The sequence below is a fragment of the Natrialba hulunbeirensis JCM 10989 genome (genome assembly GCF_000337575.1).
Lineage (GTDB): Archaea > Halobacteriota > Halobacteria > Halobacteriales > Natrialbaceae > Natrialba > Natrialba hulunbeirensis.
On the sequence record NZ_AOIM01000009.1, the window covers coordinates 112,913 to 228,255 of the forward strand.

The 115,343-nt window shown below is 57.0% G+C and carries 96 protein-coding genes, 4 tRNA genes and 2 pseudogenes (2 of these 102 running past the window's edge); 66 read left to right on the forward strand and 36 right to left on the reverse strand.

The window, feature by feature from the left end; genetic code table 11:
• Together C483_RS01830 and C483_RS01835 are read right to left on the reverse strand one after the other, a co-directional pair.
• Positions 1–307: the start of a DUF58 domain-containing protein gene (locus tag C483_RS01830; RefSeq protein ID WP_006651643.1), read on the reverse strand. The gene continues 1,808 nt to the left of window position 1, outside the view; 307 of the gene's 2,115 nt are visible here — the first part of the coding sequence; it begins with the start codon at positions 305–307; its stop codon lies beyond the left edge, outside the window.
• Positions 304–1,290 (reverse strand): DUF4129 domain-containing protein, encoded by a 987-nt coding sequence (locus C483_RS01835; RefSeq protein WP_049912371.1) that lies wholly within the window; start codon positions 1,288–1,290, stop codon positions 304–306. Before C483_RS01835 ends, C483_RS01830 begins: the two co-directional genes overlap by 4 nt.
• Positions 1,291–1,479: 189 nt before the next feature.
• Here C483_RS01835 and C483_RS01840 point away from each other — a divergent pair.
• The 14 genes from C483_RS01840 (at position 1,480) to C483_RS21025 (ending at position 8,090) form a co-directional block, all read left to right on the forward strand.
• A tRNA-Ser gene (locus C483_RS01840) sits at positions 1,480–1,562 on the forward strand.
• A gap of 73 nt (positions 1,563–1,635) precedes the next feature.
• Entirely contained in the window at positions 1,636–2,151 is a 516-nt protein-coding gene (locus C483_RS01845; protein ID WP_006651645.1) for a 30S ribosomal protein S13, read from the forward strand.
• Positions 2,151–2,672, forward strand: coding sequence for a 30S ribosomal protein S4 (locus tag C483_RS01850; RefSeq protein WP_006651646.1), 522 nt, complete (start codon positions 2,151–2,153; stop codon positions 2,670–2,672). The genes C483_RS01845 and C483_RS01850 overlap by 1 nt, the downstream gene beginning before the upstream one ends.
• Before the next feature lies 1 nt (position 2,673).
• The gene (locus C483_RS01855) at positions 2,674–3,063 is read left to right on the forward strand and encodes a 30S ribosomal protein S11 (RefSeq protein ID WP_004213955.1); all 390 of its coding nucleotides are present in this window, start codon (positions 2,674–2,676) and stop codon (positions 3,061–3,063) included.
• Between the two features lie 3 nt (positions 3,064–3,066).
• Positions 3,067–3,816 (forward strand): DNA-directed RNA polymerase subunit D, encoded by a 750-nt coding sequence (locus C483_RS01860; protein ID WP_006167946.1) that lies wholly within the window; start codon positions 3,067–3,069, stop codon positions 3,814–3,816.
• 157 nt (positions 3,817–3,973) lie between these two features.
• Positions 3,974–4,058 (forward strand) — tRNA-Leu (locus tag C483_RS01865).
• 113 nt (positions 4,059–4,171) lie between these two features.
• On the forward strand, positions 4,172–4,525 hold the full coding sequence (locus tag C483_RS01870) for a 50S ribosomal protein L18e (protein WP_004213957.1): 354 nt from the start codon (positions 4,172–4,174) through the stop codon (positions 4,523–4,525).
• Positions 4,522–4,977 carry a 50S ribosomal protein L13 gene (locus C483_RS01875; RefSeq protein ID WP_006651647.1) on the forward strand — a complete coding sequence of 152 codons (456 nt, stop codon included), beginning with the start codon at positions 4,522–4,524 and terminating at the stop codon, positions 4,975–4,977. Before C483_RS01870 ends, C483_RS01875 begins: the two co-directional genes overlap by 4 nt.
• A complete protein-coding gene (locus tag C483_RS01880) occupies positions 4,971–5,369 on the forward strand; it encodes a 30S ribosomal protein S9 (protein WP_006651648.1) in 399 nt (132 codons plus the stop codon). Before C483_RS01875 ends, C483_RS01880 begins: the two co-directional genes overlap by 7 nt.
• A gap of 12 nt (positions 5,370–5,381) precedes the next feature.
• On the forward strand, positions 5,382–5,576 hold the full coding sequence (locus C483_RS01885; RefSeq protein ID WP_006167943.1) for a DNA-directed RNA polymerase subunit N: 195 nt from the start codon (positions 5,382–5,384) through the stop codon (positions 5,574–5,576).
• Between the two features lie 20 nt (positions 5,577–5,596).
• Entirely contained in the window at positions 5,597–5,773 is a 177-nt protein-coding gene (locus C483_RS01890) for a DNA-directed RNA polymerase subunit K (protein WP_004213963.1), read from the forward strand.
• Between the two features lie 3 nt (positions 5,774–5,776).
• Complete coding sequence (gene eno, locus C483_RS01895; RefSeq protein ID WP_006651649.1) at positions 5,777–6,988, forward strand: phosphopyruvate hydratase; 1,212 nt, start codon at positions 5,777–5,779, stop codon at positions 6,986–6,988.
• Entirely contained in the window at positions 6,985–7,776 is a 792-nt protein-coding gene (rpsB, locus tag C483_RS01900) for a 30S ribosomal protein S2 (protein ID WP_004213966.1), read from the forward strand. Before eno ends, rpsB begins: the two co-directional genes overlap by 4 nt.
• Positions 7,777–7,961: 185 nt before the next feature.
• Positions 7,962–8,090, forward strand: a complete 129-nt coding sequence (locus C483_RS21025; protein ID WP_006651650.1) for a hypothetical protein — start codon at positions 7,962–7,964, stop codon at positions 8,088–8,090.
• Between the two features lie 30 nt (positions 8,091–8,120).
• Here the strand turns inward: C483_RS21025 and C483_RS01905 are convergent, their stop codons facing one another.
• The 4 genes from C483_RS01905 to C483_RS01920 all read right to left on the reverse strand — a co-directional run bounded on the left by C483_RS01905 (position 8,121) and on the right by C483_RS01920 (position 12,904).
• A complete protein-coding gene (locus C483_RS01905; protein ID WP_006651651.1) occupies positions 8,121–9,179 on the reverse strand; it encodes a glycosyltransferase family 4 protein in 1,059 nt (352 codons plus the stop codon).
• Between the two features lie 44 nt (positions 9,180–9,223).
• Entirely contained in the window at positions 9,224–10,429 is a 1,206-nt protein-coding gene (locus C483_RS01910; protein ID WP_006651652.1) for a DUF354 domain-containing protein, read from the reverse strand.
• Positions 10,430–10,599: 170 nt separating this feature from the next.
• The gene (locus tag C483_RS01915; protein ID WP_006651653.1) at positions 10,600–11,529 is read right to left on the reverse strand and encodes a thiamine-phosphate synthase family protein; all 930 of its coding nucleotides are present in this window, start codon (positions 11,527–11,529) and stop codon (positions 10,600–10,602) included.
• Positions 11,530–11,674: 145 nt separating this feature from the next.
• Positions 11,675–12,904: a sensor histidine kinase gene (locus tag C483_RS01920; protein WP_006651654.1), complete on the reverse strand. Its 1,230-nt coding sequence runs from the start codon at positions 12,902–12,904 to the stop codon at positions 11,675–11,677.
• Between the two features lie 170 nt (positions 12,905–13,074).
• On the opposite strand from C483_RS01920, the gene mvk reads away from it, so the two are divergent.
• Positions 13,075–14,061, forward strand: a complete 987-nt coding sequence (mvk, locus tag C483_RS01925) for a mevalonate kinase (RefSeq protein WP_006651655.1) — start codon at positions 13,075–13,077, stop codon at positions 14,059–14,061.
• Complete coding sequence (locus C483_RS01930) at positions 14,058–14,822, forward strand: isopentenyl phosphate kinase (protein WP_006651656.1); 765 nt, start codon at positions 14,058–14,060, stop codon at positions 14,820–14,822. The genes mvk and C483_RS01930 overlap by 4 nt, the downstream gene beginning before the upstream one ends.
• A gap of 200 nt (positions 14,823–15,022) precedes the next feature.
• Here C483_RS01930 and C483_RS01935 read toward each other — a convergent pair whose 3' ends face one another.
• Positions 15,023–17,245 (reverse strand): amino acid permease, encoded by a 2,223-nt coding sequence (locus C483_RS01935; RefSeq protein WP_006651657.1) that lies wholly within the window; start codon positions 17,243–17,245, stop codon positions 15,023–15,025.
• A gap of 405 nt (positions 17,246–17,650) precedes the next feature.
• Here C483_RS01935 and C483_RS01940 point away from each other — a divergent pair, with 405 nt between their 5' ends.
• Both C483_RS01940 and idsA3 read left to right on the forward strand, forming a co-directional pair.
• Positions 17,651–19,003, forward strand: a complete 1,353-nt coding sequence (locus C483_RS01940) for a ribonuclease J (protein WP_006651658.1) — start codon at positions 17,651–17,653, stop codon at positions 19,001–19,003.
• 1 nt (position 19,004) lies between these two features.
• The gene (idsA3, locus tag C483_RS01945; RefSeq protein WP_006651659.1) at positions 19,005–20,054 is read left to right on the forward strand and encodes a geranylfarnesyl diphosphate synthase; all 1,050 of its coding nucleotides are present in this window, start codon (positions 19,005–19,007) and stop codon (positions 20,052–20,054) included.
• Positions 20,055–20,113: 59 nt separating this feature from the next.
• Here idsA3 and C483_RS01950 read toward each other — a convergent pair whose 3' ends face one another.
• Positions 20,114–21,340, reverse strand: a complete 1,227-nt coding sequence (locus C483_RS01950) for a mechanosensitive ion channel family protein (protein ID WP_006651660.1) — start codon at positions 21,338–21,340, stop codon at positions 20,114–20,116.
• A gap of 203 nt (positions 21,341–21,543) precedes the next feature.
• Here C483_RS01950 and C483_RS01955 point away from each other — a divergent pair, with 203 nt between their 5' ends.
• Complete coding sequence (locus tag C483_RS01955) at positions 21,544–23,310, forward strand: glutamate--tRNA ligase (RefSeq protein WP_006651661.1); 1,767 nt, start codon at positions 21,544–21,546, stop codon at positions 23,308–23,310.
• 129 nt (positions 23,311–23,439) lie between these two features.
• On the opposite strand, the gene C483_RS01960 is transcribed toward C483_RS01955, so the two are convergent.
• The 3 genes from C483_RS01960 to C483_RS01965 form a co-directional block, all read right to left on the reverse strand.
• A complete protein-coding gene (locus C483_RS01960; protein ID WP_006651662.1) occupies positions 23,440–24,114 on the reverse strand; it encodes a twin-arginine translocation signal domain-containing protein in 675 nt (224 codons plus the stop codon).
• A 127-nt stretch (positions 24,115–24,241) separates the two neighbouring features.
• Positions 24,242–24,406: a hypothetical protein gene (locus C483_RS20320; RefSeq protein WP_006651663.1), complete on the reverse strand. Its 165-nt coding sequence runs from the start codon at positions 24,404–24,406 to the stop codon at positions 24,242–24,244.
• Positions 24,407–24,476: 70 nt separating this feature from the next.
• Positions 24,477–24,962, reverse strand: coding sequence for a DUF456 domain-containing protein (locus C483_RS01965; RefSeq protein ID WP_006651664.1), 486 nt, complete (start codon positions 24,960–24,962; stop codon positions 24,477–24,479).
• Between the two features lie 121 nt (positions 24,963–25,083).
• Between C483_RS01965 and C483_RS01970 the strand changes: the two genes are divergently transcribed.
• The gene (locus tag C483_RS01970) at positions 25,084–25,857 is read left to right on the forward strand and encodes an SDR family NAD(P)-dependent oxidoreductase (RefSeq protein WP_006651665.1); all 774 of its coding nucleotides are present in this window, start codon (positions 25,084–25,086) and stop codon (positions 25,855–25,857) included.
• An 8-nt stretch (positions 25,858–25,865) separates the two neighbouring features.
• Here the strand turns inward: C483_RS01970 and tmcA are convergent, their stop codons facing one another.
• Positions 25,866–28,214: a tRNA(Met) cytidine acetyltransferase TmcA gene (gene tmcA / locus C483_RS01975; protein WP_006651666.1), complete on the reverse strand. Its 2,349-nt coding sequence runs from the start codon at positions 28,212–28,214 to the stop codon at positions 25,866–25,868.
• A 342-nt stretch (positions 28,215–28,556) separates the two neighbouring features.
• Here tmcA and rpl7ae point away from each other — a divergent pair, with 342 nt between their 5' ends.
• The 12 genes from rpl7ae to C483_RS02035 all read left to right on the forward strand — a co-directional run bounded on the left by rpl7ae (position 28,557) and on the right by C483_RS02035 (position 40,546).
• Entirely contained in the window at positions 28,557–28,919 is a 363-nt protein-coding gene (gene rpl7ae / locus C483_RS01980) for a 50S ribosomal protein L7Ae (protein WP_004213999.1), read from the forward strand.
• Between the two features lie 11 nt (positions 28,920–28,930).
• Positions 28,931–29,155: a 30S ribosomal protein S28e gene (locus tag C483_RS01985; protein ID WP_004214009.1), complete on the forward strand. Its 225-nt coding sequence runs from the start codon at positions 28,931–28,933 to the stop codon at positions 29,153–29,155.
• Between the two features lie 3 nt (positions 29,156–29,158).
• Positions 29,159–29,548 carry a 50S ribosomal protein L24e gene (locus tag C483_RS01990; protein ID WP_006651667.1) on the forward strand — a complete coding sequence of 130 codons (390 nt, stop codon included), beginning with the start codon at positions 29,159–29,161 and terminating at the stop codon, positions 29,546–29,548.
• Complete coding sequence (gene ndk, locus C483_RS01995; RefSeq protein WP_006651668.1) at positions 29,548–30,012, forward strand: nucleoside-diphosphate kinase; 465 nt, start codon at positions 29,548–29,550, stop codon at positions 30,010–30,012. The genes C483_RS01990 and ndk overlap by 1 nt, the downstream gene beginning before the upstream one ends.
• 280 nt (positions 30,013–30,292) lie before the next feature.
• Positions 30,293–30,745, forward strand: a complete 453-nt coding sequence (locus C483_RS02000) for a DUF7344 domain-containing protein (protein WP_006651669.1) — start codon at positions 30,293–30,295, stop codon at positions 30,743–30,745.
• Between the two features lie 342 nt (positions 30,746–31,087).
• Positions 31,088–31,690, forward strand: a complete 603-nt coding sequence (sod, locus tag C483_RS02005) for a superoxide dismutase (RefSeq protein WP_006651670.1) — start codon at positions 31,088–31,090, stop codon at positions 31,688–31,690.
• A gap of 163 nt (positions 31,691–31,853) precedes the next feature.
• On the forward strand, positions 31,854–34,904 hold the full coding sequence (locus tag C483_RS02010; protein ID WP_006651671.1) for an FAD-binding and (Fe-S)-binding domain-containing protein: 3,051 nt from the start codon (positions 31,854–31,856) through the stop codon (positions 34,902–34,904).
• Positions 34,905–34,975: 71 nt separating this feature from the next.
• A complete protein-coding gene (locus C483_RS02015) occupies positions 34,976–35,248 on the forward strand; it encodes a DUF5827 family protein (RefSeq protein ID WP_006651672.1) in 273 nt (90 codons plus the stop codon).
• Complete coding sequence (locus C483_RS02020) at positions 35,249–36,094, forward strand: hypothetical protein (protein ID WP_006651673.1); 846 nt, start codon at positions 35,249–35,251, stop codon at positions 36,092–36,094. It abuts the gene before it with no gap.
• Between the two features lie 90 nt (positions 36,095–36,184).
• Positions 36,185–37,339, forward strand: coding sequence for a thiamine ABC transporter substrate-binding protein (locus tag C483_RS02025; RefSeq protein ID WP_006651674.1), 1,155 nt, complete (start codon positions 36,185–36,187; stop codon positions 37,337–37,339).
• Positions 37,340–37,502: 163 nt separating this feature from the next.
• Complete coding sequence (locus C483_RS02030; RefSeq protein ID WP_049912387.1) at positions 37,503–39,389, forward strand: ABC transporter permease; 1,887 nt, start codon at positions 37,503–37,505, stop codon at positions 39,387–39,389.
• Positions 39,386–40,546 (forward strand): ABC transporter ATP-binding protein, encoded by a 1,161-nt coding sequence (locus C483_RS02035; protein WP_006651676.1) that lies wholly within the window; start codon positions 39,386–39,388, stop codon positions 40,544–40,546. Before C483_RS02030 ends, C483_RS02035 begins: the two co-directional genes overlap by 4 nt.
• Before the next feature lie 39 nt (positions 40,547–40,585).
• Here the strand turns inward: C483_RS02035 and C483_RS02040 are convergent, their stop codons facing one another.
• The gene (locus tag C483_RS02040) at positions 40,586–41,164 is read right to left on the reverse strand and encodes an MBL fold metallo-hydrolase (protein WP_006651677.1); all 579 of its coding nucleotides are present in this window, start codon (positions 41,162–41,164) and stop codon (positions 40,586–40,588) included.
• 190 nt (positions 41,165–41,354) lie between these two features.
• On the opposite strand from C483_RS02040, the gene C483_RS02045 reads away from it, so the two are divergent.
• The 3 genes from C483_RS02045 (at position 41,355) to C483_RS02055 (ending at position 44,321) form a co-directional block, all read left to right on the forward strand.
• On the forward strand, positions 41,355–42,839 hold the full coding sequence (locus C483_RS02045) for a helix-turn-helix transcriptional regulator (RefSeq protein ID WP_006651678.1): 1,485 nt from the start codon (positions 41,355–41,357) through the stop codon (positions 42,837–42,839).
• A 139-nt stretch (positions 42,840–42,978) separates the two neighbouring features.
• A tRNA-Glu gene (locus C483_RS02050) sits at positions 42,979–43,053 on the forward strand.
• A gap of 164 nt (positions 43,054–43,217) precedes the next feature.
• Positions 43,218–44,321, forward strand: coding sequence for a tyrosine-type recombinase/integrase (locus C483_RS02055; protein ID WP_006651679.1), 1,104 nt, complete (start codon positions 43,218–43,220; stop codon positions 44,319–44,321).
• Here the strand turns inward: C483_RS02055 and C483_RS19780 are convergent.
• On the reverse strand, positions 44,318–45,478 hold the full coding sequence (locus C483_RS19780; protein WP_152419809.1) for a hypothetical protein: 1,161 nt from the start codon (positions 45,476–45,478) through the stop codon (positions 44,318–44,320). The genes C483_RS02055 and C483_RS19780 overlap by 4 nt on opposite strands.
• A gap of 174 nt (positions 45,479–45,652) precedes the next feature.
• Here C483_RS19780 and C483_RS02060 point away from each other — a divergent pair, with 174 nt between their 5' ends.
• Entirely contained in the window at positions 45,653–46,756 is a 1,104-nt protein-coding gene (locus tag C483_RS02060; RefSeq protein ID WP_006651680.1) for a tyrosine-type recombinase/integrase, read from the forward strand.
• Between the two features lie 262 nt (positions 46,757–47,018).
• Here the strand turns inward: C483_RS02060 and C483_RS02065 are convergent, their stop codons facing one another.
• Positions 47,019–47,585 carry a hypothetical protein gene (locus C483_RS02065; protein ID WP_049912372.1) on the reverse strand — a complete coding sequence of 189 codons (567 nt, stop codon included), beginning with the start codon at positions 47,583–47,585 and terminating at the stop codon, positions 47,019–47,021.
• Between the two features lie 221 nt (positions 47,586–47,806).
• Between C483_RS02065 and C483_RS02070 the strand changes: the two genes are divergently transcribed.
• Positions 47,807–48,181, forward strand: coding sequence for a hypothetical protein (locus C483_RS02070; RefSeq protein WP_006651681.1), 375 nt, complete (start codon positions 47,807–47,809; stop codon positions 48,179–48,181).
• On the forward strand, positions 48,174–49,256 hold the full coding sequence (locus C483_RS02075; RefSeq protein WP_152419810.1) for a site-specific integrase: 1,083 nt from the start codon (positions 48,174–48,176) through the stop codon (positions 49,254–49,256). Before C483_RS02070 ends, C483_RS02075 begins: the two co-directional genes overlap by 8 nt.
• A gap of 297 nt (positions 49,257–49,553) precedes the next feature.
• On the opposite strand, the gene C483_RS02080 is transcribed toward C483_RS02075, so the two are convergent.
• Positions 49,554–51,674 (reverse strand): DUF262 domain-containing protein, encoded by a 2,121-nt coding sequence (locus tag C483_RS02080; protein WP_006651683.1) that lies wholly within the window; start codon positions 51,672–51,674, stop codon positions 49,554–49,556.
• 566 nt (positions 51,675–52,240) lie between these two features.
• On the opposite strand from C483_RS02080, the gene C483_RS21315 reads away from it, so the two are divergent.
• Positions 52,241–52,585, forward strand: coding sequence for a DUF7344 domain-containing protein (locus C483_RS21315; protein WP_449289179.1), 345 nt, complete (start codon positions 52,241–52,243; stop codon positions 52,583–52,585).
• Between the two features lie 23 nt (positions 52,586–52,608).
• Here the strand turns inward: C483_RS21315 and csa3 are convergent, their stop codons facing one another.
• Positions 52,609–53,247 (reverse strand): CRISPR-associated CARF protein Csa3, encoded by a 639-nt coding sequence (csa3, locus tag C483_RS19280; protein WP_083860379.1) that lies wholly within the window; start codon positions 53,245–53,247, stop codon positions 52,609–52,611.
• Positions 53,248–53,684: 437 nt separating this feature from the next.
• Here csa3 and C483_RS02085 point away from each other — a divergent pair, with 437 nt between their 5' ends.
• From C483_RS02085 to C483_RS02115, 7 genes are read left to right on the forward strand one after another with little or no spacing between them, the layout of a single operon-like run.
• Positions 53,685–54,551, forward strand: coding sequence for a hypothetical protein (locus C483_RS02085; RefSeq protein ID WP_049912373.1), 867 nt, complete (start codon positions 53,685–53,687; stop codon positions 54,549–54,551).
• The gene (locus C483_RS02090; RefSeq protein WP_006651686.1) at positions 54,548–55,471 is read left to right on the forward strand and encodes a hypothetical protein; all 924 of its coding nucleotides are present in this window, start codon (positions 54,548–54,550) and stop codon (positions 55,469–55,471) included. Before C483_RS02085 ends, C483_RS02090 begins: the two co-directional genes overlap by 4 nt.
• Positions 55,471–58,551 carry a hypothetical protein gene (locus C483_RS02095; protein WP_006651687.1) on the forward strand — a complete coding sequence of 1,027 codons (3,081 nt, stop codon included), beginning with the start codon at positions 55,471–55,473 and terminating at the stop codon, positions 58,549–58,551. Before C483_RS02090 ends, C483_RS02095 begins: the two co-directional genes overlap by 1 nt.
• Position 58,552: 1 nt before the next feature.
• Positions 58,553–59,383 (forward strand): hypothetical protein, encoded by an 831-nt coding sequence (locus C483_RS02100; RefSeq protein ID WP_049912374.1) that lies wholly within the window; start codon positions 58,553–58,555, stop codon positions 59,381–59,383.
• Between the two features lie 2 nt (positions 59,384–59,385).
• Complete coding sequence (locus C483_RS02105) at positions 59,386–64,914, forward strand: DEAD/DEAH box helicase (protein WP_006651689.1); 5,529 nt, start codon at positions 59,386–59,388, stop codon at positions 64,912–64,914.
• Positions 64,915–64,940: 26 nt separating this feature from the next.
• Positions 64,941–70,391, forward strand: a complete 5,451-nt coding sequence (locus C483_RS02110; RefSeq protein WP_006651690.1) for a DEAD/DEAH box helicase — start codon at positions 64,941–64,943, stop codon at positions 70,389–70,391.
• Positions 70,384–72,357 carry a phospholipase D-like domain-containing protein gene (locus C483_RS02115; RefSeq protein ID WP_152419811.1) on the forward strand — a complete coding sequence of 658 codons (1,974 nt, stop codon included), beginning with the start codon at positions 70,384–70,386 and terminating at the stop codon, positions 72,355–72,357. Before C483_RS02110 ends, C483_RS02115 begins: the two co-directional genes overlap by 8 nt.
• Before the next feature lie 90 nt (positions 72,358–72,447).
• Here the strand turns inward: C483_RS02115 and C483_RS02120 are convergent, their stop codons facing one another.
• A complete protein-coding gene (locus tag C483_RS02120; RefSeq protein ID WP_006651692.1) occupies positions 72,448–73,251 on the reverse strand; it encodes a hypothetical protein in 804 nt (267 codons plus the stop codon).
• The gene (locus C483_RS19785; protein WP_152419812.1) at positions 73,248–73,634 is read right to left on the reverse strand and encodes a hypothetical protein; all 387 of its coding nucleotides are present in this window, start codon (positions 73,632–73,634) and stop codon (positions 73,248–73,250) included. Before C483_RS19785 ends, C483_RS02120 begins: the two co-directional genes overlap by 4 nt.
• Before the next feature lie 426 nt (positions 73,635–74,060).
• Between C483_RS19785 and C483_RS02125 the strand changes: the two genes are divergently transcribed.
• The 4 genes from C483_RS02125 (at position 74,061) to C483_RS02145 (ending at position 80,187) form a co-directional block, all read left to right on the forward strand.
• The gene (locus C483_RS02125) at positions 74,061–76,958 is read left to right on the forward strand and encodes a DUF6884 domain-containing protein (RefSeq protein WP_006651693.1); all 2,898 of its coding nucleotides are present in this window, start codon (positions 74,061–74,063) and stop codon (positions 76,956–76,958) included.
• Positions 76,959–77,102: 144 nt separating this feature from the next.
• Entirely contained in the window at positions 77,103–78,137 is a 1,035-nt protein-coding gene (locus C483_RS19285) for a tRNA-guanine transglycosylase (RefSeq protein WP_083860377.1), read from the forward strand.
• Positions 78,134–79,033, forward strand: a complete 900-nt coding sequence (locus C483_RS02140) for a hypothetical protein (RefSeq protein WP_049912375.1) — start codon at positions 78,134–78,136, stop codon at positions 79,031–79,033. Before C483_RS19285 ends, C483_RS02140 begins: the two co-directional genes overlap by 4 nt.
• The gene (locus C483_RS02145; protein ID WP_006651697.1) at positions 79,030–80,187 is read left to right on the forward strand and encodes a BREX system ATP-binding domain-containing protein; all 1,158 of its coding nucleotides are present in this window, start codon (positions 79,030–79,032) and stop codon (positions 80,185–80,187) included. Before C483_RS02140 ends, C483_RS02145 begins: the two co-directional genes overlap by 4 nt.
• A 491-nt stretch (positions 80,188–80,678) precedes the next feature.
• Here the strand turns inward: C483_RS02145 and C483_RS02150 are convergent, their stop codons facing one another.
• Positions 80,679–82,331, reverse strand: coding sequence for a DUF7845 domain-containing protein (locus C483_RS02150; RefSeq protein WP_049912376.1), 1,653 nt, complete (start codon positions 82,329–82,331; stop codon positions 80,679–80,681).
• Between the two features lie 456 nt (positions 82,332–82,787).
• Between C483_RS02150 and C483_RS19290 the strand changes: the two genes are divergently transcribed.
• Together C483_RS19290 and C483_RS02160 are read left to right on the forward strand one after the other, a co-directional pair.
• Positions 82,788–83,144: a winged helix-turn-helix domain-containing protein gene (locus C483_RS19290; protein WP_006651699.1), complete on the forward strand. Its 357-nt coding sequence runs from the start codon at positions 82,788–82,790 to the stop codon at positions 83,142–83,144.
• A 1,014-nt stretch (positions 83,145–84,158) separates the two neighbouring features.
• On the forward strand, positions 84,159–86,114 hold the full coding sequence (locus tag C483_RS02160) for a hypothetical protein (protein ID WP_006651701.1): 1,956 nt from the start codon (positions 84,159–84,161) through the stop codon (positions 86,112–86,114).
• 241 nt (positions 86,115–86,355) lie between these two features.
• Here the strand turns inward: C483_RS02160 and C483_RS02165 are convergent, their stop codons facing one another.
• The gene (locus C483_RS02165; protein ID WP_006651702.1) at positions 86,356–86,583 is read right to left on the reverse strand and encodes a hypothetical protein; all 228 of its coding nucleotides are present in this window, start codon (positions 86,581–86,583) and stop codon (positions 86,356–86,358) included.
• A 166-nt stretch (positions 86,584–86,749) separates the two neighbouring features.
• Positions 86,750–86,902, reverse strand: a complete 153-nt coding sequence (locus C483_RS21320) for a DUF7837 family putative zinc-binding protein (protein ID WP_449289180.1) — start codon at positions 86,900–86,902, stop codon at positions 86,750–86,752.
• A gap of 501 nt (positions 86,903–87,403) precedes the next feature.
• Between C483_RS21320 and C483_RS02175 the strand changes: the two genes are divergently transcribed.
• On the forward strand, positions 87,404–88,384 hold the full coding sequence (locus tag C483_RS02175) for a hypothetical protein (protein ID WP_006651705.1): 981 nt from the start codon (positions 87,404–87,406) through the stop codon (positions 88,382–88,384).
• Between the two features lie 64 nt (positions 88,385–88,448).
• Here C483_RS02175 and C483_RS02180 read toward each other — a convergent pair whose 3' ends face one another.
• Both C483_RS02180 and C483_RS02185 read right to left on the reverse strand, forming a co-directional pair.
• Entirely contained in the window at positions 88,449–88,757 is a 309-nt protein-coding gene (locus C483_RS02180; protein WP_006651706.1) for a hypothetical protein, read from the reverse strand.
• 92 nt (positions 88,758–88,849) lie between these two features.
• Positions 88,850–89,125, reverse strand: coding sequence for a PadR family transcriptional regulator (locus tag C483_RS02185; protein WP_006651707.1), 276 nt, complete (start codon positions 89,123–89,125; stop codon positions 88,850–88,852).
• A gap of 256 nt (positions 89,126–89,381) precedes the next feature.
• Here C483_RS02185 and C483_RS02190 point away from each other — a divergent pair, with 256 nt between their 5' ends.
• The 4 genes from C483_RS02190 to C483_RS02205 all read left to right on the forward strand — a co-directional run bounded on the left by C483_RS02190 (position 89,382) and on the right by C483_RS02205 (position 92,592).
• Positions 89,382–89,774 (forward strand): helix-hairpin-helix domain-containing protein, encoded by a 393-nt coding sequence (locus C483_RS02190; protein WP_006651708.1) that lies wholly within the window; start codon positions 89,382–89,384, stop codon positions 89,772–89,774.
• Positions 89,775–89,875: 101 nt separating this feature from the next.
• Positions 89,876–90,712, forward strand: coding sequence for a hypothetical protein (locus tag C483_RS19790; protein ID WP_152419814.1), 837 nt, complete (start codon positions 89,876–89,878; stop codon positions 90,710–90,712).
• Positions 90,713–91,756: 1,044 nt separating this feature from the next.
• Entirely contained in the window at positions 91,757–92,293 is a 537-nt protein-coding gene (locus tag C483_RS19795; RefSeq protein ID WP_152419815.1) for a hypothetical protein, read from the forward strand.
• A gap of 80 nt (positions 92,294–92,373) precedes the next feature.
• Positions 92,374–92,592 (forward strand): hypothetical protein, encoded by a 219-nt coding sequence (locus tag C483_RS02205; protein ID WP_006651711.1) that lies wholly within the window; start codon positions 92,374–92,376, stop codon positions 92,590–92,592.
• A gap of 193 nt (positions 92,593–92,785) precedes the next feature.
• Here C483_RS02205 and C483_RS19300 read toward each other — a convergent pair whose 3' ends face one another.
• From C483_RS19300 to lrp, 3 genes and pseudogenes are all read right to left on the reverse strand, one after another.
• Entirely contained in the window at positions 92,786–93,223 is a 438-nt protein-coding gene (locus C483_RS19300; protein ID WP_083860378.1) for an IS630 family transposase, read from the reverse strand.
• Positions 93,162–93,347, reverse strand: a pseudogene (locus C483_RS20695) (winged helix-turn-helix domain-containing protein); the annotation flags it as partial. The pseudogene C483_RS20695 and the gene C483_RS19300, both read right to left, overlap by 62 nt.
• Positions 93,348–93,407: 60 nt before the next feature.
• Positions 93,408–93,848 (reverse strand): annotated as a pseudogene (gene lrp, locus C483_RS20700) (HTH-type transcriptional regulator Lrp); the annotation flags it as partial.
• Between the two features lie 190 nt (positions 93,849–94,038).
• Between lrp and C483_RS02220 the strand changes: the two are divergent.
• Positions 94,039–94,914: a hypothetical protein gene (locus C483_RS02220; RefSeq protein WP_006651714.1), complete on the forward strand. Its 876-nt coding sequence runs from the start codon at positions 94,039–94,041 to the stop codon at positions 94,912–94,914.
• Between the two features lies 1 nt (position 94,915).
• On the opposite strand, the gene C483_RS02225 is transcribed toward C483_RS02220, so the two are convergent.
• From C483_RS02225 to C483_RS02235, 3 genes are read right to left on the reverse strand one after another with little or no spacing between them, the layout of a single operon-like run.
• Positions 94,916–95,668 (reverse strand): hypothetical protein, encoded by a 753-nt coding sequence (locus C483_RS02225; protein WP_006651715.1) that lies wholly within the window; start codon positions 95,666–95,668, stop codon positions 94,916–94,918.
• Positions 95,669–95,671: 3 nt separating this feature from the next.
• Positions 95,672–96,604 (reverse strand): hypothetical protein, encoded by a 933-nt coding sequence (locus C483_RS02230; RefSeq protein ID WP_006651716.1) that lies wholly within the window; start codon positions 96,602–96,604, stop codon positions 95,672–95,674.
• Positions 96,604–97,869, reverse strand: coding sequence for a hypothetical protein (locus C483_RS02235; protein WP_006651717.1), 1,266 nt, complete (start codon positions 97,867–97,869; stop codon positions 96,604–96,606). The genes C483_RS02230 and C483_RS02235 overlap by 1 nt, the downstream gene beginning before the upstream one ends.
• A 302-nt stretch (positions 97,870–98,171) precedes the next feature.
• On the opposite strand from C483_RS02235, the gene C483_RS02240 reads away from it, so the two are divergent.
• Both C483_RS02240 and C483_RS02245 read left to right on the forward strand, forming a co-directional pair.
• A complete protein-coding gene (locus C483_RS02240; RefSeq protein WP_049912378.1) occupies positions 98,172–98,357 on the forward strand; it encodes a hypothetical protein in 186 nt (61 codons plus the stop codon).
• Positions 98,358–98,912: 555 nt separating this feature from the next.
• Positions 98,913–100,925, forward strand: coding sequence for an SWIM zinc finger family protein (locus C483_RS02245; protein ID WP_006651718.1), 2,013 nt, complete (start codon positions 98,913–98,915; stop codon positions 100,923–100,925).
• A 331-nt stretch (positions 100,926–101,256) separates the two neighbouring features.
• Here C483_RS02245 and C483_RS02250 read toward each other — a convergent pair whose 3' ends face one another.
• Complete coding sequence (locus C483_RS02250; protein WP_006651719.1) at positions 101,257–101,727, reverse strand: hypothetical protein; 471 nt, start codon at positions 101,725–101,727, stop codon at positions 101,257–101,259.
• 114 nt (positions 101,728–101,841) lie between these two features.
• Here C483_RS02250 and C483_RS02255 point away from each other — a divergent pair, with 114 nt between their 5' ends.
• The gene (locus tag C483_RS02255; protein WP_241431459.1) at positions 101,842–102,621 is read left to right on the forward strand and encodes a hypothetical protein; all 780 of its coding nucleotides are present in this window, start codon (positions 101,842–101,844) and stop codon (positions 102,619–102,621) included.
• A gap of 701 nt (positions 102,622–103,322) precedes the next feature.
• Positions 103,323–106,037: a phosphoenolpyruvate carboxylase gene (gene ppc / locus C483_RS02260; protein WP_006651721.1), complete on the forward strand. Its 2,715-nt coding sequence runs from the start codon at positions 103,323–103,325 to the stop codon at positions 106,035–106,037.
• A 68-nt stretch (positions 106,038–106,105) separates the two neighbouring features.
• Here the strand turns inward: ppc and C483_RS20190 are convergent, their stop codons facing one another.
• Together C483_RS20190 and C483_RS02265 are read right to left on the reverse strand one after the other, a co-directional pair.
• On the reverse strand, positions 106,106–106,267 hold the full coding sequence (locus tag C483_RS20190) for a hypothetical protein (protein WP_160166247.1): 162 nt from the start codon (positions 106,265–106,267) through the stop codon (positions 106,106–106,108).
• Between the two features lie 7 nt (positions 106,268–106,274).
• Positions 106,275–107,228, reverse strand: a complete 954-nt coding sequence (locus C483_RS02265; RefSeq protein WP_006651722.1) for an AAA family ATPase — start codon at positions 107,226–107,228, stop codon at positions 106,275–106,277.
• Positions 107,229–107,430: 202 nt separating this feature from the next.
• Between C483_RS02265 and C483_RS02270 the strand changes: the two genes are divergently transcribed.
• The 3 genes from C483_RS02270 to C483_RS02280 all read left to right on the forward strand — a co-directional run bounded on the left by C483_RS02270 (position 107,431) and on the right by C483_RS02280 (position 109,862).
• Positions 107,431–107,515 (forward strand) — tRNA-Ser (locus C483_RS02270).
• A gap of 579 nt (positions 107,516–108,094) precedes the next feature.
• Positions 108,095–109,579 (forward strand): 4Fe-4S ferredoxin N-terminal domain-containing protein, encoded by a 1,485-nt coding sequence (locus C483_RS02275; protein WP_006651723.1) that lies wholly within the window; start codon positions 108,095–108,097, stop codon positions 109,577–109,579.
• A gap of 79 nt (positions 109,580–109,658) precedes the next feature.
• Positions 109,659–109,862 carry a hypothetical protein gene (locus tag C483_RS02280; protein ID WP_006651724.1) on the forward strand — a complete coding sequence of 68 codons (204 nt, stop codon included), beginning with the start codon at positions 109,659–109,661 and terminating at the stop codon, positions 109,860–109,862.
• Positions 109,863–109,889: 27 nt separating this feature from the next.
• Here the strand turns inward: C483_RS02280 and C483_RS02285 are convergent, their stop codons facing one another.
• From C483_RS02285 to C483_RS02295, 3 genes are all read right to left on the reverse strand, one after another.
• The gene (locus C483_RS02285) at positions 109,890–111,425 is read right to left on the reverse strand and encodes a (R)-citramalate synthase (RefSeq protein WP_006651725.1); all 1,536 of its coding nucleotides are present in this window, start codon (positions 111,423–111,425) and stop codon (positions 109,890–109,892) included.
• A 486-nt stretch (positions 111,426–111,911) separates the two neighbouring features.
• A complete protein-coding gene (locus tag C483_RS02290; protein ID WP_006651726.1) occupies positions 111,912–112,280 on the reverse strand; it encodes a DUF192 domain-containing protein in 369 nt (122 codons plus the stop codon).
• Between the two features lie 119 nt (positions 112,281–112,399).
• Complete coding sequence (locus C483_RS02295) at positions 112,400–114,961, reverse strand: methyl-accepting chemotaxis protein (protein WP_049912379.1); 2,562 nt, start codon at positions 114,959–114,961, stop codon at positions 112,400–112,402.
• Positions 114,962–115,104: 143 nt separating this feature from the next.
• Here C483_RS02295 and C483_RS02300 point away from each other — a divergent pair, with 143 nt between their 5' ends.
• Positions 115,105–115,343 carry the 5' end (the start) of a DUF7097 family protein gene (locus tag C483_RS02300; protein WP_006651728.1) on the forward strand. It continues 325 nt past the right edge of the window, so the window shows 239 of its 564 coding nt (coding positions 1–239); its start codon is at positions 115,105–115,107; its stop codon lies beyond the right edge, outside the window.

Genomic DNA, 115,343 nt, shown 5'->3' on the forward strand with positions numbered 1-115,343 from the left:
CAACCGTCCGTCGCCCCTGGACCGCGTAGCCGTCCGTCACCCGCTGGAAGGCAGCAAGCGACTGTGAGAACGACTCGCCAGGTGCCGGAACTGCCGCCCGCCGTTCTGGTTCGGCTCTCGCAGAGCCAGGCGAACGCTCGAGTCCCCGGCGCAGTCCGAGCGCACGAAGCCCGATCAGCACCGCAAGCAGACCTACGCCCAGAATCGCGGTCTCCGTGAGGGTGAACTCGAGTACACCGACCGAGACTGCAATCCCGACCGCAAGTGCGAGGAGGCCGAGCAGGAGTACCGTTCGACGCCTGTTCATTCGTCGGTCCCTCCGTCGGAACGGGGGCCGGTCGGCTCTGTTTGGTGGCCGGTAGCCGCCGAACTGGGGCTGTCGTCACCGTAGGCGGATTCGATTTCGCGGAGGATCGAGACGGCCCGGCTCTCGAGTTCGGGTGTCGTCTCGGTGCTCCCGTAGCGAACGTCCTCGAACAGGTGCGTGAGTTCGTCGACGTGCTGGCGGTCGAGTCCGGCGTCGATGGCGGCGGTGGCGAACTCGCCGGGGGTACTCGAGTCGGGTCGGTCGACGTCGAGCGGTTGAGTCATCTCGCGCCAGGCGCGGTAGATTTCATTGTCGACGTCGTCCGTGTCGTCGATCCGATCTGCGGCCCGGCCGGCGGCGGAGCCGACGGCGAGGGCGTCTGCGTTCTGTTGCTGGCTGTCGTCGGCAACTGGTAGGTCCTCGCTCGGCTCGTTGTCCTCACCAGAGCCACGCGTGAGGAAGACACCGGCGACGAAGATGGCCGTAATAATCGCGAGGACGGCGACCAGTGCGTTCGTCGGGACGAGATCGGTTCGCTCGCCGTCACCGGACCCGGGCTCTGCTGGCTCTCCAGTGTTGTCACCCGGGATCATCTCGCCAGGGAGTGATGGCTCACCTGCTCCAAGGAAGAGGTAGACGAGCGCCATTCCGATGAGTGCCATCACGAGCCCGATAGCGATCAATTTCACCGCTTCGCGGCGGTTCGCGAGCAGATACCAGACCGCTGCAATCACGCCGATGATGACGATCGCGTAGATAAGGTACTCGAGAAACGTGGGGATTTCAGGGGCGGTTGCGGGGTCCTCTGGAGGTGGCGGCTGCTCGATGGGGTCACCGCCGCCGTCGCCGTTGCCACTGCCAGGTGCGGAGCCGCCCGAGCCGCCGGTTTCGAACGGCGAGTCGATCGTCGCAGCGACGAGGGCGACTGCGACGATGCCGCCGATGGCGGCGAGCACTCGGACGAGGAGGTTGTTTCTAGACACCGATTGTGCGGTTCTTGTGTCGCATCAGTAATAAGTGAGTTCATGGCTCGTGTGTGCCAGTATCCCGTGCGGGAACCGGTTCGTCGCCACCTTTCGTTGCGCTTAAGTACCCGACGGGGGTACCAACGAGTGCGATACGTGTAGGGGATGTAGTCCCCGAGTCCGAGAGGGCGATGATAGAGACACGGTGTCGTGGTAGCCAAGCGGCCCAAGGCGCATGGTTGCTAACCATGTGGCGTCAAGCCTCCGGGGTTCGAATCCCCGCCACGACGTCGGATATACCCGAGACTGGCGACCTTTGCCAGTCGATTGCACCGCTGCAGACCAGACACTGATACACGACATATGAGCGCGGAAGAACCCCAAGAGCAAGAGGACGAAGACCTGCAGTACTTCGTCCGCATCGGTCAAACCGACCTTGACGGGACGAAGTCCGTCGAGCGCTCGCTGTCGGAGATGAACGGGATTGGTCGCCGGACCGCCCGACTCATCGCCGAGAAAGCGGGTGTCGACCGAACGGCAACGTTCGGCCGACTCGACGAGGACGTCATCGACGAGGTCGTTACACTCGTAGAGAACTACGCCGAGGAAGTTCCAGACTGGCTCAACAACCGCCAGAACGACTTCTACAGCGGCGAAACAACCCACGAGATCGGCAACGATCTCCAGCTGAGCCGTCAGCACGACATCAACCGGATGAAGATGATCGACTCCTACAAAGGGACTCGCCACAAGCGCGGCCAGAAGGTCCGCGGACAGCGAACCAAGTCCACCGGTCGTACGGAGGGCACCATCGGAGTCAACGTCGAAGAGATCCGCGAAGAACAGGCCGAGGAAGCGGCCGAGGAGGGTGACGAATAATGCCGCTTGGAACCGATACCAAGCAGTACGAGACGCCAAACCATCCATACCAGGGTGAACGGATCTCGACCGAGCACTCCCTGCTCGACCGCTACGGCCTGTCGAACAAAGAAGAGCTCTGGCGAGCACAGTCCCAGCTTCGCTCCTACCGGCGCGAGGCTCGTGACCTGCTCGGCCAGCCACAGGATGACGAGGTAGTCCAGCGCCGCTCCGAGGAGTTCCTCGGACGCCTGAAGCGCGTCGGCATCCTCGACGAGGCGGACGAACTCGGCGACATTCTGTCGCTCGAGGTCGAGGACGTCCTCGAACGCCGCCTCCAGACGGTGGTCTACCGCAAGGGCCTCGCGAACACGCCACAGCAGGCGCGTCAGTTCATCATCCACGGCCACGTGGTCGTTGGTGAGCAGCGCCACCGTGTTCCATCGTACGTCGTCGACGTCGACGAGGAAGACCTCGTTGCGTTCGACGAGACCAGCCCACTCGCGGACGACCTCCACCCAGAGCGAGCGGAGGGTCAGTAACATGAGTCAGGACGACGAAAAGTGGGGCGTAGCCCACGTGCACGCATCGTTCAACAACACCATCATGACCGTGACGGACCTCACGGGCTCGGAGACGATCACGAAGTCCTCCGGCGGAACTGCCGTCAAGCAGAACCGCGACGAGGCATCGCCATACGCTGCAATGCAGATGGCGGAGTCCGTCGCCGAAGAGGTCAAGGCTGCCGGCATCACGGGTCTGCACGTTCGCGTGCGTGGCCCTGGCGGCAACCTCCAGAAGTCCCCCGGTCCAGGCGCGCAAGCAACGATCCGCGCACTCGCCCGTTCGGGCATCGAGATCGGCCGCATCGAGGACGTCACGCCGATCCCACACGACGGATCGCGCGCACCCAAAGGAAAGGGCGGCTACTAGACCATGAGTGCAGAGTACGACGTCGAGTTCGTCGAACGCGAGGATCGTGACGCACGATTCCTCGTCCAGGGCATCACGCCTGCGTTCGCCAACGGGATTCGACGCGCGATGCTTGCAGACGTGCCGACGATGGCGATCGACACCGTTCGATTCGTCGAGAACTCGTCGGTCATGTTCGACGAGCAGCTCGCGCTTCGACTCGGGCTCGTTCCGCTGACGACCCCGCCTGTCGGCGAGTTCGTCGAGGACGACACCGTGACGCTCTCGATCGACGTCGAAGGGCCAGCAACCGCCTACTCGGGCGATCTCGTCTCGAGCGACGACCTCGTTCAGCCCGCAGACGAGAACGTCCCGATCATCGACCTCAAGGACGGACAGCGTCTCGAGGCCGAGGCGGACGCCGTACTCGACCGCGGCAAGGACCACGCAAAACACCAGGGCGGTGTCGCAGTTGGCTACCGCCACCTACAGCGTGTCGCCGCCGTCGAGGACCTTCCTGAATTCGAGGAGCCGGATCGCCGCATCGTTCGCGGCGTCATCGAGGAGGACGGCGAGCTCGTTCCAACGAGCGAGTTCGACCACGACCTCTCGAACCGGTATCCCGGACAGGAAGTTACACTCGAGGACGTGCCAAACTCGTTCGTCTTCCACGTGGAGACGGATGGCTCGTTCTCGGTCGAGGAGCTGGTCACACGCGCCGCCGACACGATCGAATCGCGCGCGACTGAACTCGAAAACGCAGTACAGCTGTAACGACAGATGAACCCACGCCCCCGATCCAACCGATACGACCGCGAGCTCGCTTTCAGCGGTGGTGCCGTGAGCAGCGAGGCCGCCGCTGGCGCTCGCGTCTGCAGAGAAGCTGGAATCGAAAGGGGTTTGAAGGGGCGACGGGTAGACGGAAGTGCGAGCAGGGATAGCCAAGTCAGGCCAACGGCGCAGCGTTCAGGGCGCTGTCTCGTAGGAGTCCGCAGGTTCAAATCCTGCTCCCTGCATCACTTCTCGTCAGCAGTGTATCGGTCATCGCGTTCGACACACCGTCGAGTAGCGATCATCGATTCCACTCGACACGACTCTCGTGTCGATCACGCAGATTTGGAGGAAACCAATGAGTAGCAAGACCAATCCGAGGCTCAACGATCTTATCGCCGAGCTGAAGTCGACGTCCCGCGAAACGGACGCCGACGTCTGGCAGGATATTGCGGATCGTCTCGAAAAGCCCCGGCGCACCCACGCTGAGGTAAACCTGGGCCGTATCGAACGATACGCACGCGAGGAAGAGACTGTCGTCGTTCCCGGCAAGGTGCTGGGCTCCGGCGCACTACAGAAGAACGTTACCGTCGCCGCCGTCGATTTCTCGTCGTCCGCAGAGACGAAGATCGACCAGGTCGGCGAAACAGTACCGCTCGAGCACGTGCTCGAAGAGAACCCAGATGGGGCAAACGTACGGGTGATTCGATGAGCGCAAGCATCGCAGAGTTCGACGCAGACATCGTCGTCGACGCCGGCGACTGTATTCTCGGTCGCGTTGCCAGCCAGGTCGCCCAGCGCGCCCTGGACGGCGAGCGCGTCGCAATCGTCAACGCTGAAGACGCCGTCATCACCGGCGACAAGGAAGATATCTTCGGCACCTACCGCAAGCGACTCCAGCTGGGGTCCGACAGAGGTCCGTACTACCCGAAGCGACCGGACACGATCTTCAAGCGCTCCGTCCGTGGCATGCTGCCGTACAAGAAGCCACGCGGTCGCGAAGCGCTCGACAACGTTCGTGTCTACGTCGGCAACCCGTACGAGGACGACGACGACCGCGAGGCCGAGATCCTCGACGATACGTCGCTGGACCGACTTTCGAACATCCGCTTCGTCCACCTGGGCGAAGTCTCTGACCAACTCGGTGCTAACGTTACATGGTAACCAACACGAGTGGCAAAAAGAAGACGGCCGTTGCCCGCGCAACCGTAAGCGAGGGTGAGGGTCGTGTCCGTATCAACTCGAAGCCAGTCGAACTGGTCGAACCCGAGATGTCCCGGCTCAAGATGTTAGAGCCGTTCCGTATCGCAGGCGACGAACTGCGCGACGGCGTGGACATCGACGTCCGCGTCGAAGGTGGCGGTATCAGCGGTCAGGCAGACGCCGTCCGCACCGCTATCGCACGCGGCATCGTCCAGCACTCGAACGACGCCGAACTCCGCGACGCGTTCATGGAGTTCGACCGTTCGCTGCTGGTCAACGACGTTCGCCAGTCCGAACCAAAGAAGTGGGGCGGTCCCGGCGCTCGGGCCCGCTACCAGAAGTCCTACCGCTAAGGTGATTCAACAATGATGGTACCGGTTCGGTGTTTCACCTGTGGCACGGTCGTCGGCGAACACTGGGAAGAGTTCGACGAACGAGCGAACGAGGGCGACGAGGACCCACAAGAGGTCCTCGACGAACTCGGTGTCGACCGCTACTGCTGTCGGCGCATGCTCGTCAGTCACACTGACCTGGTCGATGTCGTCTCCCCTTACCAGTAACAGCAACAGCAACTGTAACAATGCAACAACAACGCCACAACCGCTACGAGAAAGCCCGTATCCTCGGCGCACGAGCGCTGCAGGTCTCCTACGGCGCACCGGTGCTAACCGAGTCCGATCAGACCGAGCCGATCCTGATCGCCGCCGAGGAGTACGACGCCGGCGTGTTGCCGTTTACGGTCAAGCGAGGCGAGTAAGCGATGACGCTCATCACCGACGTTCGACTCCGACGCGTGCTCGACTCGCGTGGGAACCCGACGGTCGAAGCCGACGTGCTCACCGAGAGCGGCGGCTTTGGCCGTGCCGCGGCACCGAGCGGTGCCAGCACCGGCGAGTACGAAGCCGTCGAGCGGCCGCCGTCCGAGGCGATCGCTGCGGCCCGCGAACACGCCGTTCCGCGACTTGTCGGTGAGGCCTACGCTGGCAACCAGCGCGAGGTCGACTCGATTCTCCACGCCGCAGACGGCACGGACGACTTCTCGAAAATTGGCGCAAACAGCGCCGTCGCCATCTCGATGGCCGCCGCGAAGGCCGGTGCCGACGTGCTCGGCGCGCCGCTGTTCCAGCACTTAGGTGGTGCCTTCCGCGGCGAGAACTTCCCGATTCCGCTCGGCAACGTCGTCGGCGGCGGCGAACACGCCGCAGACGCGACGGACATTCAGGAGTTCCTCGCAGCACCCGTCGGCGCACCAAGTGTCGCTGACGCCGTCTTCGCGAACGCAGCCGTCCACGGCGCTGTCGCAGACCTACTCGAGGAGCGCGACGTTCCGTCGGGCAAGGGCGACGAGGGTGCGTGGGCACCATCGATCGACGACGAGGACGCCTTCGAGATCGTCGACGAGGCGGTTTCGAAGGTCGAAGACGACGTTGGCTTCGAGATCCGATTCGGGCTCGACGTTGCTGCGGCCGAGATGTACGACGCCGACCCGGAAACGTACGAGTACGAGTCAGCAGGCATCAGCCGCGACACGGACGAGCAGATCGAGTACATCGCCGACCTCGTCGACGAGTACGATCTGGTCTACGTCGAGGATCCGCTCGACGAGAACGACTACGAGGCGTTTGCCGAACTCACCGACACGGTCGGTGATCGAACGCTGGTCTGCGGTGACGACCTGTTCGTGACGAACACGGACCGACTCGCCGACGGCATCGACCAGGGTGCGGCAAACAGCATCCTGATCAAGCCAAACCAGATCGGCACGCTGACCGACGCCTTCGACGCGATCGAACTCGCGACCGAGAACGGGTACGACTCGGTTGTCTCACACCGCTCGGGCGAAACGGAGGATACGACGATCGCACACCTCGCCGTCGCGACCGACGCACCGTTCATCAAGACGGGTGCCGTCGGCGGCGAGCGAACCGCCAAGCTCAACGAGCTCATCAGAATCGCAGACGACGCGACATGACAGACGACAACGCAACCCAGGAAGGGCTCGACGCTGCCGAAGAGGAGATCGACGAGGAGCCAGCAGAAGGTGCTGGCCCCGCCGCCGATCCCGAGGAAGACGTCGAGCCAGTTGACGAACAGTCCGCTGAGGCTGACGCCGAGGCAGAACCAGCAGCGGAGGAAGACACGGGTCCAACCCTCGACGACGACGTAATGTCCGACGAGGAGGCCGACCTGCTCATCCCCGTCGAGGACTACCTCGGTGCCGGTGTTCACATCGGTACCCAGCAGAAGACCAACGACATGGAGCGGTTCATCCACCGCGTCCGTACCGACGGTCTCTACGTCCTCGACGTTTCGAAGACCGACGGCCGTATCCGCACGGCCGCGGACTTCCTCTCGAACTACGACCCAGAACAGATTCTGGTCACGTCTTCGCGCCAGTACGGTCGCTTCCCGGCAGAGAAGTTCGCCGAAGCTGTGGGCGCTCGCGCCCGCACCGGCCGCTTCATCCCCGGAACGCTGACCAACCCAAAGTACGACGGCTACATCGAACCCGATGTCGTCGTCGTTACTGACCCGATCGGTGACGCCCAGGCAGTCAAAGAGGCGATCACGGTCGGGATCCCAGTCATCGCGATGTGTGACTCGAACAACCAGGTCAGTAACGTCGACCTCGTCGTCCCGACGAACAACAAGGGTCGCAAGGCCCTCTCGGTCGTCTACTGGCTGCTCGCAAACGAGGTCCTCGACCGACGCGGCGCAGAGCCGTCCTACTCGCTCGAGGACTTCGAGAGCGGCGTCTAACGTAGTTTCGAGAGTTTTTCGTTCCGGCGCTGTTGCTGATCGTTTTCTTTGCCGCTCCAGTTCATACGCTAGGAATTGTTCTCTGCGGAGCCGCTGTGACATCTCGCAAGCAGGACGTGAACAACTCCAACTCCAACTGACGAGCGAAGGAATTAGGTAGGGCCCATACCGAATACGCATATCAGATGTACGACCTGCTGTTCTCCTTCGAGAAGGAACGACTTCCGCCCGCAGTCATCCTCGCGACCGGTGCACTGATCGCGGTCTTCGTGCTCGGTCTGCTCTACCGCGGTGTGGCGTTTGCACTGTTCTAGTGTTGCCAACCGCGAGCCAGATTGTATGGGTCAGTGTCCGTCCGAAGACGGGGACACTTCCGCCTGCTGTGGTGACTGACTACTCTGCCGTCCGCCCTCACCCGCAAGACACTGTTCGTACACCGTCCGAAGTCGCTCTCCCATCGTCTCCACCGTATACGAGGCGAGTTTCTCCCGGCCGTCCGGGGGCTCGTCGGACTCGAGTACCCTCGCCAAGTCACGCACCAGGTTGTCCTCGCCGAGTGTGACTGGAGAGTTCGACACGTCCCCAAGCACGTCCCGCGCAAAGCCAACGTCACGCGCGACGACTGGTGTGTTGCACGCAGCGGCTTCCTTGACGGTCATCGGACCGCTTTCGAAGCGCGAGGTGAGGATGAGTGCGTCCGCGGCGTTCAGGTAGGTAGGCATCTCCTCGTAGGGCTGGTTGGCGACGGTTTTGAGGGTGATTTCAGAGTCGGACTCGGACTCGAGTACCCTCTCAACACCATCGACCACCCGCCTGGCGAGCGGGAAGTTCTTCTCGTCTCGCGAGGGCGCGTAGGGGAAGAGGACGATTTGCGTATCCTGGTCCCAGCCGACGCGCTCGCGAGCCTCGGCTTTCGGAATCGACCGGAACAGATCGGTGTCGACCGGGAACGGAACCACGTCGCAGGGGTGATCGACGCGCTCGGCCATGGCGTTCGAGGGGACGATCACGCGGTCAGTTTGCGCGACGGCGCGTCTGATCAGCGGCTCGTAGGGGTTGGCGCGGTACTCGCCGCCCCAGAGGGTGCAGACGACGGGGAGTCGTCCGGTTGCTCGTCCCCTTCGACCGACCCCCGGCGCTCTCGACGCGGCCAGCGCAAACGGGACCGTCAACCCGTAGTTCGCGTGAATCAGGTCGTACTCCCCGCGGGCCTCCTGGAGCACCTGCGGGAGGTATCGAGCGTAGTCGGCTATCGTCCGCTGGCGGACCTCGTCGTCAACCGCGCGGTGCTCGCCCGGGACGGGGAGAGTCGTGACCGAGACGCCGGCGAACTCGAGTGCAGTGCGCTGTGACTGGTAGAAACTTCGCCAGGCGGTCGTGGTGAGACTCAGGACGCGTATCATGGTGTGTGAGTTGGTGTGGGCTGGGTGCAGGGGCAGGTGCAGATTCAGTTTCGGTTCACGGACGGGCGGTCGGGCCGCGGCGGCGAGTCTTGGCCTGGGCGTGATCCAGGATGGTGTGTCACCGTGGTCCCGGCATCGGCCCCGGGATCGGTACCGGAACCGGATGCCGCCAGCGTCGGTCCCGGATCGCGGTCGTCCGGCGTCGGTTCAGGCACATCCGCGAGAATCTGGCTGAGGACGTACTGCGTGACGTCGATTTTCGTCGCGAGCAGCGCCTCACGTCTGTCTGCCCAGTTCGACGCGGCGCTCGGATCGCGGTAGAGTCGCGTCAGTTCGCGGATCGCCGTCGTCTCGTGGTCCGTATGGAACGAGCGGACGAGCCCGTACTCCGCGAGTTCACGGAACTTCCCCATCTCCGACGCGCCGGCGAAGGGGCTAATCCGAACGGTCGGCGTGCCGAGGAGGCCGGCCTCGAGTGTCGTCGTCGCGACCTCGCCGACGACGAGGTCGGCGAACGCGAGCAGGTGGTGAAAGTCAGCAGGCGGGACGGGCAGCGGTTCCGCACCGCTCGGCAGCGGTCCGTCCCCCTCGTCGGCGACGAAGACGCGGCCGTCGGCGGCGAGTTCGTCGACAATTTTGTGTCGGCCGGCGGCCGAGATGCCCGCCTTCCCGATATCGTGGTTGCCGTTCCACGCGCCGAGGCGGAGGACGGCGTACCGTTCGTCGGGGTCAACGCCGTGGGCGCGTAGCCGATCTGGATCGGGGTCGAACCGGTCGGGGTGGAGGTACGCCAGTTCGTGATAGCCGGGATACCTGACGTGCTCGGCGTCGTACGTTTCGCGGAAGCTATCGGGCGTGTAGAGCACGTCCGTAAACGGGATCGTGAGTCGGTTACCGCCGTTGATCATCGTCTCGGTGTCGATGTAGACGTGGCTCTCGGCATCGACCAGTGTTCCGACGTGGCTGGCGGCGATGCCGTGGCTGGTCAGGATATAATGCGGATCGATCGACCGCGCTCGTCGGAGGAGGCGGGCCTCGTAGCAGAGCTGTGTCAGCCCGAGACCGAGCCATCCCCGTGGCTCCCCACAGAGCAGTTCGTGGTCGATCCCGTAGGCGTCGAGTAACTCCCCCACCACACCCTTCTCACGGGCGAACACGAACACGTCGTGGCCCGCCGACTCGAGTTCCCCCACGACGTGCTTGAAGAAGTGCACGTTCGCCGCGTGCTGTATCGTGATCACGATGTCCATCGTGTGTTCTCAGTTCGGACGTCTCCTCCAGCGCCTATTACTAGCCACTCGATAGAACAGTCGCGTCTACTGAAACGGTTCTAAGGGGTGTGAAACGGTCGTGAAACAGTGTCAAAACGAGATGAAATGAGGCCGGGAACTGCCCTCTCTGTCACCGTGACGTAACGCCACTACTGCCCGTCCGCCGCTTCGTCGAACAACTCCCCGAGCAACGCGACTGCATCCTCGGCCGTGTCGCCGAACACGAACGTCGTCGGCTCGATTCCGAACGCGCCGCAGTGGTAGGCGACCCGTGGCACCCCACCTCGCTCTGCAAACCGCTCCCGGAGGTGGGTCCCACGGTCTTCGTACTCCGCGTCGAACTCGAGTGGTTCGTAGCCAAGCGCCTCGGCGGCGGCAAGAAGGTCGTCGTCCGTCGCAATGTTGAGCGCGCCGCGGATGTCGGGGTCGGTGTCCTGTGCGGCAAGAACTGCTGTTGCGACGTGTTTCGACGCACCGAACTCGGGGTTTGCAGGGATTTCTATGCGTCCGCTCATCGCGTAGATGCGCCCGGGAATGGCGGCGACATCGGTTTCGTCGCGCGCCTCGGGGAGTCCCATGCCGATGTTCGTGCCGACGTTCGGGACGAGTGCTGCCATACCGGGCGTCGCGGCGAGTGTTCGGGCGGCCGTGCGAACGGTGGCGAGTACGTCCCGTTCGGTCCGCACGTCGGGGTCGAGGCCACGAACACAGAGATCACAGCCGAGGCCCTGGAGTTCGGGCATCTCCTCCTCGTGGAGTTCACAAATTGGACCGCGGTCCTCGAGTGTCCGTACGAGCGAGAGCAGTTCGGCGAGTGCGTCGTAGCCGTCCATCTCGCCGCTCGCGAGCCCGTCGGCGATTCGATCGACCGTTGCAATCGTTTCGGGATCGTCACGAAAGCGGTCGTCGCCGCCGTTTTCGCCGCTTACGTACTTGCTCACTGCCGCCTGCGTCACGCCGAGATTGGCGGCGATTTCTTGCTGGGTCATCCCGCGTTCGGCGAGTTGGGTCGCGAGCATCGCACGAACCGTCGGCAGAAACCGGTCGACGACGAGTTCGCTCGGCAAGACGAGGGTCATACCACCGGGTTCGAACGTCACCGGCTTAAATTCGCCTCCACGGTCTCCGGTGCCCGAACTCCGGTCCCCGGTCCCAAGTCCTTACTCTCCAGTCCTCAGTCCCCAATCCATAGCACGAGGGCGCTTCCTACCTCTTGCTTACTCCCTACTCCGGAAGACGGTCACGCTGTACGTGGTCAGATGCCACCTGCTGTGCCGGCAGCGTGAACGAAAACGCAGACCCAACTCCTGGCTCGGACTCGACCCAGAGTTCCCCACCGTGGTGCTCAACGATACGCTGACAGAGCGCCAATCCGATTCCCGAGCCACTGTGATCGTCGAGTGCGTGCAGCCGCTGGAACAGTTCGAAGATCCGGTCCTGTGCTGCCGGCTCGATCCCGATCCCCTCGTCGCGAACCGTAAACACCCACCCAGAGCCTGCATTACTCGGTGTCGCAGACACATGAACACGCGGCGGCTCGTCACCGCTGTACTCGATCGCGTTACTGACCAGGTTCTGGAACAGCTGCCGGAGCTGGCTTGCATCGCCGTAGACCTGTGGCAGCGACTCCGTCGTAATCTCCGCATCGCTCTCGTCGATCCGAATCTGCATATCCGTCCGCACGTCCTGCACCGTCTGCTCGATATCGATCTGCTCGAACTGCCCACCGTTTGCTTGCCTGTCGATCTTCGAGTACTCGAGTAACCCGGTGACCATCGCCTGCATTCGATCCGCGCCGTCGACAGCGAAGTCGATGAACTCGGCGGCGTCTTCGTCGAGTTCGTCGGCGTACCGCTCGTCGAGCAACTGGAGGTAGCGCGAGATCATCCGAAGTGGTTCCTGCAGGTCGTGCGAGACGGTCGAGGCGAAGTGATCTAGCTGTTCGTTCGACGCCTCGAGTTGGCGGACAGTTCGGCGAAGTTCCTCGCGGGTTTCGATCAGAGCCTCGTTTCGCTTCTCGAGTTCCCGCTGTATCGCGGAGAGGTCGTCGTTGCGCTGTCGGATTTCGCGCTGCCGGGTGCGTGCCTGTGCGTCGTGGACCCCAATGGCGAGACCGGCGATGGAGCCGAGTGCGAGCGCGAGCGCCCGCTCGCCGAAGGTGAACGAACCGACGACGCCGGGGTGGATTGCACGGAAGACGAGAAAGACGAACATGACGCTGATACCGGCGAGACACCAGCCAACGATGCGAGGGTATTCTTCGGGGCCCAACTCCGACCGCGAGAGCCAGCGTCCGAGCGAGAGAAAGAGTACGCCTGCAAACCCGATGAGCACGAAATCGATCGTCGCTTCGAGAACAGCGCCGCCGCTCGCGATCTTGAGCAGCGATTGGCCGGTACCGATGAGCAGAAAGAGCGCACCCAGCAGGTAGATGTACCGGGACTGGCGGATCATGCAGTTCGAGTAGGCGACGATTGTATTTGAGGCGCGCGGTCAGTGTGATCTCGTGGTCTCGTAGCCGTACTGGTCGCGTTCGACTGCGATGTCAGGGTGCCCAGTGGGACGGAGCGTTTCGGTCGAAACGAGTGAATAGGTATTAATCATCGTCGGACGAACGGCCGGCTATGACAGTCTCGAGCGCCCCTGGCAAGGTCTATCTTTTCGGGGAGCACGCGGTGGTCTACGGCGAACCGGCTGTCCCGTGTGCGATCGAGGTACGGGCACGCGTCGGCGTCGAACGGCGCGACGACAGCAAACTTCGCGTCCACGCGGACGACCTCAGCCTGGACGGCTTCACGGTCGAGTACGGCGGCGACGCCGGCGAGCGACCTGACATCGACGTCTCCGAGTCGTTGCTCGTCGCCGCGACGCAGTACGTCGACAGCGCGATCGAACAGGTCCGCGACGTGACTGGGGAGGAGGACGTCGGCTTCGACGTCACGATCGAGAGTGACATTCCGCTGGGTGCCGGACTCGGCTCCTCCGCGGCCGTCGTGGTCGCCGCCATCGACGCCGGCACGCGTGCGCTCGGCACCACACTGGAGCCCGCCGAACTCGCCGAACGGGCCTACCGGACGGAATACGACGTACAGGACGGCCAGGCCTCCCGCGCGGATACGTTCTGTTCGGCGACCGGCGGCGCGGTTCGCGTCGAGGGCGACGACTGTCGCTCGCTCGACGCGCCGGATCTGCCGATCGTCATCGGCTTCGATGGCGGTGCCGGCGAAACCGGCGAACTCGTCGCCGGTGTGCGAAACCTGCGCGAGGAGTACGAGTTCGCCGCGGACACCGTCGAAACGGTCGGCGACGTCGTCAGAAACGGCGAGGAAGCGCTCGCTGCCGGCGATGTAGAGGAACTCGGTCGACTCATGAACTTCAACCACGGCCTGCTCTCGGCGCTTGGCGTCTCCTCGCGCTCGCTCGATACGATGGTATGGGCCGCTCGAGACGCCGGTGCCTACGGCGCGAAACTCACAGGGGCCGGCGGTGGCGGCTGTATCGTCGCGCTCGATCCGACAGACGAGACCGAGACGGCCCTCTCGTTCACACCGGGCTGTGAGGACGCGTTCCGTGCCGAACTCGCAGAAGAGGGGGTGCGCCGGATCGAATGATCGTGCTGAAACTCGGCGGCAGCGCGATTACGGAGAAAGACCGCCCGGAAACCCTCGACGGGAAGTCGCTCGCGGCGGCAGCGGCGGCCGTTTCGAGCGCGTTCGAAACTGGAGACGAGGACAGTGACGACGACGCTATCGAGGACCTCGTCATCGTCCACGGCGGCGGCAGCTTCGGCCACCACAACGCAAGCGAACACGGCGTGACGACGACCGCTGGAAGCCACGACCCCGCAGCCGTCCACGATATTCATGGCGCGATGACGACACTCAACGAGTTCGTCCTGAGCCGTCTACTCGAGTACGATGTCCCGGCAGTACCGGTCCACCCCTTTTCCACCGCTCACCGCGATTCGGGCGGCGACCTCACACTGCCGAGTCAGCAGGTCGAGACGCTGGTCGAGGAGGGATTCGTCCCCGTCCTCCACGGTGATCTCGTCGCCCACGCCGGCGAGGGCGCCACCGTCGTCAGCGGCGACGAACTGGTCGTCGACCTCGCTCGCAGCCTCGATGCGGATCGCATCGGTCTGTGTTCGACGGTGCCCGGCGTGCTCGACGATGCCGAGGAGGTGGTGCCCGAAATCACGTCGTTCGATGCCGTCGCAGATATTCTCGGTGAGAGCGAGGCGACGGACGTAACGGGCGGGATGGCCGCGAAGGTACAGGCGCTGCTCGAACTCGAACCGGAGGCGTCTATTTTCGGCCTCGCCGATATTGAACCGTTCCTGGCGGGGGATGAGCCCGGGACGACGGTTCGCTGATCGGATCGAATCCTCGCCGCGACGTTTGGTTACGGTGTGACTCGAGATCTGGGACGGGGGTAGGCCGGGATTGGGGTTGGAGCGGCATCGGCATCCGGATAGGGGTCCGAATCTGGGTTGGCGGGGTTGAGCTCGGAATCTGAGTTGGTACAGGATTGGGGTCAGAATCGGGGTCGGGGTCGGGGTCGGCTACACGGTAGCTACTTGAACAGCACCCGATCCAAAATCGGCCGCAAGAACGACCCACGGCGCGTTTTCTTCGAGTGGACCAGCAACACCGGCCCCTCGATCGAGGCTGCGATCCGGTCCGAACGCTGCTCGATGAGCAGGTCCGGTAGTCGCCTGTGGGTCATCGTACTCAGCATGACGAGCTGGGCCGACTCGAGTTCCTCGGTCAGATCGTCGATCGTTTCGTTCGTTCGGAGAATCGAGGACTCGACGGGGACGGTGCAGAGTTCGTCGAGTTCGGCGTGGTACTCCTCGATCGTCTCCTCGAGTTCTTCGGGAGCGTCCTCGGAGACGGTAAAGACGAAGCGGACGCGGGCATCGAGAACGTCGGCCATCGCGTCGGCGAGTTCGACTTTGAGAGGGTCGTTGAACGGACTGCGATCGGTGACGATTGCGATTTCATCCAGGTCGATCGGCTGTTCGTGCTGGACGAAGACTACGTCACACGGCGCGTGTTCCATGATCCAGTCGGTGTCACGGCCAAAGAGCGTATCGAGCCGACTCGCCGGTTTCTGCCGGGCGAGGACGAGGTCAGCCCCGGTTCGCTCGGCGAAGTTGACGACCGCGTGGCGGGTGTCGTGGCTGACGATTTCGCCGACTTCGACTGGAATGCCGAGGTAGCGCACGAGGTCGTCCGTTCGCTCTTCGAACTCGGCGTCCTCGGAGGTGAGCTCTTCGGCGGCGGTGTCGAGGGGAACCTGGTCGGGGACTTCGTCGAAGCGGACCACGCGGATTCGACCGCCCTGTCGACGGACGATCGGTGCGGCGAGCTGAATCAGCGCGTCTTCTTGCTCTCTGGTCACGTCGCGACGAATCGGAATGAGGATTTCATATTGGTCGTCGTCCGCGAGCTGTTCTTCGGTGTCCCGGACGAACTGGCGGCCGGCCTGTCGGCGTGCGAGTCCCTTGGCGACACCTTCGCGTTCGACACGTGACTCGCCGTACCACTTGTACCAGACGTAGCCGAAGATGACGATCCCGATCGAGCCGGCGATCGGCAGCAGATCCATCCAGCCGATGATGAACACCCCGGAGACGATACCGAAGAGCTGGACCCACGGATAGCCGGGCGTGTAGAAGTCGGGGTCGTACCACTCGAGATCGCGCTCGCGGAACGCGATCAGTGCGCCACAGACGAGGATGTAGACGAGAATCTGGAACGCGCCGGCGGATTTCGCGATCTGTTCGACATCGAGCGTGAGGATCGCGAAGATCATGAACGCGCCCGTGGTGACGATGGCGACGATCGGCGTTGCGAAGCGCGGATGGATGTACTCGAAAACGTCGAGGAAGAGGTTGTCACGGCTCAGCGCGAGTGGATAGCGAGAGGCGGTCAGAATACCGGCGTTCGCGGTACTGACGAGTGCGAGCAGTGCGGCGAGGACGATCGCGAACAGGAACAACTCCCCGAAGAGGACGTCGACAGCTTCGGCCATCGGCGCTTCTTCGCCGGCGAGGGTCTCGCCCTCAATGACGCCGACGAGGACGAAGACGAGCAGCGCGTAGAGGATCGAGGTCGCGACGAGCGAGGCGAGCAGGCCGAGCGGGAGGTTCCGACCAGGGTTCTCGATCTCCTCGGCGACGGCGGCGACCTTCGTGACGCCGGCGTAGGAGACGAGCACCGTTGCAGTCGCGGTGAAGACGCCGCCCAGCCCCTCGGTGAAGAACGGGTCGTAATTCGCACCGTCGACGCGGATGATCGAACCAGCGACGAAGACAGAGAGGATGAGAAGCATGACGATGACCATAATCAGTTGCAGGCCACCGGTCTGTTTAACGCCGATCAGGTTGACGGCGATCAAAATAAGCGCGAACGTCACCGCGACTGCCTCAATACTCGGGAGTGCCATCACGGCTTCAAGGTAGAACATGCCGCCGACGAGCGCGAGCGCACCCTTTAGCATCAACATGAGCCAGGTACCGAGACCGGCAATCGTCCCGACGGCGGGACCCATCCCGCGCTCGATGAAGACGTAGTCGCCGCCGGCTTCTGGCATCGCCGTTCCGAGTTCGGCGATACTCAGTGCGGCCGGCACGACGAGAATCGCAGCGATCACGAACGAGAGGATAACTGCGGGCCCGGCTTCGGCCATCGCAATGCCAGGCAGGATGAAGATACCGCTACCGATCATCGCGCCCATACTGATCGCGATAACGGAGAACAGCCCAAGGTCGCGTTCGAGATCCTTCGCCATTACTCACGTGTTTTGAACGGAAGGTTAGAAACCTTCGCATCTCGGAACCGAGTGGGCGATATTCCGGAATTAAATGAAAGTGTTGCCGCAAGAGTCTCAAATTGTGTGACAGCCGTTCAGTTTCAGCGTGCAATCGGTGGTGGTGAGTACTTCTCGGAGTAGCTCAATTGCGGTGGGGGACCAACCCACTGCGTTTTTAACACCCGGGCGTGTAGATGGCAGTAGCGAAACCCGCGGGCAAGTGCGTCTCGGGGCGGTACTGGCGACGAACGGCGTCGTCACACCGCCACTATGCCGAACGCATAGCGGGATGGCCGACGCGCTGTAAGACGCCGGGGCCGTACGAGCAGGAGTCCGCGGACTGTTTCGGTGAGAGTCAATACGCGGCTTTCAGTGCTACGAACTATGGAAATCGAAATCGCAACAATCGGCGGCTACGAAGAAGTTGGACGGCAGATGACTGCTGTCCGCGCCGGTGACGACGTCGTTATCTTCGACATGGGGCTGAACCTCTCGCAGGTTCTCATCCACGACAACGTCGAAACCGAGCGGATGCACAGTCTCGACCTGATCGACATGGGCGCAATTCCGGACGACCGGATCATGAGCGACCTCGAAGGCGACGTGCAGGCTATCGTGCCGACGCACGGCCACCTGGACCACATCGGAGCCATCTCCAAGCTGGCCCACCGCTACGACGCACCCATCGTCGCGACGCCCTTTACGATCGAACTGGTCAAGCAACAGATCGAGGGCGAACAGAAGTTCGGCGTCGAGAACGACCTGATCAAGATGGACGCCGGCGAGACGATGTCGATCGGCGATTCCGGTAAGGTCGACCTCGAATTCGTCAACGTCACCCACTCGATCATCGACGCGATCAACCCGGTCCTGCACACGCCCGAAGGTGCAGTCGTCTACGGACTGGACAAGCGTATGGACCACTCGCCGGTCCTCGGCGACCCCATCGACATGGAGCGCTTCCGTGAGATCGGTCGCGAAGGTGAAGGCGTCCTCTGTTACATCGAGGACTGTACGAACGCGAACAAGAAGGGCCGGACGCCCTCTGAAAGCGTCGCCCGCGAGCACCTCCGGGACGTCCTCTACAGCATGGAGGACTACGACGGCGGCATCGTCGCCACGACGTTCTCGAGCCACATCTCGCGTGTCACGAGCCTCGTCGAGTTCGCCAAGGACATCGGCCGCCAGCCGGTCCTCCTCGGGCGCTCGATGGAGAAGTACTCCGGCACGGCAGAGCGACTCGACTTCGTCGACTTCCCGGACGACCTCGGCATGTTCGGCCACCGCAAGTCCGTCGACCGCACGTTCAAGCGGATCATGAACGAGGGCAAGGAGAACTACCTGCCCGTCGTGACGGGCCACCAGGGCGAGCCACGCGCGATGCTCACCCGCATGGCCCGCGGCGAGACGCCGTACGAACTGGACGACGGTGACAAGGTCGTCTTCTCCGCTCGCGTGATTCCGGAGCCAACCAACGAAGGCCAGCGCTACCAGGCCGAAAAGCTGCTGGGCATGCAGGGCGCTCGCGTCTACGACGACATCCACGTTTCCGGCCACCTGAACCAGGAGGGCCACTACGAGATGCTCGACGCACTGCAGCCCCAGAACATCATTCCGGCCCACCAGGACCTGAAGGGGCTGTCGGGCTACGTCAAGCTCTGTGAGAGCGAGGGGTACCAGATGGGACGGGACGTGCACGTCTCGCGCAACGGCAACCTCATCCAGCTTGTCGAGTGATATGACGACCTCTAAGGCACGAGAAGAGACGGTACTCGAGGCGGTCCGGGCGCGGCGGGAACTCGTCAACGAGGCAATTCCCGACGAGCTACCGATCCAGGATCCCGAACGGCTCTATGAAGCCTCGCGGTACCTGCTCGATGCAGGTGGAAAACGACTACGACCGACCGTCCTGCTTGCGGCGGCGGAAGCACTCGCAGATGTCGAGCCACTGTCGACTGACTACCGGTCGTTCCCGACACTGAACGGCGACGAGATCGATATGATGGACGCCGCGGTCAGCGTCGAGGTTATCCAGTCGTTCACGCTGATCCACGACGACATCATGGACGACGACGATCTTCGACGCGGCGTTCCCGCCGTCCACCGTGAGTACGACCTCGAGACGGCCATTCTGGCCGGCGATACGCTCTACTCGAAGGCGTTCGAGATCATGCTCGAGACGGGTGCGGAACCGTCTCGAACGGTCGACGCACTCGGCGTGCTCGCGACGACCTGCACGAAGATCTGTGAGGGCCAGGCACTCGACGTCACCTTCGAGAAGCGCGACAGCGTCGCGCCCGAGGAGTACCTCGAGATGGTCGAACAGAAGACCGCCGTCCTCTATGCGGCGTCGGCCTGCCTCCCCGCAATCTTGCAGGGAGCCGACCAGGAGACGATCGACGCACTGTACGGCTACGGCCTCGACATCGGCCGCGCGTTCCAGATCCAGGACGACGTGCTCGACCTGACCGTTCCGAGCGACAAACTCGGCAAACAGCGCGGCAGCGACCTCGTCGAGGAGAAACAGACCCTTATCACCGTCCACGCCCGCGATCAGGGCGTCGACATCGAGGGGCTCGTCGACACCGAAGACGTCGACGCCGTCACCGAGGCGGAGATCGACGACGCTGTGGCCGAACTCGAGAAGGCCGGCTCGATCGACTACGCCAACGAGACGGCTCGCGATCTGGTCGAACAGGGCAAGAACCGTCTCGATGTCCTGCCGGACAACGAGGCCCGCGAGTTGCTGTGTGAGATCGCGGATTATCTGATCGAACGCGGTTACTAATTGGCTGGCTCGCACACGGGCCACCACAACCACACGACCGCTTTCGTTTCTGCTGCGTGCTACCTGTTCGTGACCTCCTGGTCTTTCTCTGGCTCCGTCTGGGACTCTACCGTGTCAGCCTCCGTCTCCGGTTCTGCTCGCGACTCTCTCACGTCGGACTCGAGTTCTCCGTCCCCTTCCATCGACCCCGTCGATGCCACTCGAAACCCACGATCACCGCGCGCCTGATGCGTTCGTTGGGGATACGGAATCGTAATCGCTTCACGCTCGAACGCGTCCTTGATCGCGTCGATGACGACCGTCTGGGCCTGCCAAACGCGTCTGCGCTTCGGGTCCTCGATCCAGAACTGTAACTCGAGTACGACCGCGGAGTCGCCGAAGCGTTTGGAGACGACCTGGGGCTCTTTGAGTGGGCTGATGATGTCGATATCGGTGATAGCGTCTCGGATGATGGTTCGGGCGCGATGGAGGTCAGTCTCGTAGTCGACGCCGAGTTCGATGTCGACGCGGAGGCGATTGCTTCGCGAGTAGTTGATGAGTTCGTTCGAGGTGAGTTCGTCGTTCGGGACGAGGACGTGTTCGTCGTTGAACGTCCGGATCTTCGTGTGTGAAATGGTGATGTCCTGGACGATGCCGGCGGTTTTGCGCTCGTTCTGGTTTGCGACTTCGATCCAGTCGCCGGCCCGGAAGGGGCGCGTAAAGAGGAGGAGAAAGCCGGCAACGAACGCGGCGACGGTCTTCTGAGCGGCTAGCCCGAAGACGGCGCTGACGACACCAGCACTGAGGATGAGATTCGTCAGTTCGATCCCCCAGATCGACATGATGACCAGCCCTGCGACGACGAAGATACCGGCGTCGGCCGTGTGGTAGGCGACCTCTTTCTGGTGGTTCGTGATGAGGTCTTCTCGGTAGAGGCGGTCGAACGAGCGGTTGACCATTCGAATGAGCAGATAGCCGGTGATGAGAATCGCGACCGACACCGCACCGCGGATACCGGTGAATCTGTCGACGAAGATGGCGTCAAGAACCTCCTCGAAGACGAACGAGAGTGCCCAGATGTCGGCAAGAACGTACGATGCAACGACGACGCTCCCAGCGAGAACGGCCATCTCGACTGCTTCAGCAAAGTTTCGCGTATAGCGGTCGCCGAGGAGACGTCGCAGGCTTCGAATCAACGCAAATAACGCGACGAGTGCGAAGATAACGGCGATGCTAGTGAGCAGTTGCAGTGGCGGAGAGCCGTAGAGTACGTCCTGTATCCAGTCGCGGTAGAGGGAGAACGTCATTTCGGATGTGGCGCTCGTTGCTCTGCCGTTCTAAGGGTGTTACTTGCGTGCGACGGTACTGTGCTGGAACCGATGTGTGCCGGCTCTCCCCTACACGATCCGGCCTGAACGGACCCGAACCAACCCGAACTAACCTAACCCAACTCGAATCGCACGACCCGACACCGCGGAGGTTTTGGTCCGTGCATGAATACCCCCCAGTAATGAACGACGATCTCCGCGAACGGATCGAGCGCGAAGCCGAGAAACACGCGCTGTTGAACGCCGTCAAACACGAGAGCGACGCCAACGTCGGCGCCATCATGGGGCCGCTGATGGGCGAAAACCCCGACTTCCGCGAGCACGGGGACGAAATCCCGGGCGTCATCGGCGGCGTCATCGGCCAGGTCAACGACCTTTCTTACGACGAAAAGCGCGAGCGACTCGAGGAGCTCGCGCCCGAGGAACTCGCCGAAATCGAAGCGGAGGACGAGGCGGACGAACACGACCTGCCGTCGCTCCCCAACGCCGTGGAGCCAGGCTCCACGAGCCCTGACTCGCAGGCTCGTCAGGACGCCGAGGAGCACGACGACATCCGCATGCGCTGTGCGCCGAACCCGAACGGCCCGTGGCACGTCGGCCACGCCCGCATGCCCGCCGTCATCGGCACCTACCGCGAGCGCTACGACGGCTGGTTCTGCGTGCGCTTCGACGACACCGACCCCGAGACGAAGCGTCCCGACCTCGAGGCCTACGACGCGATCCTCGAGGATCTCGAGTACCTCGGCTTCGAGCCGGACGAGATCTTCCGCGCGAGCGACCGACTCGAGACGTACTACGAGCACGCCCACGAACTGATCGACCTGGGCGGGGCCTACACCTGCTCTTGCTCGGGCGAGGAGTTCTCGGAGCTGAAGAACTCGGGCGAGCCGTGTCCCCACCGCGAGAAGGACGTCGAAACGGTCCGCTCGGAGTTCGAGGACATGGTCGCCGGCGAGTACGAGAGCGGCGAGATGGTCCTCCGTGTGAAGACCGACATCGAGCACAAGAACCCCGCGCTGCGTGACTGGGTCGCGTTCCGGATGATCGACACGCCCCACCCGCGCGAGGAAGCCAGTGAGTATCGCTGCTGGCCGATGCTCGACTTCCAGTCCGGTGTCGACGACCACCTGATCGGCATCACGCACATCATCCGTGGCATCGACCTGCAGGACTCCGCAAAGCGCCAGCAGTTCGTCTACGACTACTTCGGCTGGGACTACCCCGAAGTCGTCCACTGGGGCCACGTCCAGGTCGACGCCTACGACGTGAAGATGAGCACCTCCACGATTTCGGAACTGATCGAGGAGGGCGAACTCGACGGCTGGGACGACCCGCGCGCACCGACGCTCAAGAGCCTCCGCCGGCGCGGCATCCGCGGCCAGGCCATCGTCGACGCGATGGTCGAACTCGGTACCTCGACCAGCGACGTCGACCTCGCGATGAGTTCCGTCTACGCGAACAACCGCGACCTGGTCGACGACGAGACCGACCGCCGATTCCTCGTCCGCGACGGCGTCGAACTCCCACTCGGCGGCAGTCCGCCAGCAGAGGCCAACCCGCCGCTACACCCCAACCACGAGGAACGCGGCGTCCGCGAGATTCCCGTCGGCGATGCCGTGCTACTCGAGTCCGACGACCTGCCAGCCCGCGAGGAGCGCATCTGGCTCAAGGGGCTTGGCTGCTTCCAGTACACCCGCGATACGCTCCAGTACACCGGCGAGGACATCGACGTGGTTCGCGAGGGTGACGTCGACGTTATCCACTGGGTGCCAGCAGCCGAGAGTGTCCCCGTCCGGCTGCGGACGGTGACGGGTGACGTCGCCGGACAGGCAGAGCCCGAAGTGGGTGCACTCGAGTCGGACGAGCTGGTGCAGTTCGAGCGTGTTGGCTTCGCTCGGATCGACCGCCACGAGGACGACGAGACGGTCGCATACTATACGCACAGCTAGGCGCTCACCTGCGTGAGCGCGATGTGCTGTGTATTTCGGCAGTGAAAATTGAGACGGTGGCGGCACAAAGCAGGTAGCGAGCGGTGGTGTGTCGGCGTTGCTGTGGGCTACCTGGTCGCGGGTGTGGCGTTAGTTGTCGTCGTTGCCGTTCTCCTCATCACCGTTGTCGTTGTCGTTGCCGTTGCCGTTCTCTTCGTCACCGTTTCCGTTATCCTCCTCGCCGTTTTCTTCCTCACCGTTTTCTTCGTCTTCAGCGTCCTCGTCCGCTTCGCCGTTCTCTGCCTCTACGATTTCGATCGTGCCGCGCATCGTCCCCTCGTGCGGTCGGCAGACGTACTCCGCGATATCGTCGGTTGCTTCGAACTCGATGAACTGATCGTCGCCACCTTCGTCTGCTTCGTCAGTCTCGTAGTCATCGACGACTTCGTCGTCTTCGTCGACGAGTTCGATGTTGTGGGTACTGCCGTCGCCTTCTTCCCACCCGATTTCGTACTCTGCACCATCCTCAAGCGTGAGTGTCGGGTTCTCCTCGTCTGCGATCTCTTCTGGTTCGATACCGACCCAGCCTGCCGTCTGCGCGTCGAGTTCGATTACGGTGTCAGGCTCAATCGCCTCTCCGTTCTCGTCATCCGGCTCGTCGTTGCCGTTCTCGTCGCCGTTCTCATCCGGCGCTGGCTCGTCGCCGTTGCCGTTCTCCTCGCCGTTCCCGTTATCGTCCGCACAGCCTGCGAGGAACGCTGTTGCACCGACAGCACCCGCCACCTTGAGGATCGTTCGCCGAGTCTTGGAATTGTTTTCTGCCATACCTGCCTCTACGTCGCCGAGAGATGTTAAATCAAATCCGGCAAACTGATGATATTCTCAGTTTTTGAGTCCATTTCTGGTTTACTTTTACAACATACGTTCAGTATACGACGACTGTCCCCGAGTGCTACTCGAGTAACTCGTCTGCGCTGTCTGGACTCGGGTCGGCGACGACACCGTCCTGGCGACCGAGCACGCGGGCGTGTGGAGCACAGACGAGGCGGTTGTCGGCCCAGGGGATGTGTAACTCGACCGTGGCGGCCCGCTCACAGTCCGATTCGGCACATTCCATAGCGGAGACACGACGGCGAGTGACTCAGTCTTTTCGCGGCTTTCGCGGGTTGGAATTGAACAAAACGGGATCAAAAGACGAAGACGCCGATGAGGAATCCGAACAGGATCGACACTGTCAGAAGCGCCTGCACTGCTGTCGAGGCCAGAATACCGAGCGTCGCGTAGATTGCCGACTGAGTGCTCTGGTTGACATCACCGGCCCGGACGAACTCGACGACGAAGACGGTCCCAAACAGACCGACGAGCAATCCGAGCGGACCGGTGACGAGCATCAACAGAATGCCGACGACGGCAGCGAGACCTGTCGTAGTCCAGGAGGCCCCGCCCGCTCGCGCCGCGATCGACCCCGCGAAGAACTCGACGAACAGCGTCACGAGCCCGAGAATCGTCAATACGATCATCGTAACCGTCCCCGGCTCTGCGAAGCCGGACTGCCACCAGTAGAAGTAGACACCCGACAGTGAGAGCAAGCCGCCGGGAACGAGTGGGATGACGGTCCCGACGACGCCGGCGGCGAGCAACGCAACCGCGAGTAGCAAGACCACGTCCACCATACCACACTCGACACCCGCCCGCGTGAAAGCCGTACCGCCTCCCAGCGACAGCACCGTCTCGGGGTGCCACCACCCGTTTTCCTCCAGTACAGTTACGTACACTGGGTGACCAGCAGGTGACATGACAACAGCGCCAGCAGCCACGGACCACTCAGCACAGCCGCGAGGCGCCATCATCGTCGGCGCGTCGTCGGGCATCGGCGCGGCACTCGCGCGCGAACTCGCCGCAGACGGCTACGAGGTCGGCCTGACAGCCCGTCGAACGGCGCAACTGAAAGCCGTCGGCGGCGAGCTCCCGACGAAAGCCTACGTCGCCACCATGGACGTCACCGACACCGAAACCGCTCGCGAGCACTTCTTCGAACTCGCCGACGCAATGCCGTCCGTCGACCTCGTCGTCATCAGCGCCGGTGTCGGTGACGCGAACTACGCACTCGAGTGGGAGTCCGAGCGCCAGACGGTCGACGTCAACGTGCGTGGCTTTACGGCGATTGCGACGGCGGCGATGGAGTATTTCGAGTCACGGGCGGACGACAGTTCGGGTCCACACGGACACCTCGTCGGGCTCTCATCGGTCGCAGCCCACTTCGGCAACGGCGGCACGCAGGCGTACAACGCCTCGAAGGCGTACGTCTCGCGCTATCTCGAGGGGCTACGGAGTCGGCAGGCCGGCAACGACGCGAACGTGACGATCACGACCATCGAACCGGGATTCGTCGACACCGACCTCTCGTACGGGTCGTTCTGGGAGTGCTCACCGGAAACCGCTGCGAGCCAGATCGCCGACGTGATCCGCGAGGAGCGCGACCACGCCTACGTCACCCGGCGCTGGCGGCTGGTCGCGTGGGTGCTGAAGGCGCTTCCCGAGTCAGCGGTTCGCCGGCTGTTCGCCTGACTGGTTCGTTACTTGCCGGCAAACCGATCTCGTACCGCTATTGCTACCTCGTCACCGTACTCGTCGACCAGCGGCTGGAACACCTCTCCGAGCGCGCGCATACACTGTCCGGCCGAGGGGTACTCGAGTCGATCCGCCACAGCGGACCACTCCCGACCTTGCAACGCACGCAAGACGAGTAGCCGTTCCCTGCGTGCGGAGAGGTCGACCTCGGCTGGGTCCTCGACGAAGTACCGGATCACCAGCTCGCGAAACGGGCCGGGATCCACGTCGAACAGGCCGGGGCCGTAGGCCGCGCCGGCGACGACCCGCCAGTCGTGATCGCCGAGCGCCAGCGGCGGTGCGGCCTCGCTCGCAGTGGCCCGCAACACCGCCCGGACGACGTCGGGGTCCAGATCCGCGAGCGAGTCCGAACACAGCGCCGCGAAGCGGCGGGCGAACCACGCCGCGTGACGGTCGTGTAACCCTCGTCCAGCCTCGCTCGTCGGGGCCAGCATGAGCGCCGAGTACTCCCCGCTCGCGTCGTTGCGCGTCGTCGAAACGTGTACCGCCCGGAAGCCGTTCTCGCGCCAGAACTCGAGTAGCCCCGGCGTCGCGCCGAAGCCGGTGCCGAGCCAGTCCACCGTCGGGGCGAACTCGTCGCGGATGGACTCGAGTAGCCGCGAGCCAAGCCCTCGCGACCGAACCTCGTGGTGGGTCGCGATGCGAACGATGCGGATCCCGGCCGGCTTGCTCGCGGATTCATCGCGGAGCTGGCTCGTAAGCACGTCAGGGAGCATGTTCCCGCGGACGCGGCCGCCCTCGTACATCATCGCCCGTGTGTCGGCGTCCAGGTTCCCCTCACGAGCGAGCAGGGCGACGCTGACGACGTGCCCGTTCTGGACCAGCGCGCGTGCCTCGAGATTCGGCGCGTCGAGCAACCGGGCGAGGTCGTTCGGCTCGGTGCGGTAGTGAGCGAGCACGAGCAGGCCGAAGGCCTCACGAAGGAGGTGGTCGTCCGCGAGCAGGTCGTCGGACTCGAGTACCCGGTAGTCGACGCGCTCGGGTGTGGCGTCGGCGACGAGCGGCGAGACTGGCGGTCGTGCGTCGAGCAAGAGCGCGCGAAAGGCCCAGACCTCGAGCGGGTCGCCCGCCGCGTACCGGATCGGCTCGACGAGCGTGTGGTCGTCAACCTCGTGTGCGCTCTCCTCGAGTCGATCCCGAAAGCGTACCGAGAAGCCCCGGCCCGCGCCCTCGTAGCCGTGGATCGTCGTCGCGAAGGCGACGCGGTCGGCAGCGAGAAACGACTCGAGTCGGGACACGGGGAGCGCGGCGGCTTCGTCGACGATCACGACATCGGCGGCGTTCAGCTCAGCCACTGCCTCGGCTGGGTCACGAAACCAGATGTGACCGCCCGCGCTCGTCGTAATTTCGCGGGGGATTCCCTGCTCGTCTGTCCGAACGTCCGCATCAGGATCGCAGTCGCCGACGAGTTCGCCGGCACGGGCGAACAGTTCCGTCGTGTTCCGGAACGCCGGTGCAGTGATGAGAACGGAGTCGCCGTCGAGTGCGAAGCTTCCTGCCGCCAGTCCTGCAGCGCTCGACTTCCCGCGGCCGCGGTCAGCTTCGAGGACGACGGCCTGCTCGGAATCGGAGAGCGCTTCGAACGTAGCGAGTGCGTCACGCTGATGCCCGGTGAGACAGGCGTCGTAGGCGGCGTGGGGAAACGTCGTGTCCGACGGGGTGGCGCTTCTGTCACCGCTATCGTTACCGCTACCGTTTCCCCCGTCGTCGGCTGGCTGCCAGACCGGTGCCGGATGCGTGAGCCCTGTGTCGGTAACCTCGTGCGCAGCGAGTTCGGTCGGATCGTCCGGAACGCCAGTCGAATTCGTTCCGTCGAACTCGACGATCCCAATCCCACGGTGCTCGCGAAGCGTCTCGATTACTCGGGACCGGAAGCGGCCCGTCACGTCGGCCGTCGTGAACGGCGGCACCGCGAGCGACTCGTCGAACGTCGTGGTCTGGTCGGGCCAGTACTCGAGTTCGGGTGCGAGCACGAGCAGGAGGCCGCCGCCGTCGATGGTGCCGACGGTGCGACCGAGCGCGTTCGGCTGGAGGTCTGCGTGTGCGTCGAGGACGAGTAGCTGGCGAGTTGTGCCGAGCAGTTCCGTCGTATGCGGTTGTGTAATCTGCTCGCAGCGAAGGCGGTCGTCGGGGCCGACGAGCGTCGTGTCAGTGATGGCGACCGGGAGCGTCGAGAGGATGGACTCGATACAGACGTAGCCGCGTTCGCGGTCGCCGCTGAGGACGAGGGCGCGCCGTTCGGTGGTGTCCTGGGCCTCGCGGTAGAGGTCGGTCGCGAGGGTGCCAACGTTCATAGTCGGTGTTCGGACGCGAGGCCGTAATACTGTGTGATCACCGGTCCGGTGTCACCGATCAACTGCTAGCCATTGAGGACTGTGCGTCCAGGTCACACTCGTCCAGCGTTTTGAACACGCTTTTAAGGGGGGCAACGCTACTGACGTAGTACACCCTACGCGGGGTTGATGATGCTCCTAGCCTTACAGGACCGCCGCCGGGCACAGCCCGGCCTGGGGTTCGGTTTCCGGAGCCGGAGTCGATGCCGAATTCACACCTAATTCGATTCTGGGAACGGAACGCAGGCCGGACCCTCGAGGGCAGGGGAGCGCGAGCCCACGTGTAGGAGAGGTGAACAACCAATGTCAGTCTACGTCACAACCGACATCCCAGCAGACCTCGCAGATGACGCCCTTGAGGCGCTCGAGGTCGCACGAGACACCGGACGAGTAAAGAAAGGAACGAACGAAACCACGAAGGCGATCGAGCGCGGCAACGCCGAGCTCGTTTTCGTCGCTGAAGACGTCTCCCCCGAGGAGATCGTCATGCACCTCCCAGAACTCGCCGACGAGAAGGGTATTCCTGTCGTCTTTATCGAGACCCAGGACGACGTCGGCCACGCTGCGGGCCTCGAGGTCGGCTCGGCCGCCGCAGCCATCGTCGACACCGGAGAGGCCGAAGGCGACGTCGAAGACATCGCCGGCAAGGTCGAGGACCTCGACTGAGGTGATCAGAGATGAGTGCTGAAGAGGAAGAAAGCGGCTCCACGCCCGCCGAGGTCATCGAGATCGTCGGCAAAACCGGCATGCACGGTGAAGCCATGCAGGTCAAATGCCGAATTCAGGAGGGCGAGAATCAGGGACGAATCATCACCCGTAACTGCCTCGGACCGGTCCGCGAAGGGGACGTACTCCAGCTTCGTGAGACCGCCCGCGAGGCGGACTCCATCGGAGGACAGTAACCAATGGTCGAGAAACGCACCTGCGACTACACGGGCGAAGAGATCGAACCCGGCACGGGCATCATGTACGTCCGCAACGACGGTACCGTGCTTCACTTCGTCGACTCGAAAGCGGAGAAGAACTACAAGCTCGGTCGCGAACCGCGCGATCTCGAGTGGACCGAGGAAGGACGTGCCGGCAAGGGTCCTGCCCAGACCGGCACGCCCGCCGACGAGGAAGCCGATCAGGACGAGGACCTCGAAACCGAGGAAGACGTCGCTGACGACGAGGACGACATTCCTGCCGGGGACGAGACGGTCGACGAGACCGAATCGGAATCGGATGCTGACGCTGAGGCCGACGCAGATGCAGACGCCGACGCCGAGGCAGCCGACGAGGAGAGTGAGGCCTAATGAGCGAGCACGAACGCACCTTCGTGATGGTCAAGCCCGACGCCTTCGCGCGTGGACTCGTGGGCGAGGTCATTTCCCGACTCGAAGAGCGCGGACTCAAACTCGTCGGCATCAAGGTCGAAACGATGCCTCGCGAGCGTGCCGAGGAACACTACGGTGAACACGAGGACAAGCCGTTCTACGACGACCTCGTTGACTTCATCACCTCCGGCCCCGTCGTCCCGATGGTCTGGGAAGGACAGGACGCAACGCGTCAGGTCCGCCAGATGATCGGCGAGACGGACCCACTCGAGGCCGAACCGGGCACGATTCGCGGCGACTACGCACTCGACCTCGGTCGGAACGTCGTTCACGCGGCAGACCACGAGGACGAGGGCGCAAACGAGCGCGAAATCGCAATCCACTTCGACGAAGACGAGCTGACCGACTACGAGCAACACGACGGCGAGTGGCTCTACGAGTAACGCTCGACAGCTCTCACTGCAGACATAACAGTCATTGACTGTTCTCCTGTTTCACTGACTGTGAGCTGTTGCGCTACACGCTGGTTCGCTGTGGTCCGCTCCAACGTTGTGCCGTACATCTTGCCACGACCGATTCTGTTATACAATCGCTCTCGTTTCATTACCGCCAGACAGAAATTTATGCCAGACAGTGAGACAGGTAGACGTAACATCTAATGTGACGGCTGCTGTAGAGAGCCGTGGTGGTTTCGAATGGTAATATATGGTAGGGGGTCTGTGGATGTGTAAAACAGGACGGGAGTCAACACAACATGCGGTCGAGGCGACGCCATCACTCGATCTCATTTTCGAACTCCTGTCGAACCAACGACGGCGATACGCGCTATACACGCTCTACGAGCAATCAGATGGTGTTGCGACGGTCGAGGAGTTGACCGACTCGATCGTCTCGTTCGAACGGCGGTACGCCGAGTCAGCATCAAGCACAGAGTCGCCGTCGACGGCGATACACCGTCAGCACTCGAGTCGCGCCGACAGCCAGGTCGCTGGCGAAGACCAACACCAGGTCGTCGAGACCGAGCTCCAACACGTTCACCTACCGAAACTAGAAGAGGTGGGTGTGATCGAACACGACCGCCGCAGCCAGATGGTTCGGTACTGGTCCCAGCCGTCACTCGAGGAGTGGCTCGAACACGCCCACCACAAGGAACGACGCGCACGAACCGATCACTAACTGGCCGGTGAGGACGAGAGAACGGTGCGGATAGTGAGGATGGTGAGGTTAGTGAGGATGGTGAGGATGGTGGGAGTCGAGCGAATAGGGGGTTCCGACGCCGGTTCGTGGGTTCTGGGGAGTCCGACGACTGTGTGGTGAGCGATAGGTTGGGTGCGTCCACCCGGTCAATTTGTGACACCGTGTGACGAGCCACCGCTGAAAGGTTTAACACGTCGCCTGATGACCACTCAGGTGGAGTCGGGGACAACCGGTTCCCGAACGTGATAGTGTGGTATGGTATCATTTCACTCCTGAACACTTAACAGGAGAGAAACCTAACCACTCACTAGGTGTTTACCCATGACTGACCACGAACTTCCACCACTTCCATACGATTACGACGCACTGGAACCGTCGATCTCCGAACAGGTTGTCACCTGGCACCACGACACGCACCATCAGGGCTACGTCAACGGGCTGAACTCGGCTGAGGAAACCCTCGCCGAGAACCGTGAGAACGGTGAGTTTGACTCGACGCCGGGTGCGCTCTCGAACGTCACCCATAACGGCAGTGGACACTACCTCCACACACTGTTCTGGGAGAACATGTCGCCAAACGGTGGCGGCGAGCCAGAGGGCGATATCGCAGACCGTATCGAGGAGGACTTCGGCTCCTACGAGGGCTGGAAGGGCGAATTCGAGTCCGCTGCCGGCGCCGCCGGCGGTTGGGCGCTGCTGGTATACGACCCAGTTGCGAAGCAGCTTCGCAACGTCGCGGTCGACAAGCACGACCAGGGCGCACTCTGGGGCTCCCACCCAATCCTCGCACTCGACGTCTGGGAGCACTCCTACTACTACGACTACGGTCCAGACCGCGGCAGCTTCATCGACGGCTTCTTCGACGTGATCAACTGGGACTCGGTCGAGGACGAGTATCAGAAGTGCCTCGACCACTTCGAGTAAGCAGCACCGAGACGAGTAGCTGAAGCCAGCGGGCTGTGCGGTCTCATCTTGTATTTTTATTCCACTGATCGGTGAGCGACTGCCATCGACGCTGCTCGTCGAATCAAGTAACTTGTGAACAAGCACCACTGTTTATCAGCCCGGCCGATGACGCGGTCCGTATATGGCCGCCGAGGAGGAACCCGAGTTTCCATCTGAGTCCGAATCCGAACCCAGCGCCACGTCTACGGTCGGATCCGATGCCGGCTCTGTACCCACCACGTCCACCGAGCCAGCCGCGGATACGGGCACCTCACAGACGAAATCGCTCGAGAGTGCACTCGAGTCCGCCTGCCGTGGCGAGGTGCGTTTCGACGACTACACGCGAGTACTGTACGCCACCGACGGGAGCATCTATCAGGCACAGCCGGCGGGCGTCGTCGTGCCGCGAGACGCGGCTGACGTACAGGCGGCGGTTCGCGTCGCAGCCAAACACGACGTGCCGGTGCTCCCACGGGGCGCGGGCTCGTCGCTCGCCGGACAGGCGGTCGGTCCCGGCTGTATCGTGCTCGATCTCTCGCGGCACATGGACGAGATTCGGGAGATCGACCCGGTGCGCCAGCGCGCTACTGTCCAACCAGGTGTCGTACAGGATGACCTCGACACTGCGCTCGAACCGCACGGACTCAAATTCGCGCCCGATCCGGCCTCCTCGAACCGAGCGACGATCGGCGGCGGTATCGGGAACAACTCGACGGGTGCACACTCGGTCCGCTACGGGATCACCGACGCCTACGTCGAGGAATGTGAGGTCGTCCTCGCGGATGGCTCACAGATTCGGACGCGAGATGTCGTGTTGGACAGCCCGGAGTGGGACCAGATCGTCTCGAAAAATGACCGCGAAGCTGCAATTTATCAAACCGTTCGAGCCGTCGTCGAGGACAATGCCGACGAAATCGAAGCACGCTACCCTGACCTCAAACGCAGCGTCAGCGGCTACAACCTCCAGAAAGTGATTAGGACCACCGAGCAGGGGGAACGAGTGATCAACCTCTCGAAGCTCATCGTCGGCGCGGAGGGCACCCTCGGTGTCGTCGTCGAAGCTGATCTCTCGCTCGTCACCCGGCCGGAGGAAACCGCGCTCCTCGTCTGTTGCTACGACGACCTCCTCGAGTCGCTCGCTGCTGTGCCCCGGGCACTCGAGTACGATGCCAGCGCGGTCGAACTCATGGACGAGGACGTGTTTCGACTGGCCGCCGACTCGACGGAGTACGCCGAGTTCGCCGAGCCGATTCCGGACGGGACTGCGGCGGCACTCCTGTTGGAGTTCGACTCGGAGGTGGTCGACGACTTGTCGGCCGCGGCCGAGCGCGCACGTTCGGAACTCGTCGAATCGGGGGCTGCGGTCGAGTCGCTCGAGGCGTTCGCCGCCGACGAGCAGGATCGGCTCTGGAAGCTCCGCAAGGCTGCGATTCCGCTGCTGATGAGCATGGAAGGCGACCCCAAACCCTACCCGTTCGTCGAGGACGCCTCGGTCCCACCCGCGGAACTCGCGGAGTACGTCGCTGGCTTTCAGGAGATTCTCGAGGCCCACGACACGAAAGCGTCGTACTTCGCCCACGCGGGTGCGGGGACGCTGCACATTCGGCCTGTCCTGAACCTCAAAGACGGGGGCGGTGTCGAGATCATGCGCTCGATCGCCGAGGACGTGACCTCGCTCGCGCTCGAACACGGCGGCTCGTTCTCCGGAGAGCACGGCGACGGGCTCGCCCGGACCGAGTTCAACCCCAAACTGTACGGCCCCGATCTCTGGGACGCGTTCAAGAAGGTCAAGTCCGCGTTCGATCCCGACTGGCGCATGAATCCGGGGAAGGTCGTCTCCCGCGAGTCAGAACCGACGGACATCCGCGACAATCTTCGCTACGGCCCCGACTATGCGACACTCGAGCCACGGACAGCACTCGAGTTCGAGTCGGAGGGCGGCTTCTCCCATCTCGTCGAACTCTGTAACGGCTGTGGGACCTGCCGCCAGACCGACGGCGACGTGATGTGTCCGACGTATCGGGCGACCGGCGAGGAGATCGCGACGACACGCGGCCGGGCCAACTTGCTCCGGGCGGCGATTAGCGGCGAACTCGACCCCGATGCGCTCTACGATGACCGGTTCCAGTCCGAGGTGCTGGATCTCTGCATCGGCTGCAAGGGCTGCCAGAGCGACTGCCCGACCGGCGTCGACCTGGCAAAGCTCAAAGCCGAGGTGAAACACCAGTACCACGAGCGCGAGGGCGTCGGCGTACGCGAACGTCTGTTCGCGAACATCGACCGGTTCGCCGCGCTCGGGAGCACGGCCGCGCCGCTCGCGAACCGCGCTACAGCAGTGCCCGGTGCGCGACGGGTACTCGAGAAGACCCTCGGCATCGCATCCGAGCGAACGCTTCCCTCGTTCCGTCGCGAGTCGCTTGTCGACTGGTTCACAGCCCGCGGGCCGCAGGTCGATCCCGCGGACGCCGTAGCCGGCGTCGTTCTCTATCCAGACACGTATACGAACTACTCGAACCCCGAACCCGGAAGGGCCGCCGTCGAGCTACTGGAGGCTGCGAACGTTCACGTCCGGATTCCGGATCTCGGCCCGACGGGCAGGGCCGCCTACTCACAGGGGGTGCTCGACGATGCCAGCGGACGGGCCGAGACGCTGCTCGGGGAACTCGAGTCGTTCCTTGATCGGGGCTGGTCGGTGCTCTTTCTCGAACCGTCCGACGCGTCGATGGTGGTCGACGAGTACCGATCGCTGCTCGGCGACGAGTACAGCGAGCACGTCGACCGCCTCGCGGCGAACGCCTACGGCGTCTGCGAGTTCATCGACACGCATCGACTCGACGATAGTATCGCGTTCGACTCGAGTGCGGCGGGCGAGGGGCTGACGTATCACGGGCACTGCCACCAGAAAGCCCGTGGCGCGGACCATCACGCCGTTGGCGTCCTTCGGCGGGCCGGTTACGCGGTCGATCCCGTCGACTCCGGCTGCTGTGGCATGGCCGGCAGCTTCGGTTACGAGGCCGAACACTACGAGCTCTCACGGGCAATTGGCTCGCTTCTGCAACCGCAACTCGCCGACAGTTCGGGCACAACTGTCGTCGCCCCAGGAACCTCCTGTCGGACGCAGATCGGCGACTTCGAGGGTGAAGAGCGGCCGGACCATCCGGTCGAACTGCTCGCTCGTGCACTCGCAGGCTGAGTTCGACCGCTCACCGCAGACGTGAGAACGAACGCTTTAGGCGTCTGACCGGTGTACGTGTGAGCGAACGAATGCCCGTACCCAAATCCGAGTTCGACAGCCTGCCGCCGTGTGACTTCTACACGCCCGCGGAACTGCTCGAGGACGACCAGATGTACACCGTCTACGAAATCGCCCGCATGCTCCAGGGGCTCGAGGCCGACGCCGAAATCGATCAGGAGACCGAAGCTATCCTGCTCGACTGGGCGATTCCATGGATTATGACCAACGCGGCCGAACTCGTGGTCGCCGAACCGCGAAGCGACGACGAACCCGGCTACTACGGGCTGAAGACGGACGAGTAGATGATTCTGCTCGTCGTTGGCACTGACCGAGTCGACGCCGGCAAGACCACGTTCTCGGTCGGCCTGCTCGAACGCACCGGCGCTCGCGGCTACAAACCCCGCGCAGGCAATGACTTCTGGTTCGACCACGACGACTGCCAGCGCGCGCTCACAGACGGGCGGCTCTACGGCAAGGACGCCGCCCGACTCGCCACTGCCGAGAACAGGGATCGAGCTCCCGAAGCCCTCAACCCCGTCCATCGGCTCTGGCGACCGACACCGGACGCGGGGGCCGGTCTGCTCGGCCGCCACGACCGCGAGTTCGTCGTCGACCGTATCGGCCGCGGCGAGGACGCGACGTACGTCCGAAACGCGACCGCCGAGGTGCCCGCAGCCGTCTCCGAGGCGCTCCCGCTCGAGGACGCGATTCCCGTCGAGACCGTCGAGGAGTTCAATACGGTCGCCGAGCAGCGGTACGTGCCGGCGTTCGCTGACCTCGCCGCGGAAATCGAGGCGACGGATGTCGCCGTCGTCGAATCCTACAGCGACATCGCCCAGCCACTCCAGTCGCTCGACCCCGCGGCCGTCACGGCGGTCGCCGCCGTCGAACCCGGCCGCGTCCGAATCTACCCCGGCGACCGCTACTGCCGGGCCTGCGAAATCGCGAGTTCCAGCCCGAAAGACGGCGCACTCGAAAAACGCGTGCCGGACGTACTCGAGTACCTCGACCCACTCGATCGGGTGTCGTTGCCGCCACTCGAGAGCGCGGATCGTGACGATCCCGCAGCGATCGCCGACGCGTACAGCACGGCCTACAACGCGTTGCTGGCTGCGGCCCGCCAGGGTGGCCCGAAGCGCGCTGAGTGAGCGAACTCGTTCGGCGTCTGACCGTGTGATAGCCCAGCATGCTGCTTGCGGAACGATCAACTTACAACCACGGAGTGTAACCACTGGGTGATGAGACGACGAACGTTCGTCGGCACACTCGGTGGGGGAGCGATCGCTGGCTTTGCAGGCTGTCTCTCTCGCGAGGATACCGACGACGAGGACGAGAACGGCGATGCAAACGGCGACCCAAACGGTGACGAGACACCCGACCCAGAGCCCGAGAACCCCGATCTCGAGGGCACGCTCGAGGTCGTCACCTACGAGTCGATGGTCGACGGCGATAACCCGGCCGGTCCGTGGCTCAAAGACGCCTTCGAGGAAGCGTATCCCGACGCGGAACTCGAGTGGACCCGTCTGCCGGACCAGGGAATCAACCACTACATCAACAGCGCCGACCAGGGCGAGTCGATCGATCCCGATGTCTACCTCGGGCTGAACATCGACGATCTGGTGACTGTCGACGACAACCTGTCGGATGGCGGCCTGTTTCGCGAACTCAACACCGGCCGAATCGAGCGCTCGGGTCGCATCCGCGATGGCCTCGATATGGGCGACCCGCACGACCGCGTGCTCGCGTACGATACGGGCTACATCAGCCTCGTCTACGACGAAAACGAGGTCGACGAGCCACAGACGTTCGAGGACCTACTCGAACCGGCGTACGAGGATGCGCTGATCGCCCAGAACGCACAGACCTCGGACCCTGGCCAGGCGTTCTTACTCTGGACCATCGACGCCTTCGGCGAGGACGGCTACCTCGACTACTGGCGGGACCTGCAGGACAACGGCGTTCGTGTGCTCGATAGCTGGAACGACTCCTACTACGGCGCGTACATGAACGAGGAGCGTCCGATGATCGTCTCCTACTCGACGGACCAGGTGTTCGCCTCCGCGGAGGGCCACGACCTCAGCCGTCACCAGATCGGCTTCCTGAACGACCAGGGCTATGCAAACCCCGAAGGGATGGCGATCTTCGAGGATGCGGACCAGCTCGACCTCGCGTACGCCTTCCTCGATTTCGCGCTCTCGAACGACGCACAGGCCGAAATCGCAGAACGGAACGTCCAGTTCCCGGCCGTCGAAGACGAGCACGTCGACCTCGACGAGGAGTTCGACCAGTACGCCTACGTGCCGCCGGAGGCCGTGACGGTCGGCTACGACGACCTCCGCGGAAACGTCGACAACTGGGTCGACGAGTGGGCGCGCGAAATCGCGAGCCAGTAGGCCCGTGTCTCGGTCGGGGGACGATTCGCCGCCACAGCCGGCGTCACAGGCTGGCAACGAACGGGGCCAGACGAGCACCAGCGACGGCGAGTGTCAGAACGAGTGCGAGTGCGAGAGCGAGAGCGAGTACAACCACGAGCGCACGCTTCCTTCTCCCGACTCCATATCGCTCAATACAGAACTTCGACACTGGCTCGACAGCCACGCGCTCGCACTGCTCGCCCTCGCCACCGCCGCCGTCCTCGCGGTCATGCTCTACCTCCCGACCGGCGTCGTCCTCGTCAACGCCGTCGTCGAGGACGGCATCCCAACACTCGCGCCGTTCGTCGACGTCCTCACAGATCCCTTCTACTTCGGCATCCTGGCAGACGTCTTCGCTGACCCGCTCGCGATCGGCGAACACCTCCACGCACTCGCCGGCTGGCTCGCAGCCATCTCGATTTCAGTTGGACTCGAGTACCGACTCCCAGTGCCGTTCGTCCAGTTCGAGCTGCCGATCCCCTGGGTTGGTGTCGAGACCCCCGGCGTTCGGCAGGGGCTGTTCGGCTTTACGGCATACCAGGCCGCGCTGTCGACGGTTGCGAGCGTCGCGATCGGGTTGCCGGCGGCGTATATCCTCGCGAACTACGAGTTCTACGGGCGACGGACGCTGCGATCGCTGACGATTCTGCCGTTCGTGCTGCCGGGGATCATGGTTGCTGTGGGCTTTTACGCGATGTTCGGCCGCTCCGGGACGCTGAACACGGTCCTGGGCGGGGTTGGCCTCGGCCCGTTCGCGTTCGTCGAGTCGAATCCGCTCGCGATCGTCATCCTGGCCCACGCCTTCTACAACGCGCCGCTGGTCGCCCGGATCACCGTCGCCGCCTGGGAGTCAGTCGACGTCCGGGCCGTCGAAACCGCTCGCAGTCTCGGCGCGAGCGAGCGCCGCGCCTTCCGGGACATCGTCGTGCCACAGCTCGCGCCGGCCGTGCTCACCGGAGCGCTGTTGACGTTTATCTTCACGTTCATGACGTTCCCCATCGTGCTCGCGCTTGGCGGCCTGCAGCTTGCGACTGTCGAGGTCTGGATCTACGACCGCATCCAGCGGCTGGACTACACCGAGGCCGCGACGCTGGCCGTCCTCGAAACCGTTCTCTCGCTCGGACTAACCTACGCCTACCTCCGTTACGAGTCCGCCCAGTCGGGACTCTCGCAGGCAGCCTCGCCGCCGCCGAAGGAGGCGCTATTTCCCGATCTCCGAACGGTCCTCTCTCCCCGACGGCTCGCTATCCTCGGCTACGGGCTCGTCGCGCTCGTCCTCTTCGTCGGCCCACTCGCGAGCCTCGTCATCGGGAGTCTGACCGACGGGAGCGGCTTTACGCTGCGAAACTACGCCTTCCTGCTGGAGCGCCAACTCGAGGGCGAGAGCTTCCAGACCCAGCCGTGGCCGGCGATCCGGAACTCGTTGCTGTTCGGTGTCGCAACGCTCGCGGTCGCGGTGCCGATGGGCGTCGTCATCTCGGTGCTGACGGTTCGGGCGGGTCGGAGCGGGACGATAATCGACACCCTCGCAATGCTCCCGCTCGCGGTCAGCGGGGTCGTCTTCGGCATCGGGCTGCTCCAGGGGCTCGTCTTCGGTATCTCGCTGCCCGGCGGCTGGCAGTTCCAGGTGACCGGCGCGGTCGCCATCGTCGTCGCGCACGCGGTCGCAGCCTACCCGTTCGTCACCCGGAACGTCTCGCCGCTGCTCTCGAATCTCGATCCGGCGATGGTCGAATCCGCGCGTGCGCTCGGCGCGTCGCGATTCCGGGCGCTGCTCGACGTGGAACTCCCGCTGGTCGCGAGCGGTATCGTCGCCGGCGCAGCCTTCGCCTTTGCCATCTCGATCGGCGAGTTCTCTTCGACGGTGATTTTGGCCAGCGGGAGCGAGAGCTACACGATGCCCGTCGCCGTCGAACGCTACCTCGGTCGCCGAACCGGCCCCGCAATCGCGATGGGGACGCTCCTCTTGTGCGTCACAGCGGCCAGTTTCGTCGTCATCGACCGCGTCGGCGGGAGGTACGAACTGTGACCGAACTTCGACTTGCAGGCGTCTCGAAGCGCTACGGTGGCACAGAGACGAGTACCACGGCCGACGAAAGTGGAGCTGAAGCGATCGCCCTACAGAACGTCGACCTCACCGTCCGCGACGGCGAGTTCTTCACGCTCGTCGGCCCTTCCGGCTGTGGCAAGACGACCACGCTACGGACCATCGCCGGTTTCGAGGAGCCGACGACCGGCACCGTCACCTTCGACGGCGACCCGATGACCGGCGTCCCGCCAGAAGACCGGGATGTCGGCGTCGTCTTCCAGAGCTACGCCCTTTTCCCACACCTCTCGGTCGCCGAGAACGTCGGCTACGGGCTCAAGTTTCGAGCGCCGCCCGCTGGACTGACCGTCGATGAACGTGTGCGCGAGCTACTCGAGTTAGTCGACCTCGAGGGGATGGGCGAGCGCGATCCGACACAGCTCTCTGGCGGCCAGCAACAACGGGTTGCCCTCGCTCGTGCGCTCGCACCGGCACCGGAGTTGCTCTTGCTCGACGAGCCGATGAGCGCGCTCGATGCCAGACTGCGCGAGTCACTTCGCCGGCAACTCTCTCGGATTCAGTCCGAACTCGAGATCACTACGGTCTACGTCACGCACGATCAGGCGGAGGCGCTCGCGATTTCGGATCGCCTTGCGGTGATGCACGACGGCGAAATCGAACAGGTCGGCCGGCCGAAGGATGTCTACCGCGAGCCGGCCTCACGCTTCGTCGCCGAGTTCGTCGGTGACAACAACGTCTTCGACGGCCGGGTGGTCGATCACGATGGGGAGCGTGCGACTGTCGCAGTGGGTGAGACAGGAGTCGAGACGGGGATGGGGTCAGAGACACAAACACAGACACAGGCACAGGTAGAGACACAGAAACAAACACGGACGACGTTCACACTCGCTAACGTTCCGACGGACGTAACGCACATCGCTGTCTGTGTGCGGCCAGGTGCGCTCAGTCGCGAGGCGACGCAGAATCAGCTCACCGTCGACATCGAGACGACCGAGTTCCTCGGCGAGCGCGTTCGCGTTCACGGCCACTGGAACGACGTTCCGATCGTTCTCCGGCTCGCGGAGCCGCCCAGCGGTGAGACGTGTTCGGTCGGGTTCGAACCCGGGGCGGCGCATGTACTCTCATCGAGCGACGACTAAGCACCCCGACGCTCTGGGCCCGTCGTCCGTCGCTCACACTTACGCTTGTCGCGCCATTCGTCCCGATAGCTCGACGTGATCGTACGGCTCACTCGTCACACTCGGGCCATGTCCCGTGTGCATCTCGGTCAGCGCTGTGTCGATGGACTCGAGTACCCGGTCGATGCTCTCGATCAACGTCTGGCGGTCACCCTCCGGCAGATCCGTGCGGCCGAAGCTACCGTTCTGGAAGACCAGGTCGCCGGCGAAGAGGATGCCGGCGTCGGCGGCGTAGAAACACAGGTGGTCGTCCTTGTGGCCGGGGGTGTAGAGGGCGATGTACTCGTTGTCGCCGATCGTGAGGGTCTCGCCGTCCTCGATGGCGTGGTCGACGCCGTCGATCGTCTCGTCGTAGCCCCAGACGTCGACGTCGAAGGCGTCGACCACGGCGTCGACGTTCCCGACGTGGTCGCGGTGGGTGTGTGTGAGGACGACGGCATCCAGGCCATCGACTCGAGACTGAATCGCGTCGACAACGTCGAAGTTCGCCCCGGTGTCGATTAGTACGGTTCGGTCGCCTTCGACGAGAAAGACGTTGCTGGTGAACGCCTGCACGCCCTGTGCGAGATTGTGGATCATAGCGACCCCTACGAAGGCGAGGGGTTTGTGCGTATCGACACTCGCTGTCGCCGGCTCTGATCGCGAATCTCGCTCAGTCGCGAGTGTGGTGAGTCGAGTCTCTCTAACCTACACGAAACCGAACAGGTTTCTCGACCGTCGGTTCTCGTATTCACAAGCATTTTTAGCTCCGGCACGTAGTGAGCAACGAATGCATCGGCCGGTTTCCGTCGGACTTGTCGCCATCGGAGTCTTCCTCGTTGCACTCGGGATCGGCGCGACCGTCGTTTTGGGCGCGTCTGCGGGTGTCAGTGGCGATACCGGAACGACGGCCGATATTCAGCCCGGTGAGATGGCATCACAGTCGCTATCTCCACAATCGCAGACAGAGTACTCGGTCTCGAATACTGACACACAGTATCCGGTTCAGCAGACAACTCAACAGTCAGTGTCACCTACGCAGCAGGGGTACGCTACGCAGCAGGAGTACGTTCCCGACTCACGTGAGTTCGACTCGCGGACGTTCGAGATTACGGTCCACGAGAACGGAAGTGCGACCTGGACGTTCCGATACGAACAGCGACTCGATGCGACCGGGAACGAGACGGACCCGAACACACCGGAGAACTTCGAGGCGTTCGCCGAGGAGTTCGAAGCCGAGGAGACGGAGTTCTACCAGCGGTTCGTCGAGCAGGCACACTCACTCACGGACAGCGGCTCTGAGATCACCGATCGCGAGATGGAGGCGAGCGACTTTGATCGTCGTGCGACAGTCGAGGGACAAATCAACCCGATGGGCGTCGTCGAAATGTCCTTTACGTGGCACGAGTTTGCAGTCTCGGAGAACGGAACGCTCGTCATCGGGGACGTCTTCCAGAGTGTGTACCTCTCGAGCGACCAGTCGATTGACATCCAGCCTGGCGACGGCCTCGTCTTCGAACACGCCGAACCGGATCCCGAATACGTCGGGCCATCACTGTCTGAAGCCGATATCGTCCAGTGGGAGGGCGAACGCGAGTTCCTCGCAGGGCATCCACGCGTCGTCTTTGAGTACGAAGACGGCGACTCTGGCGGGGTTTTTGATACTAGCGTCCCGTCTCTCTTTGGCGAGCAGTCGACCGGGACAGGGTTGGCCGCACTCGCAGTTGTTCTTGTGGCCGTAGCTGGACTCGCTCTCGCCGGTCGGTGGTACCGTACGCAGCGTCGGACCGGTGCCAGTGCTGGTGTCGGTATGGGCGCTGATACTGACACTGGCAATCCTGACACGAACCAGGAACCGAGCCGTACGTTCGCCATCCCTGGATTCGGAGGAGGCACAGAGAGCGAGGCAGATGCAGATAGCGGGCCTCAATCCAATGCCGATAGTGTCTCTCCCGGAACGAACAACAGCACACCGACAGAAGCCGGTGAACCCACCAACGCTGGCAGTTCCGGACCGACACCGGAGCCACTCTCAGAGGGTGCTCTGTTGACGGACGAAGATCGAGTCGTCGAACTCATCCGGGAAAACGGTGGCCGGATGAAACAGGTCAACATCGTCGACGAAACTGGCTGGTCGAAATCCAAGGTGAGTATGCTGCTCTCGGAGATGGAAGACGAGGGAACAATCAGTAAGCTCCGCGTCGGCCGGGAGAACATTATCAGCCTCGAAGGATTCGAACCGGAGGCGACGAAATCGCCGTTCGACGAGCAGTAGTGACGCGCGACGATCCCCGACTGCCAAACAGTGTTTGCCGCGTACTGTCGTGTGACTCACGTGCACTCCGGTGTCGAAACGGAATGCTTAAACATCGTAGCGCACTACGTGAAAGTACGTTCGCGACGAACCGCGACGGGCTCCGATGGTGTAGTCCGGCCAATCATATTGCCCTCTCACGGCAATGACCTGGGTTCGAATCCCAGTCGGAGCACTCCAATCCCTTTCTCGTCTTGCGGTTTTGGCCTGTGGCTAACCTAAGGTGAATACGATGCTACAGGGCAAACACGTAATCGAACCCGTGTCACCCCGACGCCGTCTTGCGGTTCATGTTGTTGCCCCGGCAATTACGTTCGACGTAAGATTCAGGGGGCATTCATGACCGATCTTGACGGTATCTCGGTCGTCACGGAACCATGCGAGGAATTGCTCAATGAACGTCAGCTATCTGACTATCGTTCCCAGCGTGAAGACTGTCTCAAATGGTTGCTCACATTCGGGAAGAACCCGGACAAAGTCAACGGGTATGCTTTCGAGACGGTGCGGGCCAGAGCATATCGGATGGACATGTTCTATCGATGGGTCTGGGAGCAGGAGGGGCGCTATCTCGCAGACGTCTCTCATGAACACGCTGATGGGTGGATGGAAGAACTAGCCTATCAAGACAAAAGTACCGCTCACAAAGACAACTGCCAGAAGGCCGTTCAGATGCTGCTCAAATGGCGTCATCATAAACACGGTCTCGACAAATGGGAGCCAGACATTCGCTTCAACTCTAACGGCTCCTCGCAGCCCCGTGACTTCTTGACGCGCCAGGAGCGAAGTAAAATCCGAGAGGTGTCTCTCGAGTACGGCTCGATCCCGTCATATCAGAGCGTCACGCCAGAGGAGCGGGATCGCTGGAAAGCCTACCTCGCCCAGCGATTCGAAAAGCCGAAGTCAGAAGTAACGCCCGACGATTGGGACCGTGCCAACGGCTGGAAAATCCCATCGCTGGTCTTTGTCAGTCTGGACGCTGGACTCCGCCCGATCGAAGTTGCTCGAGCTACTACGGGATGGATCGATACTGATAACGAGGTTCTGCGTATTCCGAAAGAAGAGAGTTCGAAGAACAGAGATAACTGGATTGTTAGTATCCACACCCGTACAGCAGAGATGTTAGAACGTTGGCTCGAACAACGTGAAACGATATCCATGTACGACGATACTGACGCACTCTGGTTGACGAGGCAAAACAATACTTATCGGTCGCGTGCGCTCAAGCATCTCCTTCTTCGGTTGAGCGAGCAAGCTGGCATCGATACCGACGACCGACGCTTGAGTTGGTACGCAATCAGACATTCCGTAGGAACATATATGACCCGAGAAGAGGGATTAGCTGCGGCTCAAGCACAACTCCGGCATTCGAGCCCCCAAACGACGATGAAGTATGACCAAGTTCCCGCTGAGGACCGAAGAGATGCCCTTGATCGGATGGGTTAAAGAATCTCCTCGATAGCGTTCAAAGCCATCTGGAGATCGTCCTCAACATCGATCTCACTTTGGAACTCGAGTGGGATATCACTCTTTGGGGCGCTGTCCTCTTCTGCTGCTAACCAATGTAACCATTCTCGGTATCTCTCCATATGTTTCTCGTCGACTTTGAGAATCAGTTGTCCATAAGCTGTTAATCGGTAGGTTCGACTTCGTCCGGTAGAATCTTGTTTGACCAATGGACGTTCCAGCCAAGGTTCTTGACCTTGCGAAGTATTTGCGACCTTCCTTAGCTCTCTCCCAATAGTACGCTTACCAGGTGAGTTATGTCCCTGCCATACATTGCTTGAACTTACTCTGTGTCGGCGAGAACCATCCTCACGAAGTAGCTTTTCAAGTATCCCGGATACCTCTCGTTTGCCGTATTCAGCGTTCCTAAATTCTTCAATGTCATTTTGGACGCAATCTGACAGAGTATCGAATTCCTTCAAATACGTATTTTCCAGAAGATCATCGACCAGTGTACTACTGTCCCACAGTGTATCAGGATCGTTCCGAGCAAGGATCATACGGCTGACTCCAGCTGTTTCTTTGATCCCTCTCTTTCGGAGAGATTCAGGAATTCTTTTGTCTTTCGTTATCTGGGATGTTGATTCGACTACGGTTGCACCGACTTTCAACTGCCTTTCATGCTGCCGAATGAATTTGTGCAGAGTCGATTTTGTCCTATTAAACTCGGACAGGCCGTTCTTTGAATTCACCTGATATCCCTCAAGCAAAGCATCTAACATTCCTACTAAGAGACTTCGCCGACCATCTGTTCCAGAGACATCTGACTGAAGCCACTCTAGGGATGCTGCTATTTGAAATCCGAGTTGATAGCTCGGATCTTCAAGGTTCTCAATATCAGGCGCATCAAATCCGGTCTCAAGATCTTCAACCAATTCAATCCATCCATCTTCCCACTGATCTTCATCAAGAAGATTGGACTGATCAAACAACATAATATCTTCAGATAGCCGGGGGATACGCTCTGCAAGAAGATCCCGTTTTGTAGCTATTTTAGAGTTATCCGTAGTTGGGTACTTTGAAGCCAGATTCTCTCGTTGTCCCTCTGAAAGCGCGTAGCTACTCCTTTGAACATTGAAGCGGTCTCCATCAACCATGATTGGTATTTATTTGCTGGACTTCTCATTCATTATAATACTTTGCCTCTAGGGTAATCGGACCGGGGTATACCCAGATTATCCAGCAAGTTGCAGGTGTGCAACATCCCAAACAAAATCCCGTAACCCAATCCACAAACAGACCTCTTCTAGGGGTCCCCGGAGGTGATTTGGATGGATGAAATCGTCTCTGAACTCACAAGAGAAGTGATTGGTCCTCGAAAACTGATAATCTTGCGTGAGGATCTGAAAAGGTTCGAGACGTTCATGATTCAGGGTGGAAAGGCACCTAACCAGAGTGGACTTGCGGACTCAACTGTTAACAACTATCTCTCTCGAATTGATCAGATATATCGAGCAGGTTGGGCAGTGATAGGGAAAAAACAGGTTCCCTTGACACCCGATATAGCTGATCAGGTTGAGGCATCCCTCGCAGAAGATCAGTTCAAAAAGTCGAATGGGGAGTCCTATAGTCCCTCGAGTAAGCGGAAATTCCAGAATACGCTTAAGAAGTATTTCGAGTATCGTGCAGAGAACGGAGGAAGGAAATGGGAACCGGAGTACGACTTCGAGGAAACAGCATCACGTACGAGAGATTATTTCAAGCGTGACGAACGGTCAGAACTTCGAGATGCAAGTATATCCCACGACCAACTTCCACATTACTCTTCGGTGAGTCCGGAAGAACGAGCGAGAACAAAGCGATACTTGGCACAGAAAACTGGGGTACCAAAAAAAGACATAACCAGGGAGATCTGGAACGAGCATCGCGAATCACTCAAGATTCCTTCGTTGGTCTTTACGTCCCTTGACGCCGCACTACGACCAATTGAAGTCAACCAAAGCACTGAAGATTGGCTCCGATTAGATACTCAGGAACTGCATATTCCAAAAGAGAACTCTTCAAAAGGACGGGAAAACTGGCATGTCAGCCTGAGTTCCAAGACGGCGCAGATCAATAGAGAGTGGATGCAACAGCGCGACTGCAAGCCCAAGTACGACGGAAGAGACGAAATTTGGCTCAATCGCCAAGGGAATCCGTACTGCTCGAAAACCCTTTGTGATCTCCTCAATACGCTGCTCGAACAGACCGATATCGACACGAGTAATCGTGATCTGTCTTGGTACTCGATTCGCCACTCAACTGGAACATACATGACTGAGGTCGGGGATATGGCTCAGGCTTCAGAGCAACTTCGACATGATTCGTTCCAGACAACGAAGCGGTACTACCACTCTTCCGTCGAAGAACGGAGTAACACGTTGGAGGAAATATAAAACCGGAACCCTAGCAGAAGATCTCCCATATTATCAATAATTGTTCGGTTCGACTGGTTGAACTTTGGGCTCGGTTATTCAGAGGTGAAATCGTTGATAGGAGGTGAAATATGACTCCTAACCGGATCCCGGTGGAAAATCTTCGGTGTCATCCTGATGGGTTTGTCGTTAAAATCAGAACAGAACCACATTTCGAGTGTCTCTGGTGTACTACTATCTGTATATTCAACGAGTTGATTTAAAGCTCAGACAGAATTTCATATTACCGAATTTGCTGCTCTGCCTCATTAACAGAAGGGAGATTTCGATCAACCAGAGCTAAACCTACCAACAGACCGAGTACCATCCCGAGAAGGGTGGTGGTATCCCAGCGCGCAATTGCTGCGAAATCCCCTGTCCAGTACATCAATCCGCCTATGATTGCAAGAATAATCATATTACTAACCGCCAATCCTCCTTTTCGATGCAATGGCATCTGACTCAGCGGATAATACGGATGTCTGGAATCGAGTGTTAGTGCTGCGTGTTTGGCTCCGACGTAGCTTTTGATGGCTTTCTGACTGACAGTACAAGCCTTCCCTGTAGTCCAGGCTACCGCAGCTGATGGACCAATTATAGACAGATTCTGTTTACCTCTGTCCTTTTCATCTTTGGCTGTTTGCTCTTCCTCATCTAAAACTGTGAGAACACTTGCATCGAATTCCACGATTGCTTCCTCATCATCGATCCCAAGTGCACGACGATGAGGTTTTGGAATGACTAGTCGACCATCTGTATCTACCTTCTTACTGAAGGAGATCTCATCGACCTCAGAGTCATCACCTGTCATATTCACAATTGTGGTCCCTAGACACATAAATCATACTATAATATATTTGTGATATAGATATTTGGTATTAAATTGATTGTAGTGGCCCATCATAGTCTATATTATACTTTGTAATAAAGATACGCTATTCTCTAACTCTTCTGGTAAGACCGCCCCTGACAATCAAATATGATACAAGAACGTCCAAAAATGGTATAACAATTCAGATCCATTATCAAAATATGACGAAGGCATACTTCGAGGTCCCTGACGAGTGGACCGAAGCAGCAGATGAGATGGATGCATCTGTTGCAGCGTACTGCCGTAAGATGGTCAGAGCAGGACGTCGACAGTTCGGATACGATTACGAACCACACGAAGTCCCGGTTAGCCAGAAGACGCTCAAAACCGATGACCAAGTAGACCCTGGTGCTGACGGCGTTTTGGAAGACTTCGTCCTCCGGAACCTATCTACTGAGACTGGACAGGATGAAGAGGATATCGCGGAGTTGCTCGAAGAGGAGATTGCAAGTGCGGCCGACCGGTTAGTTGAGCAAGGACAGGCAAAATATCGGCGATCACAGGGCGGTTGGCTCAAAGTGATTGAAGATGAATAAGTATGGAAAGCTTGAATTCGATCGGGAATGGCATAAAATGCCGATTCAGAAGTATGAGACGTACAAGCGGGATCAACAGGATCTAACAGACACCCGACTCAGGCAGATTCGACTAAGTCTGATCAAATCCTCTGCGAGATCAGACTACGTCGCATGGAACGAATTTATCGACTGGCAAGAATCGATGACTACCGATGATGCCTGGCGCTTCTTAGACCAACTACGCAACGCCGGACTCGCCGAGCGAACCGTTGAAGAGTATATGCGAATTGTCCAGTCTTTCCTCGCTATGATGATGACCCGGGGCGTCGTTGAGTCAAATCCTATCGCATATGTCATTGACGAGGCTGAATTTGAAATCGAAGAGAGTTCACAACTCGAATTAACGGTTAGTCAACTCGGTAACTTCATAAAGTCTATTCCTAAACCGCACTACCGAGCATCGGCACTACTACACGCTAAAAACGGAATTCGGAATGGTGAAAACAACAATATTGATCTACCCCATCTCCACCTCGACCATCCCGACTATTATCGCTTCTTAGAAAAACGAGATATCGAACTCCACGAGCAAATTAAGGAGCGGCCAGACTCACTGTATATTCCGTCTGAGCCAACAATTGGAGAGGAATACAACGGTGAAGTTCGGGGTGCAGGGAACAAACGAAAAAACGATACGATTATCCCAATTGATATGGAGACGAAGTTCATGCTCTTGAACTGGTTAGCAGTACGCCCGTTGGCAGAGTATCCTCACCCACTCTGGGTAACTCAAGATAATACTAGGGTTCATCATCAATCGTTTCGAAGCTACATTAAGAACTGCGCGGTGGAGGCAGGCCTCATTGATGATACTGCTGACCGCAAATTTTCCGTTCACTGGTTCCGTCACTTTTTCACAACGCAATTAAGACCTGGGCATGGAAACTACAGCGAGTATCTTGAACCAACCATGATAAAATACCTCCGTGGCGACGTTGAAGACGACATTATGGAGGTTTATACGCACGATTGGGGAAATACGATTCGTGCAGAATACATCGATTCGATCTATCAGTTCGGCATTTATGAGTGACTAGTTGCGATATATTGATGGATTTAATTAGTTCTTCAGCCGGAAATGGTGCCGCCAATTCCCGTGCAGTTGTCGCCGTTTTTCATACTCTGTGTTACGAGAATAACGGAAAATGCATCGATCACTATAATCGATTCTGGACCGAGTGCTTCGGCGCGTTAAGTACGGTGAACATTTTGCTATGGCGGAATCGAATCGGGGAAACGCCTATGAAGGTGTTCTGAGTTACGGTGTTTCTACGATGTCTGAAAAGCAAACTACCTACGAGTTCGGGAACCGTCCAGATGGAAGTCAATATCAGACAGTTGCGTGGGGCTCACCGAAAGATTCAGCGAAGCGTTCTTTCTGTTCTGAATCTAAGTCCAATTTGAATTGATACTGATCTCCCGTCCATGTTGCACTCATGATCGATCGTCGATACCCAGATGGGTACTTCCGCGTCATCCCTGCCAACAGTCCTGATATTGTACTACTCCCATGTGTTTCGATATCGTATTCTTGCTCCATGATCTGCAGAAGTCCAGTTGTTTCAACCCAATCGTTTTCCTCCCACAAAATCCGCAGTAGTGTTTCCTGTTTCGTAGTAAGTCGATCGAAAAAGTTCGAAGGGACGTAGCCGCCAAACTCCTCAGAACCGTTTGGTTCGGGATCTTCTGGCTCTGTAGGTTCGATGGCCCACTCGTGAAGCGCAAAATCAATGAGTTGTTCCTGCCGTGTCTCAATCTCCGTTTTCCCGAACTGGTCGTAGTCAACAAGTTCGCGTTGGACGCGCAGTGCCGAAGAGGCATAATCCTTCTCGCGATCACCCTCTGCGTGTTGCTTTTTCTTGAACGGGAGATTTCCATATGAGCTGTTCCAATACCGACTGGCGATCGTGAGATTCCCTAATCGGTGAACGTATTCTGGAAATTCGTCGCTCAGATCTTCTGGGATATGTTCTGGATCAACCTTCCGGGCTAAGATGTGCTCAACCTGGAAATCGGTCGAGAGGATCTGCGACAAGTTCTCTGCAAGTTCCTCATCGACATCCGCCTCGAGTTGGCGGTTGTAATGGTAAAGGAGGAATTTGATATCTCTGCTCGAGTGGGACTGATAAAATTCCGGATCGTGAAGGTTGCGAGCGAACCGTTCGTCAGAAGTATAGTAAGCAGTAATTCGATCAAGTTCAGCACAGATTCCCTCGTGATCAATCGATGCATCAGTGTGGATATCATGTGCGAGCCGGACGATCTTCCCACGGCCAGTATTCGACCGACGGCTGTCGATCGCATACATTCGGAAAACCAGTGTTTCGCATGCTTCGACAATCTTGGCGAACTTCTCAGCTTCATCATCGCCGTATCGCAAATAGGCAGCCATCAAAACCGGCAGAACGTTGGCCAATCGCCCCAACTCGAGGAGTCTACGTAGAGAGGTTTCAATCGACTCAGGCCGATCACTTGGTGAGAATATCGCGGCAAACGCCGCTGCCGCCTCTCTAAGATCACGAACATAGGAGTCGATCTCGGTCTGGATTTCGTCATATTCCCCAGATCGGTAGGAATTCCGTAGCCGAGACTTCAGAGTCTCGAAACTCTGGAAGTATTCATCCGAATTGTAGCCATTATACATCCCCCAGTGAAATCGTTGGATGCTGTCTTCGTCGAAGTCGGTAACCCGTTCGTGTCCAGTTGTCAGCACGAACAACTCGCGATAGATACTTCCAAATCGTTGTTTGATAATTCCTTCCAACGCCCCAGTTTCGCTCGATCTCTCATCCATATACATGAGGAAGCTTTTCGTTTTGTCGAGCGTCGAAAGCGGTTTTCCACGGTCGTTGAGACTTTCGAAGATCGAGGCTGCTTCAGATTCGTTGTCGATCTCTACGACGTTGATGCGAAGATCATATCGGAGACGTTCAGCGAGGTCCCTGACTACGGATTCATCGTCAAGCTTCTCGAACCGTCGCTTGAAATAGTCGTAGGCATTGTTGAGACGTGTTTGAGAGGGAGTTTGCGGATCAATCTCCGAAACACCGAACAGACAGTCTCGGAAGTACTCCTCGTCTTGGTCTTGTGGAAGCAAGCGTGGGCGCTCTTTCACAGGAGTGATGAGATTGTCCTCTTCGAGTGTCTCAGCAACGAACTCATCGTACTCTGCTGCTGCGTGGAGGAAGATCAACGCCGAGGTTAACCGCTGTTGGCCATCAACAACATCGAAGACTGTGAATCGGCGACCACGGTCGGTTCGAAATCGCTTCTGCTGTTCGTCGAGAATGATGTTGCCAAAGAAGTGGGTGGATTCGTCAGGGAGATACAACAGATCCTCGAAAAGCTCCTTCAACTGCGACTGTTTCCAAGAATAACTCCGTTGATAGCTTGGGATGTCGAATAACCCATCCTTGAGCAAGGCATCAACATCAACAGTGCGGGTTTCCATAGCATATACATCTCAACCGGGTACAAATTAGCTTTCGGAGACTAGTTTTAGTACCTCACGATACGTCATCAGTTGAGTCGTTCTGAGGCTTGATTTCCGTTGTAGATTCCAGCAATTGGGTCATCTCTTCCCAAGGAACAGCAAGTAATTGTCACTGTCGACGGAGGTCAGTTGCCGGTGCAACAGCGTTTCCATAGGTGAAGTACTGATTCTGGACTTCATCCGCACGATGGGGCGCATTTCAGGAATACATGGTCCAATCCACTGTGAATGCGATGACGTCTTGGAGCGAGGAACATGTCGCTCAAAACATTACGCCGGAACAGCCGTGACTACAATCTCGAGGAATCCAGCAGTGGTGTACTGGTCAGCTGAGCTTAAGAAGAACCGAGGCACTGTAAGTCGACGAAGTATGGCGATTCACCAAAGCGTGTAAGTTCGAAATTAGATGTTTTTATCCCTCGATATCAGTGGAAGCATAATTGTATGCTTCTATGTAATTATGAAGTTACAACCAAATCTAAGACAGAACTGGTATCAGGCCAACCGATACCAACGTGGTGGTAATGACTAACAATCTCGTTGAACTTGTAGATCATTTTGATCTACTCGGAAATAGACGTCGTTTACTCGTTATTGGCTATCTTTCTCTAGTTGATCAACAAGCTTCCGTCGAGGTCCGAGATCTTGCCCGTGTCATCCGGAGTATCGAGTTAGAGACACCCCCTCATCAGATAAAATCTAAAGAGTACGAATCTGCTTATAACGGACTCATTCAAACACATCTTCCAAAACTTGCGGCAAACGGAGTTATCGAATATGATGACTCAAGGAAGACGCTTTCTCCTACGTATCGCATATACCAATATTCCCTTCTCGTACACTTTGTTCTATATTTCACACAAGTATAATAACCCCTTATTATTGCATAGGCCTACCTTGTCTCCAAAAATACCCGGCCACTATCTGTGACAACCACTGTTTTCGTACGGCCTTTTGCCTGTGTTTGGACGAAACTATTTTGCTCTAAGCTATTTACGTGGCGGGCGATCGTACTCTTTGATTTGGCAAGTTCGTCAGCAATATCGGTGATGGATAGTGGTGTATTCAATTCAATTAAGTCCATCAGTAGTTCTTTCTCAGCACCTGTTGTGCTTCCTTGGAGATTTAATTTAGGGAGACGACGTACACTACTGTCAATATCTCCTACCTGAAGTATCGTATCGATGTAGTTTTCTGTTGAAAAGGTAGCGACCGTTAAAGGAAACAAGAGTTCCCGAGCGCCACCTCCGAGAATAACGACAGTATCGCCCTTTGCTGCTTGGATGAGATCTGCACAATACAGAACGCTTTCGACAAAATCAGTATGTGGGAGATGCTCGGTAGTCAAGTCAAAATCTGGAACAACCTGTGTCAAGATTTGTTTAACTTCCTCGAAAGCATCTTCTCCCCTACTGGAACCACTTGATGGTTGTAGCAATATGACTTTGTCTTCAGATTCTAGGCCTTCGCCCAGAACTGGTCGAACAACCCGTCGACTATCGAACCCCAAGGGTGCCAGATATGTTCGCATGTTGTGATACATGATCTGTGGCCTAGTTACTGTTCCGAAATAGTGCAACAGTAGGCACGAAATTCGCACAAATTAAGACCAACATCAGAGACATAGGCGATCAGATCAGGGTTAGTCGTCCAACAGTGTTCTACGATACTGCAACGGTGTCTGAACTGTTGCATTCCCGATAGCTATTTGGTATCGGCGGGACAATTTGTCAATTGCTCGCATACACCGCTGTCGGTTGGCACCTTCTCCGACACGGTTAGTAACAACTATATTGAAATATAATTTACCCGATGGTTTTATGGTGGTCTGGTGAGTAGGATAATCTAATCGCATCCGTCCGTAGAGGCCTAAGACGGCCAATATGGGGTAGATACATCTACCATATCTGGTGCGAGTATCGACGTCCATCCCACAATCGACGTCGATATAGATTCCCAAGCAAACCCATGCAAGCCCCACCCGATTCAAGCGAACCCACGCTTGCGAACTTCATCGGGACACGAGACTCGTTTCTCGTGATCCGAGATCCACAACTCGCAAAAATGGGTTCACAAGCACGTGCACAACTACGATCGCTACCGCTCCTCTCGGAGTTCGGTCTCAACCGAGTCGCACATCCAGGTATCTACGATAACGGGTTGCGACTTACAGAGTACCAACTCATACCAAACGAGGACCTTCGAGCGGGCGGCGTGACCGAAGCAGAGTTCCCGCTGATTCACTACGTCAGTCAGGAGATGCTCACGGGACAACTACGGGACAAGGAGAGTGTATACGACGACCAAGATGTCGTTCGACGACTTCTTCGTAAGCGACCCGAGGGTGTCCCATACGTACTCGTTACCGACACGAGTACACCTCGGATGCCACGTCATACACAGAAACCGGGGAAATCGTTTATCGACGAGTTTGAGTGTACCGTCACCGAATATAAGGGATTGCTAAAGCGGTACCTGCAGCATAACCTTGACTCGGATTTGTCTCTCTCGTCGACGCAAAACCTGTACTTCCACCAGATTTCGTCCCATCACAAACAAAGGGGACTCGAAGCGGGGTCAATTCCTGATCTCTTCGATTACACGCAGATCCCAGCAGATAGTCCAGCGTGGGATCCGCTTTATTACATCATTCGTGAGGATGTTGATCAGGTGCTCGAGGACTACTCTGAACGCATTCGAGAAGCCCTCCGTTCGTGGACTGAACACGGGCCAACCCAAAAAATCGCGAACAGCATGCTCGACATGCTAGAGCGGGAAGATTTCGAAGAAGAAGGACTTGACGACTACCGATATCGGCATCAGGAAAACATATGAGTACAACGTATCCCCCGGCAAATACGAAGCCGGACAAGCTACTAACCGGGTTCATCTCGGTACGAGCACCGGAACTCAAACACCTTTACGGAGCCATTCAGGGCGCAACCAGTGTTGATGAGCTAACCAACAAATTTGGTCGTCCAACCGAAGATGGTCTTGAGACTGATCACGTTGAGGAGACAGTACGGTTTTTGAACACAGTTGATCTTGTTGAGAGCCCCTCAGGAGACATCAGGAATACGGTCGAACGAATCAACGAGCATCAGTTCAAGGGACTCCCTTTCGAACCGCGTCTCTTATATCACTGTAATCAGCAGAAGGGACGACAAACACACTTTGCTGCTATCTACCCCGCGCTGCTAACCGAGGGGGACAGGACGGTGAGTGCTAAACGAGACGATTTACGGACCATCCTGAAACGCAAGACAGACTATGAATTTGCCTGGAAGGACGAAAAAATCGACATGTGGTTAACCCTTTGTGAACAACTTGGATTGGTCACGGAGACGGAAGATAGTATCGTCCTAAGTCCCTGTCGTGCCTTGTTCCACGACGCTCTCATCCTCTCGCCAACAGATACTGATAAAGAACCAAACTATGATGATGTAGAGGTCAAGAACGGGGAGTTCCGGCGAGCGCTCGATTGGATCAACGACAACCTCTTTGCGGTGTACGAAGAGCGAGCGGGTACCTCAAGAGTACATCCCGCAATCGCAGACGTACTTCGGAACATGGAGGACGACGGCGTAATTTCACTATCAAGTCCAGGTGACTCACAGAACGCAGTCGAGATCCCGCCTGAAGATCTTGATGATGATGTTCGCGGCAAACGGCGCGATGCGACCCGCGTCTCAATTCATTCACGTCCAGACAAAACGGCCTACCAATACCCTCTCACCCAACCCCTTACCCAATAATGAGCAATAACGTTCAGCGATCCTCGACCACCAACGAGATGGACCGTTACTGGGACGACGACGAGGTCGATCACTTCATCACTTCGGAGGCATACACGGAGAAGAAGACTCCTGAGCAATTTGAAGAGACTCACGTCGACATCGATCGGATCTACGCCGACACACTCACTCCTCTCGGAATCTCAGGAAACTTCGTTACTCAGGAGGACGTGCTTGAATCAATAACGGCGTCAACAGTTGGAGGACCAGATAGCGATGATGATCCTGATCCGAATCGGATCTTCATTGTGCGTGGGGAACCTGGCTCTGGAAAGAGCCAGCTCTGTGAATGGACGAAGTACCAAATCAACGGCTTTGGTGAGAACGACGATGGTGTTGAGGACTACGTAGCGCTTCACGTGTCTCGAAGCCGAACCCGCATGGAACAGATTATTAATGTTCTCACCGAACCACTTGATGTTGACCCTGACGTTAGGAACATTCAGGGAAGCGACCCCTATGAGCTAGCTGAACCTATTGTGGGTCTTCTTCGCGGCTATTGGTCTAACAGCCTGCTAACTGATGAAGAATTATCTGAACTTACCGAAAAGAGGGACGATGAAACAGATCTACGAAACATATTTGCCGAAAACATCCAAGAGTATCAAGATGATTTGCAGTCCCGTGAAGAGAATCCAGATTTTAAGCTTCTCACTAGAAAAGACTACCGGAAGTTGCACTTATCCCTAGATATCGGTGATAAGCTACGTGATGATAAAGAATTGATTTTTCCTGCTTTAAAGAATCAAGCACATGAGTACCTCTCAAAAAACCTCGTGGGGGACTTCAAGGAGCAACTCAAGGAATACTCCCAATTATATCAAGAGAGGGGAATTCGTCCAGTACTTATTTGTGAAGATCTCACTACGTTCAGTGTACTAAAGGAACAACTCCTTGACCATATTTTCGAACTCAGTAGTAGTCACTACGATATTGTACTTGGATGGACGATTGGATGGGAAGATGATAATATTGAGGATGCATTAAACCGGTCAAACGCTGCCACCTATATGGAGGGGCGTTCAGAGGGGTATCTGACGATGAGCGATGAAGATACGCACGAAGCGTATTTCCTTGATGATGATGTTTCGGTAGAACTCACACGCTCATACCTCAATGCTATTAAACGTCACTCCGATACCAAACGTGAATCAGATGATATTGCCAATGCATTTGATGGCTTGTATCCTTTCAATGAACGATTTATTCACCTCGCGTATCGACAACTGAATGATAAAGGGAGTGACCGCAAGACGCCGAGGCTACTTCTGCTTCGAGTTGTGAAACATTGCCTAAAATCGACTTTGCCCCCCTACGAGGCGATGAAGTCGAATCCATTCGTGGATACGCCTACATTTGAGGTGGACATGAAGTATGACCAGATATATCAAGATGTTAGCCGCTGGTATGGTGCCCCCGTTGAGGACGGTGTTGGTGTCAAGAGAGGTATCTTCGAAGCCTTCGGGATCAAAATCCCCGACAGCGACGAAGCACTTGTGAAAGGGGAGTATGTCATATTTGATAAAGGAAAGGGAAGTGCTGTTCTCGATAAGATTCAAAACCCGCCTACACCCGAGTACGAGGTCATGGAGAGTGACGAAGGAGATGATGAGAAGCAAGAAGACAGTGGGATTGCTGGAGAAGGTGAAGAAGAAGAAGTGATTGATGTTATCGACAAGCCTGAACTGTCGGAAGAAGAGCGTAAGCGGCAGCGTGAGGTCCAAGAGTTCCAAGATTGGATAACCAATGGAGAGGGTTATGACAGTTCTGATACACTTCATCGAGGCGCAGTTGAAACACTCGAACGGTGGCATGAACCAACACGCCTCGGTAACCCAAACGCATCAACACGTTATGTGAGCAGTATCTACTATGCTGGTGGAGATCATATTCCGGTATCCATTCAGGGCGACCAGCAACGCCAAGCGAATGTTGATGTAGAACTCGAGTGGGGGGCGGAACACGAAGATCTCTACACACCTATGCTTGAGTATGGCCTCTTTGGAATGTTCGATGCAACCGACACTAACTTCGATCAGTTGCGAGCGTGGGCAGACACAAACGTTGCGCAGTTCAAGCGGGAGATGCGCAAGGAGATCGAAGACAACCTCAAGGGATTAACCATCGAAAAGATGCTGGTGCTGGGGCAACTCTTTCTCATCAATGCCGCGAAGGGGACGAAAATCGAACAAGATGGGATCTCTACAGAACTCATCTTTGAGGAGTATAATCTGGATCAGCCGTACGGAAAGCCGATAGTTGATGAGTTTGAACGTGATAGCGCGTTCTGGGAGGCGTTCACGAATCTAGCCAAATCCTCGAGCGATATTAGCGACCTCATCGAGGGATTCTTCCTCCTCAAGTCGAACGTTGTCGACTACGATCGCCTAGCAGAAGCGCGACGTGAAGTTGCGGCCGACTTTGATGCCCACGTCGATGATGCAATGATGATCGATGCCGGCGAGATCCCAGATGCCTACAAGGTCGGCTCGACACGAAAACAAGCGAACACAAAGGTTTCGACGCTATTTAGTCGCATTTCGGACTATGCGACCGAACTTCAACGTCTTACTCCTGAAGAAGACGGCTCCCACATCCAAGAGGATTTAGAGCCGGTCGAGCGATGGTATGACAGCAGTCATACAGTCGACGATCTCGTCGAGTGGTTCGAGACGCTCTACAACTGCGCCGGGACGATGAACGTCACCACCAAGTCGAGTTACGAAGACGCCTACGAGATACTCACCGAATCGCCCGAGGAAGTAAATCTCATGTCCTTCCGTGAGGATGTGGAGGGATTCCGGAACATGGACGATGCGACTGGAACGACACTCATCGCACGACTACATGATTTCGCTCGTAGCCGCCACGAGCAGAGTGCTTGGGAGATATACGAGGTGCTTGATTCACTTATCGATGAGCTTCAGGATCAGGACCACTCCACTGGCGTCGATCTCGAACACCGGATTCAACAAATTAACGAGTACACCGAGTACGAACAGAAGCGGCAGGAAGTCATCGAAGTCACGGAGGATTTGTAGAATGTCTACCAGTCAATCATTACCCACAGTCGTAGAAGCCCTCGAGGACAAGGCCAAGAAGCACAAGCAAGCGGAAAACACCCAGTTCCACGTCTCAGTGGCACGGCACAATATCCGCAAGGTCAACAGCGAACTCAACGATCTCGTGAAGAGTCTCGAAGATCTTCAGTACTACAAAGAGGTTCACGAGGGCGCGTTCGATGGCTCGGCACCGACGATGACTAGCAGTGCCGCACAGACTGCTGAGAAGGCTGTCGAGACGACACAAGAGGACCTGCTGGAGAACGCACAGAGTGGTGGTTTCGCCGACGACGAAACCGAACTTGGATCGGACGATGACAGTGGTGATCCGGAGGTTGAGATCACCCCAGAGGTACAGACGCAGATCTCGCAGATCCGGTCAGCGAAGAAACAAGTTGATGACGTCACTGAGAACATCGAGGGGCAACTCAAGTCCAAACGAGAGAAGTGGAGTACAAAGGTCAGTGCTGCGGAGGAACTTCAGAAGATCCTCGGGGGACAGAACAAGGACTTTTCGCGCACGCTCAACCATATGCATCAACTCCTGACCCGTGAGTTGATGGACTCGAGCGGGTCCGCATCGAACTTCGTCAGTCAGTGGAACAAAGCAGTAAACAATTGGGAAAAACACCAATCGCTCCAAAGCTTCGACGATTTCCAAGAAAAACACGACCTCTCTGACTCGACTGTCGAGGACGTTAAGACACTCAGCCAGTCCCAACAACTCACATTAGCTGATGTCTCGCTCGAAACCGTGGAGGAGATGAAACGTGTTGACGAACTCGAGTCGGCAGTCGAACTGAGCCTCTAACGATGAGAGATCCCGTAACCCGCGCAGAGCAGATGCAAGAGGCCTACCACGATTATTTCATCGGTCGTGGTGGACGAGCAGCGCGCAGCGTCGCCAACCGACTCGCCGATGGTGAAGACGACCTCACGGGCATGCGTGGTCCGTACCTTCAGGCTCTTGACATCCCAAACTGGAGCGGCCGTTCCTGGGAGTCCTTTGCCCGATCGGTGAACCTCGAACCACATATCCGTCGTGCCTTCACGAAAATCGGTTTCGAGAGACTCTACGACTTTCAAGAGCGCAGCGTCGAGGCTATCCTCAATGGCGACGACACCGTCATAACGGCTGCAACAGGACGTGGGAAGACCGAAGCGTGGCTCATTCCGATCCTCAATCGTATCCTTGAAGACAAGCGGTACGGCGAGGAAAGCGACGACACGAGTGTCAAGGCTACGCTCATCTATCCTACGAAGGCGCTCGCACAAGACCAACTGAAGCGCCTCCTCGGGTACATCTATCGTATCAACAATCAACTAACGTCTAAACAGCAGATCACGGTCGGGATCTACGATGGTGATACCCCACGAAATGTCGGAGAGTCTGGTTCCGAGGGGTACCTCAACGCGACCTTCCGGCACTTCGAGTGTCCGGGATACAATGACGAACTCGACAAGTGCCAAGACTGTGGTGGAGGAGTCCGTATCCGGAATACCGGTTCTCGGTTCAAACTCATCCCCGAGAAAGCACACTGTGAGGACGACGATCCGAACGACGTCCCACTCGACTTCCTACGCCTGACGAAAAACGACATCCTCGAGGACGGAGTTGACATCTTGCTCACCAATCCCGATACGATAAACTACCGTCTCATCAATACCAACGCCGAAGACGAACATGAACGGTTCGTCTACGAACCCGAGTTCCTCGTCTTTGACGAGGTCCACACCTACGATGGCCTATTTGGGAGTTACACGTCGACGTTGATGAAGCGGATTCAGTCGCTCCGAGAAAAACGCGATGTCGACGACCTGCAACTCATCGCGAGCAGTGCGACCGTCGAGAATGATGTCGAACTGTTTCAGAAAGTCAGTGGTGCCGTAGACGTCAACCAAGTGAGCGAGTCGCCTCGCGATCTCAATGGTGACGTTCCGGAGGGGGTTCCAGAAGCGCTGATGTCGGGCAACCTGTCCGTCGACCACATTCTACGTGCGACAGCTGTGCCGGATGATGTGGTCTCGGGTCTCGTCGCGTTCGACTACACGCTGGAGGATGCGTCAAGTTACGACCGCGACCGCCGAGAGACACTGGTGAGCGACGCTCTCTTTGATCACCTTACCGAAGTCGAGGAGGATCCCGGTGCACAGGTCGTTCGCTACGTCCATCAGTTGCTGTACGATGAGCCGCTCACGCGGTCCCAGTTGCACGACGAGTTAGAAACGGAACTGGATCTCGATACCGATGAGGCTTCGACGCTGGTGTCGAACGTTCGGACCTTGGGTGAGTTCTCCGGTATGTTGGAGAACCGGAGCCATGTGTTTTCGTGGCCAATAGACGGCTTCTACACGTGTCCAGCATGCGATGCGATGTACCGCTCGCCACAGGACGACTGTCGTGAGTGTGGGTTCGACTTCGTCACACGCTCTACCTACTGTCGGCACTGTAGCGACGAGCACCTCGTTGCATGGTACTGTCCGAGTTGCGACCAACTAGAGCCCTATACGCCGACCGAGCACGGAACGATTGATCAGGACGATGAATATGTCTGTTACCGGTGTGAGGAAGCGCGCGACGACGTCGTCCAGATGGTACGTACGACGTTCCAGCCCTTTCTCGAGTGTCTCGACTGTGGACACCAAACCGAACGAACCGCGATCCGTGACTGCCCCGAGTGCAATTCCAAGACCGTCAGGACGGGCGAAAAGACGTTTACCTGCGTCAATCCGGAGTGTGAATCGACTCACGAGGACGAGCGGGTTTGTGACAACTGTGACGGAACAGACTTCAGACTCGCTACCGTTGACGGTCAGTTCGACTGTCCGGACTGCGGCGAGACATACGAAAATCCCGAGAAGGCCCCTAACCAGTGTGTCGATTGTGATTCATCACTCACTTCAACGAGGTATGTTCCGTGGACCTGTGGGAACAACGACTGTAGCCGGATTCGCTTCGAGGACACTCTCGATCGATGTGACTGTGGTTCGACCTCGTTCGTAAAGCGCGGACTCTTCGATATCCATCAGGACCAGCACTGTCGATCGTGTGATACGGCGTTCCTCGGCAATGAGGGGTGCGATTGCGACGAACCGGATCGCCATCCGCGGACCGGCCACCATCAGGCATACAAGACAATCGATACCCGTGGTCAGATTCACACGATGAGTTCGCAGCCGTCGGCCGTCCCATGCCCGCATCCCTACGCCCGATACGAAATCGGTCGTCGGTTCGATGAACTGATGCGGGGCCCGAGTAACCTCGCTGTGACAACTTCACAGTATATGCTGCGCCGTGTCGCCGATGAAGAAGGCCAACAGGCGGCGCAACTCCTGTCGTTCGCCGATTCCCACCGCGACATGAAGGAACTCAGTCGGGACTTTTCGGAACCCGAGGTCGAGACCCTCCTCGATCAACTGCTGATCGAGAGTGTGTCTTCTCGTGGTGACGGGAACAACTGGACACCGTTCAGTCAAGTCCTCGAAGACGCCGCGGACATCGCCGACGAGGTAAACGATGCACTGGAACCGCCGCGAGTCGCGAGGAGTGTCGAATTTGATCTGAAGTCACGGTTGAAAGACCAGCCTCGGAAGCGCTGGGACGACGATGATGCCCTTTGGGATCGACTCATCCGACGTGCACTCGAGCACACCTACAGTCAGCGTTTTGGCGAGCGCGATGGTTCTCTCTCCGAAGAAGGACTGCTTGACATTCGATTTGCTCCGGGTCTGGACGAACTCGCAAGTGACGAACGTGCTATTGTCCGCGAACTCGCCGACGAGGGCAACGGCTATCGCGTCAAGAACTTCGACCATCCAAGCCCCGACAGATCCCCCGAAGCGGTCGTCGAGGAACTGGTTGACCGCAATATCCTCAAATACGGTCACTCCGAGGACTACGTTTCGTTCGATCCATCCGCGCTCGCTGTCACGGTCGCAGGTGACGAAGACGGTATTCGGTTCGACCCCGAGGCCGAGAAGTACTACACGACGCTCCATCACCAGTTCGGATTAGACGGACAGGCTGTTGTCCTGTCAGGAACGTCACTCGCTGAACGAGCGTCGATCTCTCACCCACGGTTCTCGCAGCGTGCGCACCGCGCGGAATACTCACAGACGCGAATCCTTATTTCTGAGGAGTATCTCGGAGCGACGAACAAGCGTAAACGCCGAGAGTTGGAGTATCTCTTCCGCGAAGAAAACTATCCCCACCACCTCTCTTCAGGACCAACGATGGAACTGGGTGTGGACATTGGCGACCTCGACGCGCTTCTGCTATACGGAACGCCGCCGAACATGAACGCATACCTCCAGCGAGTCGGACGTGCAGGACGTAGCTCTCACTCCTCGATAGTCCACTCAGTCAGCCAGCGCAACCCTATCGATTACTACTACTACGACCATCCGGACGAGCTCATCGACACTGATCCGACTCCCGTCCCGCTCAACGAGCACAACGAGGAGGTTCTACGTGTTTCGCTGTCGTGGGCGATCTTCGACTACGTGGCATCCAACTTCACTATTCCGTGGGACGTCAGTCGTCACGGCCGTGCACGGTCGATCGATGGTGGGGACACCTATCACCGTCGGAGTATGCTCGACGAGAGCGAACGCGAAGACGCCAGTAAACTGACCCACGTAATGTCCCTCAGTGCCGATACGCTGTCACTCGGGGGCGACGACTCGAAACTCGATGTGCTCAGCGAGGTTGTTGATGACCACGCACGAGACATCGCCGACTATCTCGGGTCGCTCCTCGACTACCGTTACTGTGAGGAGTGTGAGCGACGATACGCTGCTGACGACAACTGCAAAACGTGTGCAAGAAGCGACTGTGACGGAGAAATCCGATATGCCAAAGACGAGTTCGGCCACCTCATCAACGACGCTCTCGAGAACTTCGACGAGCGCTACACTATCGGATACCGTGAGTACAAACGGGCACTCGAAGGCGAGTTATCCGACCTGAAAAGACGTAATTCTCGGTTGCGTCGCGACCAGCAGCGGGCAGAATCTGACGACCGTGCACGCATCATGCGTGAACGTCGTGGCCTCAAGGACCGAATCGGGGTTCTCGACGACTACCTCTCTGATTTAGGAGACGAGAGTTACTTCGACTTCCTCAGGGAGTCCCGCGAGAGCAAGTACGACTTCTCGATGCGGAGCGTCGCCACGACGGCGGGTCTGACTTTGGTCGACGAAGGGTATGACCGGCGGAACGTCGGCGATCAGGCGAGTGGACGTGCGATGCAGATGGCGCTCTCGGAACTCCACCCCGGTGCCGCCTATCTCGACGGCGGTGAGACATACACCGTCTCACGCGTCCGACTCGACGACAAGGCCAGTTCAGATCTCCGTGACACAGTAAGCGAAGCGGTCGATGAGGGTCACCTGGCCGAGGAAATCGTCTGTCCGGCGTGTAACGCCTCGCACGAATCCGACACCGACGAGTGTGACTGTGAGAACGATGCGCCGCTCAAGCGACGCCGATTGGCGGTGCTCGATTCGGTTGACGCCTACCACGATAACCTCAAACTGACTGCGGAGGGCAACGAGGCTCGCCACCTCCACGACGAAGCGAACAATCCGGTCCAGAACACGTACGCCGAGCGGGAGACATCAATACTCAAGTTCGACTCTGAACGGACGTTCGAACTTCAGAATGCCAACGGGGATCCTCTCGGGACGATCGAGTACGGCGATTACTCGGTTCTGCTGCACACGAAGAGCTACAAGACGAAGTACAAGTCAGGAGAGGTCGATCCAAGGCCGACATCCTTCGAGGTATGCGGCGAAGAGAACTGTCCAGGTGTCATCTACCGTGACGATGACGACGAGCGTCGGTGCAGTGCCGACCCCGACCACTTTCCTGATGGTCGCGGAGTTGACTCCGAGTTCATTCGCCTCGGATACCAGTACGACACGCAGGGTATCCGAGTTGACCTCAATGACCGCGACCTGTCACACACGTTGGCTCATGGCCTCCGAGTTGCGCTGCAATACCTTGGCGGCGTCAACATTCGTGACCTCGCCGAATATGTTGGTGAGGAGCATGTAGACGTTTTCGAGTCCCAGGAGGGGGGATCCGATGTCGCACGACTTCTCTTTGAGCGGGCGGACGGAGAGTTCCGGGCGTTCCACCGTGCAGTCGGACTTATGCGTGATCAGTTCGACTGTGACTGCGAAAACGGATGTCCGTCTTGTCTCTACCAATACGGCTGTGACGTCAGAAACGATCAGCGGTCGTTCGATCGGGAACGTCTTCGAGACATCCTCGCCCACGGTAGTGTGATCATTCAGCCGATCACGAATCACGAGACCGACGAACAGCTCACCAACTGACCAACATCCCACACCAATTGCCACCGATGGATTTCGACCCAATCGAACTCGCGAACTCGATGCGCGCATCGTACGCCGAACACTACGCCGGCTCTCAGCCCCAGCGAGCCGTCAAAAGTCTCGTATCACGGTATAACGACGGATTGGGTGAGTCGCTGAAGAGCGACCTCCCCGGGTTCATTCGTACGAAGGGGCCCTACCTTCAGGTGCTCGACCTTCCCCAGATGAGCGATACCCCCTGGGAGACATTCGCCGACAATCATGACCTCCATAACGATCTTACCGAGACGTTCTCTGAGGCTGGTTTCCGCTCGCTGTACGAGTTTCAGGAGTCAGCAGTTGAATCGGTTCTCGAGGACCACCATACGCTCCTGACCGCGAGTACGGGTCGGGGGAAGACCGAGGGATGGCTCATTCCTATCCTTCAGTTTATCACCGAAGCGAAGGAGGGCCAGCACGAGGACCACCCGCCAGACAGCGTCAAGTGCGTCCTCACGTACCCGACCAAGGCGCTCGCGCAGGATCAGCTGAAGCGGTTGATCGACTACCTGTTCACGCTCAATCGAGGACGCCCGTCAGATGAACAGGTGACCGTCGGAATCTACGACGGCGACACTAAGCGTCGCGACCCCGACGAACTTGCGTACCTCCAGACCACGTTCCAATACTTCGACTGCCCGTGCGACGAGTGTGACTCCTCACTGACAGTCAGCCAGCGCGACGACGGCTCGTTCGTCGTCGAACCAATGGTGGAACATGAGGACGACCTCGCCTTCGACTTCATCAAGGTCACTCGTGACGCCATCGTCGAATCACCCGCAGATATCCTGTTGACGAACCCAGACACGATCAACTATCGGCTCTTTAACGTCAACGGAAACGACGAACAGCAGCGCTTCGTCGCCGAACCGAAATATTTCGTATTCGACGAGATTCACGAGTATTCTGAGCTCTTTGGTTCGTTCACGTCGACGCTCATGCGTCGGTATATCCGAGAGCGCCAAGAACTCAATGGGTACGATAGTGAGTCCGATGACGACCTCACTATCGTCGGTGCGTCGGCGACCGTGGAAAACAAGCGGACGGTCTTCCAGCGTATCAATCCATTCGTTGACCCCGATGTTGCGGTTATCGAGGAAGACGAGCGCACTCTTAATGCACCGTTCCCAGTCGATATCCCCAACGACTTCATCTCGGCGGAGTTGACTGATGAGGAGTTGCGAAGCGGGAATACCGATGCCGCGAAGCGAGCACTCGACGCTGCCGGTGTAGAGGCCGGTAGCAAAGATGTCGACAAGAGACTCTACGAACATTTAGTCGAGGACGGGGGAGGGCCCTTGGAGTTCGTCCGCGGTATTTATGCGGCACTTCGCGAGACTCCACTTCGACCAGTCGGCCTTCGTGACCGCTTGATCGATGAGACTGGTCTCTCCGAGTCCGAAGCAGAGATAGTAGTAGCGAACTTCATGACTATCGGAGAGGTGTCAGATATTCTTGAGCGGCGCGCACACCTGTTTAGTTGGCCGCTCGACGGCTACTACACGTGTCTCAATTGCGGGACGGTCTACGACACTCCGCAGTCCTCCTGTACTGAGTGCGACCATCACTTCGTAACGAAACTCTCGTTGTGTAACGAGTGTGGTGAGGAATCTCTCGAGTCGTGGTTCTGCCCGAACTGTGAGCGCCTCGTACCTCACACCGTCACGTCTGAAGAGGGACGGTTTGAGTATTTCCAACGAAGGGAATGCCAATGTGAGACTGTTGACGGCGAAACCCCCGAGATGGTTCGAGTCTACTGGCGACCGTACTACGAGTGTACGGACTGTGGCGAGCGTCAGAAAATCGACCACCAGCACGACTGTTCCGACTGCGATGCCGCAATGGTCCTCGACGACTCGATGGAAAAACACGTCTGTACTAACCCAGACTGTGACGAGGAACTCACCGTTGAGGAAGCACTGGAACCCGAATGCCATTCCTGCCACTCTACTGCGTTAGAACCGCTTGCAGACGAGGAGGTTCAGTATTGTATCGAGTGTGGGGATGTCTACGAAGATCCTGAGGGACAAGAGTGTACTACTGACGATTGTAACGGCGATCTTACGCCAAAACGGTTCCTCGGATGGACGTGCAGCGATCCCGCGTGCGAGGAAGTCTATTTCGGAAATCCGCCAGCGTCGTGCAGCTGTGGTAAACGGAAACTCGTTCGCTCGGCGCTGTTCGACATTAGCATGGTCGACGAATGCCAGTCCTGTGGACACGAATTTCTCCCCAACGGCCCACACGACTGTAACTGTGACTGCCTCGAGATTAGCCGCCGAGCGAAGGGATACGGCAACTACCGAATGGTCGACGACAACGGTCGAGTTCGAGAAGCCAGCCAGTTCCCCGGTGGACTACCATGTTACCACGAGGGTCGGCGTGAGACCTATGCAAAGAATCGGCGATACGAATCGATGCTGCGCGGACCGGCCAACGCCGCTGTGACGACTGGACGCTATCTGCTGCGTTCGCTCGCAGACCGCGACGATCCCAGTGCCTTCGGGGAATCGAAGATGCTCTCGTTCGCGGACAGCCAGTCCGACATGAAGGAACTGGAACGGAACTTCCGCGAACCCGAAGAATCGTTCTTCTTCGATCAGTTGTTCGTCGAGAGCGTCAGATCGGTGAGCGATGGATCGGGATGGGCAACGCTTTCTGACGTGATAGAGCGTGGAGTAAACGATGCCCACCAGTACGAGGAGGAATTAGCGGGCGAAGGCGGGAACATACCGCGGATGTACGAGCAACTGACCGGCTACGACCAGTCGGTCGATGAGTACTTGACGGAGGAATTGCTGTCCCGTGCTTTGGAGGGCAAGTACAGCCGACGTTACCGTAGTAATCAGCTTAGCGACGAGGGATTGATTAACGTTCAATTAGCCACTGATATCGCCGATCTCAGCGAGGGAGAGCACGAGTTGATCGTAGAGGTTCTCGGCCAGAACCACCACTACGAACCGAATCTAGTAGACGAGGTTGAGGACGGACACGACCATCTCAATTCACTCGTGGATCGCGGTATTCTGCGCCGCGTCGAAGAGGATGGGAGTCGATATGTGATGGTCGACGAAGATGCGCTCGAATGTGCTATCGTCGATAACGTGACGCCGACGAACTACAGTCAGACCCGAGAAACATACGCGACCTCGGTCGAAGTCGCTCTCGGAACGGCACCCGATGATGTCGTCAAATTCACGGCGACGATAGAGGACCGTTCGGACTTTTCGCATCCACACTACTCCTTGACCGCTCAGCAGGTTTCGACATCTGATCCGATGATGCTGCTCGCACGGGCGTACTACGGAGAGACCGACCGCGACGAGCGACGGAAACTAGAGTATCAGTTCCGGCAGGGCCGGTACCCTCATTTCCTCTCGTCGGGACCGGCGATGGAACTAGGGGTCGATATCGGCGAACTCAATACACTACTCCTCTACGGAACCCCACCAAACGCTAACTCATATCTACAGCGAATCGGTCGCGCAGGACGATCTTCGGGTAGGTCACTTATCCACTCGGTTAGCCAGCGTAATCCAATCGACTACTACTACCACGAGCATCCAGAGGAACTCATCGCGGCCGATCCGCAGCAAGTCCCGCTCAACGAGGTGAACCGTGAGGTGCTCTATCAGTCGCTTACATGGGCGGTCTTCGACTGGGCAGCGACGACACAGTGGGTACCGTGGCGTCGCGAACAGAGCGGTCTCGAAGATCTCATCGTCTGTAAGGATAATCCAACACCACGCACGGAACCTCGACCGAACGATGTAATGACGTTCACTGGAGTGCTATCTTCTACGAACTTCCAAGTTCAGAGCCAGAACGACAATGCACCGCTCGAAGTGCTCCGGTCTCTCCTCGACGAGAACCGCGAAGAGATTGAGCAGTGGTTAAAGAATCTCCTATCATTCAGCGTATGCTCGGTGTGTGGTAGAAAACACGTCGCAGGCTACGGAGGCGAATGCCAAGGGAAGAACTGTGAGGGAACCGTCGAGTCAGTCTTGGACAAACATGGTGGCCTCATCGAAGGTATTCTTGCTGGGACTGAGGACGAACGGAGCTTTGAGGAGATCACCGTTGACCTATATTACGATCAGCAGGACGATATCTACGACGATATCGACGAACTCGAAAACCAGATAAGCGATCTGCGGAAGAACGAGAGGAAGGCTCGAGACCGAGATGAAAAACGGCGTCTACGGGAACAGCGAGAGCAGGTCGATCGTCAAGTTGACCATCTATACGACTATCTCGATCGACTCGAGGACATGGACTTCGGTAGTTACCTGAACCGGGAAAGTCCCGCTGCGTTCGGACTGCGATCGGTCGGTAGTTCGGTTGACTATCAACTCATCGGTGAAGACTTCGATCCCGTCAGCGACGGATCACGCGAGCGCCGAATTGCGCTTTCCGAACTACACCCGAGTGCTGCGTACCTCTACGATAGCGAGACCTACGTCGTGACACAGGTGTACTGGGAGCCGTTGGAGTCTGCGCGCATTACTGATGATCTAGATGATGCGGCTATCTGTCCCACATGTGCTACCGAGTACGATAGTGACACTTCCAACTGTGAGGCGTGTGGGACACGACTAAAACCGCTCGTCACCCAAGTTCCGGAGAGAGTGATCGCATACCAGCACGATCTCCCGCTCAGTTCGACGCCGAGCACTAAGCAACTTCAACCGTCGACGGTCTACCAGAACGATCAAGAGCCGCAGAATACCTACGCTCCCGTCGAAACTGACGCTGGCGACTCGTTCGAACCGATGTTCTCCCGTGACATCGTTGATGAGAATGGGACTATTCACGGGCAGTTCGAATACGGTGACGTCACGTTGCTTGCTTCGACGAGCAAATATTGGGCGACCTACAAAGATGGTGGAGCCGATCCACTACCGAATGTCTTCGAGATGTGTGGTATCGACGGGTGTAGCGGATCGATTGCAAAAACCGGAGACTCGGCTTACTGTACGAACAATGTCGAACATCCTGCTGAGGAGAGCGAGGCTGTCCGACCTGCAACGAAGTTCTCTACGAAGGCAGCCCGTGTCCGATTCGACAACGAAGAACTCGAACACGGCTTCGCTCACGGTCTCCGAGTCGCACTTCAGTACATCGGTGGCGTTAGCGTCAGACAGGTTCCCGAATCTATCGAGGACGAAGGAACACTGGTGTACGACTCCGATGAGGGTGGGAGCGGCATTACTGTTCTGTTGACGCAAAATGACGGTGAGAAGTTCGAACGCGCTGTCGAACTCATGCGTGAGGCATTTTCACCAGACGAATCGAAATGCAACTGCGAGAACGGGTGTCCGTTCTGTATCTACCAGTACGGGTGTGTAGAACAAAACGACCCAGAATCGTTCGACAAGGACGAACTGCTCGAACTACTGAGCCACGACCTCCATCTCGAACCACGGAATGATGAGTGATCTACTTCACGCCGCGAATAAACTCCGAACGCAGTCACCTGAGCGCCTCTGGGGACTGTCAACAGAGAGTATCTACTCTGCCCTTGCTGCAAAAGCCTCTGATGAGTCGATACAGGCACGACTCGAACCACACATTCGGGCAGAGATCATCAGGACAAACGACGAACGAGATAGCGATCTTGTTGTCTCAATACACGAGTGGCTACTCGGCGAACTCAGTCTCATTGAAACCGGCGATATCTCGCTACTGGGGTTGGTTATACTCTCTTCAGACGAGCCACAATCACTCATCCGAGCAGTCGCTGTCGCTCGACTCGAGTCCGCTGAGATGGTGCTGCGTTCGTGTATCGAGATCGACGGGGAAATCCCTCGACGCGAACTTGATAGCCTGCTTGCCGATGAGTGGGACGAGACTGTCCTCGCTCCACTCTTGGGATCTCTTGGGTTCCTGACCATCTATCCTGATAGCGCTGAGTTTGATCAAGAACGAATCGACGCCTCGCTGTCGGCGCAGCAGACGACGTCGACCGAGACGGCCGTCGCAAAAGCTCATCGAGAGGTTATCTCTCAGGCTATAGAAACTGCAGATGGGGCCTGTCTGGAAGCCCTCGTGCAGCGATTGACTGGATCCGTTCCGTCTAAGTCAGAACTGACGGCAGCGGAGGTGGCGACTCTCGCCACTACGCGGACAATCGTCGTCAATGGAACCGATCTTGAAGATGCGATCCGTGACCAACGCCAAGAGTATGAGGACGAATTAGACAAGGTCCAATCACTGCTGGTACCATCGACGGAGTTGGACGTAGAGCGAGTTGAGATGGACCAGCCAGTCGGGTTTGGCGAACTCCCAGAGGATTCCGATCAGAGTGACGATGAACGGGAGGCTGCCCTCAAAGTCGTCGCTACTGTCGCGGCACACCCTGACATCGCGAGGTTCGACGTACACTTCGTCACGGAGCGGTGGCCGAGCGTAACGTCGTACTCTCTCTATCAAATACTCTCATCGGTACCCGGTGTTGAGTGTGAAGTCAGCGACGGTCTCGTCGAATTTGAGACCGTGCCGGAAGCTGTCGACGTCGAGATTGCACGTGACGAGTACATGACTCACCTCGTTGAACGCTGTTCGGCCATTCAAAACCGCATCGACACACTCTCTCAGGAGAGGGTGTCGTTCCCACCCGTGCCTGTCGCGACCGAGTCGATGGTAGTTCGGGATTACGAATCGATCGAAAGCGGTGCTATTGCGCCGACTTACTTCACCTATACGCTCGTCGATCCGGACGCCCTTGGGGAGAAGAAGATGGACGCTTACGTCGGAGATTCACGAGGGCTCGGTAGGGAACGAGCGCGTCTTCGTCGTTGGCACGAGAAACGGTCGTCGGGGCTGGAATCGTACACTGCGATGACCGACCGCTTGTTCAGCCTCGGCCTCGAGCGCGACATTGAGGACAAGGTTTTGCGCATCATGACGCCGTTCGACGACGACACGTTCAACGAGTACGTGGCCCAGATTCGGCGTCTTCTCGAGCACGGTTTCGAACTTCGCCTTCTTACCCGCCACACGAAGGAACCATGGGAATGGCGACGTCTTCAACGAAATCTGCTAAGCGAGATTAAAGAGCATCGGGATCAAGTGACGGTCCGAACCTACTCGCGGTTCAAAGAACACCAGCGAGTGACATCTGAGATGGACTTTCGTGACCTCGGTGAGATTGGGATACACGGCAAACTCCAGACGGTGGGCGCACCCGAGGAAGGTGCCGTGCTCCTCGGTTCGGCTAATTTCATGGAAAATAGCTACGATTGGAACCCTGAGTGTGGGGTTTATACCGAACGAACGCAATTCGTTGATGCCGCGATTGAGTTCTTTGACATTGTTTGGCATGTCTCAGCGGCCGATGAGCTATCGATAAATAGGCTACAGGAGATTCCTGATCGAAAACTGGTACCCACCTACTACAGTTGATATCAGTAGTGATATTAGGACGTATTTTGGGTATATGCCGTAGATAAATATCGTCCGGCTTAGGCCTGTGAACACTTCTTCGCGCCCGCTTTAGTTATCATCTTTTCTGCCGAGAGTTAGATCCGGAGATGCCTCCAAGACGAATACACCCCCGTTATCAATAATAGGTTGAGAAATCACACTTCTGTACATCACCTCTATTTCTTCCTCGAAATCAGAATCAATAGGAGCGGGCTCAATTTCTTTCCCAAAGTATACCATCAGCTTCTCCTCCTCGTTAACAGAAGTCAGAGACTTATCGAACTCCATCCCTTTAGGTGATTGAGCATCTTCGAACCTTTTTTGAACAACAGATACTCGGCTACTGTTAGCCACGATCACATCTCGAATACCATAATTAGAGGAGACTCGGTCAATATCTAACCTCACCCCATTCACGACCAGTTTGCCTTCAGGGGAAAGAGAGAACCTTTGGTCACCTACCCAATCCATGACCGGATCAGTGTAATCATCAGAAATAGGCAGGAACAATCGATCTGCACCTACAGTATTCTCCACTGCCAACTCGATATCATCCGGTGACAGCTCTCCCTCAATCTGCTTCGAGCCAAATCTTTCATCACCAGCCGAGTTAGCGAGATCTGTCAAAACGAACTTTTTCTCGCCATTCACCACGCTACGAATGAACGAAGACGTGGTCGGCAGAGTCACTCCTTGTTCGAAAATATTTGTTGGGACACCAGTCCTCTTCCCAAACTGCAGATATTCCAACTTGGAATCCTTTCTACCTTTGAAGTCTCTAACAGTGAAGAGATCCGGGAGCAGTGACCTATCTTCGTATTCCTCTTGCATTTCCTCAGCGAAGCCTTTCAACGAGTGCTTGTCAATGCTCATGGCTCAACCTCTTCTTCTTGTTCGGTATCGTTCATTTCTTCTGCCTCACTATCATTTGAATATCCGTTATCAGCGAACCCATCTTCGCCCCGAGTAACCTCCGCAAAGTCTTCCCCATGACCAGAATTTGTTCTATAATCAGTTAGAGTTCTATCCAATCTCCCTTCTCGTTGACGCTGAATCTTCTTGTCTACTCTCTTCCCATTAAGACCGTGAGCCAACAAAAGGAAACCCAGAACACCCAATCCATGTCTCGGTAGAGGAGACATGACCAAATAAGTGAGAACTGTGTACTCAGCCAGTAATAGAATAAAGCCAATTGAGCTAGTACCAGTATAGTATCCGCTGAAATCTGGCCGGGCATAACCTGCCAAGATTACCATTAGAGCGCCTCTGATTTTCCTTGTTGTTAGTCCGTCTTGAAACTTCGCCTACCATAGCCCCTGGTATTTACAACAACGGGTGGCAGGCGTACAGGTCACAGAGTGGGAGTGAGAACTATTCTATGATACCCTCGTACTTATCCCTGAAAGGAAGTCTAATCGCCACCGATGGAGGTTGGCGATTCCCAAGCTTCCCAAGTGGACGACAATCTTTCTGGAACCGCCGCGTATCCCACAACACGGCAGGTTTGCCGCCCAGATACACAATGGGGATTGGTGAACAAAGATATTTTGTCGTTAGAAATGCCCGTGTTACTACACTATCTTATAGGTCACCCAATCAAATGAATAGCTTCGATCTCATCACGAGCAAAAGAGACATTCATATGGTGGAACGAGAATAGGCTAAGACGGTGAATCTTATCTGTGCGATTCTACGTTCCTGAGTGGGACGATGCTGTCGACACCCACTACGACTTCGAGCACGACGAACTCTCTACGCTCAACCGTCAGGAGCGCGATTTGGACTACATCTGGGACATCTTCGACCCCGAAACGACACCCATCGACGGCGTACTCATCTCTCGTGAACAGGTCGAAGAAACCGACCGAAAGGCCGAGCGGCTTGCGGAGTATGGCGTCTATGAGGACCCGGTACTCTCCGTGCCGAACTGGCTTCCAACCATCAGCGACTGTGGTGCGTGGGGATACAAATCTCTCCCCTTCCCACCGTACGGCAACGAGGGGATGTTGGAGTTTTACGACACTCTCGACGTTACCGTTGGTGTCACCATCGATCACCTTGTCCTCGGCTCCGGCAAAGAGGAAGGTCGACTCTACCTCGATGAACGCGCCTTTGCGGGCGAGCTGAACAAGAGCGACGTTCCAGATGCAATTACGGACGTCGTCGACGTGATGGTCGACGAATGGCCCGCCGAGTGGCCTCCCTATATTGAGGAATACGAACCGACCATACGGACATCAGTTAACGCTGAAGTCGAGCCTTTTACTGCTGAAGACTTTCAGGGAGATTTCGATAGCGTGCTTACGCGACTTGCACAAGATCCCCGTGCCGTCTACCGTGAAGACGACGCTCAGTTCCGTTATGAGCTCACCCTACGGAACGCCCAAGAGATGTACGACCTCTATCAGCAGCAGGACTACCCCTTCCGTCTAATGGTCGCTATTCAGGGCTGGAATCCAGACTCTTACGCTGCAGCTGCCGAGGATGTCCTCGAAATCGGCTACGATTATCTTGGTATCGGTGGCGTTGCTGGTAGTCCCATCCATGATGTCCGCACTATTGTGAAGGGCGTCGGAAAGACGGTAAAATCGTTTGAGCGCGAACACAATACTCGGGTTGACTCACACGTCTTTGGGTTTGCGAAGACTGAAGGGTTCGAGACAATCGGTCGTACTGGAATGACCAGTTTCGATAGCGCGAGTATGCTCCGCTCCGCATGGACCGGCGGCCAAAACTATCGACTCGACCACGACGAGCGCTATGACGCCATTCGAGTTCGCTACCCATCTAGTCGCGATGATTTGGAGACAGCTATTGAAACCTCGCTGCGTGGTCGGGGAACGCTCATCGCGCTCCGTGCGTACGACGCCGGCGACTCTATCCGTGACGCTCTCGAGGACTGGTACGATTTTGTAGCCGATGTGTTACCGGCGACGCAACGCTATCTCCGCGAACATCGACACGATGAACGGTTTGACAAACGCTTGCTCCGGGATGTCGAGACAGCGTTCCGAGAGGACTTCGAATACGGGAGAGAGTTGCAGGCAAGTTTTAGCGAGAACCTTCGCGGTGACCTTGTCAAACTCCTCCGGAAAGATGATCCCGATGATCCAGTCCCATTCGCGGAATACACCGCTCTCTTGAACACGGCCACCGAGGTTCTCGAGCAGTTCCAAGAGGCAACATCGATCCTCGACTCCGCTGATGCGGTAAGTGACTACGACCGAGTTTGGGCAATTGTTCAAGAGTATGCGACTTGGATTGGCGACGATGACCTCCTCGCGGAGTACCAGGAAACCCTTCGCGAGCGCCCATGGGAGAAGTGTGACTGTCCAATTTGTCGCAAGCACAGTATCGAGGTCTGTATCTTCCGCGGAAACGACCGGAACCGCCGACGTGGATTCCACAACACGCGGCGGTTCTACGATGAGTTCGAAGAAAACCTTCCAAAAATTCTCGTAGCAACCAAAGGGACGGCGAGTCTCAGCGGTCACGAGACCATCGAAGACTACCTCCGAGACAAGCATCACCGATTTTGGACTCACACCCATGACCTTCCCGTAGCTGAAATCGGTGTCCTTGACGCAAACGGCGTGAATGAGTGGTGGGAAGATGCACCCGCGATGGTTTCGTTCGCCCCGAGTCGCATGGCTGCGAATGTCGCTGAGCAAGCAGCCCGCTACCAGCATATTTTCATCCAGACCGACGATGGGACGCTCAACGACGAGGTTGTGCAGGCAGCACATGAGAACAACTGTACGGTCACGACTTACAGTGATCCAGTTCAACTTCGCAGGGAGGTTCTCGAGACGTGCGGAGAAAACTACGCCGTTGGCGACGACTTCCTTCCTCAACCACCTGAGATCGAGACTACCGATCTAAATATTCTCATTATTGACCAGTGCTCGGGATCAAAAGAAATTCCCGACAATGCTCCAATCTTCGATGCCGATCAGACGCTTCAATTCTCTCGTGAGGACCTACTGGCCCGCGATAACGTCCCCGGGATCGCCGCACGTGACCTCTATACTGGTCGCCAACAACAATACGTGCAGGAAGCAGTGCGCCGCCTTCGTTCGAACGGCCATAACGTTGAGCGGTACTTCATCAGTGCCGGTTTCGGTCTTATTACCGAGAACGACCTCCTCCCACCGTATGAAGTGACGTTCAGTTCGATGGGTGTTAACGAGATACGTGAACGCTCTTCGAAACTCCAGATTCAGCAGGATCTCCGACGTGTACTAGATGAGAGTGATTATGACGTGGTCTTCTTCACACTCGGTAAAGACTACTACACTAGTATTGATATCGACAAGATGGTTCAAGAAGTACGCTCAGACCGGATCGGTGTCGTGTTCAATCGAGAACTTGTTGAAGAGCAATTCGACAATATTGAGTCTGTCCCTGCTCGTACGGAAGATGCGAAGAAGCACGGTACAATCGTTGTTGGGCTTAAGGGCCTATACACGAAGAACTTCGCTCAGTACGTTAAGGATATCAATTCACTCCAACCTGAGACGATAGAAGAACTCTGCCGGCGTATTGAGGAGAAACCGGACCAGACAACGCTACATAACTAGTCGCTTCTCTATTCGCATATTTGCCGGGGTTGCTGAGGCGATATTGGGGATCAATGAGCTAATCCATACCCGAATAAGACACAAATATATAATTTCTATTCGGCCATTATCTAAGTAATAGGACAGCTTAGCCGAGCGGGAGCCATGTTATACAGACGACGAACACTCAACCTCCCCAGGGGGGAACTAGAGACACCGGTACTCTTCCCAGTTCGTAATCTCGGTAAACGGTCAAGTGACAACACCCCTGCTTATGCGGGCACTATACCAGAATTTTCAGCAGCGATGATCAACGCCCGATCGATCCGCAATCGGAGACCAATGTGGGCGCGTCTTACGAACGGAACTTCTCTCCGTGAAGAGATGGGGGTGCCCAAAGATACGATTGTGTTTGCAGACAGCGGAGGGTTTGACTTCTCTGCTGAAGAGGTGGATACTACCCCGGAAGAAACACTCGATACACAACGTCGTCTTGACGCAGATATCTACGGTACAATCGATCTTCCTCTTTCAAGAGAGAATCGGGACGCTGAGAATGAACGTCGCGTCAACCAGAGCACACAGTACGCTCTCGAAGCAAGCAACCAGCACAACGGCGACGGGTTTCTCTTCGCAAGTGTTCACGGTTATGATCCGGAAACCATCCGGAACAACATCCGTTACCTCGAGAAGTACGGCGACTTCGACGGTTATGCGCTCGGGAGTATGGTCCCGATTCGAACCGATTATAAGAAGGTAACTAAATTGATACTTTCTGCCAGACAATCAACCGACAAACACCTTCATGTGTACGGACTCGGTGGTCTTGTCTACCAACCACTTCTTCTCTATCTCGGTGTTGATAGTTTTGACTCCTCTGCGTTCATCCGTAGTGCAGGAAATCGGAATTATCTCATTCCGGGTTTCGGTGGCGAGGAACTTCGGAATATCGAATCCCTCGAGTACCTTCCTTGTCCCTGCCCTGTATGCGGGGAGCGAAGTCTCGACGAGATACGCGAAGACCGAACAGCACTTACTCAGCACAACCTCTGGGCACTTGCAACAGAACTTCGGCGATTCCGCTACGTTGCGGAATCGGATCGCAATATTGAGGAATATCTCGATCTGCGCTTTCAGGGCAATGATGTTACACAGCGTGCGTATGAAACCGCTAAGCAACAAGTCCGGAGGTTAACATGAGCGATGAGCGATCGACTGTTCGGCCTGTTACACTCAGTCGCCTTGTTGAGCTCACATACGCCTGTGAGAATGAAACAAGAGAAACAGTGGAACTTGAAGAGAATCTAGATATGAGCCATCGGCGTGCTCGTGAAACCGTTCTTGAAGCAGTCAGAATTGATCTACTTTCCGAAGAGGAGACTAGCACCGAACCGGTCTATACGACAACCAATGTCGGGTCCACTTTCCTAAGTGCAATTCAGTCAGAAAACTGGGGAAAAGTAAGCCAGATACTTGCTACTCGCAGCCCTCACTATGGAGCATTTGTTGATGCCGTTGATGAGTTAGAACATGCCGATCTCGGCACGCTCCTCGAGCAATTAGAGACTGAGCAGGAATTCACTCCCTATTCATTCAACCAGACTGGTGTTGAGGTCGTCGGCGACTGGGGAGAAAGGCTCGGTCGCGTCCAACGCAATGCCTTCACTGGAAGCTATTATCCAGCAGCGCAAACACCGATTCCAAACAATTTCCACTTCATTCTATTAGATGTATACGATGAACTTGAGCAAACTGCCGGCGTTGACCTTCGTCAGCGGTATCTCTCTATCCCGCGACTTCGAGAGGTAACGTGTGAGCGACTCAGGTGTACTCGTGAGGCGTTCAATGAGGCACTGCTTGCGCTCTGTCAGCAGAATATTGGGAAACTCGAACTCTCAGGCGCACCGCTAGATACAGGAGCAAAGAACGCTGCACTCGGCATCAAGCAGATTTCGCTCGCACACGACGACGGTCTTGTCTCGACTTCCCAGTCCAGTCAGCAAGTAATGACCGGTGTTGAACAATTCGGAAAACTGTACTACTACCTCGCAGTTCACGATCGCGACATCACCTTCACACAGGAGGATTACTCATGAACGACGAATTTACCATCACGGACGAACAGCAGGATTACTCGCAATACGACCTCAAAGCAAATCCCTTCCCGTATAGTCCCGTCCCCGCTGAAGATCCCGAAATCTACTGTGGGCAATCCCACGTCACAGAGAGGATTAGCTCAACGGTCTCCTCGGTGCTTTCAACAGGTAAATCGAAGCATCTCGTGGTAACCGGGAAATACGGAAACGGGAAGTCTCATACCCTCAAATACACACGTTCCTTGCTTCGCGACCGCAATGACGTCATCGTTGGCTACGTTGCCCAGCCCGGTGAAGGTTTCCTCGACATCTATCATGAGTTCACCTACGACCTCGGATTTAACCGGATTCAAGAACTCGCCTACGAGTATCTCGCTTCAGTTTCACGCGATATCACTGATGCCAACCCGATCAGTGAGGGTGCGATGAAATCTCTTATCGATGAGGGTGATGTCCTCCTTTCCGAGATCGTCCCCGAGGCAATTAGGCGATTGAGCGACGTAACAAAGTTTTCGGACTTCGCTCGTGCGATTATCCACATGGTCTACGAAGACACGAACCTCTACGCTTGGCAGTGGCTTACCGCCGAGGGAATCCGCTATGAGCAACGTAAGGAGATGGAGATCCATAGCGCTCTCGACGACGACACGATGGGTGTCCGTGCGTTCACTGCGCTCAAGAATCTTCTCCTCGATCTTGGGTACACTAGCATATTCGTCTTCGTTGATGAATTTGAGAGCATCGCTCGCCTTTCGCCGAAAAACGAACAAGCAACGTTGAACAGCATTCGACACTTAATGGATCAGAACAGTTCTGGACTCTGTATGTTGTTTGGTTGTGCTCCTGAAGTCTGGCAGGATGTCATGAGCGAGTACCATGCTTTTAGTGAGCGTATTGGTCAAGAGGTCGCTCTCCGACCACTAACAGCCGAAAATCTCTATGATCTTGTTGAGAACTATCTTGGCCGGGAACGGACGATGAGCAGCCATGATAATAGTGTTCATCCATTTACGGAGGACAGCCTTGAACTAATTCTCCAAAATTCACAAGGGAACGTTCGTCAAGTTCTTTCGGTTTGCAGTCGAATGCTTGATGAAGTCGCAAAGGAGGAGCAATCAAAGATCACTACAGACTTCGCGAAAGAATTTTTCTAAAGAGACGGTATATCACAAGCCATGATAATCTACGCACTTCATTGACATTTTCAATTCAACCCCTTCTAAACAAACCTGACAAGGCAAATTATCAAGGTCCCACCCCAACTCATCAGTCGGCTAAACTCCTCAGCCCACTCAAATCAGGGAATTATTATTTCTCCAGCGCGGCGCGTGCTCTGCGCGCCGCGTAATTCTCCTGCCCCCTTAGGGGCACCTACCGTAAGGGTACCCGATAACATCGATAATGGCCTGAACCGATAATATCACCAATTTCGAACCTCGAAAGCTGGGATTCGGCAATATCTTCTCTGGGTGTATTGGTCAAGACTGGCGCAACTAGCTCCGTTTACACCCTAGTGGAAGTAAAATTCACATCAAGAAAAGAAGGTATTGGAAGGTGAATTAGTAATCGCTGTGGTATTCAACGAAATAAAGGAGTGAACGGGAATACTGTAGCTACTCAGCAGGCAAACCGGACCGACGACGACTCACTGTAACGGTGGCGGAAGTTCGTCGATGCGTACCCGAACGTCTTGGTCGTCAATTTGTTCGCACTCAAGCAAGTAAGCGACGTCGTGGATGGACGCATTCAACCGTGTCAAGTACTCGAAGCCGATTGTATCATCGTCGGAACTCTCGTCGCTATTCGCAACTGATTCCTCGTCGACCTTGTCGGCATCTTCTTGTCTGTTTTCTCTGCGTTCCTTAGCCCGTTCATCCAAGTCTTCAGCCATATCCTTCGGCTGAACTTTACGCAGGATTTCTCGTGCTCGGTCGAGAACAGCTTCAGAGACGAAAAATACCATTACAGGGTTGCCACTCCGGTAGACGACACCGTTTTCGGCGAGTCGTCGGACATGGTGCCGGACTGTCGGTTTCGAGAGTCCTACCCGCTGCACGAGTTCCTCATAAGTAGCTCCGTCGTACTCAGCGATCACCCCAAGGATGTCGTAGACAGCTGTGGTGGATTCTTTAAGTGCTTCCCGGTAGATTTCGGTTGCCACGTCGTCGTACCGCCGTTGGAGCATCTGGCGGCGGCCTGTCGGGCGTTCGAATTGCCACGATGGCGATGTCGGTCCGTCGAAGTAGTCATCCTCAACGAGGTCTGACCGTTCAATACCGGCCCAGCGGGCATGCGTTGCGACAACCGTTCGTAGATGATCCAGTATATCGTCCCACTCGCTGACATGCGGGAGTTTGCCACGATCAACCCCAGCGTACGAAGCCTCAAGTTTGGGATGATGGAACGGATCACTCTGGGGCCTCTTGTGCCACTGCTTCGCCTGATAAATCTTCACCTCCGTGCTGTACCGTTGGGGCTCAAATCCCAGTAGATTCCATCGATTGCTCTCGATGAGCGCTTCGAGCCAGCCTTCTTTCTGCCGCTTCTGGTGTGCCTCAATCTCCGAATGGCCACCCCAGTCGATGAGTTGCTTCGACTGCTCGAGAGTGTCGACGGCAGCGCCTTTCTTGTCGATGTTGAACCGGATGTGCGCTTCGACTTTCAGGATACGCCGGGCGTCGTCGACGCGATAATTTAGATCGACAGCGTCGGCCCCGTAGACCGCACGAAGTGCGTCGTACATCCGCCGTTCGATCTCCATGGGATCTTCCGCCCAGGTTGTCCAGGCGAGCAGGCGCGTTCCCTCGCCATACGGACACTTAAGAGCGTCTCCGCTTTTGTACACCATGTCGTGGAATTGCGGCATAATCTCGATGTGCAGCGCCAGCGGTGGCTTTCGCAGCTGCTTTTCATCGTCCTCATCGAGTTCCCACTCACGGAGCATCAGGTGCTGTTCGAAGTACGCTCGATAGTCGTCACCAAGTCCTATTCCGGCCTTCCAGCGTGACGACGTAAGCACGAGTGCATAGTTACCGGGTGGGAGCCAGTCAGCGTCGAAGTCTTCGACTACAACATGCGGCCCCTGGTCGACGTCACCAACGTGTTTGCGCCAATAACCTACTGACTGGCCATACAGTGTCCCTCGGTCGTCAGGTCGGTCCGCATCGGGATTCTTGACATCGGCGAGATGATTCATTACTGCCGCACCATGTGCTCGGGGACGAGGGAAAGAATCAGACTCAGTGTCTGTCGGTTTGTCGAACTCTACCGGGTCATCCGGTACCCCGGCTTCACTCATGGGTGTACCCCATGAAAATTGCTCTGATATTCCCCACTGCCCCCGGTTTTAGCTGGTCAGATAATAGTGGAAGTGACCACCGAGTCTCGAGACCGTTGGTCATTCTGACCCCCTCTGCAACGCACAGTCGCGGCAGATCGCTGCTGAGAGGGGGGCTGCGAAGCCATCTGCTTCTGATTTGCAGACTACGCAACTCCCATCGGTGGTTGTATCAATATACGGTGCGTCTGTTCGTCGGGGACATTCGTCCCCTATAGTGGCGTCAGTCATGCTTAGGTGGATGACGCCACCTTTCGGGCCCGTTGGAGCGGGCCCGTTCTTCACTAACCAAGAGTGTCTTCTTCGGCCTACTATCGGCGGCATCAATACATTCTAACCAACTACACATATAGGTTTGGACCACACAATTTGTTGTAGACCACTCTTTTTATCGTAGTCGCAGTTCAATATGTGTGCATGCGAAAATCGGGATCATGGATGAGTATATGGGACGACCGTATTCTCGAGTATATTTTAGACAACAATACCGGCTATGCAACCGAAATCGCAAACGACGAACACGTTCATGTGAGCCAACAACACATATCGCGACGTCTTCGAGAATTATCTGATCAAGGTCTTTTATCAGAAGGGAAAAAAGGGATATATTCCATCACAACAGAGGGAAGATACTATCTAGCGGGAGCATATGACGCAGAAGAGGGAAAAATCATCGAAACAGAACTCCGAAACTACGAATGGGTGGTTCTTGAGTCAGAAGAGAAACTCCAAGCATTACGCTCAAAATGGGAAAAGCCAGACATTCTTCAGTGAATTAATCGATAAATTGTGTCGTCCAGTGACGCAATTCACGCCCACCGTGAATGGGGGATACTCTCGCTGTTCAAAGACAAACGTCTACTCAATGACGTAATGTGGAACTCGGGAAATCGAAGTTCGGTCTAACTGGGAACAGCAATACGTCGAAGACTTCTCCGCTGACTAACCGTTGGGCCTTGGTCCTACTGGTCAACTGTCGGAGAACTCTACTGGATCCGAGGAAGTTGCCCTTATCGGCGGTTGCTTGGAGGGTAGATATCCCAAAACTCACCTGTGTGGCAACCAGCGGATACACGATGGCAGCACCAGATGTCCAGCAGCCGTTGTCGGCGATCGGATGTGATGCGTGCCAGTCTGCCGTCCAGTCTGACGGGCAGCAAGAGGTATCGTTTCTCCTTTTGGACCAGCTCACGATCCCCGTCATCAGCTGTGACGAGCACCTCGAGCAGTTCTCTTCGTTTTGTGGATTAACGACCGAAGACACAGCAGATCTCCTACATCATCGACCAGCCGGCGGATTATCGTGTCCCAGTTGCCGTCTCGCTCCGTACAATTCGCCGCATCCCTTGGTTCAGGTTCAGGACGGGGCCATCCTCCCGATGGCGTGTCCGAAACACCAGTCCGAAATCGTCCAGCGATTCCATACAGGGATTCAGACACAATACCAACTGACAGCCAGCCTCGATACCACCCCCTCCTTGTAAGGCCCGAAATTTCGTTGGATCCAGTGGGACTGTAGGAAAGTGCAGTATCGTCGAGGCCACCTTTGCTCTTGCCCAATACAGAGAATATAGCGTACCTGTCCGATAATTGGAGGGATAGTGCGTGATGAATACAGGGCGCGAATTTCGCATTGGTGAAACCCCAGATGGCGAGAGTAATCGGCCAATACGGACTAAACATGTGTCGGCTTGTGTGTACGAGCCTGTGAGTAGTGGCAGGAGAAATGATGTGGGATGTGTAGAGGTTAGCTTTTTTCACTCTTCATATATATATATACGGTATCATATGAGTGATGATGGGAAGAACTTCTTCGAGTGGACCGAGTTTGCTTCTGACTCGGAATCTAAGGATCCGGAGGCTGTTATTCAAGAACGTCAGAATCCAGAGATAGCATACGCACATATTTGTAAGATAGCAGGGACGATTAACGCAGGGCTTGATGCGGTGCCCGAGGACCAACGAGATACTGCGGAGGTATACGCTGTTGTGGACCTTTTCCGGGCGACGATGCAGTATATCGAGGAGTTCGGTTCCTATCTGAGGTATCTAATCTTGGACAAGGATTCTTTCATCAACGAGATTATCCGCACTTCGAGTGGGGATATTCGGCCTCTCTTTGAGGCGTTTATCGAGGACGAACTTGACGAGTACCTCCAGGAGCATGATGTCGATGATGATCCGGACGAGCTCTTGAGTTCGGTTTTTGGCTACGAGGCTGTTCAGAAGGGGATGATCGGCTTTTCTGAGGAGGACCTGGAAGATGCGCCGCCGGATGGTGATCTGGAGGACGTAGTTCTTCGTAGTACTGAGGAGGGAGTTGTGCCTGAAGGAGCCGAGATGGAGGAACTGGTTAGTGATTCGGTTGAGAACGCCCGGAACAAGCTCAAAGATATTGCTCTGTTCTATCTGAATTTTAGAGAGGCATATAACGCGGTTAAGCATGGAAACCGGGTTACAGTTGGTAACAACACCCAGTTCGAACTGGAGAACGATGAGATGCTGGATAATCGGATGGTCCTGGATGAAGCGATCGTGGAGTTTCTTTGTAAAAATTCGGATCCTGAGAGTGATGGTGAACCGTATCTGTTGACTATTCCTCGTTCAATTCTGGAGGAGAAATCGCTGGATATCGTGGAGAATGTATATACGTTGTATACTCAGTCGTACGACGTAGCCACGCTGGAGGACGGTGATGAGATAAACCTCAGTTTTTGGAAGTCGACGGGAAGCAGCGGTGAGAGCGAGAATGACTTGATCCAGATATCCAATCCTGATTCACGTATTATCTTACCGAGGAGTGTTGTTCCGAAGGTGATTGAGGATCTGAAGATCCCTGATGAGACGAAGATAGAGTGGACGAGTGATTGGTCGCTTTCCGGCGACACTCTTGAGTTCGAAGTTCAATATGAGACGGAGTCTACACCAGAATACCCGATTCATGTCGAGCTCGTCTGGGAGCAGACTGAACACGATATCCATGAGTTCGGAGAGGGCCAATTCAACTTTAACGTGAGTACTGACGATCTCAGTGTCAGACAGTACTTGGAGCTTCTTGAGATCAAGAGGAGGGACGATATCCGAACGGTTGAGCTCGTATTTCCGGATGATGATGAGACGCACCAGCTACGGATGGAAGATGATTTTGAGCCTATTGACGTTCCAGAGCCGGCGAATCCCGAGTTCTTCGAGTTTGTGAAGCGTATCGGGTTGGCTACGGATACCCGTATTCCTTATCCTGAACATATTTCGGAGAAGCACTGGGAGGTGTACGAGGAATATGCAGATTGCGACTTGGATTCGGAGACGGCGGAAGAGATCCTTTCTGAATTGAGGGAGTGTGGTGAGGAGGTTATGCGGTCATATGTCATTGTTGCTGTCTGGGAGGACGAGTCTTCGAGCGTAGATGTCGATGAGGATGAGCCTGCGCACGTCGAGGAGTTAGGGGTGCTTCCAGGGATATTGAATGTAAGTGAGGATCAGGGATCAGAAGAGTCAGAGCGTTTTCCGGGGGAAGAGTATCGGACGTATCCAGCTGGGTCAGAGTGCACTTCTGAGGAGTTGCTCGATAAACTGAAGGAAGATTATGGAGGGACATTCAGTGAACTCCAAGAGTTAGACATAGATAGCGAAGAGGCAGAATCAGAGTTTAGTCACAGGATCCGTTTCGGTGAGGAAACGTTGTGGGGGACTATCGATCAGCACATTATTGATATCTTCCCTGTGTCTGGGCAATCTCCGTAACCAAGGAAAGAAGTTCGCTGTTCTCGATAAGCGTTCACTATTCCCGTCGCGAAAACAAACGAATATTGCTGCTGGATCCATCCACTGTATTCATCATGGCAAAGTGCAACATGTTTCTTCCCAGATATTTGTCGAGACGCCGCAACCAGTAGACCTCGAAACAGCGGTCACACAGACTATCGAGTCGGAGCTTGCGGTGGACTAAGACTGGGGCGGTGCACAGACCTGAAAGGGAAAGGAGTCAGGTTTCCGGGTGATCGTAGCGATGGAACCGATACTTGCCTGTCCGCATCACCCAGTACCGTCCGTCAAACTCGAGAAGATCGTCGTTGCCTTCTGCTTTTGAAAGGAGATTCAGGATATCTGTATCGGTGATGACGTGGTCACGTGCTAGGTTCGTGATTTCCTCGACGGTGGCTCCCGGGTTCTCCGCCACAACGTCCAGAATCCGGTCGTATTCCTCCGGCATGTGTCAGGAGATTCGGTGCTGGACGATCGCGTCTGATTCGCATGCTGGACAGGTCTCAGCATCACTATCGACAGTGGTTCCACAGCGCCGGCACTCGTACACGACTTCTGTCTGGGATGTCCGGGCCAGCAACCGATTCAGATCGTCAAATAGCATAGGACGGCGGTTATTGTGGGTTCACGACGTCTCGGCACTCGGGGCACTCGGCGTATACTGCCGGTCCCGTTGCTGTTTCGTACTCGAGGATCACGTCGGTCGTTGCGATCTCAGCATGGCAGAACGGGCATGCGCCGAGAGACGGTGGATTCGTCGTGGACATGAGTTACTGAAAGTGGTGTGAAAGGGGGAGCGCGTGTGACTGCGACAGGGTGTGGTGTGTCTTCCCCCTCTACAATCAGTATCGAACCTAGAACGACATATAAGCGACCCAACCACAGTGAAACTGAAACCACCGCTATCAGAACATGAGGGGTTGTGTCCCTGGCATATGCCGAGTTAGTGGTTGCCAGTAGCCTCGTCGAGCGCCCGAAAGAGCATCACGACAGTGGCCGCTGCAAGACCCATTGTCACCAGTGCGGAGAGAACCTGTAAATTATATCCTCTGACCTGGGTGGTAGTCCAGAGTTGGATCCCGGTCGCAAGCAGCAACGCCAGCCCAAGGGTGCGGGAGCGGTTCACGCCAATATCTTCGACAACCACTACCAAAAGTGGTGGCAGCCACAAAGTTCCCGTATGATACGTGTATCGAGCGGGAGTCATGGAACAGTTCACATCCCTTGCGACCCGTGGATCTTTGACACGTGCCGACCATCATTCCGGTATGGCTTTCAGCGTCTCGTGGCATACGCTTCTCGACGAACTTGACGATCTACCGGTCGGAGCCACGCTGATTACGCCGCTGTCGCACAACCGGTTTCGGGTGAATGATGTACAAGAGCAGCGGGTCATCATCGAATTCCTTGACCGCGACATCGATACCACGCAACCGCTCCAGCGCGAGCAATTCGAAACCCTCTATCGCCGAATCACTGAGGAGGCAGGCAGTTTCGAAATCGACAGGCTGCCATCCGACGCCGACCCGTATCCCGCCGTCTTGAGTCTTCACCCGCGGTTCGAAATCGACGAGGAGCAGGGAATGATCGTTGAGAAGGAGGGGCCGACCACCAACCAACTACTCACCACTGAAAACGAATCTGTGGCCGACGAGCAAGACCGCACTGAACCGGATCTCGACGTGTACGCTGATGCACTCCTGCTCGTTGACGCGCTCGAGCGCCACGATGTGACTGCGCTGGAGGAGATGGAGACTGATGCACTAGTGAACATCTATACGGTTCTCTCAGATGTCCAGCGGAATGCGAACGCTTTCCGGCAGGATGTGGCCGACATCCTACTCAATCGGCTCCATCACGACCGCCCTGTGAGTGGGCCGTTCGGCTCCGTCCAGCGGACGACACGCACGAATCGTTCGCTTCGAGATGACGAAGATGTCCTGAAAACCCTCGAAGAGGCCGGAATTGACCGCGAGCGCGTGCTGGGTGTGGATCGTGACAAGGTCGATGATGCGTTGGAGGTTACGAACCTGTCCGAGAGTGATGTCTACCAGATTGAGGAATCCAGCTACGTTCGCAAGGCCGACGTCGATGAAGAGCGCAAGGAGACGCGCCTCCAAGGGCTCAAGGATCAACTTGCGGCATCAGAGGGGGAGAAGGCCGAAGACCTCCGCGACGAGATTGAAGATCTCGAAGCACGCATTGACGAACTCACGAGTTTTCGGACCGGCGCAGAAGTTCACGAGTGATGTCACTGTAGCTGTGAACCTCTTGCAGGATACCTGTTGGAACCCAGAAAGAGCCTATCGCTGATCAGTTCCCGTTCCGGGCAGGTAGGCCGTAATCGATATGGACCTCCGGTGTGCTCGGTGATTCCGATGCCGGGACGCCGTTCCAGTCGACGACGTGCACGTTTGCCATCTGGCCGGAAAATCGGAATCGCATCACTCCGGTATCGACCGCGCCCTCTGCGGCGTGGTCCGTGACGACCGTGGCTTCCTCGAGTGGATCAGCATCGACCAGTTCGATCTCGCCGTCGACGGTAATTTCGTAGTTCGACGGGACGCCTCTGCCCACGATGGTAACGAGATGTGGCAGGGTGTCGGTAGTCTCAGCGGACATACTCCGAGGACACTATCCTGCCAGTATAAGCCTTCTCTTCGATGCAACCGTCGGAGCCAGTGAACGTCAGCTACGACCGAATGCGCGTCGTCTCACAGATCGACGTACTGGTGCTCCCACTCCCGTCGCTCCTGGATCGCTTCCTCACCGGCATCGGTGATGGCGTAGTAGTTCGTCCGGCGATCGAGCTGTCCCTTCTCGGCGAACTCCTTGTTGACGAGCGTATCCAGGTTCGGATACAGGCGACCGTGATTGATCTCACTCTCGTAGTACCCCTCAGCCTCATCCTTGATGTCCTGTCCAGACGGCTGGTCAGCACCTGCGATCACGTACAACAGATCACGCTGAAACCCGGTGAGGTCGTTCATCCTATGAGAGTCTTCAACGAACCTGTATTTGACTTCTTTTCTGGCCAAAACCGAAAGTTGGTAATGCATGATACTTGTTGTCTCATGACTGTTACAGTATACCTAGCAGCCGTTGATCTCCCGATTACCTAGTGGGAACGTACTACTGTAGCAGATCACAGATATATTGAGATTGGCATGCAAGACGTGGGCGCGAATGTCGCACAAGGCTAGACTTGATTCACGAAGTTAGTGACCGGTCAGTCCAGATCCACGAGTGAACATTATTCACCAGATTAAGGCAGGTCAGGTGTACAGAGACAGTCGAAACGGAAACGAACTGCATCTCGTCTATCTCGACAGTCAGCACATCCTGCTGAAAGACGACGAGAACTACGCCCGACTGATGACCCGTCGCGACTTCGGGACGAGTGTTGGAGCTGGCCGCTTCAGCGTGGTTGGGAATGCTCCAGTTATCGCGGAAACGGCGTACAAAGCGATCGATCTCGAGAGGATCGATGACGACGGTGCAAAGACAGCAAGAGTGCTGCAAGCTCAAGGCCATACGACTGCTGAGTATATTCAACAAGCAGGCCATAGCGAACTACTCGATGTCCCAGGGATAGGAGAGAAAAATATTGAAATCATGATCAATAGGGCTGGAGAGTGATTTATGAATTTCTTAAAAATCTGTTAACTCTCAAGAAATCACTTGCCTTGTGGTTCCTCACACACATAAAGAACTAAACACGCAGATGATAGATCTTTAATATGGAGATTTCCGACAGACTTAATTTGGACATGTCTGATGATGAAATCGGTGATAAAATCGCTTTTAAAGCCTATAACAAACCTGAATCTATTTCCGAAGATGATATGACCATATGTAAGACACTTTTGAAATCTAGTAATGACGACGCAAGAAAGTGGGCTGCTGCTGCACTAAGAGATACAGCGGCAGGACAGCCGGGACTTGTGTCTCCCGCCTCGGAATTACTTTGGGCTATTATTATCCAAGAAGAAGAGAGGAAGATGACGAAATTAATTGCCCGAAATGCCTTGGAAGAGTTATACCATAATTCGGAAGAAGATTTTATGACTGTCTGCCACGACTTGTTGGTCCAAAGTGCTAAAAACAAATCCCATTCTAAAGACGCTGAAGAGCTATCACTGTATTCTGCCAGTTTAACAGTCACAGAAGAAAGACTAAAAGGAAGAGAGGCTTTTTTTGTAGAATCTATACCACACCTCAATTTTGATGAACAACCTCACTTCAATATGGCTCTCTCCAAAGGAAAAATCACTCCAGATTGGTCATTTGCAGTTAAAAAACAAGGGTCTACCCAACCAATTATTGAGGGTGATGTGACAGCATCACTGACTGTGACGGATGGGGGCGTGAGAATATTGTCGAAAGAAGGGCAATGGGCGATCCCTTACGGTAAAATCACTCATGTTAAAGTTGGCTCATATCCAGCAATAAAGATATTTGTCGGAAATGAATCTTATATTGTAAGATTGGCGAGAACAATTCATTCTAAAGAAGAGGCCAATGATTGTGGTAATTTCATAATGAAGATATGCAAACTTCTTTCCAAGAATAGCTGAGTGGCTACGAATTACAGCAGTAGTTGGTAGCATGCTTTCTTTATTTATAGTGACGCGTGAAACTCATGTTCAGTATAGGTGAAACATCTATCGAACAGTGTGCATGGCTCTGATGCGAATTCAGGGATGAAGCAGCACATCCTTCGGTATATTCGAGGTGACGCTGCGAGCGAGACGATGGATATCTCAATAAAGTTGATCGTGAAGACGTCCGAGAAAAGTACCTGACTGTGGGGTATCATAGAATACGTCTCGTACTCTCTGCCAGAACTGTCGCCGTTCGGGATCCCATCGGCTTTCAAGTGGAGGAAGACGTCCACAAAGAGGATTAATCTGTCGTCAGAACTTTGGTAAGGCTCGCTGTGAGGATTGGTTTGTATCCGTCGAGATGGGTGGAACGGACTTGTGAGTTGTGGCATACCCGCCCGTGAGGTCCGTCCATCTCATAGAAATTATGAACAAAATGAATTCTCCCGAGCGGAAGAAACGCATTGATAGCAGCAACAAGACGGAAGCAGCCTTCGCGTTCACCAGTCGTGCAGATGGATCTCGACACCGATTCCGATTCCTTCATCTAGAGGGTGAGTCTGGGATGTGGCGGGTCCACGAGGTCAAAGAAGATCAGACTTGGCGCATTGTTGGCCGCGAGCCAGTCCAACAGCTCAAGATGGGTCAAACCGAACCCAGTGCTAACCACGTGGGACACCGTCTCGTCGAGTAATGAGCCGATCCAAGCAATCTCCCGAAAATCTCGTGTCTCTACAGCCAGAGCATTCGAAGCCGACACACGAAACCAATCCATACGGAGATCGCGCTCACGTTCTCGCTGCAACCGACGAAACTCCAATCTTCGAGACGATACCGACCGTCGTTCTCTGTCCGAACTGTGGGGATGTCGTTGCCACTCACGAACAGGGCCTCCCACAAACGGTCCCGCAATTCGACACGTGTTGTTCGACCTGCCAGGTTGAACTTCGGCGCTGGTGTGCTATCGCAGTCGACGCAGCCTACAGTGAGTTGGTTGAGCCGCCAACGCTAACTGCGATGACACAGGCGTACTGGAACGAGTGGCTCTGGGCAGGCATTACCAACTACAAAGGCCAGCCACGCAACGATGAATATACGGACCGACTCAGTGCAAAGGCATCGAAATTCGGCTGGGACTGGGAACTTACCTGCCCGCTTTGCCGACGTGACATCTCCTGTCTCAAGCAAGATGTCTCTGACTTCGACGGGAGCCTCGACTATCATCACTGGTCGACAAATCCCGACCGCGGTATCACGCTCTGTCGTGAATGCCATGATATCATCGGCTTCGACAGCTACGACAACCAAGTTGAACAGCGTGCTCATCAGTGGGGATTTCGATCGCGGAACGATCTCCAGGTCATTCGCTTGGCCCTCCGCGAATCGATTATGACCGATCAGCCCCTCAGACGGAACATGGCTGAACAACTCGTCGATCGGTACAATCTCATCCAGTCAGTGAGCGAAGTTCGTACCTTGCTCGAAGTAGTTCTACAGGATAATACGCTATATGATCGATTTGTGGATGACTCACTCTGGGCTGATTCGGGATAATCGCAAGGAGGGAAACCTGCCAACTCGATTGAGACCCTTCCTGTGAAAACTCATGTACTCAGCATCATGATTCAGTGACAATGGACGAAGAAGACCTTCAAAAAACGCTAGACGAGGCTCGGCGTGTGTTCGGGCTCACCGATGACGATCCGGAATATCTCGCCAAATGTCCCGGATGTGGAGGCGAGGTACCAGTGTGGGATCTCGACGAGCTACCGATGGGCTATGAGTGCTTTAGCTGTGCTGCAAACTACAAAATTATGGGACAAGACGATATTGAGCTTGTTCAAGAATGGTGACTTCAAACACAGGTTCGGATCTGCTTCATAGCTCACAATGGTAGGTGAATGTGCATATTCGGAGATATACTCAGAGACAGAGGTATTGATAGATTCCTGGTGGACTGATCAATTCGAGTGCTGTCCAGACTGCTGATCGAATCTCAGCACAACTCCCGAAGTAGCGGTTTCCGAGGGTGAGTTTGAACTGCCGTCAGTACTCTTCGGTTGGGTTCAGGTCCGGCGATCCAGTCGGAAAATACACCAACTCGATCGGTTCATCAGCGGCGAAGTCCTTCACCGCCCCAGCGGTGAAGTACGTCGCCTGATCCAACAGGACGACCAGTTTCTCGCCGAACTCCGCTTGGAGATGCTCCAGAAAGCGGATTGTCACCTCACCGGTGAACGATCCGCCACACGCTAACACTGTCGTCTCCCCGTACTCAGTGAGTGCTCCCAGCAGGTTTACTCCCTCGCGAGAGGCCGACACGCCCACGGTCGGCCTCTCGCCAACCGGATACCATGCTGCGTAGAGATCCGCTCCAACCGCTTTCCGTGTCTGATCGATCGTAACAACCGTTGCGTCCTCGTCACGGTGGCCTACTTTTTTCGACTGTCTCTTTGAACTCTTCGCGTTCGTCTTCGTCGGCAGAGGCCGGCTCCGGCCGGGGTCTCTTCGACGAGACCCCGCCCTTGTGCATCAATCGGCGGACGTGGCGGCGGGAGAAGGCGACATCGAACGCTTCGATGAGATAGTGTTGAGCAAGAACTGTGCTCCAGGCTGGATCATCGTACCCGGCTTCTTCGGGTGGTTCATGGAGTACAGCGGTGAATTGCTCGAACTGTTCGTTCTCGCTTACGGCGTTGAGGACAATGCTCGTGTTCGACTGGTTGATGCCGGGATCGGTGATCAGCTGCTTGATCTCGTTGTTCATGTCGTCCGTGTCTTTGAATTTGTCGATGGCGATGATATCGTAGTCGCCGGTGACCTCGTAGACCGAGATCATTTGCTCGTGATCTCGTAGAGTCTCTGTGATCTCCTGAAGTGCGTGTCCTTCAGCTTTGATCTGCATGATGGCGGTGACATCGTATCCGGCTTTGTCGTAGTTGATGATCGGTGTGTATCCCCGGATAACTCCTTCTTCCTCGAGATCGGAGAGATGGTTAGAAATAGTTGTGACGGAGACGTCGAGTTCTTCGGCAAGGCTGCGGAGGCTGGATCGTCCGTCTTTGAGGAGTTCGTTTACGAGGTCTTGGTCCAGATTTTCGTACGCCATTGTATATTTTGAAGTACTGCTTATATTGGGGGTTTTTGAATAACCAGTTTCAGGCTTTTTTTGGAACGTTGAAGACCCCATATATTTTCGTCGGCCATTTCACAGGCTTTCGACGAAATCCGATAGAATTGTATCGGAATAGGCACGTTCATAGGATGACAGTACATCGATATCCGCTAACCTGGAAAATATGGATTTACGACTGATAGGGAAGTGGTCGGTGATCACCTTTCTTTCCAGCGTTGTTATTGCTGGTATTCTGCAGGGTGCGATCTACGGATTAGAACGCTGGGAGATCGCAACAATCGCACTGACCCTTACTGAGTCAGTGTATGTCGCAGCTTTTTCCGGCATCGTACTCGCTGGGACGTTGTATTCCTATTTGAATGATGACCGGTTGATTGTGGTCCCACTTCTAACCGTGCTTGGAGCCTTGATCGTGGTGTTCCTATACATCTCTGATGCCAAGGATACTTTTGAAATTCTGATCACTGCAGTAGCCACGCTTGTAGCGACTCTGATCGGGGTTAGTCAGGCGTTCCGGCTCGATCGCCAGGCAGAGAAGAAAGCCCGAGTCCAAGAAGCGACCGATCATTTGAACGCGGTGAAAAATGAATTAGAGCTGAATAAAGAGATCGCGGAGAGGAATTATCGGATCATCTCTAAGCTTCAGTCAGAGGATCCAGAGTCGGCAACACATTATACGTTAGAGAAGTTCTCAACAGAAGCATGGGATGCAGCTGTAAGCGGCCAGATTAACACTACTATTGATAGCGAGTTCCATTCTGATATGAAAGAAGTCTATGCTGACGCCGCCTCCACCAATGAGTTGATTAATAGGCTGCGAACTGAGCAACTCCATCCTTCTATTGGGGAAACAGAAGAGATGGGGGTCGGCGAATACAGGATCTGGACGATAACGGTCACACATTGGTCGGAAGAGACAGGCGATATAGAAGAGTCTCCACTGGGGGTGTTGATTAAGGAGCGGAGTAACTCGCTGAGGGTATCTATTGAAGGCAAACTTGGGAAACTGGAGACAAGGGTTTCTTCACTGCAGGGATAGTCTACTCTTTGACTCGGGGGGCGATTATCATGTGTGAGGTTATTCCGCTTCTCTTTGATTCGAGTTTCAGCACCCCCTCATTTCCAATAGATAAATCGATCTCATGCGAATTCATCTCTTTCAGGAAAGAATGGACCGGGTCAATGGCGTAACGATATTCAAAGTCCTGGAGATCATCGCTGTAGATATTCTCCATTACTTCTCCTTTCCCATCCACCATGTCAGAGACTGAAATCCAGAGTTCGCCGTCATCATGCTGTAACTCTACAACATTCGATATTTTCCCCATCATGTTCAGGTTCTTCCGGAGCGGCGGCCTCTCTAAGGACCCGATTTCTTTTGAGGAGTGTAGCGATCTTGCTTCTTGGAACTCAGATTCCGAGATTAGGAACAGTGTGAACGTAGTGGGGGTTGCAAACCAGCTTTCCATGATTTCTATTTCGAACTGATCCCGATCAAAACGTAGTTCGACTCGGTCGACATCAGCACCTTTTATCAGCGATCTCAGTGTTTGAGATCCGAACGAGAATCGTGCATTTTCAGCGACCTCGATATCAATATCGGAGTTGTCATCCCGTAATTCATGGAGCACCTGTATCGAGGATATATGCCGGGCGTAGATCTTGATCGAGTTGTCCTCATTGGCGAGTAGATGAATATCGATTGGTTGGTCGTCTGCTGCTTGAGATACCTCGTGCAGACTGTCTAAGATCTTGATCAAATTGTCCCGTTTGATCTGGATTTTCGCAATCATAGGTTATCCGGAAATCTCCAGGTTGTCTTGGATATCTCTAAGGATTCTGTTGCAGTACCTTGGTTCTTTGATTAGGGATTCCTTTTTCCATTTGTATTGGTTTTGGTCCTTGCTTTTCTCCATGAGATTGAATCGCCGGAGCATACTGCTCATGTATTTCTGCCAATGTTTTATTCGCTCTTTGCGGGGAAGATGCCCGAGCATTGGCGGATTGATCTGGGTCATGATACGGTCAATATCGGCGAAGTCTACTTTTGCTACTCGTTCTCGTGAGCAGTGTTTGATAAGACGGTTGCAGAACTCGAATTTTAACAGGGCTTCGTCAGTGTTTCTTGTGAAGTGGAGGAGATCGCTGCTGTTAGGATATACTTCGAGCTTGTTACAGATCGTGTCCTCTAAATCCATGTTCGAGTGTGTTCCCAATTCTTTCCAGATTCTGGAAGTGCCGTTAGAGTTTATCAGCCAAAGGATCAGATCGTTCTCTGAGATCATGTCTGAGATTGTGGCTTCGAATTTCTGGTAGAGGTCTTGCGATAATGTGATGACGATCTCGTGATGTGAGGGTGTGAAGTCATGACCATGAAGTTCCACATAGTTCGTAACCATCTGATCGGTGATATTGGCGTATTTGAGTGCGTCAGAGAGCCGGTCTTCGATTTCTATTTTCTTCTGTGAATCGTTCTCGAATTGGGTATGAAGGTTTGAGAAATCCTCTACTGTGATATGTTGGACGTCGCCTGTAGAGTTGAAGGCTAGTAAGTCCGGTTCGTAGGTTTCAGATCCGTTTTCTAGTTTGGGATCTGGATAGCCTGAGTAACCGTAGTCGCAGAGCTGTGTGCCCCAGCTGATCTGCCGTGAGTAGAGTGCATAGATTTGGCTGAGGTACACAGTGTGGGGATCATTCCATGAGAGCTGCTGATAGGGTGATACCGCCATTACTGTCCCTCCTCCATGATTCCGTCACTGCCAGATTCAGAAGGGGTCATGATATCCATGTCCTCTATGTCGATGATATCCTCCCTGACCCGGGGATCATATTTCTCTTTTATCTTGTTGTAGAGGTATGTGAGACTGGCTGTTGATGCAGTAACGGGCTTGATATAGAGAGCTGGCCGGGGTTCGCTGTCCGGTTCTTCTACTGAGGTGAAGAATATTTCAAATCGGCCTTCGTCGAAGGGAGTATTTGTTTCGGCTAAGAATTCTAGATCATCTCTGCCTTTGACTACTCCGTATAGATCGACATCTGACTGGCCTACTGTCAGCAAATTAGATAGCTTGATGCTGGCCTCTGGGGTGTACTCTTTTTCTGTGAAAACTAATTTGAGAACTCGTGGAGGCCTGTATTCCTTGAGCTGGATGATCCCGTGCTCATTTTCTTCGTATTCGCGTTTTGGGATCACTTCTTCTAGCTCATCATAGGCTCCGCGCTGGCTCTCCAGTTCCTCAAATAAGTGGAATGTAGCGCTGGGTGATCCAGTCCTATGAACTACTTGGCCTTCTTGCCGTATGGTTACGCGAGATGAGGGGGAGCTAGCTTGTACGCCGCCATCTTGTCGGAAGTCGCTTTCCGGAGGGATTTGGTATTCGAATCGGGAGCGGGAGATCTCTGATTTCTCGAGTAGGTCTTTTTGGACTCCTTCTTTCAATGCGTTGTCTACCAGCCATCGTGGTGTCTTGAGGTTGAATTCGATTTCTTGCTCTACGAATTCGTTGATGTTGTCGAAGTAGTAGTCGTGGAGATGGTCGGGGATGTCGGAGTCGTGTTGATAGATCCAGTAGGGATCCCATCTACGTTCTATTGAGACGCTTTCGTCCTTCGGTGTGTAGGATTGGTAGAGATCATTGATTTTGTCGCCCTCAAAGCTGACATCTAGCATCCATCCGACGCGGTTGTGTATGTCGGATAGTTTGTTTCTTAAAGACTTGTTTGTGCTACTTGAGTAGGCGATCAGCCAGCGTTCTTCTGAGAGGCTCCAGAGTAGTATTGGCGAGCTATTGACTCGTACTATGTGTTCGTCTCCTTCTGTTTCTCGGAATGACAGCTCATTTTCATTGGTTCCCAGCTTCTGGAATAGGTCTTGTATATTTGTCTTGGTTAATTCTTTTGAGGCGTAGTATTGGTTGAGATAGATGTTTCTTCCTTCATCGATATCTTCTTTGAAGTAGGCCTTTGTGGTTTCCTTTATTGTTTCTATACCCATTGAAAATCACTCCCCGGGTTAGTGGCAACTACTTAGAGCATTGCAATATAAGTACCCTTTCTATCCGCGTTAGATCTGCTCTATGTTTTGTTATTATGGGTTCTTGAGTTCCCTACTTGATGTAGATCGGTAGCAGTAGTCGGTAGCACTATTTCTTTATCCAGTATTAGATGTGAAATCATATTCAGTATAGGTGAAACACGGAGCAATAGGACGAACATGGGCTATACCATACTTAGTTAAATTAGAAAAATAATATGAGCGAACATTTATCATGTGACTCTTCCAACAATCATGTAGACATGGCGAAGTATAGCAACCAGTCATCTTTGGTTACCGCGTTCGCAGTCCTCATCGCCGGTGTCGCAATCATTGGAACACAGTTTTTTGGATGGGAATGGGGATCAGGACAGCTAATACCATCGATTATCGGCGTCGTTGTTGCTGGGGTCGCCGTTGTTGTTGCCGCCAGACGCATATTGGAGTGAGTGAACGATTGTTAGAATCGTTAAATGTCTGAATGCAACAGGAACTTTGACTCACTTACTGCTGCTCAATACGCATACATAGTTACCAGTACAGGGAATGTCTGTAGTGAAGTAGCGTGGGTTAGTTTGTTTGTCTATCGTGGATTCTCTGGTATGTTGGATACATCCAAACCCAGATAACCACTCCAAAAATACATATAAACACCCAAGAAGGGCCAGTCCATTGACTAAGGAAATATTCCGACGGAGATTGTTCCCGTATAAGAGCAATCAATCCGCCAATACTGACAAGCCCTACAATATACAAAATGATGAATAAAATGTGTCACGGACAAATGAAGGTTCCAGACCCCCTTATTTGCACTCTCGAATAATAACCCTACTGCCAGTCAATACGCATCTGCACTTACCGGTCACTCCCTTTCATAGATTGAGTCAGATGGCGTGCGACATTCGCGCGTTCTATCTTGCACGCCTTTTTTGACAAGAGTCGGATAAATAGACCGTGCGAGGGTTTCTATGCTACGCTCTTTCATAGAAGAAGATAGGCCAGTAATGGAGTACCCGACTCGATCAGAAATTCGTTCGCTCTGTACCGAACAGTCCTTCGAACGAGGCGTCAAGTACTATGAGCAGGGTCGGATTCAAGCGCTGGAGATCGACGCTGGAGAAATCACTGCAAGCGTTCGTGGATCCCACGATTACGAGGTCTCGATCGATATCGACGACAACACGATTCGGACCGTCTGTAGTTGCCCCTACGACTACGCTGGAGACTGTAAGCATATCGTCGCTGTACTACTGGCCGTCGAAGAGCGATCATCCGAGTCAACTCATGAGTCAACCGAACCATCAGTCAGCTCCGAGACGGTCGATATTGAAGCCCTGATTGATCAGACACCCGAAGACGAACTTCGGACGTTTCTCCTCGATATCATCGAGCACGACCGCGATATTCGTGATCGCTTCGTCGCATTTGCTGGTAAAGAGACCGGCAAGACCCTCTACGATTACAAGCAGGATATCGATCGCCTGTTCGAGGATGCAGCCGGTCGTCACGGTATGATCGAATACGATATCCACATCGACTTCTCCCAGTATCACGACCTGGCGGCGATGAAACGAGACCGTGGGAACGTTGATACGGCGACCGATATCTACCGTGCGTTCGCGGAGACAATCCGCGAAAATATGAATCGAATCGACGACAGCAGCGGGCACTACGGTCGAGAATTGAACCGTGCCGTCGAGGGGTACGCTGACACGATCGTCGACCAAGAGTATGAACACGCACAAAAGCGACCGCATATCGAATATCTCTTCGAGGAATTTATCCAGGCAGACTACGGCTTTGCCAGAGAGGATTACGACGAGGCATTACGCACGATCTGTACAACAAGGGCGGATCTCGAGTACTGGCTTGAGCTGTTTGATGCACACGTTTCGGGTGGCGACCTCGATCCAGTTGCCCTCGAAGCGTCGGTCGACTCGACAGCGGATACGGCACAAGGTGAGTCCCGAACAGATGTCTCATCGGAGGACGAGACAGCGGTTTCGAACGCACAGACTGACGAGGAAGCCGACACAACTGACGAATATGAGCGAACTGACGAGATTCTCTATACCTCGGATTTCACGACTGGACCGCTCTCGATGGATGACTTTACTGGTGGTACGATCGACGTCGATCATCTTGCAGTCGGTCCACTGGAACTCGAGTACTTCGTCGGTGATGCCTTCGACGAGTTGCACGTGGACGTTCTCACGACTGTTGAACGACACATGGCAAAGGTCGAATCATCGATCTCCGACGCCTCCGAGTCAGATCTCGTCTCAAAGTTTCAGAAGTGGCGTATCCTCTCGACGTACGTGTACGTACTGGAAGAGTTCGGTGAGGAAGGGGTTCTCGACACCCTGTACGAGGAAATTCACCTCGAAGACAAACGATTCTGCAAGGCGTACGCCGAACGGCTGATCGACCAAGATGACGAAGAACGTGCACTAGAAGCCGTGGAACACGGAATCAATACCTTCCGGTCGACTACAGATCCACGTTGGCTCGCGGCCGACCTGTACCAAGATCGAGACCCAGACAGCTACAAGACGTTTCTGAAGCAACTGTTTCTCGATCATTCTGAGTGGGACGCCTACGACGAACTGAAGGAAGCCTGTACCGATCGCGAATGGGCGTCGATATACGGGGAGTTCGAGCAAGAACTTCACGAGAATGATCGACAGCGGCTGATCTCTATGTACGTCCACGAGATGGATCTAGAGAAGGCGTTTTTCGAACTGAAGGAGACTGAAAACCTGTCGTGGATTCGTCGGTACCAGAATCCCGTTGCCACAGTCGATCCGAACGAGTATTTCGAGCTATATCGGGAACAACTGATCCCGTTTGCGGCTGGTGATACTGGACGTCGACACTACCGGGAAATTGCAGACCACTTAGAGACGATACAGGAGTTGGTTTCTGACGCCCAGTTCGAAGAGTTCGTCGAGTTTCTTAAAGAGCAGCATTCGAATCGGCCAGCATTCCTCGACGAACTCGAAAAAGCTGGGTTTTGAGTCACTCGGCAACTTGCTTGAACTCCCTATCGCGACCGACGAACACGTGGACATCTGGTCCGTCTGCTATCGCAGTCAACTGGTCTACTGTAGCCGGAACAGCGTCAATATCCAGTTCCCAGGGAACCGTATTGAATACGATCGCAAGAGTCCTGTCTGTATTGTTGCCCGTATCGGGTGCTAAAAGACGTGCGCGACGACTTGACGAGAAAGTGCATAGCCTATGGCGTCACACCTCACGAAGCGCCTATCTTACCAAGAATTAGGTTGTCTTCGTTCGAATCGATTGGTAAGGTTGGAGCAGTACGGCGAACTCTACGACGAGTGAGGACTACCTTCCCTCTTCGGGCGCTGGTTCTTCGAATTGGAGCGCCTCTTGGACGGCATCAGGAAGCGATGGCCGCGGAGCTGTTTCGTGTCGGCGAACTTTCTCTGATTTGTTCGTCTCTTCGTAGACTGCCCGGGCGACCGGGACACCACGAAGGAAGTTGTGTTCGTACAGTACGTCGACGCCACGTTCGGTTGGGCCCCAAAACCGAGACGGCAGATCACGTGTGGAGATGTTCGGCTCGTGGACGTAGACGTCCAAGAGGCCGGCCTCTTGAAGCGTCTCGAGTTGATCGAGAATCGCCCCCTCATTTTTCTGGATCATGTAGGTGAGTTCGGCAAGCGACGCGAGGTGGTGAGGATGGCCCAGCAAACACTGGACGATCAGGTGACGAGTCTCCTGGGAGAGTAACTCCCGCATTTCGCGTTGCTCGGCGAAAGGGTCATCGAAGACATCGTCCGCCGTATGGCTCATAGTGGACTGTAGCATAGCTCTGCATTTAACGATTTGGGACAACTAAGTGAGTACATATCCCAAATAACTAAGTTAATCAGAAGACGTATCACTGTACCAGTTGTCGAACGAAATATGACAACTCCATCTGTACCGCCGAACGCCGGACAAATTATGGGTGCTGTCCGTCGCGCTCTGCGCAACGTTGATGTCACACCGACAGAAGCGATGGATATTCTCTCGTGGGCACAGGACGAACTCCCAGCCATCTACGAACGGGATCAGACGGCATATCTCGTCTTGGGAAGTTATCGGTCGCCCTATATCCGCCGGGTGCGGTCGGTAAGTGATCGACTCAATCGCCGCTACGGGACCTATGCCTTCCTGATCGGCGATCTGGACGATATCGATGTCTCACGACTCCCCGAGTTTCGCGTCAAGTTTCATCTGACAGCGGCGCTCGCCGACTACATCACGACCATTATCGAGCAGGATGCAGGCGGCGAGATTAACGAACTGGGCAAACTTTCGGAGACAGAATATTTCAGGAAGACGCATGTCCTGCCGCGAGGCTACCGGTGGGACACAGAATCAAATCTTCGAGACAGGGAAGACGTATTCGCTGCAGCGGCTCAAATCGAGGCCGCAACTGGTGCTGACGAGGAGACGAAGCAGTCCGAGTTATCGAAACTTGTCGATCGAGCCACTACGGCTGGGATTGACGTGACTGTCGATGATCTCACAGAGTGGCTTGCCGATCATGAGTTAGCGGTTCCCTCCTACAGCTGGGTCCAGTTGAACGATTTCAGACTGTTCGAGTTGCAGGACCGGTGTTACCCATGGCTAACCGAAGATGAGTTGGTAGAACGAACAGACGAATTACCAGGTTCTCCGCGACCTCAGTGGGAGGAATGATAATGACTTTACATATATTTAGAGATTTCGATTTTTAGCCAGTAGAGTATGGAGATAATGGCGTGGCTGTATTGGTTGGCAAATTAGATGTTCGGGGTTTGTCCGCGTCTTTTAAATACCGAAATCGTTCATCGAATGTGGATTGCCCATAAGGCATCGCTCCGGGGATTTATGTAGAAAGGCCCGAAAATAACTGGTAGCCACCGAGTCAGAGTCAATATAGACGGGAAAAACCGAGATCGGCCGTACTTGCTTGCGATTTCCGTTTGTGAGCGAGGCGTGCCCTCTCACGGCAATGACCAGGGTTCGAATCCCTGTCGGAGCACTTCTTCACTTTCGATACGTTGCCGAGCCACTGCAGTCGTTGTTTTACAGAATCGGGTACCGAGCCCGGCTCTGTCCCGTCTGATGCGGGACGCACTCGAGCGCCCCAAATTCGATACACGCCAATTCGAAATTGAATGGTGGTGAACTCGATTTATATCCTGTGTCTGGATAGTCTTCAAATATTGTTTTCCAAATTGTAGTAAATCTCCATGGTGTGGGGGCTGTTGTCCCTGTTGAACCTGTCGCTACAAATAAACGAGATATCGTGTGTCAACCGTTCACTCAAACCATCGGTAACTATCACGGAAAACGATGGATGACGGCCGTCTAACGGCCTGCAAGGCTTTTTTACTATCCGACTACACGTCTTTGTTATGCAACTCCACAACAGGGATGTCCGACAGGACGTCCGAGAACTCGGTGCACTACTCGGCGACGTTCTCGAGGACCAGACCTCACGACAGGCCTTCGAGACGGTCGAATCGTGTCGGCGAGCGGCAATCGACTACCGGGCTGGCGAACTCGAGTCCCGTGACTCACTCATCGCCGAACTCGAGGGACTGTCGCCACACCAGCAACGCATCGTCGCGCGGGGGTTCACCTCGTACTTCGAACTGATCAACCTGGCCGAAGAGCGAGAGCGGGTGCGCTCGATCCGCACTGAGTCCCAGGAGGGGACACTCGAGGACAGCCTCGAAACGGCGGCGGCAGAACTCGGTGAGGAGGATATCGAGACGGTACAGCAGGTACTCGATGACGTGCTGATCGAGCCCACGTTTACGGCGCATCCGACCGAGGCGCGACGCAAGACGGTCAAGTCGAAGCTACGCGCGATTTCGATGGCACTCGAGACGCTCGACGAGCGGCTGTTGACCGACAAGGAGTCGGGGCAGGTCTGGGCGGACATCGACTCGGAGGTGACGAGCCTCTGGCAGACGCCCCAGGTTCGCAACCGCCAGCCCGAACCGGAGGACGAGGCCCGAAACGTTCAGTGGTACCTGCAGAACACGCTGTTCGACGTAGTCGGTGAGATTTACGACGAGTTCGCCGACGCGATCGACGAGGAGGTGGCGAGCGACCTCGATATTCCGAAGCTGTTCGAGTTCCGCTCGTGGGCCGGCAGCGACCGCGACGGCAACCCCTACGTGACGCCGGACGTGACCGCGCGGACGCTCGAACGCCAGCGGTCGGTCGTCCTCGACCGCTACCGGGAACAGCTCAAACGGCTCTCTGGTGTGTTGAGTCAGGACGGCAGCCGGATCGACCCCGGCTCCGAGTTCCAGGCGGCACTCGAGTCGGATCGCGAGCGGCTGCCGGGGACCGCCAGGACCGCGGCGGAACGCTACCCGGACGAACCCTACCGCCAGAAACTCAAGCTGATGCGCGAGCGGCTTGACCGCGTGGGTGACGTTCGACCGGGCGGCTACGACGACGCCGAGGAACTGCGAGCCGACCTCACGGCCATCGCTACGAGCCTGCGGGACAACGGCGCGGCGAGCGTCGTCGAGGCCCACGTCGATCCGATTCGACGGCAGGTCGCCACGTTCGACTTCTCGCTCGCGAGTCTCGACCTGCGAGACCACCAGCAGAAACACACCGACGCGATCGCGGAGGCACTCGAGTCCGAGGGGATCGACTACCACGCCCTGTCCGAAGACGAACGGGCGGAGCTGTTGACCGACGCAATCTTGCAGGACGAACCGGTGATCGACCTGGCCGATGCGGTGAGCGACGATCTCTCGGACGACTCCGCGCGCGTTCTGCGGCTGTTCGACAGCCTCGCCGACTGGCAACGCGAGTACGGCGTCGAGGCGATCGACACCTACTGCATCTCGATGACCGAGGAGCCGAGCCACGTCCTCGAGGTGCTGTTCCTGGCCGACCAGGCCGGTGTCGTCTCGCTGCCGGAACACTGTGGTATCGACGTCGTCCCGCTGCTCGAGACCGAGTACGCGCTTTCGGGGGCGCGCCGGATTATGGGCTCGCTGTTCGAGAACGAGGCCTACGTCCAGGCGCTCGAAGCGCGCGGGCGCACCCAGGAGATCATGCTCGGCTACTCCGACTCGAACAAGGAGAACGGCTTCCTGGCGGCGAACTGGTCGCTGTACAAGAATCAGCGTCGGCTCGGCGAGATCTGTGACGACCACGACGTGACGATGCGGCTGTTCCACGGCCGTGGTGGCTCCATCTCGCGGGGTGGCGGCCCGATGAACGAAGCGCTGCTCGCGCTGCCAAACAGCACCGTGACGGGCCAGGTCAAGTTCACCGAGCAGGGCGAGGCGATCGCCGAGAAGTACGCCAACCCGCGCATCGCCGAGCGCAACATCGAGCAGATGCTCAACGCCCAGCTTCGGGCGCGCCTCTACGCGAAAGACCAGCCCGAAGACGAGATTCGCGAGGAGTGGATCGAGGCCATGGAGACAATGGCCGACGCGGCCCGCCGCGAGTACCGCGACCTCCTGGAGAGCGACGGCTTCGTCCGGTACTTCGAACAGGCGACGCCGATTACCGTCATCGAGGACCTGGACCTCGGCTCGCGGCCCGCCTCGCGTTCCGGCGAGCGGACCGTCGAGGACCTGCGGGCGATTCCGTGGGTGTTCTCCTGGACCCAGTCCCGGTGCATCCTGCCGGGCTGGTACGCCATTGCGACGGGAATCGACGCGTACCTGGATGGCGATGGGCCACAAGACGACGGCGGCGACGTGGAGACGCTCCAGACCATGTACGAGGAGTGGCCGTTCTTCCGAACCACGCTCGACAACGCCGCGCTCTCGCTCTCGCGGACCGAACTCGAAATCGCCGAGCAGTACGCGAACCTCGCGGACGAGGATCTGCGCGAGCAGTTCTTCCCACGGCTGACCGGCGAGTACGAGCGCGCAGCCGACCTGATCACCGACATCGGCCAGCGCGACCAGCTTCACACCCGCGACTGGCTCGGTGAGAACCTGGAGCGACGAAACCCCTACGTCGACCCACTGAACCTGCTTCAGACGTACCTTCTCGACAGAACCCACCGGACCGACATCGAAGAACGAACGCTCCGGCTGACGGTGAAGGGGATCGCGGCGGGGATGAAAAACACTGGGTAAGCATACGTTCGACGGCGTACGGTACTCGAGTACGGCCTCGCGCTACTCGCTACTCGGTCTCTCTTTCACTACTCGAGGCGGTGGAACTGATACAGTTCGAGCGCGAACCCAATGAGACCGACAGGGAGAGCTAGCAGCAAGAACGCGCCGCCGAACTCGAGTGCCAGTTCGCCGAAGCCGCCGACGAGCGCGAGTACGAGTGCGAATCGCTGGAACGCAGCGCCGATCATCTATTGGCTACTCCTCGACAGTCGGCACCGGCACCGACTCCAGCACCCCACTGACAACCTGCGACTTCGCGACGCCGTTGACTGTCGCATCCGGTGTCAACACCAACCTGTGGGCCAGTACCGGCTGGGCAACGCGCTTGATGTCGTCCGGCGTCACGTACGATCGACCGACAATCGTCGCATACGCCCGTGCCGCCTCGAACAGCCGCTGGGTCCCGCGCGGCGACACGCCCGTCTCGACGCGGCCATCCGCGCGGGTTTCGCGGGTGAGCGCGGCAACGTACTCGAGGAGATCTTCGTCGACCCGAACCGTTTCTGGTACCTCCCGGAGTTGCCCGACCTGATCGTGTTCGAGGACGGCCTCGACGGACGGGCTGGTCGTCTCCCGGTCGGCGCGGCGGCGGAGGAGTTCGACCTCGCCGGCTTCGTCGGGGTAGCCCATCGACGTTTTGACGAGGAACCGGTCGACCTGTGCTTCGGGGAGCGGGAAGGTTCCTTCTTGTTCGACGGGGTTCTGGGTGGCGATGACGACGAAGGGGTCGGGGAGCTGGCGGGTTTCGCCGTCGACGGTGACCTGGCCTTCCTCCATGGCTTCGAGGAGGGCGGCCTGGGTTTTCGGCGGCGCACGGTTGATTTCGTCGGCGAGGACGACGTTCGCGAAGATGGGACCTTTGTTGAACTCGAAGGTGCGCTCGCGCTCGTTGAAGATGTGGGTGCCGGTGACGTCGGCGGGGAGCAGGTCGGGGGTGAACTGGATGCGTGAGAACGAGAGGCCGAGCGCGGTGGCGACGCTGCGGGCGGTGAGCGTCTTGCCGGTGCCGGGGACGTCCTCGACGAGGACGTGGCCGCGGCCGACGACGCCGACGAGGATGTCTTCGGGGAACGCGCGGTCGCAGATGACGGCGTTGTCGATGGTCTGGAGGACGGCCGAACACTCGCTACTGGCCTGGGTGACGTCCATGGAAACGCCGTCGGCCGCTCGTGTCAAATGAGTTTCGCTCGCGGTGAGTTCCGTCGTGCGTGGGCGGGGGCTGTGTCCGTCTGTGTTCGTGTATGCTCGTGGTAGTTCGATCGCTGACGTTCGATAGAGTGTCCGTGAACCGCTCCCAACCTGGGAAACAGATCGAAACCGGTAAAAACGATACCCGAGTACAAACAGGTGAGCCGAGATAGCCTAGCCCGGCCAAGGCGGCAGATTCGAAATCTGCTGTCCTCACGGACTCGGGAGTTCAAATCTCCCTCTCGGCGTTTTTGGAGCAACAAATCGATGAGCGGCGCATAGCGACGCGAATCAACGAGTTGCTGCAAAACGACACAGAGATTTGAATCAGGGAGGTCGCACGCTCGCGAACGAAGTGAGCGAGAGCGTCCGACTGTGGTTCAAATCTCCCTCTCGGCGTTTTCCGCGAACTAACACCTCTGAGCACCGCGTAGCGTGTGCTCAGAATCCGTGAGCGAAAACGCTCACGGGAATTTGAACGAGGCCAGACGCGCGCAACGAAGTGAGCACGTCTGGACGTTGTTCAAATCTCCCTCTCGGCGCTTCTACAGCAACCAACACCCACGAGCAACGCCTCACAGCACGGCGAATCTGTTACTGCAACCCGGTTCTCACCAGCAGTAGCGAATACAGGGTACTCGAGTACTCCGTCTTTCCGCCACCTTCGAGACAGTCGCTTGCAATAGGTAATCACTTTCTTGCAACCGCTGGCGTCGCCGTCACCTGCAGGGTAACGCCTTATTCGCGTTCGTCTGGTCGATGGTTGTGTCAGTGAGTACCAATGGGAACAGTTGTATTCGACCGACGACAGGGGGTGAGCGGCCGCGATGACTGACGATGGCGGGCGAGACGAGGAACCACTGGACGACGGATCCGCTGCCGATGGAACGCGGGCTGACGAGGAGGCTGAGTCCCCGGACGAACTAACGGACACCGGCGAACTCTTCCACCCGCTCGGAGAGGATGTCCAGACCGACTTCCGTGAGATGCTCGAGGACACCGAGTACGACGCAGATCTCGGGATGGAGATGGCTCGAGACGCGATGCGGCTCACGAAGGGCGAACTCTCCGAAGAGGAGTTTTACGACCGGTATCACGAGGACGTGGTCGAGGAGTTCGGCGAGGACGATCGGCCGATGGCCGAACGAATCGAAGACGCCCGAGAGAACGGCACCCTCGACGATGCGCTGTCACGGTTCGGCACGGACGACGAATCCCGTCGCGACGTAATCAAGAAGATGGGTGTCGGTGCGGGCGCGTTCGGGCTCACGGCCTGGGGTGCGACCAACGGTGACGAGCACGAGCCAGCCGTTGGTGCGGCGCAGGACGACAACGGCGACGAAAACGGTGCAGACGGGGACGGGATCCAGTGGGGGATGGTCCTCGATCTCGAGACCTGCGACGGTTGTCTCTCCTGTGTCGTCGCCTGTAATGACGAGCACAACTGGAACGACGGGGCGAACTGGATGTACGTCCTTGCCTACGAGGACGGGACCGTCGAATCACCGGACGAAGAGGAGTTCGACGACACGCGTGATTTCAACTATCTGATTCGGCCCTGCCAGCACTGTACCGACGCCCCCTGCGAGAAGGTGTGCCCGACGACGGCGCGCCATACTCGCGAGAACGGTGGCCTCGTTCTCACGGATTACGACGTCTGTATCGGCTGTCGGTACTGTCAGGTCGCCTGCCCCTACGGCGTGAACTACTTCCAGTGGGAGAACCCTGACACCGAAGCGCCATCGGAGGAACTCGAGGAGGACATGATGTTCGACGAGCGCGGTCGTTGGGTGAGCGGGCGCGGGCCACGCGGCGTCATGGAGAAGTGTATCTTCGACCCGGCCCGACAGGACGGCCAGATGGGCGAGGAGATGGTGGGGACAACCGCTTGCGAGGACGCCTGTCCGCCGGGCGCGATCCAGTTCGGGGACATGAACGATCCCGAGAGCGATCCCCAACAGTACATCCAGAACGTACCGCTCGCGAGGGCACAGGAACACGATCCCGACGACGAAGAGCTTCAGGAGGCAATCGCAATCGTCGAGGGTGAAGAGGAGGGGGCCGACGAGGACGATAATGGCATGACCGAGGAGGAAGCGATCCGACTACTTCGTGGCGAGTACGGCGACAACGACTCCTCGTTCAAGCTGTTAGAGGAGTTCGGGACCAATCCGAACGTGATCTACCTCGGGAACGAGCCGGGACCAGACGCCGAGCAAGTTCCCGGACCGGTCGCCTACGACGATGTCGGACAGGTCGACAACCGGATGGACGTTACCGAGGAACGAACCGTCGACGGCCTCGACCTCTGAGTCGTGACGCCGAGCGGCTCCGTCCCCCTCAGTCGTTCAGACTCGTTGCGTTGATAATGATTCACTCGTACGGATTCGTATGAACACTCGCGGCCGCCTCTTCGTCGGCCTCCTCTGGCTCGGTGTCGCCGGTCTGATGGCGACGACGATCCTCGTCGAACCCGGCTTTTCGGCATCGGCGAGCGAACTCGCTCGACTGTTCGTCGTCGCGCTCGCGCTCTTTCTGGCCGTCGTCTACCTGTTCGATCCGTGGAACGTGCTGAGTCGACAGCCGTTTCACTGATCCGGCCGCTGACAACGTAATTCTCGCTCAGTCGTCCGCCGGCGCGAGCGGCCGCTGATCGACCGCAAGCAACCGGTCGAGCGCATCGACCATCGCCTCGACGCTCGCGCGCGTGATGTCCGCCTCGCTTCGGGCAACCGTCACCGAGCGATCGTTTCGCACCATCGTCACCTCGACAGTGACGACCGCATCCGTCCCGCCCGTCACCGCGTCGACGTGGTAGGACTCGAGTTCGGCGTCGGCTGAGGAGCCAAGCGCCTCCCGGATCGCAGAGACGGCCGCGTCGACGGGACCGGAGCCAGTACCGCTCGCGACCCGTTCCTCGCCGTCCACATCGAGGCGGATACTTGCCGTGGGGACCGCACCGCCGCTCGTCGCCGTCAGATCGAGCAGGTCGACGACGCGCTCGCGGTCGTCGCCGGTCACGTCCTCGGCGATGGCGAGCAGGTCGGCGTCCGTGACGCGCCGGCCGCGGTCGCCGAGTTCGGTGACCCGCGTTGCGATTTCGGCCACCTCGTCGTCGCCGGCCTCGACGTCGTGCTCCTCGAGTGTGGCCGCGACGCCGGCCCGGCCGGTGTGCTTGCCGAGGGCGAGTCGGCGCTCGCGGCCGACGGTTTCGGGCGCGTAGGGCTCGTACATCTTGTCGTCTTTGAGGGTGCCGTCCGTGTGGATGCCGCTCTCGTGGGTGAACGCGTTCTCGCCGATGACGGCCTTATTCGGCGGAAGTTCGACCCCGGTCGCCCGCGAGACGCGCTGTGCGAGGTCGTACAGCGACTCGAGGTCGACCGTTTCGACGTCGTACACGTGCGAAAGCGCGATGGCGACCTCCTCGAGTGCGACGTTGCCAGCGCGTTCGCCGAGGCCGTTGACTGTGCAGTGGACGAGGTCCGCGCCGGCCGAGACGGCGGCGAGCGCGTTCGCCACGCCGAGGCCGAGATCGTCGTGCGTGTGCGCGCTGACTGGTCCGAGTTCGGCGAGCCGGGAGACGGCCGCCGTCGTGTGTTCCGGGCCGGTGTGGCCGACCGTATCGGCGAAACAGAACCGATCCGCACCCGCATCAAACGAGGTTTCGGCCAGTTCTGCGAGGTAGTCGAGATCCGCGCGGGAGCCGTCCTCGCCGATCACCTCGACCCAGAGGTCGTGCTCGGTCGCGTACTCGACCAGTTCGGCCGTCGTCGCGAGGTTATCTTCGCGTGAGGTGCCGACCTTCCCCTCGACGTGGCGATCACTCGAGGGCACGACGATGTGAACGCCGTCGACGCCGCACTCGAGTGCCTGGTCGACGTCGGCGCGGATGCCGCGACAGAAGCTGGTGACGAGGGCGTCGAGATCGAGGTCGGTGACGCGGGAGATGGCGCGGCGTTCGCCGGCGCCGGTGCAGGCGCTGCCGGCTTCGATGACGCTGACGCCGGCGCGCTCGAGGGAACGGGCGAGTTCGACCTTTTCGTCGGGTGAGAGCGAGACGCCGGGGGCCTGTTCGCCGTCGCGGAGGGTGGTATCGAGGAGTTGAACGGTGCGGTCTGGGTCGATCGTCTGGTCGGGGGTTGGTGTCTGTGAGTGCATTGGAGCGGTGGTGTCTGTGGTTGTGGCTGTTGGTGTGGTTGTGGCTGTGTCTGTGCCCGTGGCCGTCGCTGCGGTTGTGGTTGTGTCCGTGGATGCGTTCGCCTCTGTGGATCCGTCGCTGTTCGCGTCTGCGTCAGTGCCGTCGCTCCCGGTAGTGGCAGCGGTGGCGTCGTCGCCAGTGGTAGCAGCGTCGGACGCAGTATCAGTTACTGTCGATGCAGATGAAACAGAAGCAGTGGTAGTGTCAGCGTCAGTTTCAGTAGCAATCTCAGTCTCAGTCTCAGTACTACCGCGAAGAACCGAGGCGAGACTACGTGTCCCGTATAATTTCGCGTCCAGCCGGATCGCTCCGACTTCCTCTATCCTCCGGCGGTGAGACCGACTGCGAATCTCGTGCCATTGTACCTCGGTCTACTGTGGCACACGTTCTTAAGCACGTCGGCGACGGTACTTTCTGCGCCGTCACCTCACCCAGTTTGCACGACGTTACTCTTCGAGCAGCGCTACCTCGTCACCTGGCTCGACACCAGCCGCAGCGCCGGCGGGTAACTCGAGTATCGTGTCTGCGTGCTCACGGGCGAAGCCGCGCCACGGGCGAAGTTGCTCGACGCGCTGGACGACGCCATCGGCGACCCAGATGACGTCGAGCGGGACGAAGACGAACAGCATGTGGACGTCGCGGGTGCTCGCGTCGTCGAAGCGGAAGGCGAGCGCGAAGTTTTCGGGGAGCGAGCGGCGGAACATGAGACCGCGAGTCTGGGCGAGCAGGGAGTCTGCGAGGTCGATCTGGGTGGCCAGCGTCGTCCGGTCGTCTGGGGATGCAACTGAGCCGTCGGCGGCGTGAACGAGGCGCACGACTGGGCGTCGGCGTGCAACGAGCAAAAAGACTGTCAAAACGGTGGCTGCTGACTGTGGTCGGTTGTATCCGTGTCCGCTGGCGTCTCCGTGACGTCTCCGTGAGGTGACGGAGACCGTTACTCCTGGTCGCCGGTGAATTCGAAGACGTCGGCTTCGGCGTCAGTGTCTTCGTCGTCGCTGGCAGTGGTGTCTTCGGCGTTAGTCTCGTGGTCGCCGCTGCCGTCGCCGCCTTCGGGATCGTCGCTGCCGCCCGTCACGCCAGCGGACTCAGCGGTGGCGATACTATCGCCCTCACCAGCCACCGTCGCATCGAGCAACGCCGCCTCTCCAGCGTTTGCAGCCGCATCGGTCTCGAACCGGTCGAGCGCCGCCGAAAGCGTCGTCGCCTGCTGGCTCAACTGCTGGGCCGACCCCGTCACTTCCGTCAGCGCGCTCGTCTGCTCCTCGGCAGCCGCGGCGACCGTCTCGGCCTCCGCGGTCGTCTCCTCGGAGATCGAGGCGACTTCGTCGACCATCGCGACGACCTCCTGGGTCGAGGCAGCCTGCTGTTCGGTCGCCGCCGAAATCTCCTGCACGCCGTCGTTCGTCTCCTGAGCGTACGTGGCAATTTCCTCGAGGTCGTCCACGACGGTCGTCACGAGGTCGTTCACGCGCTCGATTTCGTCGGTCGTCTGGTCGACCTCCGTCGCGGAGCGCGCCGTCTGGGACTCGACCGCCTCGAGTCGCTCGTCGATCTGCTCTGCGGCCTCCTTGACGTCCTGGGAGAGCTCCTTGACCTCCTCGGCGACGGTACTGAAGCCGCCCGTGTCGCCGTCGCTGGCGGAACGTGAGGCCTCGATGGAGGCGTTCAGCGCGAGCATGTTCGTCTGTGCCGCGATTTCGGTAATCGTCTCCGTGAGTTCTGCAATCTGGTCGACCTGCGTCTCGAGTTCCTCGAACTCCTCGACGACTGCCTGGTGTTCGTCTTCGAGGTCCTCACAGGCGTCGATGGCTTCCTGTGCGGTGTCGCTGCCGTCGCGGCTCGTGGTGGCCGTCCGCTCGGCGAGCGTCGCGACCTGACTCGAGGAGGCCGCGATTTCTTCGGTCGTCGTCGAGAGCGTGTTGAGTTCGCTGTCGATCGACTGCAGCGACTGGTGCTGGCGGTCTGCCCCATCGGAAATCTCCTGCACCGAGGTGCTGACCTCCGCGCTTGCGGTCTGGACTTCCTCGCTGGAGGCGGTCACCTGCTCGGACGCCGTGGCGACGTCGGTCGCGAACTGCGAGAGCTGGTCGACGGTCGTCTCGAGTTCCCCGAGCATCTCGTTGAACTCGGTGGCGATGTCGGCCATCGCCTCGTTCTCGCTTTCGGGGTCCATGCGAGTGGTGAGGTCGCCGTCGGCTGCGGCCTGCATCACCGTGCTGTACTCGTCTGCCTTCTGCTCGAGATGGGTGTTGATCCGGTTGACCCGCTCGCGCTCGGCCTCGGCCTCGTCACGAGCGTCTTCGGCCTCCTGAATCGTGTTCTTGAGTTCGACGCGCATGGAGTCGAACCCGTCGTAGAGCTGACCGATGTTGTCGATCCGGTTGGACTCGAGTTCGACGTCGAGATCACCGGCTTCCATCTGCCGTGCCTTCTCAGTCAGGCGATCGACCGATGCGGCGGTGTTGCGCCCGATGATAGCCCCGAGGACGGCGATGATGAGCACGCTGGCGAGCGTGATCAGCGCGCCGAACTGGCCGATCGAGTCGACGACGCCGAGTGCCTGATCCTCGGTGGTGTGGACGAGAACGGTCCAGTCCTCGCCGGTCGTGTAGTAGCCGACGACGTAGCCACCCGGTGAGAAGTCGTACGGCTCCTGCTGGAGTGCGTCGGTCGGTGCCTCATCGAAGCGGAGAGCACCGAGTGAGTTCTCCTCGGCAGTATCGAGGAGTTCCGCGTTGCCGTACGTCTCGCCGAACGAGACGTTGTCCGGATCGCTGCCGTAGCCGAGGTAGGCGTCGTCCGCGATGATCCGCCCCTCGTCGTCGACGATGGTGACGACAGTTTCAGACTGCCAGACGGTCGGCGAGTTCGACGAGCGGTCGGCCAGGTCGAACGTCAGCACGACCGCTCGATCAGTACCGGGAATCCCGACGTAGTACGAGCGAACGGGCCGTTCGTCAAAGACGAGCGAGACATCGTCCTCGATCAGGTAGGGGTCAGTCCGCTGAACCGCGTAGGCCGAGGCCGACTCGAGTTCGTCCGTCTCTGGGAACGCGAGTTCCTCGAGGGACTCCGCACCATCGGTACCCGCGAGAATGTCACCGGAGTCGGTGCTGGTATCGACGTAGAGTGCATTGACTCTGGTGTTTTCGGGGAGTTCACTGTAGACGTCCTCGAGGTAGCCGTCTATCGCTGCGAGGTCTTCGCCATCACCACCCTGTCCCTCGTTTTGAACGGCGGAGAAGATCGGTGCCTGGGCGGTCGAGAGCAAGAGCTGGTCGTTGCGGTCGTTCCAGTTCTCGATCTCGGTTGCCTCCTGGACGGCCTGATCCTGTTGTTCGTTGAGTACCGTCTGCTCGACGGTATCGGTGATCATCGACGTTTCGACGATGCCGATGGCACCGACTGACAGTCCGATGACGAGCAGCACAATGCCAAACTTGAGCGCGTATCGTCGCCTGATAAACGACGGGACAAGTCGCCGTACTCTACTCATTGTACTCTCCTTCTTCTAACAATTCTTATGTCTGACGAAGCTACTGTCAATTAATGTGATACGTGTTCGCACCCACCGTCAGACATGTCCCCACGTAGCGTCCGGTGGGTTCAAGCCGATTGCGACGCATTCTCGCATCGAGGATGGAGCGAACGCCCAACGGTACGCCCGTCGGCGTCGACGACCCCTACGAGTTCGTGGGTGTCTGTGACTACCTTACCGGTGAGGGAACGTGTCGGTACGCTTTCAACCACTACGAGCACGATCCCGAGTTCGCCCGCGAGCGCGCACAGGAAGACTACGAGTGCCCGATCGTCGACCCCGAGACGGACGACACCTGGGCCGATTGCCCACACTTTCGCGCGCGGAACCGTGATCGCGA

Coding starts and splice junctions, on each gene's coding strand:
- C483_RS01845 (WP_006651645.1), top strand. CDS start 1,636: ATGAGCGCGGAAGAACCCCAAGAGCAAGAGGACGAAGACCTGCAGTAC.
- C483_RS01850 (WP_006651646.1), top strand. CDS start 2,151: ATGCCGCTTGGAACCGATACCAAGCAGTACGAGACGCCAAACCATCCA.
- C483_RS01855 (WP_004213955.1), top strand. CDS start 2,674: ATGAGTCAGGACGACGAAAAGTGGGGCGTAGCCCACGTGCACGCATCG.
- C483_RS01860 (WP_006167946.1), top strand. CDS start 3,067: ATGAGTGCAGAGTACGACGTCGAGTTCGTCGAACGCGAGGATCGTGAC.
- C483_RS01870 (WP_004213957.1), top strand. CDS start 4,172: ATGAGTAGCAAGACCAATCCGAGGCTCAACGATCTTATCGCCGAGCTG.
- C483_RS01875 (WP_006651647.1), top strand. CDS start 4,522: ATGAGCGCAAGCATCGCAGAGTTCGACGCAGACATCGTCGTCGACGCC.
- C483_RS01880 (WP_006651648.1), top strand. CDS start 4,971: ATGGTAACCAACACGAGTGGCAAAAAGAAGACGGCCGTTGCCCGCGCA.
- C483_RS01885 (WP_006167943.1), top strand. CDS start 5,382: ATGATGGTACCGGTTCGGTGTTTCACCTGTGGCACGGTCGTCGGCGAA.
- C483_RS01890 (WP_004213963.1), top strand. CDS start 5,597: ATGCAACAACAACGCCACAACCGCTACGAGAAAGCCCGTATCCTCGGC.
- eno (WP_006651649.1), top strand. CDS start 5,777: ATGACGCTCATCACCGACGTTCGACTCCGACGCGTGCTCGACTCGCGT.
- rpsB (WP_004213966.1), top strand. CDS start 6,985: ATGACAGACGACAACGCAACCCAGGAAGGGCTCGACGCTGCCGAAGAG.
- C483_RS21025 (WP_006651650.1), top strand. CDS start 7,962: ATGTACGACCTGCTGTTCTCCTTCGAGAAGGAACGACTTCCGCCCGCA.
- C483_RS01905 (WP_006651651.1), bottom strand. CDS start 9,179: ATGATACGCGTCCTGAGTCTCACCACGACCGCCTGGCGAAGTTTCTAC.
- C483_RS01910 (WP_006651652.1), bottom strand. CDS start 10,429: ATGGACATCGTGATCACGATACAGCACGCGGCGAACGTGCACTTCTTC.
- C483_RS01915 (WP_006651653.1), bottom strand. CDS start 11,529: ATGACCCTCGTCTTGCCGAGCGAACTCGTCGTCGACCGGTTTCTGCCG.
- C483_RS01920 (WP_006651654.1), bottom strand. CDS start 12,904: ATGATCCGCCAGTCCCGGTACATCTACCTGCTGGGTGCGCTCTTTCTG.
- mvk (WP_006651655.1), top strand. CDS start 13,075: ATGACAGTCTCGAGCGCCCCTGGCAAGGTCTATCTTTTCGGGGAGCAC.
- C483_RS01930 (WP_006651656.1), top strand. CDS start 14,058: ATGATCGTGCTGAAACTCGGCGGCAGCGCGATTACGGAGAAAGACCGC.
- C483_RS01935 (WP_006651657.1), bottom strand. CDS start 17,245: ATGGCGAAGGATCTCGAACGCGACCTTGGGCTGTTCTCCGTTATCGCG.
- C483_RS01940 (WP_006651658.1), top strand. CDS start 17,651: ATGGAAATCGAAATCGCAACAATCGGCGGCTACGAAGAAGTTGGACGG.
- idsA3 (WP_006651659.1), top strand. CDS start 19,005: ATGACGACCTCTAAGGCACGAGAAGAGACGGTACTCGAGGCGGTCCGG.
- C483_RS01950 (WP_006651660.1), bottom strand. CDS start 21,340: ATGACGTTCTCCCTCTACCGCGACTGGATACAGGACGTACTCTACGGC.
- C483_RS01955 (WP_006651661.1), top strand. CDS start 21,544: ATGAACGACGATCTCCGCGAACGGATCGAGCGCGAAGCCGAGAAACAC.
- C483_RS01960 (WP_006651662.1), bottom strand. CDS start 24,114: ATGGCAGAAAACAATTCCAAGACTCGGCGAACGATCCTCAAGGTGGCG.
- C483_RS20320 (WP_006651663.1), bottom strand. CDS start 24,406: ATGGAATGTGCCGAATCGGACTGTGAGCGGGCCGCCACGGTCGAGTTA.
- C483_RS01965 (WP_006651664.1), bottom strand. CDS start 24,962: ATGGTGGACGTGGTCTTGCTACTCGCGGTTGCGTTGCTCGCCGCCGGC.
- C483_RS01970 (WP_006651665.1), top strand. CDS start 25,084: ATGACAACAGCGCCAGCAGCCACGGACCACTCAGCACAGCCGCGAGGC.
- tmcA (WP_006651666.1), bottom strand. CDS start 28,214: ATGAACGTTGGCACCCTCGCGACCGACCTCTACCGCGAGGCCCAGGAC.
- rpl7ae (WP_004213999.1), top strand. CDS start 28,557: ATGTCAGTCTACGTCACAACCGACATCCCAGCAGACCTCGCAGATGAC.
- C483_RS01985 (WP_004214009.1), top strand. CDS start 28,931: ATGAGTGCTGAAGAGGAAGAAAGCGGCTCCACGCCCGCCGAGGTCATC.
- C483_RS01990 (WP_006651667.1), top strand. CDS start 29,159: ATGGTCGAGAAACGCACCTGCGACTACACGGGCGAAGAGATCGAACCC.
- ndk (WP_006651668.1), top strand. CDS start 29,548: ATGAGCGAGCACGAACGCACCTTCGTGATGGTCAAGCCCGACGCCTTC.
- C483_RS02000 (WP_006651669.1), top strand. CDS start 30,293: ATGTGTAAAACAGGACGGGAGTCAACACAACATGCGGTCGAGGCGACG.
- sod (WP_006651670.1), top strand. CDS start 31,088: ATGACTGACCACGAACTTCCACCACTTCCATACGATTACGACGCACTG.
- C483_RS02010 (WP_006651671.1), top strand. CDS start 31,854: ATGGCCGCCGAGGAGGAACCCGAGTTTCCATCTGAGTCCGAATCCGAA.
- C483_RS02015 (WP_006651672.1), top strand. CDS start 34,976: ATGCCCGTACCCAAATCCGAGTTCGACAGCCTGCCGCCGTGTGACTTC.
- C483_RS02020 (WP_006651673.1), top strand. CDS start 35,249: ATGATTCTGCTCGTCGTTGGCACTGACCGAGTCGACGCCGGCAAGACC.
- C483_RS02025 (WP_006651674.1), top strand. CDS start 36,185: ATGAGACGACGAACGTTCGTCGGCACACTCGGTGGGGGAGCGATCGCT.
- C483_RS02040 (WP_006651677.1), bottom strand. CDS start 41,164: ATGATCCACAATCTCGCACAGGGCGTGCAGGCGTTCACCAGCAACGTC.
- C483_RS02045 (WP_006651678.1), top strand. CDS start 41,355: ATGCATCGGCCGGTTTCCGTCGGACTTGTCGCCATCGGAGTCTTCCTC.
- C483_RS02055 (WP_006651679.1), top strand. CDS start 43,218: ATGACCGATCTTGACGGTATCTCGGTCGTCACGGAACCATGCGAGGAA.
- C483_RS19780 (WP_152419809.1), bottom strand. CDS start 45,478: ATGGTTGATGGAGACCGCTTCAATGTTCAAAGGAGTAGCTACGCGCTT.
- C483_RS02060 (WP_006651680.1), top strand. CDS start 45,653: ATGGATGAAATCGTCTCTGAACTCACAAGAGAAGTGATTGGTCCTCGA.
- C483_RS02065 (WP_049912372.1), bottom strand. CDS start 47,585: ATGACAGGTGATGACTCTGAGGTCGATGAGATCTCCTTCAGTAAGAAG.
- C483_RS02070 (WP_006651681.1), top strand. CDS start 47,807: ATGACGAAGGCATACTTCGAGGTCCCTGACGAGTGGACCGAAGCAGCA.
- C483_RS02075 (WP_152419810.1), top strand. CDS start 48,174: ATGAATAAGTATGGAAAGCTTGAATTCGATCGGGAATGGCATAAAATG.
- C483_RS02080 (WP_006651683.1), bottom strand. CDS start 51,674: ATGGAAACCCGCACTGTTGATGTTGATGCCTTGCTCAAGGATGGGTTA.
- C483_RS21315 (WP_449289179.1), top strand. CDS start 52,241: ATGACTAACAATCTCGTTGAACTTGTAGATCATTTTGATCTACTCGGA.
- csa3 (WP_083860379.1), bottom strand. CDS start 53,247: ATGCGAACATATCTGGCACCCTTGGGGTTCGATAGTCGACGGGTTGTT.
- C483_RS02085 (WP_049912373.1), top strand. CDS start 53,685: ATGCAAGCCCCACCCGATTCAAGCGAACCCACGCTTGCGAACTTCATC.
- C483_RS02090 (WP_006651686.1), top strand. CDS start 54,548: ATGAGTACAACGTATCCCCCGGCAAATACGAAGCCGGACAAGCTACTA.
- C483_RS02095 (WP_006651687.1), top strand. CDS start 55,471: ATGAGCAATAACGTTCAGCGATCCTCGACCACCAACGAGATGGACCGT.
- C483_RS02100 (WP_049912374.1), top strand. CDS start 58,553: ATGTCTACCAGTCAATCATTACCCACAGTCGTAGAAGCCCTCGAGGAC.
- C483_RS02105 (WP_006651689.1), top strand. CDS start 59,386: ATGAGAGATCCCGTAACCCGCGCAGAGCAGATGCAAGAGGCCTACCAC.
- C483_RS02110 (WP_006651690.1), top strand. CDS start 64,941: ATGGATTTCGACCCAATCGAACTCGCGAACTCGATGCGCGCATCGTAC.
- C483_RS02115 (WP_152419811.1), top strand. CDS start 70,384: ATGAGTGATCTACTTCACGCCGCGAATAAACTCCGAACGCAGTCACCT.
- C483_RS02120 (WP_006651692.1), bottom strand. CDS start 73,251: ATGAGCATTGACAAGCACTCGTTGAAAGGCTTCGCTGAGGAAATGCAA.
- C483_RS19785 (WP_152419812.1), bottom strand. CDS start 73,634: ATGGTAATCTTGGCAGGTTATGCCCGGCCAGATTTCAGCGGATACTAT.
- C483_RS19285 (WP_083860377.1), top strand. CDS start 77,103: ATGTTATACAGACGACGAACACTCAACCTCCCCAGGGGGGAACTAGAG.
- C483_RS02140 (WP_049912375.1), top strand. CDS start 78,134: ATGAGCGATGAGCGATCGACTGTTCGGCCTGTTACACTCAGTCGCCTT.
- C483_RS02145 (WP_006651697.1), top strand. CDS start 79,030: ATGAACGACGAATTTACCATCACGGACGAACAGCAGGATTACTCGCAA.
- C483_RS02150 (WP_049912376.1), bottom strand. CDS start 82,331: ATGAGTGAAGCCGGGGTACCGGATGACCCGGTAGAGTTCGACAAACCG.
- C483_RS19290 (WP_006651699.1), top strand. CDS start 82,788: ATGCGAAAATCGGGATCATGGATGAGTATATGGGACGACCGTATTCTC.
- C483_RS02160 (WP_006651701.1), top strand. CDS start 84,159: ATGAGTGATGATGGGAAGAACTTCTTCGAGTGGACCGAGTTTGCTTCT.
- C483_RS02165 (WP_006651702.1), bottom strand. CDS start 86,583: ATGCCGGAGGAATACGACCGGATTCTGGACGTTGTGGCGGAGAACCCG.
- C483_RS21320 (WP_449289180.1), bottom strand. CDS start 86,902: ATGTCCACGACGAATCCACCGTCTCTCGGCGCATGCCCGTTCTGCCAT.
- C483_RS02175 (WP_006651705.1), top strand. CDS start 87,404: ATGGCTTTCAGCGTCTCGTGGCATACGCTTCTCGACGAACTTGACGAT.
- C483_RS02180 (WP_006651706.1), bottom strand. CDS start 88,757: ATGTCCGCTGAGACTACCGACACCCTGCCACATCTCGTTACCATCGTG.
- C483_RS02185 (WP_006651707.1), bottom strand. CDS start 89,125: ATGAACGACCTCACCGGGTTTCAGCGTGATCTGTTGTACGTGATCGCA.
- C483_RS19790 (WP_152419814.1), top strand. CDS start 89,876: ATGGAGATTTCCGACAGACTTAATTTGGACATGTCTGATGATGAAATC.
- C483_RS19795 (WP_152419815.1), top strand. CDS start 91,757: ATGACACAGGCGTACTGGAACGAGTGGCTCTGGGCAGGCATTACCAAC.
- C483_RS02205 (WP_006651711.1), top strand. CDS start 92,374: ATGGACGAAGAAGACCTTCAAAAAACGCTAGACGAGGCTCGGCGTGTG.
- C483_RS02220 (WP_006651714.1), top strand. CDS start 94,039: ATGGATTTACGACTGATAGGGAAGTGGTCGGTGATCACCTTTCTTTCC.
- C483_RS02225 (WP_006651715.1), bottom strand. CDS start 95,668: ATGATTGCGAAAATCCAGATCAAACGGGACAATTTGATCAAGATCTTA.
- C483_RS02230 (WP_006651716.1), bottom strand. CDS start 96,604: ATGGCGGTATCACCCTATCAGCAGCTCTCATGGAATGATCCCCACACT.
- C483_RS02235 (WP_006651717.1), bottom strand. CDS start 97,869: ATGGGTATAGAAACAATAAAGGAAACCACAAAGGCCTACTTCAAAGAA.
- C483_RS02240 (WP_049912378.1), top strand. CDS start 98,172: ATGGCGAAGTATAGCAACCAGTCATCTTTGGTTACCGCGTTCGCAGTC.
- C483_RS02245 (WP_006651718.1), top strand. CDS start 98,913: ATGGAGTACCCGACTCGATCAGAAATTCGTTCGCTCTGTACCGAACAG.
- C483_RS02250 (WP_006651719.1), bottom strand. CDS start 101,727: ATGAGCCATACGGCGGACGATGTCTTCGATGACCCTTTCGCCGAGCAA.
- C483_RS02255 (WP_241431459.1), top strand. CDS start 101,842: ATGACAACTCCATCTGTACCGCCGAACGCCGGACAAATTATGGGTGCT.
- ppc (WP_006651721.1), top strand. CDS start 103,323: ATGCAACTCCACAACAGGGATGTCCGACAGGACGTCCGAGAACTCGGT.
- C483_RS20190 (WP_160166247.1), bottom strand. CDS start 106,267: ATGATCGGCGCTGCGTTCCAGCGATTCGCACTCGTACTCGCGCTCGTC.
- C483_RS02265 (WP_006651722.1), bottom strand. CDS start 107,228: ATGGACGTCACCCAGGCCAGTAGCGAGTGTTCGGCCGTCCTCCAGACC.
- C483_RS02275 (WP_006651723.1), top strand. CDS start 108,095: ATGACTGACGATGGCGGGCGAGACGAGGAACCACTGGACGACGGATCC.
- C483_RS02280 (WP_006651724.1), top strand. CDS start 109,659: ATGAACACTCGCGGCCGCCTCTTCGTCGGCCTCCTCTGGCTCGGTGTC.
- C483_RS02285 (WP_006651725.1), bottom strand. CDS start 111,425: ATGCACTCACAGACACCAACCCCCGACCAGACGATCGACCCAGACCGC.
- C483_RS02295 (WP_049912379.1), bottom strand. CDS start 114,961: ATGAGTAGAGTACGGCGACTTGTCCCGTCGTTTATCAGGCGACGATAC.